A 111,813-nucleotide genomic window follows, 5' to 3' on the forward strand; every position below is an offset into this window, starting at 1 on the left:
GTGCGTACCGCGCCGGCGGCCCCGGTGCCCGCCGCGGGTGCGCGCCGGGCCCCGCCGAGCGCGCGGCGGCTCCTCGCCGAGCACGGGCTCGAGCTGGGCGCCGTGGCGGGCTCGGGCCCCGGAGGCCAGGTGCGCAAGGAGGACGTGGTGCGCGCCCTCGAGCGGCCGGCGGCCGCGCGCGGTCCCGCGCCCGCGCCCGCCCCGGCCCCCAGGGACGGCGCGACCGCCCGGGAGCGCGTCGTGGCGATGACGTCGCTCCGGCGCACGGTCGCTCGGCGGCTCGTGGAGGCCCAGCAGACCGCCGCGATCCTCACCACCTTCAACGAGATCGACATGTCGCGCGTGCTCGCGCTGCGCGAGCGGCACGGGGAGACGTTCCTCGCGAAGCACGGCGTGAAGCTCGGCTTCATGTCCTTCTTCGTGAAGGCGGCGGTCGAGGGGCTGCGCGCGTTCCCGGTGGTGAACGCGGAGGTGCGCGGCACCGACATCGTCTACAAGGACCACTACGACATCGGGGTGGCGGTCGGCGGCGGCAAGGGGCTCGTGGTCCCCATCGTGCGCGACGCGGACGCGCTCTCCTTCGCCGACGTGGAGAAGACGATCGGCGAGCTCGCCAGGAAGGCGCGGGACAACCGCATCACGATGGACGACCTCGCCGGCGGTACGTTCACGATCTCGAACGGCGGCATCTACGGCTCGCTGCTCTCGACGCCCATCCTGAACCCGCCGCAGTCCGGGATCCTCGGGCTCCACAAGATCGAGAAGCGCGCGGTGGTCGAGGGGGACGCGATCGTCGCGCGGCCGATGATGTACGTCGCCCTCTCGTACGACCACCGCATCGTCGACGGACGCGAGGCGGTGCAGTTCCTCATCGCGGTGAAGAACGCCATCGAGGATCCCGAGCGGATCCTGCTCGAGATCTGAGGCGGGACGGGTCGGCGGCCGGGCGTCCCCGGAGCCCTCGAGAGGGGCGAGGATCGCCCGCCGTGCTCAGCGCTGCCCGGCTCCCGTTCTCGCACCGCCGCGGGCGGCCGGGGGCGCGGCGCCGGGTCGTCCGCCGGGCAGGAAGAAGTAGACGCGCGCGTCGAGCACCATCCACTGCCCGGAGTCGTCCTTCTTCATGAGGACGGAGGCGTGGGGGTGGGCGGGACGGGGAGCGGCGGCCGGGAGGTTCGGCCCCGTGACGTCCTGATCGAGGTCGAGCAGCACGGCCTCTCCGAGCGTCCGGACGCGCTCGATGCGGATGCGGTGCTTCGAGCCCTTGAGCGGCCCGGCGAGATCCTCGCGGAACCGCTCGAGCACCTGTTCCCGCCCGAACGCGCGCTGACCGCGCGGGTTGACGAAGGTGCCGTCCGGCGCGAAGAACGCGGCCAGGGCGTTCGCGTCGTGGGCGTTGAACGCCGCCTCGAGCTCCCCCACGCGCTTCTCGAGATCCGGCGCCGCGGCGGCTCGCTCGCCCTCCGCCGCTGCGGGGATCGCGATCGCCAGCGAGAGTACGGCGGCTGCCATCCGCTTCCTCATGGTGAACCTCCCTGGCACACGGTGCGTGACGGCGTGCCGGATGGTCGCAGCCATATCGCGGGCGCGCTCGCGCGCCCGCTCACGCGTGGGGGAGCACGCCGCGCTGCGTTCGCACGTGCTGCGGGCGAGCGGGCGGCTCGGCGCCGGGGCGGGGGCTCGCGCCGGGCACGGGCGTCACGGCGACGCGCCGAGCGCCGGGCGCTCCTCGCCCACGAGGGCGAGGAGCGTGAGGGCGTCGTGCACGGCGTGCCCGCCGAGGTCGTTGTTGAAGTAGACGAACGCGTCGCCGCCGCTCTCCGTCCACGCGAGGAGCTCGGCCGCGAACGGCCGGAGCGCCTCCACCCCGTATCGCCCCGAGTAGCGCCCGGTCGTGCCGTGGAAGCGCACGTAGCGGAAGCGTCCCGTGAGGCGGGGGGGCGGGCGCCTGATCTGGTCGTGCTCGCAGAAGGCGGCGCCGTGACGATCGAGCACGTCACACGTCTCCTCCGAGTACCAGCCCTCGTTCCGGAACTCGACGACGTGGGGGCCGGCGGGGACCCGTCCGAGGAACCGATCGAGGCGGGGAAGGTCGGGCTTCATGTGCGGGGGAAGCTGCCAGAGCACCGGCCCGAGCTTCCGGCCGAACCGCGACACCGGCGCGTAGAAGCGCTCCAGCCCGGTCTCGGCGTCGAGCAGCCGCTTGAGGTGCGTGAGGTAGCGGCTGCCCTTCACCGCGAAGGTGAACCCGCGCGGCACCACCGAGCGCCACCGCTCGACCGCCTCCGGCGTCGGGAGCCGGTAGAACGTCGCGTTCATCTCGACCGTGTCGAAGAACCGGGCGTAGTGCGGGAGCCACTCGCGCTGGGGCAGCCCCTCCGGATAGAGGACGCCGCGCCAGTGGCGATACTGGTACCCGCTCGTGCCGACGCGGACGCGTCCCATGTCGGCAATCTAACGGCGGCGCTCGATTCGGGAACGCCCGGCGGGAGTCGCTCGCGGGCCGGTCGAGCGCCGGCGCCGGCGCGGGCCCGGGGTCGACTTTCGGGTCGAGGAGGCCGAGCGGCCAGGGGTCGAGCTCGCGGTGGGGGAATCGTTCGGGGACGAGGTCGGGGTCGCCCCCGGCCGCTCGCGCACGACGTCCTCCGGTCGCTTGTCCTCCCGGAGCCCCTGGAACGACGGGTGGCGGATCTTGCCGTCGTGCGTCCACTCGGTGAACGCGACCTCGCAGACGAGCTCGGGCCGGACCCAGTGCGCGCTGCGGCCCAGCCCGCCGGCGGGCGGCGGCGTGAACGGGGACTCCTTCCGTGAGAGCGGCGCGAGCCGCTCCCGCAGGGCGCGGGCGCCCTCGTTCGTCCACCCCGTCCCGACCTTCCCGGCGAAGCGCAGCGCGCCGCCCTCCGGGTAGCCGACGAGCAGCGCGCCGATGGCGTCGCGGGCCGCCCCCTCGGGATCGGTGAAGCCGCCGACGACGAGCTCCTGCCGGAGCACGCACTTCGCCTTGACCCAGGTGGCGTTCCTCCCGGGACGGTAGGGGCGGTCGATCCGCTTGGAGACGATGCCCTCGAGGCCGAGCCGGCACGCCTCCCGGTGGACGTCGCGGCCGCTCCCGGAGAAATGCTGTGCGTAGCGGATGATCCCGGCGCCCTCGCCGACGAGCCGCGCGAGGACGGCCTTGCGCTCGAGGAGCGGGCGCTCGGCCAGATCCTGCCCATCGAGGTGGAGGAGGTCGAAGACGAAGTAGAGGAGCTCGCGCCGCCCCGCGCCGAAGGCGTTCTGCAGCGCCTGGAAGCTCGTGCGCCCGTCGGGCAGCACGGCGGCGACCTCCCCGTCGAGGAGCGCCGAGCGGACCTTCAGCTTCCGCGCGGCGGCGGCGACCTCCGGGAACTGGGCCGTCCAGTCCTTGCCGTTGCGGCTCCAGAGCGTGACGGCGCCGTCCTCGATCGCGCAGCCGATCCGGTAGCCGTCGTACTTGATCTCGTGGACCCATGCGGCGCCCTCGGGCGCCTCGTCCACGAGCTGCGCGAGCTGTGCGCGATAGGGCTGGACCTTCGTGCGTGAGGCCACGGATCCGAAGCTCGCAACGCGAGGAGGCCCGGCCAAGCCCCGGAGGTTCCGCCCGCCGCCGGGCCGAGGCCGCGCTCGACGTCGCGCTCGAGGCGGCCCGCTACCTCCGCGCCGCCGGCGGCGAGGCGTGGCGCGGATCCTCCGGCCAGGCGTGGCGCGGGTAGCGCCGGGCGAGCTCGCGTCGGATCGACGGGTAATGCCGCTCCCAGAAGCCGGCGAGGTCGGTCGTCACCTGCACGGCGCGCTGGTTCGGGGCGAGCAGATGCAGGACGAGCGGCACCTTCCCGCCGGCGAGCGCCGGGCCCTGCGCGAGGCCGAAGAAGTCCTGCAGGCGGCTCTCGATCCAGGGCGGCTTGCCGGCCTCGTAGTTGACGCGGGTGCTGCGCCCGCCGGGCAGCGTCAGCCGCTCGGGCGCGAGCCGCTCCAGCGCGGCGCGGGCCCTCGGGTCCTGGCGGGCGAGGACCGCGCCGGGCAGGTCCGCCTCGCGCAGCTCGGCGAAGCTCCGCCGCCCGGCGCACAGGTCGCGGAGCGCCGCGGCGAGCTCCTCGTCGGAGGGCGGCGAGAGCCCCGCGTCCGGCGCGTGCCGCGCCGCGAAGGCGATGCGCGCGACGAGCCGGTCCACGGCGCCCTCCGGCGCGAACGCGCGCGGCCCGCGGGCCAGCGCCTCCTCGGCGAGGAGCGCGGCGACCTTCTCCGGATCCGCCTTCGGCGCGCGGACCTCCTCCAGCACCAGGTCCTCGTACACGAGCCGCTCGGTCGCCTCCACACGCTCGGCGGCGCCGTTCCAGCCGACGGCGTCCTCGTAGCGGAGCGCCGCAGGGAACAGATCGAGCAGCATCTCGTCGGTCACCGCGCTCGCGACGCGCACCCGCGCCTCGGCGGCGCGCGCGCCCGGCGGGCGGCGATCGCCGCGGCGCTCCTCCGCGTCGACCGCCACGAGGAGCGGCGCCTCGCGCACCACGCTCGCGGGGTCGAGCCGCGCGCTGCCACCGCCGACGAGGACCACCTCGTCCGACCCCGGCGCGCGCCGCCGCGCGACGCGATCCGGATAGGCGGCGAGGGTGGCGAGGAGCAGCGCGTGCTCCTCGGAGGTGGTGCCGGCGAGCGGGGAGGAGGGCGCCGCCGGGGGCGGGGACGACGTCGAGGGCGGCCCGATCGACCTCAGCAGCCGCTGCAGCTGCCTCCGGCTCCGCTCGACGGCCTGCACCGCGCCCGGGTCGAGCCCCATGCGCCGGAGCCGCTCCGGCGCGAAGCGCGCGCGCGCGGCCTCCTCGAAAGCCTGCGCGAGCTCGAGCAGGTCGGAAGGGCCGGTCGGCGGGAGCGCTCCGCCCGCGAGCGCGCGGCGATCGCGCACGTCGCGCTCGCCCAGGAGGGCGGCGAGGAGCGCGCCGGCGTCGGGGGCGCCGCGCGCGGCCGCCTCGATCGCGAGCCGCGCCTGGCGCGGGTGGACGGGCAGGCGGAGCATGCGCCGACCGGCCTCGGAGATGGCGCCGCGCGCGTCGATCGCGCCCAGCCGGACGAGCAGCCCGCGCGCGGCCTCCCACGCGGCCCGAGGCGGCGGCTCGAACCACTCGAGCCCCTCGGCGGCGTCGAGGGCGGCCAGGGCGAGGAGCGTCTCCGACAGGTCCTCGCGGAGGATCTCCGGCACCTCGAACCCGGGGCGGGCGTCGTGATCGTGGCGCGTGTAGAGGCGGAGCGCGCGCCCGGGCCGGGTGCGGCCGGCGCGGCCGGCGCGCTGTGCGGCGGAGGCCCGGCTGATCTTGCGGAGCTCGAGGGTCGGGAGCCCCGACCACGGGGAGTGCGACGCGACGCGCGCGAGCCCCGAGTCCACCACGGCCACCACTCCTTCCAGGGTGACGGAGGTCTCGGCGACGTTCGTCGAGAGGATCACCTTCCGGCGCGGCCCGGGCCGAACGGCCCGGTCCTGCTCCTCGGGCGGCAGATCGCCGTGCAAGGGCAGGAGGTCCACCTCCGCGGTCGCCGCCCACGCCGCGAGCGCCTCCCGCGCCCGCCGGATCTCCGCGGCCCCCGGGAGGAAGACGAGCACGTCGCCGTCGATCCCCTCGCGGTGAAGCCGGCGCACGGCGCGCGCGACCGCGTCCTCGAGCCGGACGTCCGGCCGGGCCGCCTCCTCGGGGGAGAGGTACTCGACGGCGACCTCGAAGCGCCGGCCCTCCGAGCGGAGCGAGGCGGCGCCCAGGAACCGGGCCACCGGTCCGGCGTCGAGCGTCGCCGACATCGCGACGAGCTTCAGATCGGGCCGCGAGGTCCGCTGCAGGCGGCGGAGCAGCGCGAGCGCGAGGTCGCCCTGGAGATGACGCTCGTGGAGCTCGTCGAGGACCACCACCCCGACGCCAGTCAGCGACGGCTCGGCGAGGAGCCGGCGCGTGAGGAGCCCCTCGGTCACGAAGCGGATGCGCGTGCTCGGGCCCGCCACCTCCTCGAACCGCACCTGGTAGCCGACCGTCTCGCCGGCGTGCTCGCCCCGCTCCTCCGCGACCCGCCGTGCCGCGAGCCGCGCCGCGAGCCGCCGCGGCTCGAGCACCACGACCTCGCCTTTGCCCGCGAGCCCGGCGGCGTGGATCGCGGGGGGGACCCGGGTCGTCTTGCCCGCGCCCGGCGGCGCCTCGATGACGAGGGACGGCCCGGCGCGGAGCGCCGCGACCGCGTCCGCCAGGATGTCGTCGATGGGGAGCCGCTGCACGCGCGGGGGTTGTACCCGAGGGAGGGGGCCGACGCGACTGCGCCCGGGATCGGGGGGGTGGCGGGGCGAGTCGGGGCCGAGGGTTCGTTCACCCTACGTCAACGCACATGCGAGCGATATCGGCTCTACAGGCAAATCCCGGGTCGCGGCCATGTCGCTCGCCGACGGGGGCCGATCGGAGTTTGCACACCCCCTCCGGGATGCGAAACTCGGTGCGCCCCCCACTGGAGGTCGCTCGCCGTGCGCACCGCATCGCTCAGGAACCGGTTCCTCGTCTCGCTCGCCGCGGTGCTCTCTCTCACCATCGCTCTCGCCGCCCTCGTCACGCGATCGGCGCGGGAGCGCCAGCTCCTCGACGCCGCCTCCGGAGAGATGCTGGCCGACGTGGCGGCGTTCGACGCCGCGGTCGCCGCCGACGCGGAGGGGCTCTCGCGCGCGCTCACCGTGCTCGCGCACCAGGAGCGCCTCCTCGCGCCGTTCGCCACCCACGATCGCGACGGGCTCCTCGCCGCGGCCGCCCCGCTGTTCGCGGAGCTGAAGGCGACGAACGCGATCACGCACATGTACTTCATCGATCCGGACGGGCGCGTCTTCCTGCGCGCCCACAAGCCCGAGCAGCGGGACGACGTCCTCAAGCGCGCGACCTTCCTCGCCGCCGCGAAGACCGGCCGGAACGCGCACGGCATCGAGCTCGGCAAGAACTTCTTCTCGCTGCGGAGCGTCCGGCCGGTGTCGCTCGGCGGCGCGCCGCTCGGGTACCTCGAGGTGGCCGAGGAGATCGACCACCTCTTCGCCCAGACGAAGGCGGTCACCGGCGAGGACGCCGCGCTGTTCCTGCGCACCGACTACCTGCGCGCCAAGGGGGCGGAGCCGACGAAGGAGGTCGTCGGCGAGTTCCAGCTGCTCGAGGCGACCGACCGGGCGCTCGCGCACGAGCTCGGCGGCGCGGTGGGGCTCGCCGGCGGGCTCGAGGCCCCGGTCGCGCGGCTCTTCCGGCGCGGCGACGCGTGGTACGTGGCCGGGATCGGTCCGCTGCGGGACGCGAGCGGGGAGGTCGCCGGCGTCCTCTTCTTCTTCCGCGACGCGACCGCGCTCCACGCCGCGTCGGTGCGCGACGGCTGGACGACGATGGCCCTCATCGCCGCGATGATGGTGGTCGCCGGGGCGCTGCTGTACGGCTCGCTGCGGCGCAGCCTGTTCGCGCTGCGCGAGGCGGCCGCCGCGTCCGCCCGGATGGCCGCGGGCGACCTCTCGATCCGGATCGAGGCGCGCGCCCTGGACGAGGCGGGGCAGGTGCTCTCGGCCATGCGCGACACCGTCGGCCAGCTGCGCGGCGCGGTCGGGCAGGTCCGCGACGCGGCGGACGGCGTGGCGTCGGGCAGCGAGAAGCTGCGGGGGGGCGCGGAGCTCATCGCCCGGACGACCTCCGAGCAGGCCGCCGCGGCGGAGGAGGCGGCGGCCAGCGTCGAGGAGATCTCGGCGACGATCGTCGCCACCGCGCGGGACGCCGACGCGGCGGAGCGCTCGGCGCTCGCGTCGGCTGCGTCGGCGGAGGAGGGCGGGCGCGCCGTCACCGAGGCCGTGGCCGCCATGCGGCAGATCGCGGAGAAGACCGGGATCGTGGAGGAGATCGCCTACCAGACGAACCTCCTCGCGCTGAACGCCGCCATCGAGGCCGCCCGCGCCGGCGAGCACGGCAGGGGATTCGCGGTGGTGGCCTCCGAGGTGCGCTCCCTCGCCGAGCGGAGCCGCGGCGCGGCGCAGGAGATCGGCGAGCTCTCGGACTCGACGGTGGCGGTCGCGGAGCGGGCGGGGGCGGTGCTCGGCGGGCTCGTGGCGGACATCCGCAAGAGCGCCGAGCAGGTCCGCGACATGGCCGCTGCGACGCGCGCGCTCGCGACGGGCGCCGCGCAGATCAGCGGGGCCGTGCAGGGGCTGAGCTCCGGCGTCCAGCACACCGCGGGCGCGGCCCAGGAGATCGAGGCCACCGCGCAGGACCTGGAGCGCCGCGCCGACGAGCTGCAGGCGGCGATCGCGTTCTTCCGGCTGGGCTCGGCGGGCGAGGAGCCCGCAGCGCTGCCGGCGCCTCGCCGCGCCGCCTGAGCGAAGCGCCAGGCGCCGCGGTCAGACTGGTTCTGGCTCTGGCACCCGCGGGGCCGGCACCGCCGCATTCACCACGAGGCGGAGCTTCGAGCCGTCCGGCTCCACCTCCACGCGGACGGTGCCGCCGTCGTGGAGCTCGCCGAACAGGATCTTCTCGGCGAGCGGCTTCTTGACCTCGTTCTGGATGAGCCGGGCCATCGGCCGCGCGCCCATCTTGCGGTCGAAGCCGTGCTCCGCGAGCCAGGCGCGGCCCTCGAGGCTCAGCTCGACGTGCACCTTGCGCTCGGCGAGCTGCGCCTCGAGCTCCTTCACCATCTTGTCGACGACGCGGGCGATCACCTCCGCCGGCAGGGAGTCGAACGCCACCCACGCGTCGAGGCGGTTGCGGAACTCCGGGCTGAAGGTCCGCTCGATCGCGTTCCGCGCGTTGCCGGGCTCCGACAGGTCCGAGCCGAACCCGACGCGCCGGGCCGAGAGCTCCTGCGCCCCCGCGTTCGTCGTCATCACGAGGATGACGTGCCGGAAGTCGGCCTTGCGGCCGTTGTTGTCGGTGAGCGTCGCGTGATCCATCACCTGCAGGAGCAGGTTGTAGATGTCCGGGTGAGCCTTCTCGATCTCGTCGAGGAGCAGGACCGCGTACGGCGTCTTGCGGATCGCGTCGGTGAGGAGCCCGCCCTGGTCGAACCCGACGTAGCCGGGGGGCGCGCCGATGAGCCGGGAGACGGTGTGCTTCTCCTGGTACTCCGTCATGTCGAAGCGCAGGAACTCGACGCCGAGGATCCGCGCGAGCTGCTTCGCGAGCTCGGTCTTCCCGACGCCGGTCGGGCCGGAGAAGAGGAAGTTGCCGATGGGCCGCTCGGGGGCGCCGAGCCCGGAGCGCGACAGCTTGATGGCGGAGACGATCGCCTCCACCGCCGGGTCCTGCCCGTAGATGACCTTCTTGAGCTCGGGCTCCAGGTTGCGCAGCTGCGTCTCGTCGTCCGCCGACACGGTGCGCTCGGGGATCTTGGCGATCTTCGCGACCACCCGCTCCACGTCGCGGGCGGTGACGCGGTGGCGGCGGCGCGCCTCCGCGCGCATCCGGTCGCGCGCGCCGGCCTCGTCGAGGACGTCGATGGCCTTGTCCGGGAGCTGCCGGTCGTTGATGTGCTTGGCCGAGAGCTCGGCCGCCGCGCGGAGGGAGCGGGGGGTGAACACGACGCCGTGGTGCTCCTCGTAGACCTTCTTCAGGCCCTTGAGGATACGGATCGTGTCGTCGACGCTCGGCTCGTAGATCTCGATCTTCTGGAAGCGCCGCGCGAGGGCGTGGTCGCGGTCGAACGTCTGCTTGTAGTCGTGGAAGGTGGTCGAGCCGATGCAGCGCAGCTCGCCGGAGGCGAGCGCGGGCTTCAGGAGGTTCGACGCGTCCATGGACGAGCCGGTGGTCGCGCCCGCGCCGACGATGGTGTGGATCTCGTCGATGAACAGGATCGCGTTCGGCGTCTTCTTCACGCCGGCGATGACGCCCTTCAGCCGCTGCTCGAACTCGCCGCGGAACTTGGTGCCCGCGAGGAGGGCGCCCATGTCGAGCGAGTAGATCGCCGCCTTCTCGAGGACGGACGGGACCTTCTTCTCGTGGATGCGGAGCGCGAGCCCCTCCACGATCGCCGTCTTGCCCACGCCCGGCTCGCCCACGAACACCGGGTTGTTCTTGCGCCGGCGGCAGAGGACCTGGATGGTGCGCTCGATCTCCGAGTCGCGACCGATGAGCGGGTCGATGAGCCCCTGCGCCGCGCGCTCGACGAGGTTCACCGTGAAGGTCTTGAACGGATCCTTCACCGTGCGGGGCGCGCCGGACTCCTCGCCCCCCTCGTCCTGCGGCTCGTCGTCGCCGCCGCCCTCCTTGCCGATGCCGTGCGAGATGTACTGGAGGATGTCGAGGCGCCGGACGCCCTGCTTCTCGAGGAGGTAGACCGCGTGCGAGCCGCGCTCTCGCGTGATCGCCACGAGCACGTCGCCCGCGTTGAGCTCGGTGCGCCCGGAGCCCTGCACGTGCCAGGCCGCCCGCTGCAGGACCCGCTGGAACGCCGCGGTCTGCTCGGGATCCTGCGACGTCCCGAGCGACTCCAGCGTGCGATCGAGGTACTCCTCGAGCTCGCGCTCGAGGAGCTTCAGGTCGGCGCCGCAGGCGAGCAGCACCTCGGAGGCCACCTTGTCGCGCGTCATCGCGTGCAGGAGGTGCTCGAGCGTCACGTACTCGTGGCGTCTCCGTCGCGCCTCCGCGACCGCGGCCTGAAGCGTCTGCTGCAGCTCCTTCGACACCGTCACCATGCCTGCTCCGCTACTCCGGCTCGACCGTCACGAGGAGCGGGTACTCCGCCTCGCGCGCGAGCTCCATCGTCTTCTCCGCCTTCGTCTCGGCGATCTCGAATGGATAGATACCGGCGACGCCCACCCCGTGCATGTGAACGTTCAGCATGATGCGGTGCGCGCTCTCGGGATCGTGGTGGAACACCGTCACGAGCACCCAGTCCACGAACTCCTGCGTGGTGTAGTCGTCGTTGTGCAGGAGTACCCGGTACAGGGACGGCCGCTTCGTCTCCTTCTCCGCCTTCGTCCGGGGGACGACGACGTCCGTGTCGCCCCCGGGGCGGGACCGCTCTGCCATGGCCTCACATTCTAAGCGTACGGCCTCCCCGCCGCGCGGGCCCACCGCGCGCGGCGGAGGGCCCGCGGCCGCGCGGTTCCCGTGCTCCGCGCGCTGCGGCACGGGGGTGCTCCGCCCCCGCAGGGGGCGCTCCGGGGAGGGGAGGGGCAGGGGAGCGGCGGCGCCACGTGGGCGCGACGGGCCGGACGCTTGCCGGGCCGAGGGGCTGGCGGGCATTCCGGAATCAGGGGCTCGCATAGGGGGCGGCGGGCCCGCGCTCACGAGCCGACGGTTCCAGCGGCCGCCTCGAGATCCCATCGCCCGCGCAGGGTGGGCTTCTCGAGCGCCCGCGCCAGCCGCGCGAGGAAGTCCGCGCGCGGGATCTCTCGCGCGCCGAAGCGCGAGAGGTGCTCGGTGCGCACCTGGCAGTCGACGAGCCGCACGCCCCACGACGCGAGCCACTCGATCGAGCGGACGAACGCGACCTTCGAGGCGTCCGGCCGATCGGCGAACATCGACTCGCCGAAGAAGGCCGCGCCCAGCGAGACGCCGTAGAGCCCGCCCGCGAGCCCGTCGCCCTCCCACGCCTCGAACGAATGGGCGAAGCCGAGCCGGTGGAGGCGCACGTAGGCCTCGACCATCTCCGGCACGATCCAGGTCCCGGACTGCCCGGGCCGCTCGCGCGCGGCGCAGCGCCGGATCACGTCCTCGAAGGCGCGGTCGGCCGTGACGCGGTAGCGGCCGCGGCGCAGGGTGCGCGCGAGCGAGGCGGAGACGTGCAGCCACTCCGGCTCCAGCACGAGACGCGGGTCGGGCGACCACCAGAGGATGGGCGTGTCGTCGCCGTACCACGGGAAGATGCCCGTGGCGTAGGCGGTGAGGAGCCGCTCCGCCGAGAGGTCGCCGCCGACCGCCAGCAGCCCGTCGGGCTCGGCGAGCTCCGGATCCGGGAACGCGACCTCGCGCGAGAGCCGGTAGATCGACACGGCGCGAGTGTAGTGCGAGGCGGGCCCCGCGGACAGCCGTGCCGGGGGGACGCCTACGCGCGTCCCCCCGGCACCTACTTCGCTATCGCCTAGAAGTGACCCGCCCAGCCGACGTAGGTCGGCGCCTCGAGGACCGGGTCGCGATCGGTCGAGCCGAGGCCGTCGCGCACGGCGACGCGCCGCTCGCGCCGGTCCGCCTCGCGCGCGTCGTACGTCGCGTGGACGGCGCCCACCGCCGCGCCGACGAGCAGCCCCACGCCCGCGCCGATCATCATGTCGCGCTGCCAGTTGTCCCACTCGTTCACGAGCGACACGCCCGTGCCGACGAGGAGGCCTGCGACGCCGCCGTAGGCCGCGTCGGTGGCGACCGTGGCCATCGGGTTCGGCCGCTCGCGCCGCTCCACGATGACCTCGGTCGCGGGCTGCGAGGCCGGCGGCGTCACCACCGTCGTCGAGGTCGGCGGCGGGGGCGGCGTCACCGTGGTGGTCGTCCCGCCCGACTGCCCGCTCGGCGGGTTCACCACCACCTGCTGCGAGGCGCCCCCCGGCGCCGCGGTTCCGCCGGTCGCGGGTTGCTGGGCGGGCGGCGGGGCCGGCTGCTGCGCCGGCGGCTGCTGCGGCTGCGTCTGCTGCTGCGGCGGCGTGTACGGCTGCTGGTACGTCGTCCCGGACTGAGCGAGCGCCGGGCTCGCGACGGCGAGCGCCGCCGCGAAGAGTGTCCCCTTGTCGAGCATCCCCTCACCTCCCGACCCCAAAGATGGGGTGAGGAGGGGAGGGCGGCAAACCGCAGGGTCCGCGAGCGCATCCGCCGCGCCCCGGACGCGGCGGATCACGGGCGCTGCAGCGAGAGAAACTCCTCGAGCGCCGACCGGACGGACGCCTGCACGGCCGCGGGGACCTCCGGGTGCGGCGCGGCCTTGCAGAGCGCGAGCGTCCGCTGGAGCGACTGGCAGCGCGCGTCGCAGCTCGGGCAGCGGGCGAGGTGGCGCTCCATGTCGGCGCAGAGCGTGGCGCTGATCTCGCCCTCGAGGTGCTTCGAGAAGAGCTCCACGATGTCCGGGCAGGGCTCCGCGGCGGGCTCGCCGGGGGCGGCCCTGCCTGCCGCGGCGGGCGGGGCGGCGGCGCCGGGGATCCCGAGCAGCGGCGCGACGGCCTCGCGCACCGCGACCCGCGCGCGGTGCAGGCGGCTCTTCACCGCCTCCACGCTGAGCCCCATGACCTCGGCGACCTCGGGGGCGGTGAGCCCCTCGACGTCGCGGAGCACGAGGACCTCACGGTACATGGGGTCGAGCGCGGCGATGGCCTGCTCGAGCGCGGCCTCGATCTGCCGGCCCGCGAGCGCGTCGTCGGGCGGGCGCGTCGGGTCCACCACCTGGCGCGCCGCCTCCCCGGAGACGCGCGCCTCGAGCGACTCCTCCTGCTCCGGCGCGAACTTCGAGCGCCGCCGCTTCTTGATGCAGAAGCTCCGCGCGATCGTATAGAGCCAGGTCGAGACGGAGGACGCGCCGCGGAAGTCCTTCACGTTTCGTGCGACCGCAAGGAGGGTCTCCTGCAAGACGTCCTTTGCGTCCTCCTCGTCACGGCACATCTTCAGCCCGAAGCGATACACGCTCCGTTGATGCCGTGACAGGAGCGCCTCCAGCGCCCGGCGGTCGCCCTCGCGGGCGCGCTCGAGCAGCTCGGTGTCCTTGGGGTCCATGAGGGGTGGGTCGTAACTCGGAGCGGTCGATGGAACAAGCACCGCGTCGTCGCTGCGGCCTCCGTCCGCTCCCTGCAGCCCGCCGCGGCGGCGGCAGCGGGCGTCGTCCCTCCCGCACGGAACGGCCCGCGCACCGGCGGGTGCGGCGCGTCCCGCGCGGGCTTGCGACCGGGCAAGAACCCGAGCCCCTCGCCCCTTCCGAGACCTTCCGTCGATATTTGATCCAAGACAATTTACGCCCCAGCGCGGGCCCGGTCGTACCTGCACGACGTCCAAGGGGCCCGCGCGCCATGCGATGAGCGCACTCTTTTCTCCCAGATCCAACGGCATCTTCCGCATCGTCATCGCGATCCTCTTCGCCGGTGCGGCCGGGACGGTGGGCGCGTTGATGGTGTTCGCCCGCATCCCGGCGGGCACCGGGCAGGCGGAGCAGGTGGGCCAGCCGGTGCAGTTCGACCACCGCCACCACGTGCAGGACGACCTCATCGACTGCCGCTACTGCCACACGACCGTCGACAAGGCCGCCAGCGCGGGCATCCCGCCCACCGAGCTCTGCCTCAACTGCCACTCGCAGGTCTGGAACAAGAGCCCGCTGCTCGACCTGGTGCGCTCGAGCTGGTTCGCCAACAAGCCGATCGAATGGGTGCGGGTCCACCGCCTCCCGGGCTTCGTCTACTTCAACCACGCCATCCACGTGAACAAGGGGGTCGGCTGCGTCGAGTGCCACGGACGCGTCGACCTGATGCCGGCGATCGAGCAGGTCGCTCCACTCACGATGGGCTGGTGCCTCGACTGTCACCGGAACCCCACCCCGCGTCTCCGCCCGCTCGAGGAGGTCACGAACATGACGTGGCAGCCGGAAGGCGACCCCGTCGCGCTCGGGAAAGAGCTGGCGAAGAAGTACGACGTGAAACCCCGCACGAGCTGCTACACATGCCATCGCTAGGGCTTCCCATCTACGGTCAGAAGACGGCGCTCGAGACGCGCCGCTGGAAGAGCATCGACGAGCTCGCGGGGCGAGCGGACGCCGAGCCCGGCGAGTTCCCGGAGGGCGCCGCCGAGACGCCCGCGGGGTTCTCCCGGCGCGGCTTCCTCCAGATCCTCGGCGCCTCCGCGGCGTTCGCCGGCCTCGCCTGCAAGCCGCCGCGCGAGAAGCTCGTGCCCTACGTGCGCAAGCCGGAGGCGGTGACGCCGAGCGTCCCCGTGGGCTACGCGACGGCGCGGAGCGACGAGGGCTACGCCGTCGGGCTCGTCGTGCAGGCGTTCGAGGGCCGGCCGGTCAAGGTCGAGGGGAACCGCCTGCACCCGGCGAGCCTCGGCGGCACCGACGCAATCACCCAGGCGATGGTGCTCGACCTCTACGATCCGGCGCGCCTCGCGGGGTTCACGCGCGGCGGCCGCGCGCTCGCGTGGTCGGCGGTCCTCCAGGAGATCGCGGCGCTCGCCCGCGAGCACGACAAGGACGGCGGTGCGCGGCTGCGCTTCCTCGTCGCCCCGACGAGCTCGCCGACCGTCGCCGACCTGCGCCGCCGGCTCCTCGAGCGCTTCCCGAAGGCGCGCTTCGACACGTGGGCGCCGGCGGGCGGGGACGCGGCGCAGCGCGCCGGCGCCGCCATCGCGCTCGGCCGCCCGCTCGACGCCACCTTCGAGGTCGCGAAGGCGGACGTGATCCTGTCGCTCGACTCCGACTTCCTCGCCACCGAGGGCGAGCACCTGCGCAGCGCGCGCGAGTTCGCCTCGCGCCGCGAGGGCGAGCGCATGAACCGGCTCTACGTGGCCGAGCCGCGCTTCTCGGTGACGGGGGGCATGGCCGACCACCGGTTCCGCATGCGCGGCGCCGAGGTCGCGGCGTTCGCGCGGGCGGTCGCCGCGGAGCTCGCCCAGGCGGGCGTGGCGGGACTCGCGCCGCTCGGCGCGCGCGCCGAGGGCGAGCATGCCCGGGCCGCCAGGGCCGTCGCGAAGGATCTCGCCGGCGCCCGCGGGCGCTCGCTCATCGTCGCGGGTGCGCGGCAGCCGCCGGCGGTCCACGCGCTCGCCGCCGCGATGAACGAGGCGCTCGGGAACGTCGGGCCCGTCGTGCGCTGGCGCGCGCCCGTGCTGGTCGATCCCCAGGCCGGCCCGGATGCGCTCCGCGCGCTCGCCGCCGAGGTGCAGGCCGGCAAGGTCGACACGCTCGTCGTGACCGCCTGGAACCCGCTCCACACCGCGCCCGCCGACCTCGAGCTGCGCAAGGTGTTCGGCAAGGTGAAGAACTCGATGGTCCTCGCGCTCCGCGACGACGAGACGGTGCGGGCGGCGAGCTGGCGGCTCGCGGCGAGCCACCCGCTCGAGTCCTGGGGCGATCTCCGCTCGCGGGACGGCACCGTCACGGTCGTGCAGCCGCTCATCTCGCCGCTCCACGAGAGCACGACCGAGGTGGACCTCTTCGCCGCGTTCCTCGGCGAGGGCGAGCGCGGCGCCTGGCGCCTCGTGCGCGACGGCTGGCGCAGCCGCTCCGGGGCGCCGCCGGCCCCGCTGCCGCTCTCCGGCCCCGCCGCCGCCTCGAACCCGGCCGACACCAACCGGCCCCGCCCGCCGGATCCCTTCGACAGGACCTGGGACGAGTGGCTCGCGGCCGGCCTCCTCACGGAGAGCGCCGGCCGCCCGGAGGACGCGAAGGTCGACCCCGCCCGCGTCGCGGACGCGCTCGGGAAGCTCCCCGCCCCCGCGGGCGGCATCGAGCTCGGCTTCGCGCCCGACTACAAGGTCTGGGACGGCCGCTTCCTCGAGAACGCCTGGCTGCAGGAGCTGCCGGATCCCATCACCAAGCTCACCTGGGAGAACGCCGCCCACCTCTCGCCCGCGACCGCCAGGCGGCTCGGGCTCGAGTCGGGCGAGCTCGTCGAGCTCGCCCGCGGCGGCCGCGCGGTGGTCGCGCCGGTGCTCGTCGTCCCCGGCCACGCCGACGACGCGGTCACGGTCGCGCTCGGCTACGGCCAGCGGGTCGCCGGGGCGGTCGGCCAGGGCGCGGGCTTCGACGCCTACGCGCTCCGCACGAGCGACGCCCCCTGGTACGCCGGCGGCGCCACGCTGAAGAAGACCGGCAAGACGACCGAGCTCGCCATCACGCAGGGTCACTTCTCGATGGAGGGCCGCGCCATCGCGCTCGCGCTCGATCACGAGGAGCTCCCCCGCGCGAAGGCCGAGCTCGACGAGCACCGCGGCGAGGCGCCGACCATCCTCCAGCCGGTCGACTACTCGGAGAAGGACTACCGCTGGGGGATGGCGATCGACCTGTCGAAGTGCATCGGCTGCTCGGCGTGCACGGCGGCGTGCCAGGCCGAGAACAACATCCCGGTGGTCGGCAAGGAGCAGGTGCTCCGCAGCCGCGAGATGCACTGGATCCGGGTCGATCGCTACTTCGAGGGGCCGGCGGAGGATCCACAGTCGGTCACGCAGCCGCTCGCGTGCGTGCACTGCGAGATGGCGCCCTGCGAGTACGTCTGCCCCGTGAACGCCACCGTCCACTCGGACGAGGGCCTGAACGAGATGGTCTACAACCGCTGCGTCGGCACGCGGTACTGCTCGAACAACTGTCCGTACAAGGTGCGCCGCTTCAACTTCCTCGACTACCACGGGGACATGGCGCCGACGCTCCAGATGCTGATGAACCCGGACGTCACCGTGCGGGCCCGCGGCGTCATGGAGAAGTGCACCTACTGCACCCAGCGCATCCAGCGGGCGCGCATCGACGCGCGCGTGGGCGGGCGGAAGATCGGGCCGGACGAGGTCGTGCCGGCCTGCGCCCAGGCCTGCCCCTCGGAGGCGATCGTGTTCGGCAACCTCAACGACGCGCGCTCGCGCGTGTCGCGCAAGCACGCCGACGCGCGCCGGTACGACCTGCTCCACGAGCTGGGCACCCGGCCGCGCACCGCCTACCTCGTCAAGCTCCGCAACCCCAACCCCGAGCTCGCATGAGCACCGCCGAGAAGACGATCCAAGACGCCCACGCGCTCGAGGGCGCGCCGGTCCTCGTGGGCCGCCCGGACGATCGGGCGTTGACCGAGAGCCTCCTCTCCCCCGTCCTCGGCCCGACGCGCAAGGGCTGGCTGCTGCTCCTCTTCGCGCTCCTCGGCGGGGTCGGGTTCTGGACCCTGTCGCTCGTCACGACCCTGTTCGTGGGCATCGGCGCCTGGGGCAACAACATCCCCGTCGCCTGGGCGTTCGACATCACGAACTTCGTCTGGTGGATCGGCATCGGCCACGCCGGCACGCTCATCAGCGCGATCCTCCTCCTGTTCCAGCAGAAGTGGCGCACCTCCATCAACCGCTTCGCGGAGGCGATGACGCTCTTCGCGGTGGCGATGGCGGGCGTCTACCCGGTCATCCACCTCGGGCGGCCGTGGCTCTTCTGGTGGCTCATCCCGTACCCGTCCACGAACCTGATCTGGCCGAACTTCAAGAGCGCGCTGCCCTGGGACGTGTTCGCGATCTCGACCTACGCGACGGTCTCGTTCCTCTTCTGGTACCTCGGCCTCATCCCCGATCTCGCGACCCTGCGCGACGCCGCGAAGACCCGCGGGCGCCGCATCGTCTACGGGATCATGAGCTTCGGCTGGCGCGGCTCGGCGCGCCACTGGCGGCACTACCGCATCGGCTACCTGCTCCTCGCCGGGCTCTCCACGCCGCTCGTCGTCTCCGTCCACACCATCGTGTCCTTCGACTTCGCCATCTCGCAGCTGCCGGGCTGGCACACCACCATCTTCCCGCCCTACTTCGTGGCCGGCGCCATCTTCAGCGGCTTCGCGATGGTGCTGACGCTCATGATCCCGGCGCGGCGGCTGCTCGGGTACCAGCACGTCGTCACCGAGCGTCACCTCGACAACATGGCGAAGGTGATCCTCGCGACCGGCCTCATGGTGTTCTACGGCTACATGATGGAGTGGTTCATGGCCTGGTACTCGGGCAGCGCGTCCGAGGCCTTCGCCTTCCTGAACCGGTTCCAGGGGCCGTACAGGGGCATCTTCATCGCGCAGATGTTCTGCAACGTGGTCGCCCCGCAGATCCTCTGGTTCCCGTCGATGCGGCGGAACGAGTACGTGCTCTTCCTCGTCGCCATCCTCGTCAACGTCGGCATGTGGGCGGAGCGGTTCGTCATCATCGCCGTGTCGCTCCACCGCGACTTCATCCCCTCGTCGTGGGGCATGTATTACCCGACCTGGGTGGACTGGGGCCTCTTCCTCGGCTCCATCTGCATGTTCGGCGTGCTGTTCCTGCTGTTCCTCCGGTTCCTGCCCGCCATCCCGCTCTTCGAGGTGAAGGAGCTCCGCCGCGAGCTCGAGCACTACGGCGACAACGCCCACCCCGGCTCGGAGGAGGAAGGATGAAGGCCTACGTCCTCGGTGAGTTCGAGCGCGAGCAGCCGCTCTACGACGCCGCCCGCGCGCTCCGCGCCCACGGGCACGAGAGCCTCGACATCCACTCTCCGTACCCGCTCCACGAGGCGGATCACGCCCTCGGCCTGAAGCGCTCCACCGTGCCGATCGTCGCCCTCGTGGGCGGCCTCGCCGGCGCCATCACGGGCTACCTGCTGCAGTGGTACACGGTCGGTCACGACTGGCCGCTCAACGTGGGCAACCGCCCGCCGCACAGCGCGCCCGCGTTCATCCCGGTCACCTTCGAGCTCGGCGTCCTCTTCGCCTCCCTCGCCATCTTCGTCGGCCTCCTCGCCGGCTACTTCGGCTTCCCGCGCACGCACCACCCGGTGTTCGAGGTGGAGGCGTTCCGCTCCGCGTCCATCGACGGCCTGTGGCTCTCGGCGGAGGTGGAGGGGAAGGACGCCGAGCCCGTCGCGCAGGAGCTGCGCCGGTTCGGGGCGCGCAACGTGTCGATCGTGCCGGAGGCGAAGTGAGATGAAGACCGCGCGCCTCGCCGCCCCCCTGCTCCTCCTGCTCGCCGCCTGCCCGCGGCTCGATCCGATGTGGGATCAGCCCAAGGTGAAGGCCTACAAGGCGAGCAAGTACTACCCGGACGGCCTCGCCATGCGCACCCCGCCGCCCGGCACCGTGCCGCACCGGGCGCCGATCGAGCCCGCGGTCGCGACCGGCCGGGGCCCCGACGGCCGGCCGCTCGCGGTGTCGCCCGTCGCGGCCACGGCCGAGCAGCTCGCGCGCGGCCGGGCCCGGTTCGACGTGATCTGCGCGACCTGCCACGGCGTGCTCGGCGACGGCGAGAGCCAGGTCGCGCTCAACATGTCGCTCAGGAAGCCGCCCTCGCTGCACCAGTTCCGCGACCTCGCGGACGGCTACATCTACCAGGTCATCTCGGAGGGGTTCGGCCTCATGCCCTCGTACGCCGCGGAGCTCTCGGTGCAGGACCGGTGGGCGGTCGTCGCCTACGTGCGCGCCCTCCAGCTCTCCCAGCACGCCGCCATGGAGCAGGTCCCGCCGGAGGCGCGCGAGCGCCTCGAGAAGGAGGGGCGATGACGCTCACCCCGTACCAGGGCGGCCGGCGCCTCATGGCCCCCGCCCTCGTCGCCGCCGTCGCGGGCCTGGCGCTCACCGCGGTGGGCGGCCTCGTGGACCCGCGCCGCGCGCTCTTCGCGTACCTCGTCGCGTTCGTCTACTGGCTCGGCATCGCGCTCGGCGCGCTCATCCTGCTCGGCGCGTTCCACGCGTCGAACGCGCGCTGGCCGGTGGTGCTGCGGCGCTTCGTCGAGACCGTGCCCGCCGCGCTGCCGCTCTTCGCCGTGCTGTTCGTCCCCATCGCGCTCGGGATGAAGCACCTCTTCGTGTGGATGGCGCCGCCGGAGACGCTGGCGCCGGAGATGGCGCACGCCGTCCACCACAAGCTCCCCTACCTGAACGCGGGCTTCTTCCTCGGGCGCGCCGCCGTCTACTTCGTGTTCTGGATCGTCGTCGCGCACCTGCTGCGGAGCTGGTCGATCCGCCAGGACAGCGCCGGGGGCGCGACGCTCACGCGGTGGCAGCGCCGCCTCGGCGCGGGCTCGCTCCCGTTCCTCGCGCTGACGCTCACCTTCGCGTCGTTCGACTGGATGATGTCGCTCGACCCGCGCTTCTTCTCGACGATCTTCGGCGTGTACTGGTTCGCCGGCAGCTTCATGGCGGCCTTCGCGGTCACGATCATCGCCGCCACGCTCTCGCGGCCCGATCCGACCGCGTTCGGGCACCACATGAGCCTCGAGCACTTCCACTCGCTCGGGAAGTTCCTGCTCGCCTTCACCGCCTTCTGGGCCTACGTGGCCTTCTCGCAGTTCATGCTCATCTGGATCGCGAACGTCCCGGAGGAGGTGCCCTGGTACATCCTCCGCATCGACGGCGGGTGGAAGTGGGTGGGGATCTTCCTCGCGCTGTTCCACTTCGTCGTCCCGTTCTTCCTGCTCCTCTCGCGCGACCTGAAGCGGACCCCCCGGGCGCTCTCGCTCGTGGCGGGCTGGCTGCTCCTCGTGCACTGGGTCGACCTCTACTGGCTCGTCATGCCGCACCTCGACCCCGCCGGCCCGCGGCCGTCGCTCTGGGACCTCGCGGCGTTCGTGGGGGTCGGCGGCGCGGCGGTCGCGTTCACGCTCTTCCGCCTGCGCGGCGCCTCCCCGGTGCCGGTGCGCGACCCCTACCTCGAGGACTCGCTGAGGTACCTGCCGCAATGAACGATCCGCACATCGATCCCACGCACGCCCACGCGCACGAGGGCGGTCACGGCCACGGGGTCCGGTCGGAGGAGGACCGGATCTCGAGCGGCAAGGTGGTCGCGGTCGGCGTCGGCGCGCTCGTCGTCTTCTTCTTCGCCTCGCTCGCGGCGGTGAGCTACCTGCGCCTGCGCCAGAGCGAGCAGCCGCCCCCCACGATCCCCGCCGAGCTCGGCCAGTCGAAGATCGGGATGGTCGAGCAGCAGATCTTCGACGTCGCGGTGCGCGGCACGCGCGATCGGGCCCGGCGGCTCGAGAAGCTCGGGTCGTACGGCTGGGTCGACCGCGACGGCGGAGTGGTGCACATCCCCATCGACCGCGCGATGGACCTCGTCGCGAAGGGCGTCCGGCCCGCGCAGGCGCCGAAGGGCGAGGCGCCGCCGCCGGGAGGGCAGCCATGATCCGGCGCACCGCCCGGCTCGCCGCGCTCGCCGCGCTGGCCACGCTCGCCTCGAGGCCGAGCCCCGCCGCGGCGCAGTTCTGGAATCGCCCGGACCCGAAGGGTCCGCCGACCGACCAGCCCCCCGCGATCCTGGAGGAGGTCGGCGTCGACGAGCGGCTCGGGAACCGCGTGCCGCTCGACCTCGAGCTCACCGACGGGAACGGCCGCCCCTTCCGGCTCGGCGACGCGTTCCGGGGCCACCGCCCCGTGGTGCTCACGCTCGTCTACTACGACTGCCCCATGCTCTGCGGGCTCATCCTCTCCGGGATGGCCAAGACCATGCGCGAGAACGGGCTCGTGCTCGGCAAGGACTACGAGGCGGTGACGGTGTCGTTCGACCCGAAGGAGAAGCCGGCGCAGGCGGCGGAGCGGCGCCGCGGCTACCTCCAGTCCCTGGGGCGCGCGGAGTCCGAGCCGGTGTGGCCCTTCCTCGTCGGCACCGAGGCCGCCTCCCGCCAGCTCGCCGAGGCGGTGGGCTTCCGCTACAAGTACGACCCGCAGACGAAGGAGTGGGCGCACATCGCCGCGGTCTTCGTGCTCGGGCCGGACGGCACCGTCTCGCGCTACCTGTACGGCATCGAGTATCCGGCGAAGGACTTCCGGCTCGCCGTCGTGGAGGCGGCGGACGGGAAGGTCGGCACCAGCTTCGACAAGTTCCTCCTCACCTGTTACCGCTACGACCCCGCGTCGCGGAAGTACGAGCCGTACGCGTGGGGCTTCGTGCGCGCGGGGGGCCTCGCGGTGCTCCTCGCGCTGTCGGGCCTCATCGGCGGCCTCGTCTGGCGCGAGCGCCGGGGCAAGGCGAGGCGCACGGCATGAACGAGCTCCTCCGCAGGATGCTGTTCCTCCCCGAGCAGGCGTCGGACTACGCGCGCCAGGTCGACGGGCTCCACTACTTCATCATCATCACCACGATGATCGCCGCCGCGGGCGTGTTCGCGACCGCGATCTTCTTCTTCGTCCGGTACCGCCGCCGCGCGGACACCGATCTCACCCCGCACGTCGCCCCGCGCACGATCCACGAGGTCGTCTTCGTGGGCCTGCCGCTCGGTCTGTTCCTCGTGTGGTTCGCGATCGGCTTCCCGCAGTACGCGAAGCTGTCGCTCCCGCCCAAGGACGCGATGGACGTCTACGTCCAGGGCAAGAAGTGGATGTGGAAGTTCGCCTATCCGGGCGGGCCGAACGCGATCGACACGCTGCGCGTCCCGGTGGGGCGCCCGGTGCGGCTCCTCATCACCTCGCGTGACGTGATCCACTCGTTCTACGTCCCCGCGCTGCGGGTGAAGATGGACGCGCTCCCGGGCCGCTACACGCAGTCGTGGTTCAAGGCGGAGAAGCCCGGGCGCTACGAGATCTTCTGCGCCGAGTACTGCGGCCTGGGCCACTCCGCCATGCTCGGCGAGCTCGTCGTCATGCCGCAGGAGGAGTTCGACACCTGGATCGCGGAGCAGCGCCGGGGGGCGAACGCCGTCGCCCAGGACGCGGGGCCGTCGGGGGAGCGGGCGCTGCCCGCCGCCAACGTCGCCGAGGAGGGGCGCCGGATCGCCTCGGAGCAGGGGTGCATGAAGTGCCACAGCGTGGACGGCACGCGGCACATCGGCCCGACCTGGGTGGACCTCTACCTCCGCCAGGAGAAGCTCAAGGACGGCAAGAGCGTCGTCGCGGACGAGGGCTACCTCACGAAATCGATGATGGACCCCGCGGCGGACATCGTCGCCGGCTACCAGAACGTGATGCCCACCTACCAGGGCAAGCTCTCTCCGCCCGAGGTCGCGGCGGTCGTCGAGTACATCAAGACCCTCAAGACGCAGGCGGTCCGCTCCGGTCCGTCGGAAGGCCCGGTCTATGAATCCATCCCTCGCCCGCAGTGAAGTCCCGGTGTGGAACCCCCGGAACTACCTGAACTCGCCCGAGACCGGCCTCAGGTCCTGGCTGCTCACCCAGGATCACAAGCGGATCGGGGTGATGTTCCTCGTCGCCACCACGATCGCGTTCGCGATCGGCGGGATCTTCGCGCTCCTCATCCGGATCGAGCTGCTCACGCCCGGCCCGACGATCATGAGCGCGCAGACCTACAACCGCATGTTCACGCTCCACGGCGTGGTCATGATCTTCCTCTTCATGATCCCCGCCATCCCGAGCGGCTTCGGGAACTTCCTCGTGCCGCTCATGATCGGCGCGAAGGACGTGGCGTTCCCGAGGCTAAACCTGCTCAGCTTCTACGTGTACCTCGCCGGCGCGGTGATCGCGCTCTTCGGGATGGTGCAGGGCGGGGCGGACACCGGCTGGACGTTCTACACGCCGTACTCCACCACCACGATCACCAAGGTCGTGCCGGTGCTCCTCGGCGCGTTCATCCTGGGCTTCTCGTCGATCCTCACCGGCCTCAACTTCATCGTCACCACGCACACCATGCGGGCGCCCGGCCTGACCTGGACGCGCCTGCCGCTGTTCGTGTGGTCGATCTACGCGACCTCGGTGATCCAGATCCTCGCCACGCCGGTGCTGGGCATGTCGCTCCTGCTGGTGGCCGTGGAGCACGCGTTCGGCTGGGGCATCTTCGATCCGGCGCGCGGCGGCGACCCGGTGCTCTTCCAGCACTTCTTCTGGTTCTACTCGCACCCCGCCGTCTACATCATGGTGCTGCCCGCCATGGCCGTGATCTCCGAGGTGGTCTGCGCCTTCTCGCGCAAGAACATCTTCGGCTACAAGGCCGTCGCCTACTCCTCGCTCGGCATCGCCTTCGTCGGCTTCTTCACCTGGGGCCACCACATGTTCGTGTCCGGGCAGTCCGCCTTCAACGGCGGCGTGTTCGGGGTGCTCTCGATGTTCGTGGGCATCTTCACGGCCATCAAGGTCTTCAACTGGACGGCGACCCTGTACAAGGGGTCGATCCTGTTCGCCACGCCGTTCGCCTACTTCGTCGGCTTCCTGTTCTTCCTGGTGTTCGGGGGCATGACGGGCATCGCGCTCGCCACGGTGTCGCTCGACGTCCACTGGCACGACACCTACTTCATCGTCGCGCACTTCCACTTCATCATGGTCGGCGCGACGCTCATGGCGTTCCTGGCGGCGCTCCACTACTGGTTCCCGAAGATCGCGGGGAAGCGCCTGCCCGAGGGCTGGGGCCTCGTCGCCGCGGTCATGATCATCCTCGGGTTCAACTTCACCTTCATCCCGCAGTTCCTGCTCGGCAACGAGGGGATGCCGCGGCGCTACTTCTCCTACCCGGAGAAGTTCTGGCCCCTGAACGTCGCCTCGACGGCGGGCGCGTCCGTGCTCGCGATGGGGCTCGTCATCGTGCTCGTCTACACGCTCGTCGCGCTGAAGTGGGGCCCGGTGGCCGGCGCGAACCCGTGGAACTCGCGGGGCTTCGAGTGGAACACCCCTTCGCCGCCGCCGCCGGAGAACTACGAGACGACGCCGGTCTACACGCACGGCCCGCACGAGTACGACCTGCCCGGCGTCGAGACTCCGCCGGCCGCGACGCCCGAGCCGAAGCATGCCAGCTAACACGACCTACCTCGCGCACCACTTCGAGAGCCTCGAGAAGCAGACCTACGCCGCGCGGCTCGGCATGTGGCTGTTCCTCGCCACGGAGGTGCTGCTGTTCACGGCCCTGTTCGCCGGGTACGGGGTGTACCGGTACCTGTACCCGGAGGCCTTCCGCGAGGCGAGCCGCGGCCTCGAGACCTGGATCGGCTTCGTGAACACGCTCGTGCTCGTCACGAGCTCGTTCACCGTCGCGATGGGGCTCGAGCGGGCGACGCGCGGCGACGGGCGAGGCACGCGCCTCCTGTTCGGCCTCTCGATCCTGCTCGCGCTCGCGTTCCTCGGCCTCAAGGCGGTCGAGTACACGCACCACTTCCACGCCGGCGAGCTGCCGGGACGCTACTACGCGAGCGACGCGGTGCAGGGGCCGGGCGGCCCGATCTTCTTCGCGCTCTACTTCCTCATCACCGGGCTGCACGCGATCCACGTCGTGATCGGCATGACCGTGCTCGCGGTGATCGGCTGGCGGGCCGGCCGGGGCGCCTACGCCGCCGAGTACCACGTGCCCGTGGAGCTCGGGGCGCTGTACTGGCACCTCGTCGACCTCATCTGGATCTTCGTCTTCCCGCTCATCTACCTCGTCTAGGAGCCGCTCATGGCCGCCCACGGCAACGCCTCGACCGTCGAGCACCACGGCGCCCCGCACCACTCGCACGTGAGCCGGTACGTGGCGGTGTGGATCGTGCTCCTCGTCCTCACCGTCTCCACCTGGGCCCTCGCCAAGGTGCACCTGCCCGGCCCGCTCCACGTCCTCGTCGCCCTCGCCATCGCGATCGCGAAGGGGGCGCTCGTGGCGCTGTTCTTCATGCACCTGTACGACCAGCAGGGCGCGAACCGGCTCGTGTTCGTCACCTCGCTCGTGTTCGTGGCCCTCCTCGTGGGGCTCACGCTCAGCGACTACGCGACGCGCTACCCGCTCTCGAAGCCGCCCGGCAGCGAGGGCGCCCTGCCCGCGCCCGACTACGCCCCGCCGCCGACCTCGCGGACGCATTGATCTCCGACCAGGGGGCTGTCACGAAGGGTGAATCACGGGTCAGGTCCCGGCCGCGGCCAGGACCCGCTCGTACACCTCGCGGTCGGCCGCGGAGAAGCAGCAGAACACCACCCGCTCCGGCAGCGGCGCGGCGAGCGCGGCCACGACCTCCGCCACCGCGATCCGCGTGGCGCGCTCGAGCGGGAAGCCGTACGCGCCGGTGGAGATGGCCGGGAACGCGATCGAGCGCACCCCGTGCTCGGCCGCGAGCCGCATCGACTCGCGGTAGCACCGGGCGAGGAGCGCGTCCTCGCCCGCGCCGCCGCCCGTCCACACCGGCCCGACCGCGTGGATGACGTGGCGCGCCCGAAGTCGGTGGCCGCCGGTGAGCTTCGCCTCGCCGGTGCGCGCGCCGCCGAGCGCGCGGCACTCCTCGAGGAGGCCGGGGCCCGCCGCCCGGTGGATCGCGCCGTCCACGCCGCCGCCGCCGAGGAGCGACGCGTTGGCCGCGTTCACGATCGCGTCCACCGCGAGCTGCGTGATGTCGCCTTGCACCACCGTGATCCGCCCGCTCGCCCAGGTCCGGTCCATCGGTGCTTCGTAGCGGATGCCGGACGCGGAGGCAGGTGACCTCCCGGGCCCGGGTGATCCCCCGCCCGGCGTGCGCCGCGGCGCGGCGCCCGAGCGGGCGGATCCGAGGGGCGACGCCGAGTGGATTCGTGAGCGGTGGCGCGAGGTTGAAGACGGGCGAGCCCTCGCGCGGCGCCGGGAGCGCGCCCCGCGTCCCCGCAATTCCTGCACGAAAAAACCCGCAAAACCCGGGTACGGAGCTTGCTACGGCGTTCGACCGGTTTCATGCCTCGCGATCGCATTCTCGTCATCGACGCCAACCCGCTCGAGGGGGCGTCGCTCCGTGCCGCCCTGTTCGAGCGCGGGTTCGACGCCGTCGAGGCGTCGACCGCGGAGGGCGCGCTTGCGCTCGTCCCCACCTTCGGTCCGGGTGCGGTCCTGACCGACGCGACGCTGCCCGGCTGCGACGGCGCCGCGATGGTCGGCCGCCTGCGCGCCTCCCGCTCGGACGCGTCGGTCGTCGTCTCCACGCCGCTCGACCGGCTCGACGCCGCGGTCGCGGCGATGCGCGCCGGCGCCGACAGCTACCTCGTCCGACCGCTCGATCCGACGCAGACGGTGATCGTGATCGAGAAGGCGCTCGAGCGGCGGCGCCTGCGCCGGGACCGCGCGGCGCTCCGCGAGCGCGCCCGTGCGCGCGCCTCGATCGTCGGCTCCGCCCCCGAGCTGACCGCGCTCGTCGAGGTGCTCCGCCGCGTCGCGCCGACCAAGGCCGCCGTCCTCGTGCAGGGCGAGGTGGGCTCGGGGAAGGCGCAGGTCGCGCAGGCGCTCCACGAGTGGTCTCCGCGCCGCGAGCGGCCGTTCGTGCGCGTCAACTGCGCGGCGCGCTCCGAGGCGCTGCTCGAGGCGGACCTGTTCGGCCACGAGGCCGGCGCGTTCGGCGACGCCGACGAGCGGCGCCCCGGCCGGCTCGAGGACGCCGACGGCGGGACCCTCTACCTCGATGAGGTCGGCCGGCTCCCCGCCGCGCTCCAGGTGAAGCTCCTGCGCGTGCTCCAGCAGGGCGAGCTCGAGCGCGTCGGCGGGCGCACGACGATCCACGTGGACGTCCGGCTCGTCGCCGGGACGCAGCACGACCTCGCGGAGGAGATCCGGGCGGGCAGCTTCCGCGACGACCTCTACTACCGGCTGAACGTCGTGTCCCTGGCGCTGCCGCCGCTCCGCGCGCGCAAGAGCGACATCCCCGCGCTCGTGCAGCACTTCCTCGAGACCTCCTCCTTCGCGGCGGGCAGGCGGATCACCGGGCTGACGCCCGGCGCGCTGTCCGCGCTCTTCGGCTACGACTGGCCGGGCAACGTGCGCGAGCTCGCCTCGGTGGTGGAGCGCGCGCTCTCGCGGACGCAGGGCACGGAGATCGCCGCCGAGGACCTCTCCCCGGTGCTCCAGGGGGGCCGCGTCGACGAGGCCGGCGCCATCGCGCTCATCCCCGGCGCGTCGCTGTTCGAGATCGAGCGGGAGGCGATCCTCCGCACGCTCGAGCAGGTGGGCGGCTCCACCGCGCGCGCGGCGGAGATCCTCGGCGTCTCGATCCGCAAGATCCAGTACCGGCTGAAGGAGTACCGGTCGGGCCGCGTGCCGCACGACCTCGCGCTCGGCAGCTGACCGCCGCTCCGCGCCACCCCGCCCCTGCGGCCGAACGGAGGAGCGCTCTCCTGAGCGACCTCGTCGCGCCCGGACGAGTCGCCCTCCCCGAAGCCCGGGCCCTACCTTAGGGAATGGCTTCCGACCGGATCGAATTTGGCAGCGTCCTCGAGAGCAAGGGCTCCGAGGGCAAGCTCTGGCTCTTCATCATCCCCGTGATCGTCGGCGTCTTCGCGCTCGCGGGGTACGGCATCATGCAGGTCTCGAAGGCGGGCTCGGTGGAGCGCGAGGCGAAGGCGGCGCAGCAGGAGGTCGCCGAGCTCCACAAGACCGTCGAGCAGCGGGACAAGCTCCTCACCGACGCGCGCGCCGAGGAGGGCCTCCAGCGCTCCGCGGGCGCCGCGGCGGCGCTCTTCTACGGCGTGAACCCGAAGGCGCAGGAGAGCGGGATCGCCTTCGCCCACCCGTCCGAGAAGGCGGTGCGCGTGTACTTCTACGGCCTCGCGGCGCCGCCCGAGGGCCAGGAGTACGTGGTCGCCGCGCGCACGAAGGGCGGCCAGACGAAGGCGCTCGGCTCCGTGCTCCCGGGCAACGACGGGACGGGCTTCCTCCTCGCCAAGGACGTCCCCGAGGGGACGTCCACCGTCGAGCTGCTCCTTCGCCCGCGCGATCAGGAGAACCTCGACGGCGCCGAGCCTCGCGTCGCAGCGCGCTACCCGGCGAACGGCGAGCGCGGCATCCTCGCGGAGGCGCCGCCCGCGCAGGCGCGCCGGGGCCGCGGGCCCCGCGGGTAGTCTGCCGGAAGACTCGCGGCTTCACCGGAGCGGCGTAGGGCGGACGGGCGGGCGGCAGCGCGCGGCGCTGCCCGGCGGCCGGGCAGGCTCGCCCCTGGCAGCGGGCCCGGGCCCGATGATCGAGCAGGCGCGACGGGGGTGCCCAGTCGACGGGCAGCCCCGTCGCCTGTCTGCACGTCGAACGAGCAGCAGCGCGCCCGGATCTCGGGCAGTGCGCCGATCGGGGCGGGCCGGTATTGACTGAGACGCTTCCCCTTGGCGACACTCGATTTTCTTGCTCGTGCAGCGTGCCGTAGCCGCACGGCTCGCCGGTCGCTCCCCGCGCCCCGAGTGGAGCGGAGGCGGCGCACGGTGTGCATCGCGATCCGGAGATCCGATCGAGCGGAGGCGCCGCGGTTGCCGCGGCGTGAAGGCGTTTCGCAAAGGGTGAAGTGAGAATGATCGAGACCGGGTATCCAGGGAAGCAGGGCCTCTACGACCCCCAGCACGAGCACGACGCCTGCGGCTTCGGCTTCGTGGTCGACATCAAAGGCCGCCCCTCGCACGACATCCTCTCGAAGGCCCTCGAGGTGCTCGTGAACCTCGAGCACCGCGGCGCCGTCGGCGCCGAGAAGAACACCGGCGACGGCGCGGGCATCCTCTTCCAGCTCCCCCACGCGTTCCTCGCGGCCGAGTGCGAGCCGCTCGGGGTCCGCCTGCCGCGGCCGGGCCACTACGCCGCGGGCATGGTCTTCCTGCCGCCGAACCCGGCGGGCAGCGCCGAGTGCGCGCGGATCTTCGAGGCCGTGGTGCGCGAGGAGGGCCAGCAGGTGCTGGGCTGGCGCGACGTCCCCACCGACGACTCCACCCTGGGGCCCACCGCGCGCGCGAGCCAGCCCGTCGTCCGGCAGATCTTCGTCGGCCGCGGCTCGAACTGCCCCGACGCGATGAGCTTCGAGCGGAAGCTGTACGTCATCCGCCGGCTGGTCGAGAAGAAGGTCTCGCGCTCCGCGATCCCCGGGCGCACGCACTTCTACGTGCCGTCCCTGTCCCACAAGACCGTCGTCTACAAGGGCATGCTGAACGCGCCGCAGCTCCGCGCGTTCTACCCGGACCTGTCGCGCTCCGCGCTCGTCACCGCGATCGCGATGGTCCACTCGCGCTTCTCGACGAACACCTTCCCGTCGTGGTCGCGCGCCCACCCGTACCGCTACATCTCGCACAACGGCGAGATCAACACGCTGCGCGGCAACATCAACTGGATGCACGCGCGCCAGTCGATGATGCGCTCGTCGCTCCTCGGCGAGGACCTGCAGAAGGTCCTCACCGTGGTCGACACCGAGGGCTCCGACTCGGCCATGTTCGACAACGTGCTCGAGCTGCTCACGCTCTCGGGCCGCGAGCTCCCGCACGCGATGATGATGATGATGCCGGAGCCCTGGAACCGGCACGAGTCGATGAGCGCCACGAAGCGCGCGTTCTACGAGTTCCACTCCTGCCTCATGGAGCCGTGGGACGGGCCGGCGTCGATCGCCTTCACCGACGGCGTCCGCGTCGGCGCGCTCCTCGATCGCAACGGGCTCCGCCCCTCGCGCTACTACGTGACGAAGGACGACCTCGTCGTCATGGCGTCCGAGGTCGGCGTCCTCGACATCCCCCCCGACCGCGTCCTCCGCAAGGGCCGGCTCCAGCCCGGGCGCATCTTCCTCGTCGACACCTCCGAGGGGCGCATCGTCGCGGACGACGAGCTGAAGGAGCGGATCGCCAGGCAGCATCCGTACCGCGAGTGGATCGAGCGCTTCGCGGTGCGCCTCGACGAGCTGCCGAGGCCGCAGCACGTCATCGAGCCGGATCACGAGACGGTCCTCCGCCGCCAGGAGGTCTTCGGCTACACCGCCGAGGACGTGAAGATGATCGTCACGCCGATGGCGACCGACGGCACCGAGCCCCTCGGCTCCATGGGCAACGACGCGCCGCTCGCGGTGCTCTCGGAGAAGCCGCAGCCGCTCTTCGCCTACTTCAAGCAGCTCTTCGCGCAGGTGACGAACCCGCCGGTCGACGCCATCCGCGAGGAGATCATCATGGCGGTGGAGACCGCCGTGGGGCCGGAGGGGAACCTCCTCGAGCCCGGTCCCGACGCCTGCCGGCAGCTCTCCCTGCCGACCCCCGTGCTGCGCAACGAGGAGCTCGAGAAGATCCGCGCGCTCGACGGCGGGCCGGGATCGAAGGGCCTCCGCGCCATCACGCTCCCCATCCTGTTCCGCGCCAAGGACGGCGGCGCGGGGCTGCGCAAGGCGCTCGAGGACCTGCGCTTCAAGGCCTCGGAGTGCATCGCCGAGGGCTACAACCTCATCGTCCTCTCCGATCGCGGCCACGACGCCGAGGACGCGCCGATCCCCTCGCTCCTCGCCGTCTCGGCGGTGCACCACCACCTCATCCGCGAGGGCACCCGCACGCGCATCGGCCTCGTCCTCGAGACGGGCGAGCCGCGCGAGGTGCACCACTTCGCGCTGCTCGTGGGCTTCGGCGCGTCCGCGGTGAACCCCTACCTCGCCTTCGAGACCATCCACGACCAGGTGAACCTGGGGCTCATCCCCGGCCCGGCCGCGGAGGCCGAGAAGAAGTACGTGAAGGCCGTGAGCAAGGGGATCGTGAAGGTGATCTCCAAGATGGGGATCTCCACCATCCAGAGCTACCACGGCGCCCAGGTGTTCGAGGCGGTGGGCCTGAACCAGGACTTCATCGACGAGTACTTCACCTGGACCTCCACCCGCGTCGGCGGCGTCGGCATCGACGTCGTCGCGAAGGAGGCGCGGCTCCGCAACGAGCGCGGCTTCCCCCCGAAGCGACCCATCTTCCACACGAGCCTCCCCGCGGGCGGCCAGTACAAGTGGCGCGCGAACGGGGAGCACCACCTCTTCAACCCGGAGACGGTGCACAAGCTCCAGTACGCGTGCCGCTCGAAGAGCTACGCGCTCTTCAAGGAGTACACCTCGCTCGTCGATCACCAGGCGAGGCACCTCAACACGCTCCGCGGCCTCATGGACCTCGTGCCCGGCCCGAAGCCGGTGCCCATCGACGAGGTGGAGCCCGTCGAGTCGATCATGCGCCGCTTCAAGACCGGCGCGATGAGCTACGGCTCGATCTCGAAGGAGGCGCACGAGGCGCTCGCCGTCGCGATGAACCGCATCGGCGGCAAGTCGAACACCGGCGAGGGCGGCGAGGATCCTTCCCGCTACGCGCGTGAGCCGGGCGGGGACTCCAAGAACAGCGCCATCAAGCAGGTCGCCTCGGGCCGGTTCGGCGTCACGAGCGAGTACCTCGTGAACGCGCGCGAGCTGCAGATCAAGATGGCCCAGGGCGCGAAGCCGGGCGAGGGCGGCCAGCTGCCCGGCTCGAAGGTCTACCCGTGGATCGCCAAGGTGCGCCACGCGACGCCGGGCGTCGGCCTCATCTCGCCGCCGCCGCACCACGACATCTACTCGATCGAGGACCTCGCCCAGCTCATCCACGACCTCAAGAACGCGAACCACCGCGCGCGCGTCTCGGTGAAGCTCGTGGCCGAGGTCGGCGTGGGCACCATCGCCGCGGGCGTCGCCAAGGCGCACGCCGACGTGGTGCTCGTCTCCGGCCACGACGGCGGCACGGGCGCCTCGCCGCTCACCTCGATCAAGCACGCGGGCATCCCCTGGGAGCTCGGCCTCGCCGAGACGCACCAGGTCCTCGTGATGAACGACCTCCGCTCCCGCATCGTGGTGGAGGTGGACGGGCAGCTCAAGACGGGGCGCGACGTGGTCGTCGGCGCGCTCCTAGGCGCCGAGGAGTTCGGCTTCGCGACCGCGCCGCTCGTCGTCCTCGGCTGCATCATGATGCGCGCCTGCCACCTCAACACCTGCCCGGTGGGCGTCGCGACGCAGGACCCGAAGCTGCGCGCCAAGTTCACCGGCGACCCGGACCACGTGGTCACCTTCATGCGCTTCGTGGCGCAGGAGGTGCGCGAGCTCATGGCCGAGCTCGGCTACCGCACCATCGACGAGATGGTCGGCCGGTCCGAGCGGATCGAGCTGCGCCGCGCGGTGGACCACTGGAAGGCCCGCAACCTCGACTTCAGCCGCATCCTCTTCAAGCCCACGGTGCCCCGCAGCTACGGGCGCACCTGCCAGATCCCGCAGGATCACGGCATCGAGCAGACGCTCGACGCGACGACGCTCCTCGACCTCGCGCGCCCCGCGCTCGAGGAGAGGAAGCCCGTCCGCGCGACCCTGCCCATCCGCAACACCATGCGGGTCGTCGGCACGATGACGGGCAGCGAGGTCACCCGGCGCCACGGGGCCGCGGGCCTCCCCGAGGACACGATCCAGCTCCACTTCCAGGGGTCGGCGGGCCAGTCGTTCGGCGCGTTCATCCCGCGCGGGATGACGCTCGTCCTCGAGGGCGACGCGAACGACTACGTCGGCAAGGGCATCTCGGGCGGCAAGATCGTGGTCCACCCGCCGCGCGAGGCGACGTTCGTCCCGGAGGAGAACATCATCATCGGCAACGTCGCCTTCTACGGCGCGACGGGCGGCGAGGCGTACGTGCGCGGCCTCGCCGGCGAGCGCTTCTGCGTGCGCAACTCCGGCCTGCAGGCGGTGGTCGAGGGCGTCGGCGATCACGGCTGCGAGTACATGACCGGCGGCCGCGTCGTCGTGCTCGGGCCGACCGGCCGGAACTTCGCGGCCGGGATGTCCGGCGGCGTCGCCTACGTCCTCGACGCGGACGGTCAGTTCGGGAGCCGCTGCAACAGGCAGATGGTGGGGCTCGCGCGCATCGAGGACGAGGAGGAGCTCGCCGCGGTGCGGGCGCTCGTCGAGAAGCACGCCGAGTGGACCGGCAGCGCGCACGCGCGGCGCCTGCTCGAGCGGTGGACGGACACGGCGAAGCGGCTCGTGCGCGTGCTGCCGAACGACTACCGGCGCGTCGTCGAGGCCCAGGCGAGGATGCGCGAGAAGGGGCTCTCGGCCGAGGAAGCGGAGATGGCGGCCTTCGAGGAGAACGCGCACGACGAGGCGCGCGTCGGCGGGAACTAGGGAAGACAGCGATGGGAAAGCCGACTGGATTCATGGAGTACCCGCGGGAGCCGAAGCACGAGCGGCCGCCGCGCGAGCGGATCGGGGACTGGAGCGAGGCGCACCCGCCGTACGCGGAGGAGACCCTCCGGCAACAGGGCGCGCGCTGCATGGACTGCGGGATCCCCTTCTGCCACACCGGCACGCTCATCGCCGGGATGGCGGCCGGGTGCCCGGTGAACAACCTCATCCCGGAGTGGAACGACCTCGTCTACCGCGGGCAGTGGCAGGAGGCTTACATCCGGCTCGCCAAGACGAACAACTTCCCCGAGTTCACCGGGCGCGTCTGCCCGGCGCCCTGCGAGGGGAGCTGCACGCTCGGCATCAACGAGCCGCCCGTCACGATCAAGCTCATCGAGCACGAGATCGTCGAGCGCGCCTTCGCCGAGGGCTGGGTGAAGCCGCAGCCGCCGGCCGCGCGCACCGGGAAGCGCGTCGCCGTCATCGGCTCCGGCCCGGCGGGCCTCGCGGCCGCCCAGCAGCTCAACAAGGCGGGGCACACCGTCACGGTGTTCGAGCGCGCCGACCGCGCCGGCGGGCTCCTCATGTACGGCATCCCGAACATGAAGCTCGACAAGGCGGTGGTGGAGCGGCGGGTGCAGCTCATCGCGGACGAGGGCGTCCGCTTCGTCACCGAGACCGAGATCGGCAAGCACATCCCCGCGCAGCGGCTCCTCAAGGACTTCGACGCGGTGGTCCTCGCGGGCGGCGCGACGCAGGCGCGCGATCTCCCGGTCGAGGGGCGGAACCTCGAGGGCATCCACCTCGCGATGGAGTTCCTCCACGCCAACACGAAGTCGCTGCTCGACTCGCGCCACGCGGACGGGCGGTTCATCTCGGCGAAGGGCCGGGACGTCGTCGTCATCGGCGGCGGCGACACCGGCACGGACTGCGTCGGCACGTCGATCCGCCACGGGGCGCGGAGCGTCGTGCAGCTCGAGATCCTCCCGCAGCCCCCGCTCGAGCGCGCGGCCGACAACCCGTGGCCGCAGTGGCCCAAGGTCCTCAAGCTCGACTACGGCCAGGAGGAGGCGAAGGAGCTCTGGGGTGCCGACCCGCGCCGCTTCCAGGCGCTGACGAAGCGCTTCGTCGGCGACGCGCAGGGCAGGGTGAAGGAGCTGCACGTCGTGGACGTCGAGTGGACGAAGGGACCGGACGGCCGGTTCGGCCCTCGGGAGGTCGCCGGCTCGGAGCGCGTCGTCCCGGCCGACCTCGTGCTCCTCGCCCTCGGGTTCGTGGGGCCGGAGAAGCCCATGCTGCAGCAGCTGGGCGTGAAGCTCGACGACCGCGGCAACGTCTGGACGGACGAGAGCAAGATGACGAGCGTCCCCGGCGTGTTCGCGGCGGGCGACATGTCGCGCGGCCAGTCGCTCGTGGTCTGGGCGATCCGCGAGGGGCGGGAGGCGGCGCAGGGCGTCGACCGCTACCTGTCGTACGGGGAGACGGTGCTTCCGTAGCCGTCGCGGCGCGCGTTCGCCGGGCGCGGCCGTGGCCCGACGACGCGCGGCTCGCTCGCGCGCGCAGTGAGGGCGCGCCCACGCGCCGCCGCGGCGCGGCGGCGACCGCGTGCGCCGCTCCTCCGCGGTGAGGGAGGCTTCGAGCTTCTGCTCGAGCTCGGGCCGTCCCGCGGGGATCGTACGGCGTTCACCGTAAGATGAACTCGGCGCGAGCCGGTCATCCGAGCCGAGCGGCTCCCGCGCCGAGGTCCCGCGCGCTGCCACGCCGAGCTCGCAGTGCCGCGGGCGCACGCGACGCGCTCGGCCGCAGGGCCGCGGCGTCGACGCGGCTCGAGCGCCGGGCGTGCCTGCCCCGTCGAAGGCACACGTCTCAGATTCCACGATGCGGGCCGACCCATCAGAAATGGGCGAACGCACGCCGAGACTCCTTCTCAATGCGTGCGCCTCGACGCACAGTCTCATCGACCACCAGCTATTGCCAATCGCCATTCCTGCGCCGCGCGCGTCGGAGCGACCCCGCGCCGGCAACGCAGGAAGGTTCGCGCGCGACGTTTCAGCGCGCGGGAGGAGGTCGTATGCGCGTGAAGGGAATGGTCGGGCAGTGGCTCGGGTTTGCGGTCGTCGCGCTGGCTGTCCTCGGGCCAGGGATCGCCCGGGCCGGGAGCCCGCACTTCGTGAGCGTGACCGTCGAGCGAGACGGGGACACGCTGATCGCAGACGGGAAAGAGGCCGGTCTCGGGAGCGAGACCCAGGTTCACATCGTGCTGAGCGCCGATGCCGCGTGCATCAATCCTGGCGATCACCACCCCAAGGCGGACAACAAGGAAGCCTTCTCGGCGGAGGGCGACTTCCCGGTCCAGAACGGGAAGGCGGTCTTCTTCCTCGAGCTCACCCCCACGTTCCAGCCGGACTGCTCGCCTCCGATGTCGGTGGTGTTCACCAACGTCAAGGTGTGCGACGAGGAGCACAACGTCTGCACGAGGTTCTCCGGCACGTACTAGCGGCGCGTGGGAATGCCTGGGGGCCGCGCCGCCCGTCGGGCGGGCGGCCTCTGGCGGGCGCCCTGCCCCTGGCTGGAGGGTTCATGGAGGCTGCGCTAGCGGCGACGCCGCGGCACGAGGGTGAGCGCGATCCCGGCCAGGATCGCGGCCGCGGAGAGGACGAGCCGCGGCGTGAGGCGCTCGCCGAGCAGCGCCACGCCGCCCACCGCCGCGAGCACCGGCACGCCGAGCTGGAGGGCGGCCGCACGCGTCGCGCCGAGCGCCGGCACGACCGCGTACCAGAGCGTGTAGCCGCCGCCGGACGCGAGCGCGCCGGAGGCGACGGCGAGCGCCGCGCCGGCCGCCGTGAGCCGCGAGCCCCACGCCCCGAGGGCCGCCGCCGCGAGCGGCAGCGCGAGCGCCGCCGCCCGGGCGAAGTTGTCGGCCGTCGTGGCGAGCGGATCGCGGGCCGATCGGCCGCGCAGGCTGTAGACGCCCCACGCCGCGCCCGCGACGATCATCAGGGCCGCGCCCGCCGTCTCGACGCCGTGCGCGCCCGGTCGCGTCAGCGCGGCGAGCCCGCCGAGCGCGATCGTCACCCCCGCCCACTGCCGCGGCGCGGGGCGAGCTCCCTGGGCGACGGCGAGGCCGATCATCGTCACCTGCACGGCCGCGAACAGGAGCAGCGCCCCCGCGCCGGTCGGGAGGCGGACGTACGCGAACGAGAACGGCGCCGCGTAGACGACCAGGATGGCGGCCGAGGCCCAGCTTCCGCTGCCCCGCCGCCCGCCACGCGCCGCGGCGAGGGCGACGAGGAAGGCCGCGCCGGAGACGATCCGGAGGCCCGTGAAGCTCGCCGGGTCCGCGAGCGACCCCCGCAGCGCCGCGCGGGCGAGGAGCGAGTTCGCAGCGAAGCAGCCCAGCGCGGCCGCGGTGAGCAGGGCGACCGCGGCAGGCGGCGGTCGAGCCGCGCCAGGCGCGGCGGGCGCCCTCATGCGGGCCCGATCGGCCGGATCGCTGGGTTCCTGCAACTCTGGCCTCCAGGAAGAGGGACGGCCGGGCGACCATAACGCGCCGCCCGGACGCGCGCGTGCGCCGCTGCGTTCGCCTCCGCCCCGGAAGCGGCGCCCGCCGGGCGTGCGCGCGGCGCGCCGTTCCGCTACGTCACTGTTCTCCATGCGTGCGCGAGTCGCCCTCGTGGTCGTCGCGGTCCTCGCCTCCGTCGCGTGCGTCTCCTCGCGTGAGGACAGGGTCGAGCGGCGCGCGGTGAAGGTGCTCCCGGCGGCCGCGCCGCTCGAGCCCCCGGCGATCCGCATCCTCTTCTTCGGGGACTTCGGGGCGGTCACCCCCCAGCAGGGCGCCGTCGCGCGCGCGATGCTGGCGGAGAACGCCGCCGCTCCGTTCGACCTCGCGATCCACGTCGGCGACAACCTCTACGCCTGCGGCCCCGACCCGCGCGTCCGCAACGCCGCGAGCTGCGCCTTCGAGGCGGACGGGAACACGGTGCGCCCCGGGCAGGACATCGGCGCGGACGGGCGCTTCGCGCGGTCGTTCGAGCGCCGCCTCGAGGGGCTCTCGCGCGGCGGCGAGCCCGTCCCGGTGTACCTCGCGATCGGGAACCACGACGTGAGGGTGGACGGGCCGTGCCGCCGCGAGCTCCGCGGGCCGCCCGCCACCGAGCAGCGCGTGAAGGCGTGCCTCGAGGTGCAGCACCAGGGTCCGCACTGGAGGATGCCCGGGAGGCACTACGTCGTCGAGCGCGGGCCGGCGCGGCTCATCGTGATCGACACGCTGCTCCTCGCGGGCGACTACGGCGGGTTCCGGTGGGAGGACGAGCTCGACTTCGTCCGCCGCGCGTCCGCGGGCTGCGGAGGCGAGCGTCACTGCTTCGTGGTGGGGCACTACTACGCCGACGTCGCGGGCGACCCGCGGAACCGCGCCGCCATGGTCCGCCAGCCGGAGTATGTGCGCAGGGTGCGGCAGCTCGAGGACGCGATGGGGGACCGCATCTCGGGGTGGCTCGCCGGTCACGCCCACGACCTGCAGCACCTCCGCACGGCGCGCGGTCACGACGAGTTCATCGCCGCCTCGACCTCCTCGACGCACCCCAAGCCGTTCGCCGGGCCCTTCGCGGGCGGCCGGTCGCTGTACTGGTCGCAGCGGTGGGGCTTCGGGGTGCTCGAGGTGAACGCCGCCGGCTGGGAGATGAGGCTCGTCGGGCGGGATCGCCGGAGCCTCTACTGCTGCCGGGCCGTCGGCCGCGGGCATTGCGAGCCGTACGCCTGCAACCCGGTCACGGCGACCCCCGGCCCCGTGCGAGCCCGCCGCGCTCCTCGGGCGTGAGCTCGCCAACGGAGGAGCGAGCTCCCGGGCGGCGCCGCGGGGCGGCGTCCCTCACCTCACGGTGAAGTACACGCGCGCGCCCTTCTCCTTCTCCGCGCGCTCTCCGCCCTGCGTCAGGAAGAGGCGGCCCTGGTCGATCCCGGCCGCGAGCAGCGCCTCCCGCGCGCGCTGCGCCCGCTCCGCCGAGAGCGAGCGGTACGCCTCGGCCGGCACCTCGACCGCGGCGGCGAGGCGCTCCTCCATCTCCTGCGGCGAGGGCGGCGCGGCCGCAGCCTCGCCGGACTTCCGCGGCGCGGCGGGGAAGGCGGCGTCGTACGCGGCGCGCACCAGCCGGGCCCGCTCCTCGGGCGAGAGCGTCACCTCGTCCGCGGACGGCGGAGGCGGCCGCATGGACGCAGCCTTCGCGCGCCGGAGCGACCGCTCCAGGGCGGCGCGCCGCAGCGCGGGGCCGTCCTGGTCGGGATCGGCGGAGCCCTCCAGCTCGAGCCCGAGGGCCGGCCGCTGCGCGAGCGACCTCGCGAGGAGCCCGAACCGCTCCTGGGCGCTCGGCAAGGCCTCGGCGGCGCCGGGGGCGAACTCCACCAGCGAGAGGTCCGCGTGATCGCCTCCGGCGAGGGCGGCGAGCGCGCTGAAGGGCGAGGTCGCGACCTTCACGAGCACGTTCAGGACCGTCCGCCAGATCACCTTGCCGAGGTGGAAGTTCGGGTCGTCGAGGTTCCCCTCGATCGGGACGTCGAGGAGGATGACCCCGTCGCGATCCTGGAGGAGCGCGAGCGCGAGCCGCACCGGGATCTTCGTCGCGTCGGGGCTGTTCGTGGGGTCGCCGAGCGTGAACTGGTTCACCCTGACGACGTTCGTGGAGGCGAGGTTCCGGTTCTCGATCTTGTAGCGGAGGTCGAGGTCGAGCTTGCCCTTCTGGATGCCGTAGCCGAGGAACTTGCCCGAGTAGGTCGCGAAGGGCGACAGGTCCACGCCTTGCGAGGCGACGACGAGCTCGGTGAACGCCTCCTTCTGCAGCGGGTTGAGCGTGCCCGAGATGCGCACGGGGGACGCGCCCTCCACCTGCAGCTTCACGTCCACGGTGGACCGCACCCGCGGATCCGAGGAGAGCTTCGCCACCGCCGCGTCGGCGCCGGTGACGTTCACGATCGCGGGCGGGCTCACGGAGCGATCGACGAAGGCGGCGCGCCCGCGCACCACCTGGACCGCTCCGATCGCCGTCCGCCACTCCGGGCCGGGCGGGGGAGGCGGCTTCCCCGGCGCGGGCGCTGGCGCCGCGCGGAGGGCGCGCGCGAAGCTCGTCGCGCCGTCCTCCCAGACGTACGCCTTCACCCGCGGCTCCACGAGGCGGACGAGCCGCACGGAGGCGCGCGGCGGCGTGGACGCGGCGTCGATCCCGGTGACCTCGAGGGATCGCCAGCGCAGGAGGTCCTCGTTGCCCCTCTCGGCCACCGCGAGCCCGTCGAGCCGGACGTCGCCGGCGAAGGTCCAGCGCGGCGCCTTCCCGGACGCGTCGAAGTCCACGGTCGCCCGGGCGCCGGCGCGCCCGCCGGTGAGCCGCGCAGTGACGTCGGGCTCGAGGTAGGGCTGGAGCGGCACGAGGTCGAGCTCGGCCGCGTCCACCTCGAGCTTCCCCTTGCTCCCGAACGGCTGGACCGGCCCCTTCACGGCGAGCCGGCCGCGCCCGTTCCAGACGAGCGACAGCGAGACGGGCCAGGTCGCGTCCGCTTCGGGCCGGAGCCGCTCGATCCGGAGCGCCACGTCGGTGAGGGGCAGGGCGACCGGCCGCGACGGGGTGCGGTCCTGGAGGTCCAGGGCGAGCCCGGAGACCGCCAGCGCGCCGATCGACCACTTCCACGGGGACGGCGGAGACGGGGGCGGGGCCATCCGCGAGAGCTCCAGGCTCCCGTCGGCCTCGCGCAGCACGCGCACCTTGCCGCCGCGGAGCGAGACCTCGTCGATCTTCGCTCGCTGTGCCAGCGCGTCCACCTCGATCCCGGACACCTCGATGCGCGACAGCTTCACGGCAGGTTCGGCCACCCCGCGCGGCCCCATGGCGAGCCGGTCCACCGTCAGCTTGCCGCCGGCGAGCGCGAGGACGCGCCGGGCGGTGCCCCACTCGAGCTCGTAGCGCGTCTCGAAGGCGAGGCGCCCGTCGTGCAGATCCGCCGGGAGCTCGTCCTGGATGTACGGCGCGTACTTGGGGAGGTGGATCCCCTCGAACGCCAGCGTCCCCGCCGAACGAAGCGGCTCCGTCCGCACCGTGCCCGTCCAGCTGAACGTCTCGCCGGACTCCGTCGTGCCGGTGAAGGCGTAGGGGCTGTCTCCCCCGCCCCGCGTCCGGAACGAGTCGAGCCGGATCGTGACGGGGCCGAGGATGGTGTCGAACGCGGGGCTGCGGGTCGCGTCGCGGAACACCACGCGCGCCTCCTCCACCGCGAGCCGGCCGATGGAGACGCGAGGTCCACCCCCGGACTTCGCGGGCGCGGCGGGTGCCGCCGGCGGGGCCTCCGGCTCGAGCAGGTCCTGGAACGTCAGCGCACCCTTGCGATCGAGGCCGACGTTCAGGGACGGCTTCACGAGGCGGATCTCCGCGAGGCCCACCTCACCGAGCACGAGCCGCTGCGGCGCGAGCCGCACGTAGAGCGACCCCCAGCCGGCGAACGGCGTTCCGTCCGGATGCGCGACCGCGAGCCCCTCGATCGTGATCGAGAGGGCGAGCGGGTTCACGCCCACCTTCGCGACGGTGACCTGGCGGTGCAGCGCGGCCGAGCCCTCCTTCACGAGGACGCGCCGGAGGAGGGCGGGTGCGGCGAGAAAGCCGAGGGCGGTGTAGGCGACGAAGATCGCGGCGACGACGACGGCGGCTCGGAGGAGCCGCCGCCGCCGGGCGGGGGTGGGAGAAGGGGCTACCATGGCGCCTTTTAACCATCGGAGGCCCGCGACGCGCAATGGCCCCGCTCGGCGCGGCGCGGCCGAGCCGCGGCGATCCGGCGCGCCTCACAGCGATCGCAGGAACTGCACGAGGTCGGCGCGCTCGTCGGGCGTGAGCTCGAGGCCGAGCGTGTCCGCGTAGTGCGCCACGACCGACTCGAGCGTCGGGAACCGGCCGTCGTGGTAGTAGCCGCCCTTGGCGCGGGTGAAGAGGCCGGCGAGAGGCGTCGTGCGGTAGAAGCGCTGCTCCGGCGAGCGGCTCGCCTGGAAGTCGTCGATCCCGAGCTCCGCCGCGGTGTGCATCGCGAAGCCGGGCTCGGTGTAGAGCGGCGGGACGTGGCAGGTGGCGCACTTCCCCTTGCCCTCGAAGACCGCCTTCCCCCGCGCGGCGGCGTCGGCGTCGAACGAGCCCTCCGGCGGCTTCGGGGCCGGGATCGCGAGCTGGTAGAAGTGCAGCGCCGCGAGCCTCGGCGTGATGCGATCGTCCGTCGAGCGCACGTCCGCGAAGCCCGCCTTCGCGGCGATCGGGAAGCGCGTCGCGTCGGCGAGGCGCGGGTCGAAGAACGTGCCCTTGCCGTGCATCTGCGTGTTCGCGACGAACGCGTTCCAGTACGTCACCGAGCCGAAGCCCGTGTACGTGTGCAGGTTCACCCCGGCGAGCCCGAACGCGGCGGGCAGGAGCGTCGCGCCGGTCTTGCCGTCCGGGCGGAACGCCTTGCCGTCGAGGGCGAGCTCCGCGTCGTAGCGGCCCGGCCCCCAGCTCCGCAGCACCGTGCGGACCGTGTCCTCGTCCGTGCCGAGGAGCGCCGCGAACGGCGCCAGCGTGGGCGCGCTCGCGACGATCGCGCCCACGTCGAGGTCGCGGTTGGGCCAGCCGTCGAGCCGCCGGCCGATGCCCGTCGCGAAGGAGTCGTCGACGGTCGAGTGGCACAGCGCGCAGGTGATCCCCACCGAGCGGAGCGTGCCCGCGTCGTCGAACTGGCCCTTCACGCCGAGGACCGCGTCCGCGCGGAGCAGCGCCACGGTCACGGCGGGATCGTCGAGGTTCACCTCGCCCCTGCGCACGGCCTCCGCCGTCGCCGGCGGCACGGCGCCGGCGTCCACCTTGAGCCCGAGCGAGAGCGCTGCGCGCGGGGAGAGGCCCGGCCCCACGCCCCCGTTCGCCTGCCCCGCGATGGCCTCGTGCAGCCGGAGCTGCCCACCCCAGAAGTCCTCGTCGCCGAACGTCTCGTCGCGGAAGACGCGCCGGCCCTCGTCGAGCAGCCGGTCGGCGTGATCGAGGATCGGGTCCTCCGCCGCGGGGCGCGCGGGGTGATGGCTGCTGCGGGCGGGCTGCGGTCCGGCTGCCTTCGGGAAGGAGAGGTACAGGGCGAGGGCTGCGAGCGGGACGGCTGCGGCGAGGGCACGTCTCATGGATCTCTCCTCCAGGCGCGGCTCAGCGCCCAAAGCCGCCCGAGCCGCGGGGCGCGGCAGCGGGTGGCAGTCGAGGGATTGGATGCGGGGGGCGGAAGGAGGTTTCAGCGGACGGGATCGTCGCGGTCGGGGTCGAGCGTGCCCCCAAAAACGCGGCGGGGGCCGCGCACGAAAGGCGCGGCCCCCCGCCATCGTCCCTTCACCGGCTCAGCGCTGCTGCTGCGGGACGCCCTGCTGCGAGCTGCCCTGCTGTCCGCCCGCGCCTCCCTGCACCTCGATCCGGAGCGCCTGCGGCGCGCCGCCCTGCTCGGTGAACGCGGCCCGGACCTGCGTCCCTTCCTTCAGGTCGCTCACGGTGCGCTGCTGGCCGTCGATGAGGACCGGTGTATCCGGGCCGACGCGGAGCTTGATGTCCGGCTCGGCGCCGCCCTGGCGCACGACGACCTCCTGCGCGCTCGCGCTCACGACGGTGCCGCTCGCGGTGCGCTCGGCGGCCGCCCCGCCCGCGGGGCTCGCCGGCGGAGGCTGCGGCTGGGCTCCGGTGGGCTGCTGGGCCGACTGCTGCGCGCGCTCCTGCTCGCTCTTCGCGAGCTGCTCGTGCTCCTGCGCCGCCTGCTGCTGGGCGTTCGCGGTCGCCTGCGCGGCCTGCTGGTTCGACTGCCGGGCCTGCTGCTGCGCGCCCTGCGCCTCACCGAGCTCCTTCTGCTCCTTCGCCCGCGCCTTCTGGAGCTCCTGCTCCTTCTCGCGCACGTCCTTCTGCGCGTCGGCCACCTGCTTCTGCTCGTCGGCCGCCTTCTTCTGCGTCTTTGCGGACGACTCGGTCGCCTTCTCGGCCTGCTCCTGCGAGGCGACCGCGCCGCCGGTATCTCCGCGGCCGCTCGCCTTCCTCTGGTCGTCGCCCCGCTGGCAAGCCGCGGCGAGCAGGCCCGCCGCGCCAGCCGCGAGATACGCACTTCGAGTCCAAGAAGATGCCATTCGTCTCCCTCCGTCGCGTAAAGGTGGTGACCGCGACGGTGCCGTGCGAGCCGGGCCGGACGGCGGGGGCAGCGGGCGGGCGGCGCCCGCCAGGTCGAGGCTCCTCCTCCCCCCGCGCCGGGGGCAGCGGCGGTCGAGCGAGGCGCGAGCGGCGCTCAGGCGTGGACGCGCCGGTTCGGGAACAGGTGCGCCCAGCGGCCCGCGCCCTCGCGCTCCGCGCCGGGGCGCCGGGTCACGATGGGCAGGATCGCCGCGACGAGCAGCACCACCGCGATGACGGGCAGCGCGCCGGAGAACGATCCGGTCGCGTCCTTCACGAGCGCGACGAAGATCGGGCCGACGACGCCCCCGACGCCCCACGCCAGCAGGATCCACCCGTAGTTCACGCCCATGTACTTCGTGCCGAAGTAGTCGGCCGTGAACGACGGCATCGTCCCGAACCCGCCGCCGTAGTCGAGCAGCACCACCGCGAACAGGATCGCCACCACCGGCAGGGCGTGGATGCCGCCCACCACGAAGAAGATGACGACCTGCGAGCCGTAGATGAGGAGGTAGGCGGCGTTCCGCCCGATGCGGTCGGAGACGGCGCCCCAGAAGAACCGGCCGAGCCCGTTGAAGAGCGCGATGAAGCCGTAGACCGCGAGCGCCGTCTCGGGCGAGGTCCCCGTGAGCTCGCGCATGATCGGCACCGCGTTCGAGATGAAGAGGATGCCGGCGGTGACGTTCAGGAAGAGCATCATCCAGAGCGCCCAGAACTGCGGGGTCCGGAGCGCCTCCGAGGGCGGGTAGTCGCGCGTGGCGCGGGAGGCCACGGCGGGCGAGGCCGCGGCCGCGGGGACCGCGGCGGGCGGCGGGTTCCGGATCACCAGCGCGCAGAGCCCGCCGAGGATCGCGAAGACGACGCCCGACACGATGAACGTCCGCATGAGCGTGCCGGTCGCCCCGGCGGAGAGCACCGCGTCGCTCGCCCCTGCGGCCCGGGCGGCGAGCACGCGCCCCGCCTCGCGCGACGCGCCGGCGAACGCCGGGATCGCCTTGAGGACGTTGTTGTAGAAGAACGCGCCCAGGCCGAAGCCCATCACCACCATGCCGCTGCCGAGCCCGCGGCGGTCCGGGAACCACTTCGTCACCGCGGCGACCGGCGTCACGTAGCCGAGGCCGAGGCCGAGCCCGCCGATGACGCCGTAGGTGAAGTAGATCCACGGCGCGCCGAGCGCGGTCGTGCCGAGCCCTGCGAGCACGTTGCCGAGCCCCCACAGGACGAGGCCGGTCACCGCCACCGGGCGCGGTCCCTTCGCGTCCTGCCAGCGCCCGCCGATCACCGCCCCGATCCCGAGGAACAGGATGGCGAGCGCGAACGTCCAGGTGGTGGTCGTGTTGGACCAGCGGAAGGCCGCGATGAGCGGCTGGGTGAACAGGCTCCAGGAGTAAACCGTGCCGAGGCACGCCATCGCGACCGTGCCCGCTGCGGCGATGAGCCACCGATTCGACGTCATGACGTCTCCCTCCGGCGGAGCGCCTAGCCCCCGATGCCGCGCATTGCCAGCAGCACGAGCCCGGCGCCTGCCTCCTCCATGTGATGACGCGGCGCCTTCCTCCCCAGCGCGCCCGCCACGGCGTCGGCGAGCGCCTCGTCCCCGTCGCCCGCCCGCATCCGATCCTTGAGCTGTACCCGATCCTCGCCCCCCAGGCAGGCCTGGAACCCGCCGTCGGCCGCGATCCTCGCCCGGTTGCAGTCCTCGCAGAAGTTCTCGGTCATCGCGCCGATGAAGCCGACGAGCCCCTCGCGCCCGTCGCGGTCGCGGGCGCGCATGTGGCGGGCCGGACCCCAGCCGCGGAAGAGGTCGGGGGCGAGCGAGAAGCCCGCCTCCTCGAGCCGCCGGCGAACCTCCGCGAGCGGCACGGGCGCGCCCCCGCCGAACGGCATCTGCTCGATGAACCGAGGGAGGGCGCCGCGGTCCCAGGCGTAGCGCACGAGCGACCCGAGCTCGTCCTCGTTCACGCCCGGCATCACCACGGTGTTGAGCTTCAGCGAGCGGAACCGGCCCGCCGCGGCGTCGATGCCGGCGAGGATGCGGTCCAGCCGCGCCGCCTGGCCCGAGACGCCGCGCAGCCGCTCCGGCGCGAGCGTGTCGAGGGACACGTTGAGCGCGCCGAGCCCCGCCGCGTGGAGCGGCTCGACGAGCTCTGCGAGCCGGTGGCCGTTCGTGGTGATCGCGACGTCCTCGATCCCCGGCGTCGCGGCGGCGTCCGCGACGATCTCGACGACGTCCCTGCGCAGCGTCGGCTCGCCGCCGGTGAGCCGGATGCGGCGCACGCCGAGCGCGGCGAAGAGCCGGAACAGCCGGGCCAGCTCCGCGCGGGAGAGGAGGGCGTCCGGCGGCTCGTACGCCGCCGGCGAGCAGTAGGTGCAGCGGAAGTTGCAGCGGTCGGTGAGCGCCACGCGCAGGTAGCGGATGGTCCGGCCCTGCGCGTCGACGAGCGAGCCCCGCGGACGGCAGGCGGCGGCGTTCACGCGCTCCGCAGGGGCCGGGCGCGCGGCGGTGGCCGGGACGACGGGCTCAGGGAATCGCTCCATGTTCCACCGATTCCTCACCCGTCGCGTCGATCCCGCTCGGTGCGGGCATCCGTCCGGGCGCCTCCCCCTTCCTAGTCAGCTCCGCGGCGCCGCGCCCGGCGCGCTGCAGCTCGAACGTCGCGTGGGGATCCCGGGCGGAGGCACGTCCCGCGGCCAGCACCCCGAAGCGGAGCGCGAGCGTCCCCAGCGTGCCGAGGGCGCCCGAGGCGATCCGCAGCGCGGGCGAGCGGCGGCGCACGAGGTCCACGACCGCCGAGGCGCCGAGCAGGATGCGCGCGCCGCGAAGGAGGGCGCCTGCCGCGCCGCGCCGGAGCGGCCGCTCCACCCGCTCGAAGCCGGCCTCCCGGTGCAGCGCCCGCGAGAGCGCGATCTCGGCGCCCTTCGCGACGAGCCCGAACCGCCGCGCCATCTCCGCCCCCGGCCCCGCGGGCGGCCAGAGGTCCAGCGCCGCGCCGGCGCTCACCGCGCCGGAGAAGGCGAACAGCATCGGCAGCGTGTTGCGCGTCTCCTGCCACACCGGCACCGCGGTGTTCGCGAGCAGGACGCCGGTGTAGCCGACGAGCGGCAGGCCCAGCGCCCCGGCCGCGAGCCCCGCGGCGTCGCCGGCGCGCCGGAGCGCGCGGGACGACGGGAGGAGCGCCGGCAGCGCCGCCGCGCCGCTGAGCGCGCCGAACGAGGCGAGCACCCAGGTGCCCATGTTCATCGGCGAGGTCGGACGGAACACGCGCATCATGGCGATGAACCGCGCCGGCCGGCCCAGGTCGGCGATGAGCAGCCCCGCGCTCGCGACCGCCCCGCCCACCGCGAGCGTCCGGCAGCGCCGCACGAGGGGAAAGGTGCCGCGCCCGCCGGCGAGCTGCGCCGCCGCGCCGAGCACCCCGCACGCCCCCGCGAGGCCGCCCGTGTAGAAGTACGCGGGGATCATCCACCTCCACACCGGCTCCTTCAGCACGGGCAGCCCGTGGTAGCTCGGCCCCTCCACCTCCTCCTCCGGGAGGGAGGCGGTCCGCTCCGCCGCGCGGTCCGCGCGCGCGAGCGCGGCCGCCGCGCGCTGCGGCGAGGCGCGCTGCCCGGAGGCCTCGCCGGTGAGGCGCCCCACCTGCGGATCCACGTTGCGTCCGTCCCTTGGCGTCGAGGCCTGCCTCAGCGGATCCATCGCGTCCATCACGCCCTCCGCGCCGAGAACACCGCGCCCATGGCGAGCGCCGCGAGCGAGAGCACGCCCGCGGCCATCGACCGCCACGACCGCACCACTTTCGCGGTGGGCACCACCGGGTCGGGCGGCAGGTTGTAGACCTCGGGGCGATCGCACAGCAGGAAGAACGCGTGCAGCCCCTCGGTCCCGGGCTGGCTCGCGGCGTCCTCGCCGTAGAGGTGGGCCTCGGCCACGCCGCGCGCGTGCAGCTGCTCCACGCGCCGGCGGGCCCGCGCGCGCAGGTCCTCGAGCTCGCCGAACTGGATGGAGGCGGTCGGGCAGGCCTTCGCGCACGCCGGGACCATCCCGCCCTTCAGCCGGTCGTAGCAGAGCGTGCACTTCCACGCGCGGCCGTCCTCCTCGCGCCGGTCGACGACGCCGAACGGGCAGGCGGAGACGCAGTACCCGCACCCGTTGCAGACGTCCGGCTGGACGTAGACCGAGCCGAACTCGGTGCGCACGATCGCGCCGGTGGGGCAGGCCTCGAGGCAGCCGGCGCGCTCGCAGTGCTTGCAGACGTCGGAGAGCATCAGCCAGGAGAACTTCCCGAGCGCGCGCTCGGTGGGCCCGAGCGCGACGGGCGTCTCGAGGTGCGTCGGCTGGATGTCGTGCCCGAGCAGGCTCGTCGGCCCCGGCTGGCCCGCCGGGAACAGCTCGCCGAACGCGCGCGCGCCGCCCTCGACGCCGTCGCGCGGGCTCCCCTGGCCCGGCAGCTCCGCCGCGCGCTCCACGAACGCGACGTGGCGCCAGGTGGAGGCGCCGAGCATGCCGGTGTTGTCGTAGCTCATGCCGGTGAAGTGGAAGCCGTCGTCGGGGAGCTGGTTCCACTGCTTGCACGCGACCTCGCAGGCCTTGCACCCGATGCAGAGCGTGGTGTCGGTGAAGAAGCCCATCCGCTGCATGGCTACTTCCTCGGCTCGGTCGGAGGGTGGCGGTGCGCCGTCCGGATCCCCGGCAGATCGCGGGGCGGCGGGGCGCGCGGGGGCTCCGGTTGCCGAAGCTCGAGCCCGTCGGTGGCGGAGCGGCGCCCGAGGGAGTGGCGGCCCGCGCGGATGTTCGCGGTGAGCGCCTTGGACTCCTGGATGGAGACGTTCGGGTCGGCCACGAACGGGATGAGCTCGTTCGCCGGGTCGCCGCGCACGCGCCCGACGTAGCTCCAGTGGTAGGGGAGGCCGATCGTGTGGAGCGTCCGCCCCTTCACCCGGAGCGGCTTCATGCGCTCCGTCACGAGCACGCGGCACTCGATCTCCCCCCGCGCCGTCGTGATCGTGGCCCAGCGCCCGTTCGCGAGCCCCTTCTCCGCCGCGAGCTCCCGCGAGATCTCGCAGAACATCTCGGGCTGCAGCTCGGAGAGCCACGAGAGCCAGCGGCTCATCCCGCCGGCGGTGTGGTGCTCGGTGAGGCGGTAGGTCGTGACGACGTACGGGAAGCGCGGGTCGCCGAACGCGCGGTGGTAGGGGTTGTCGGCCCGGTGCCACTCCATCCGCGCCGGGTTGCACTGCTGCGGGTAGAGCGGGTTCTCGAGGACCGACTCCTCCGGCTCGTAGTGGGTCGGGAGCGGGCCGTCGAGCAGGCCGGAGGGCGCGAAGAGCCAGCCCTTGCCGTCGGCCTGCATGATGAAGGGATCGTCGCCCGAGAGCGTGGCGAGCCCCTCGGCGCCCGGCGGCGGCCGGTACGAGGGCGGCCGGTCGGCGATGAAGTCCGGGACGTCGTAGCCGGACCACGCGCCCTTCTCGGCGTCCCACCAGACGTAGCGCTTCCGCTCGGACCAGGGGCGCCCCTCGGGATCGGCCGAGGCGCGGTTGTAGAGGATGCGGCGGTTCGCGGGCCAGGACCAGCCCCACTCCGGCGCGACCCAGTGCTGCTCGGACTGGGGCCGCCGCCGGGCGGGCTGGTTCACGCCGTCCTTGTAGCACCCGGAGTAGATCCAGCAGCCGCACGCGGTCGCGCCGTCGTCGGTGAGATCCTTGAAGCCCGCCACCGGCCTCCCGTCCCTGATCGTGAAGCCGTTCACCTCGCGCAGGACGGCCTCGGCGTCGGGATCCTCGTCCTTCCCCTTCGTCGGGTAGTCCCAGGTGAGCGCCCGGATGGCCTCGGCGTTCGGTCCCGGCGCGTCCGCGTAGAGGCGCTTCAGGCGCTTGCCGAGGTGGTACACGAACCAGAGATCGCTGCGGCAATCGCCGGGCGGCTCGATGGCCCGGTGGTGCCACTGCAGGCAGCGCTGCGTGTTGGTGAACGAGCCGTCCTTCTCGGTGTGCGCGGCGGCGGGGAAGAAGAACACCTCCGTCTGGATGTCCTCGGTCCGGACCTCCCCGCGCGCGATCTCCGGCGCCGTCCGCCAGAACTCGGCGGTCTCGGTGAGGGCGAAGTCGCGCACGACGAGCCAGTCGAGCTTGCGCAGGCCCTTGCGGTGCAGGCTCCCGTGCATGGAGCCGACCGTCGGGTTCTCGCCCACGACGAGGTACCCCTTCACCTTGCCGTCCGCCATCTCGGAGACGGTCGTCATGTGCGAGTGGTTGCCGGAGAGGCGGGGCAGGAGATCGAACCCCCAGTCGTTCTCCCGCGTGGCCGCGTCGCCGAACCACGCCTTGAGGAGCGAGACGACGTACTTCGGCATCTCGCTCCACCAGCCCGAGGGCGAGCGGTTGTTCTTCACGTACTGCTCGAGCCCGCGGTCGGGCAGGAGCGAGTGGGGCATCGGCAGGTAGCCGGGGAGCAGGTCGAACAGCGTCGGGATGTCGGTCGATCCCTGGATGGAGGCGTGCCCGCGGAGCGCCATGATGCCGCCGCCGGGGCGCCCGATGTTGCCGAGGAGGAGCTGGAGGATCGACGCGGTGCGGATGTACTGGACGCCCACGGAGTGCTGCGTCCAGCCGACCGCGTAGCAGAACGCGCCGGTGCGCTCGCGCCCCGAGTTCCGGCACAGCGTCTCCGCCACCTCGAGGAAGAGCGGCTCGGGGATGCCGCACGTCTCGGCGACGACCTCGGGCGTGTAGCGGGAGAAGTGACGCTTCAGGATCTGGAACACGCAGCGCGGGTCCTGCAGCGTCGGGTCGGTCTTCCGCTCGAGGATGTTCGCGCCGTGCAGCGACTCCTTCCCCGCGCCCTTCTCGGCGTAGACCTCCTTGTGGCCGGCGGCGGGCACCACCCCGTCGACGCCGTCGTACGACCAGGTCTCCGGGTCGTACGAGTTCGACTTCGAGTCGAACCCGCTGAAGAGCCCCTCCAGGTCCTCGGTGTCCCGGAAGCGCTCGTCCACGAGCGTCGAGGCGTTCGTGTAGTGGAGGACGTACTCCTTGAACCAGCGCTCGTTCTCGATGACGTGGCGCACCAGGCCCCCGAGGAAGGCGATGTCGGAGCCCGGGCGGATGGGGACGTGCAGGTCGGCGACCGCGCTCGTGCGCGTGAAGCGCGGGTCCACGTGGATGATCGTCGCGCCGCGGTTCTTCGCCTCCATCACCCAGCGGAAGGCGACGGGGTGGCACTCCGCCATGTTCGAGCCCTGCACGACCACCCAGTCGGCGTTCTGCAGGTCGCCGGGGAAGGTCGTCGCGCCGCCGCGTCCGAAGGAGATCCCCAGACCGGGGACCGTGGAGCTGTGTCAGATCCGGGCCTGGTTCTCCACCTGCACGACGCCGAGCGCGGTGTAGAGCTTCTTGAGGAGGTAGTTCTCCTCGTTGTCGAGGGTCGCGCCGCCGAGGTGCGCGACGCCCAGCGTGCGCCGCACCCGCGCGCCGTGGTGCTTCGCGCCGGGATCCTCGATGCGCTCCTCGAACGTCTCGTCGCGCGAGCGCTTCACGCGCTCGGCCACCATGTCCATCGCCCGCGCGAGCGGGATGCGCTCCCACTCCCTGCCGCCGGGGCGGCGGTAGAGGACGTGCTGCTCGCGGTGCGAGCCGGTGACGAGCTGGAAGGTCGCGGCGCCCTTGGGGCACAGGCAGCCCTGGGACATGGGCGAGTCGGGATCGCCCTCGATGTCGACGATCCGCTCGTCCTTCACGTAGACGAGCTGGCCGCAGCCGACGGCGCAATAAGGGCAGATGGAGCGGACCACGCGATCCGCCGAGGCGGTGCGAGGCACGAGCTCGCGCGTCCGCTGGCTCATGGCGCTCGCGCCGAGGCCAGAGGTGTCCCCGGAGACGAGCTGGCGAGCGACGGGCCACTCGGAGAGCACGGGTAGCTTGGGCATCGGGTATTCCCCCGAGTGGAGACGGTGGACACGCTCGGGGCGCGACGCCAGCGCGCGCCCGCGACCTCGTCGCACCGCGCCTTGCGCGCGCCGGCGGCAGGGTCGAGGGTAGGATGCGCCGCCGCCGAACCAGCGTGCGATCGCCCTGGCGCCGCGTTAGAAGGACCGCCCCTTGCCGATCCGGACTCCACAGGCGATCCCCCCGGCGTCCGACGCCCTCGACGCCCGCGCACAGGACATCGTGGCCGAGGAGGAATCCCTCCTCGCGGCGGTGCACGGGGCGCTCGGCGCGCGCGCGTCCGTCCGGGCGGAGAGCGACCTCGCCGGACGCCTCCGGGAGCTCCGCGACGAGGCGCTCGAGTCCACCTCCAAGGACCTGCCGACCGTGTTCCAGGAGATGGGACTCGTTCGCGCCGTGCTCGAGCGCCAGCGGCCGGACGGGTTCCCCGATCCGAGCGCGCCGTACTTCGCGCACCTGCGGGTGCGCGAGGGGGGCGAGGTCAGGGACTACTGCCTCGGCCGGCACACGTTCGTGGATCGCGGGGCGGGGGTGCGCGTGGTGGACTGGCGCTACGCGCCGGTCGCCGCGATCTTCTACCGCTACCGCGAAGGCGAGGAGTTCGAGGAGGCGTTCCCCGGCCGCGTCGCGGCGGGGGTGGTGGAGGCGCGCCGCGTGGTGGTGGTGGAGCGCGGCGTGCTCACCCGCGTCTCCGCGGGAGAGCTGACCGTCGCGCGCGGCGCCGACGGCGTGTGGCGGCGGCTCGCCGTGCAGGGCGCCGCGCTCGGGGGCGGCGCGGGCAAGGCGGCGCGCGCCGGAGCCCTCGGGACCGGCGCGGGCGCGCGCGGGAGGGTCTCCGCCCCGGACATCACCGCCCTGCTCGACCCCGATCAGTTCGAGGCGGTCTCCGCGCCCCCGGACCGGCCGCTGCTCGTCATCGGCAGCGCCGGGAGCGGCAAGACCACCGTCGCCCTGCACCGGCTCGCGCGCATCGCCTTCGAGGACCCGCGGCGCTTCCCGCCCTCGCGGATGCAGGTGGTGGTGCCGGAGCTCGGCCTCGCGCAGCTCGCGGCGCGGCTCCTCGAGCCGCTCGGCCTCGATCGGGCGGCGGTCCGGACGCTGGACTCCTGGTCGCGCGGCGCGTTCCAGAGCGTCTTCCGCGCCCCGCCGCCGCGCCTGTGCGCCGACACGCCGTCGCTCGTCTCGCGGCTCAAGCGCCACCCCGCGCTGTACGAGACGCTCCGCCGCCGCCCGCGGCTCGCCGGCGCGCGGCCCTCGCTCGCGAAGCTGCGCCAGGAGCTCGGCGATCTGTGCGTGGACCCGGCGTTCCTCGCCGGCGTGGTCCGGGCGGCGCAGGGGGACCTCCCCACCACGGCCATCGAGGAGACGGTCCGGCACACGCGGCTGCAGCTCGCGCCGCCGACCGACGAGCTCGTCGCGGGCGTCGATCCCGACCGGCGCGAGACGCTCGACGGCCTGGGCCTCTCCGAGGACACGCCCGAGGCGATCGCCGGGACGCTCGACCCCGAGGATCTCCCCATCCTCCTGTTCCTCGCCACCCTCGCCGGCGCCGGGGGCGGCAGGTCGCTCGCGCACCTCGTGGTGGACGAGGCGGAGGACGTCTCGCTGTTCGAGCTCTCCGTGCTCGGCCGGCACCTCGACGGGCGCAGCGTGACCCTCGCCGGCGACGACGCGCAGCAGACGTTCTCCTCCTACGCCGGCTGGCCGCAGGCGCTCGCGGCGATCGGCGCGGAGCGCGCCGCGACGGTCAAGCTCGAGACCACCTACCGCTGCCCGCGCCCCATCGCGGAGGCCGCCCACGCCATCCTCGGCCCGCTCGCGCCGCCCTCTCCGCCGCGCGCGGGCCGCGACGGCGCGCCCGTGTCGCGGTTCGACTTCCCGACGGAGGCCCACGCGCAGCTGTTCCTGGTGGGGGCGATCCGTGATCTCGTCGAGCGCGAGCCGGACGCGTCCGTGGCGGTCGTCGCGCACTCGGCCGAGGTCGCGCGCGCGTTCCACCGCCTCCTCTCCGACATGCCCGAGGCCCGCCTGGCGATCGACGGCCGGTTCTCGTTCCGGCCGGGCGTGGACGTCACCGACGTGGCGAGCGTGAAGGGGCTCGAGTTCGACTACGTGGTCGTGCCCGACGCCTCGGTCCGCGCCTACCCCGACGCGGACGAGGCGCGCCGCCGGCTGCACGTCGCCGTCACGCGCGCGGCGCACCAGCTCTGGATCGCCGCGCCGGGCACGCCGTCGCCGCTCCTGCGCGCCCTCCCACCGGCCTGAAGCGCCTGCGCGGCCCGGGCCTCACCGGCACGCGAGGAACCGCACCGCCGCGCGCGAGGCGGCGAGCGTCTCGGCGATCCGCGCCAGCGCCTCGTCCACGTCCGCCTCGGTCTGCCCCGCCCCGAGCGAGAAGCGCACCGAGCAGTGCGCCTCCTCGGGCGTGAGGCCCATGGCGAGGAGGGTGCGCGACGGCTCTGGATCGCCGGAGTGGCAGGCCGAGCCGGAGGAGAGGTGCACGGCGCGGCGGCCCAGCGCGAGCACGAGCGACTCGCCCCGGATCCCGGGCAGCGTGACGTCGAGGGTGGTCGCGATCCGCGCCCCGTCCCCGTTCCGCCGCGCCTCCGGCAGGAGCCTCAGGAGACCCGCCTCGAGGCGGTCGCGGAGCGCCGCGAGCCGGTCCATCTCGCCGCCGCCGAGCCGCTGCATCGCGAGCTCGCAGGCGCGCCCGAACCCGACGACGCCCGCGACGTTCTCGGTGCCCGCCCGCAGCCCGTGCTCCTGCCCGCCGCCGTGCACGAGCGGCTCGAGCGAGACGCCGGCGCGGACGTAGAGCGCGCCGACGCCCTTCGGGCCGTGGATCTTGTGCGCCGAGACCGTGAGGAGGTCCACCCCCAGCGCCTCCACGTCGAGGGCGACCTTGCCGAGCGCCTGGACCGCGTCCGCGTGGAGGAGCGCGCCGCGCGCCCGCACCGCCGGCGCGAGCGCCGCGACCGGCTGGATCGTGCCCACCTCGTTGTTCACGAGCATGAGCGAGACGAGCACGGTGTCGTCGCGGAGGGCGCCGAGGACCCGCTCCGGCGAGACGTGCCCGTCGCGCTCGACCGGCACCACGGTGAGCTCGAACCCGTGAGGCACGAGGGCGCGGCAGGCCTCCAGCACGGCGGGGTGCTCGATGGCGGAGGTGACGACGTGGCGGCCGCGCGCGCGGCACGCCCACGCGGCGCCCTTCACCGCGAGGTTGTCCGACTCGGAGCCCGATCCCGTGAACACCACGCGCCGCGCCGTGCACTCGAGCGCGCGGGCCACCTTGCGGCGCGCGTCCTCGACGGCGGCGCGCGCCTCGGCGCCGCGGGGGTGGACGCTCGAGGGGTTCCCGAACGCGCCCGCGAGGAACGGCGCCATCGCCTCGGCGACCGCCGGCGCGACGGGGGTGGTCGCCGCGTGGTCGAGGTAGATGGGGCGGAGCGGGGCCGCCTCGATCCGCGGTCCCCTCGGCGCGTCGCGCTCGGGCGCGCCCTCCGCCGGCTCCGCGGCCGCCGCCCCGTCGGCGCGGCGCACCTCGCAGAGGAGCGCCTTGTAGACGGGGAAGCCCGAGATCGGATCGCACTGGGCGAGGTCCGTGAGGGCGTTCACGTTGCAGGCGCGCCAGGACTCGCTCCCCAGTGGCCCGCCGCCTCCCATGCTCGCGTCGATGGCGCCCGGGACGAGGTCCGCGGTCACGTGCGCGCGGAAGGGGGCGCGCCCGCGCGGCGTCTCGACCCAGACCGGATCCCCGCTCGCGATCCCGCGCGCGGCGGCGTCCTCCGCGCTGAGCGTCGCGAGCGGCTCGGGCGCGCGCGCCGCGAGGCCGGGCACGCCGTGGTGCTGGCTGCGAAAGTCGTGGAAGCCGCGCGCGCCGGAGTTGAAGACGAGCGGGTGGCTGCCCGCGAGATCGGGCCGGCTCGCCGGGCTCTCCGGGGGCTCGACGTAGACCGGCAGCGGCTCGTAGCCGTGCTCGGCCAGGATCGACGAGGCGATCTCGAACTTGCCGGAGGGCGTGTCGAACCCGGGCTCGCCGTCGGGCCGGAGGAGGCCCTTCTCCCACTTGCGATACTGGAGGAACGGGGCGGGCACCCGCGCCTCTCCCCCCGCGGCCCGCACCGCCTCGAGCGTGAAGCCCGTCCCCTCGAGCGCGTGGCGCAGGAGCGCCTCCTCCGTCTGCGGGTAGAGGTGCCCGTAGCCGAGCCGGTCGGCGAGCCCGGCCATGATGAGGAAGTCGTTGCGCGCCTCGCCGACGGGCGGCACGAGCGGCTCGCGGATCTTGAAGAGCGGGCCGTACCGCATGTACGAGGTGATCTCGTACCCCGTCGCCGCCGGAAGGACGAGGTCCGCGAACGCCGCGTCCGCGGTGAGGAAGCGATCGACGCACACGAGGAAGTCGAGGCCGGCGAGGGTCCGGCGCCACAGCTCCGGGTCCGGCCACGCGGTGAGGATCGACGCACCGTGCACGACGAGCGCCCGGATCCGGTAGGGATCGCCCTCGAGCACCGAGCGGGGCAGGGCGATCGCGTGGGACTCGCCGCGGTAGCGCGTGTACAGGGGGAAGCGCTCGCGCCCGAGCGCCTTCCCCACGGCGGGGTTCGGCTGGAGGTGGCGGCGGTTCTGCGGGAACGCGCCGTCCCGCATGCGGAAGACGAGGCCGCCCGGGACGTCGAGCTGTCCCGCGAGGCCCCACAGCGTGAGGAGCGCGCGGATCGCCTGCACGCCGTTCCCGGAGTACTCGAGGCCGGTGTAGGTGACGGGGCACGCGCCGCGGGCGGCCGCGATGCGGCGCGCGAGGCTGCGGATGGTGGCGGCGGGCACACCGGTGATCCCCTCGACGCGCTCGGGCCGGTAGTGCTGGGCGAGCCGCGCGAGGTCCTCGAACCCCACGGTCCAGTCGCGCGCGAACTCCTCGTCGTGGAGCTCCTCCTCGAGGAGCACCTCGATGAGGGCGAGCGCGAGCGCGCCGTCGGTGCCGGGGCGGATCGGGATCCACTCCGCGTCGACGGCCCGCGCGGTGTCGTTCCGGCGCGGGTCGATGGCGATGACCTGGGCGCCGCGCTGGCGGGCGCGCACGACCTGGTGGTGCGCCGTCGGCGGCGAGTCGGTGGCCGGGTTCGCTCCCCACAGCACGACGAGCTCGGCCTGGTCGAGGTCGGCGTCGAGCCCGAGCAGCATCGCGCCCATGGTGACGTGCGGCGCGATCATCGCGAACGCGACGTAGCAGAGCGCCCCCACCCCGAGCGTGTTGGGCGAGCCGAACGGGAAGAGGACGCTCGAGGCGGACGAGACGGCCACGCCGGCCGGCTGGAACACGTCGCAGAGCGAGAGCTCGAACGCGCCCCGGCCGGTGTAGACCGCGGTCGCCTCGGCGCCGTGCTCCCGCTTGATGCTGGCGAGCCGGCCTGCCAGGAGCGCGTACGCGGCGTCCCAGGAGATGGGCTCGAACGCGTACCTGCCCTTGGGGCCAGTGCGGCGGAGGGGGCGGTTCACCCGGTCGGGCGAGTGGACGATCTCGGGCGAGTGGCGCCCGATCGTGCAGAGCATGCCGAGCGGGTGATCCGGGAGCGGCTCCACCCCGACGAGCCGGTCCCCCTCCACGTGGGCGCGCACCCAGCAGCCCGCGGGGCAGATGCCGCACAGCCCGTCGCGGACCCGGACGCCGCCGCGCACCCCGCGCGTGCTGGCCTCCCGTGCCTCGGGTGCTCCCATCTCCTCCTCCGGTCCGGAGATGGATGCGGCCTGAGTCGGGGAGCGGCCAGCCGCCTCGCCGGGTGCGGCCGGGTGGCGCGACGGTGAGTGTGTCCCCGCTGGGGACGAGCGGCCACAATCCCGGCGCTCCGGGTGGGCGTGGGTTAAAACCGCGCGAACTCGAACGGAGGATTCATGGCCCAGGTGACGCTCAAGGGGAACCCGATCCACACCAGCGGCGAGCTGCCGGCCGTCGGCGCCAAGGCGCCCGACTTCAAGCTCACGGGGGGCGATCTGAAGGACGTCTCGCTCGCCGACTTCAAGGGCAAGCGCAAGATCCTGAACATCGTCCCGAGCCTCGACACGGCCGTCTGCGCCACCTCGACCCGCAAGTTCAACGAGAAGGCGGGTCAGCTCCCGAACACGGTGGTGCTCGTCGTCTCCGCGGACCTTCCGTTCGCGGCGAAGCGGTTCTGCACGACCGAGGGGCTGCAGAACGTCGTCACGCTCTCGCTCATGCGCGACAAGAAGTTCGGACAGGACTACGGCATCCTCCTCACGGACGGCCCGCTCGCGGGCCTCTGCGGCCGCGCGGTCGTGGTGCTCGACGCGGACGACAAGGTGATCTACCGCCAGCTCGTGCCGGAGATCGGGCAGGAGCCCGAATACGAGCCGGCCCTGAAGGCCGCGCAGGGCTAGACGGCGTCGTCGTCGAGGCAGCGGGCACGAGGCCAGCGGGGCGACCCGCTGGCCTCGTGGCGCCCGGCGGCTCCAGTCCTCGGCGGTGATGGAGCGACTGGCGGTGAATACCGGAGGTGACTTCCCGACCCCGACCCGACCCCCGCCTTGTCCGCCGTGGCCCGTCCTAAGTGCCCTTGCTCTCGACCGCCGCGTCCAGCGGGAAGGTCAGGGAGCTGCGCGTCCCCACGAACGTCTTCCGCAAGCCGAGCTCCGGGAAGTCGACGATCTCGATCGTGCTCCGCGACCAGGCGTCTCCGCCGAGCAGGTAGACGAGCTCGCCGTCCGGCGACGCCCGAACGTTGTGTGCCGGGTCGCCGGCGGGGAAGCCGAGGAAGTCGCCGGGGCCGATGGGCTCCTCGCGGTCGCCGATCACCGCGACGCCGCTCCCGGAGAGGACGTACATCCACTCCTCGTCGTGCCGGTGCACGTGCTTCACGAAGGACTCCCTGCCGGCGGGCACGGCGGCGACGCCTGCGGAGATGCGCTTCAGCGCGGGGCGGGAGAGCCAGGTGAGCCCGACCTCCGAGCGCGGGTTCTGCGGGTGGTGGTAGACGCGCGCCTCGCCGCGCTCGCCGGCGCGGACGAGCAGGCGCGGCCGCTCTCCCGGCGGCGGGAGGCCGACCAGCTCGCGCGGCAGCTCCTTCACTCCCGGGAAGAACTCGATCTCCGCGTCCATGGGGTAGACCGCGAAACGATTGCCGAGGCGGACCATCCGGCGTCGCAGGCGCGGGAAGTCCGCCACCTCGACGTCCGGGATGATCTCCCCGCCCTCGAGCAGGAGGAGCCGCTCATCGGCGGAGGCGTTGCGGACGTGGTGCGCCACGCCCGGCGGGAGGGCCACGAAGTCGCCCGGGCCGACCTCGTGCTCGGCGTCGTCGAGCTCGATCACGCCCCGCCCCTCGAGGACGAAGACCCATTCCTCCTCGCGGTGGTGGACGTGGAAGATGGCGGACTCCTTGCCGGGAGGGAGCCACGCGAGGTTCACCGCGATCCGGCCGAGGCCGGCGGCGCGGGAGATCATCCAGCCGTGGATCTCCGAGCGCGGGTTGTACGGGTGGCCGCTCGACTCGGCCGGGCCGCGCTCGCTGGCGCGGACGAGAGTGCGGGGAAGGGATGCATCGGACATGACCGCAGCGTAGCGCGGCACGGCTGCGACGCCAGGGGACGAAGCGGGTGCACGGCGGCATGGCGGTGGGTCCCGACCTCGAGCTGCTCCGACCCACCCACCGCCGCTCGATGGACGCTCACTCGACGGAGCTCAGTCCAGGGACCGCGTCGGATCCCGCGCGCCGAGCCGCCACGTGAGCCGGTCCGGCGCTACGCCGCGAACCTCGACGAGCCCACCGTGTACTCCCCGCAGGTGGTGGGCGGCGCAGAGCGATGCGAGGTTCGCCGGGTCGTCACCGCCGCCGCGCGAGCGATAGACGACGTGGTGCGCGTGCACGGCCGCCCGGCTGCAACCCGGCACCTGGCAGAGTCCGCCGTCGCGCGCGAGGGCCCGCCGCTGCGGCGTGCTCCGCTCCGCGAGCGCGGGTTTCCAGGTCGAGATGAAGTGCTCCGCCATCCGCTCGAGGCACTCCGCGGGCGTGAGCCAGCGGTCGGCCGCTGCGCGGGCCGCCCGGAACGCTTCGTCGAGGAGGCGCCCGACCCGCCGAGGCACGCGCAGGTCGAGCTCGGCCCGCGCGCACATCTGCGCCTCCTGCTCCGCCTCGATCTCCCGGCGCAGCGCGATGCAGGTCGTACCCTCCGCCCGGCGGATCCAGTCCTCGGTGGTGAGATCGTCCGCGACCTCCGCCACGAGCCGCGCCTGCTCGTAGGACACGCGCCCGTCGCGCATCGCCTGCTCGAGCGCGGGGAGCGCGTAGAGCCTACGCTCCAGCTGGACCCGCTGCTGCACCGTGCGCGTAGCCATTCCGAGCCGCTCCTCGCAGTAGTGGCCGAACGAGGCGAAACCCATGTCGCGCCACAGTCGCAGCGTCCGGAGCAGCAGGCCGAGGTGCCCGACGAGCGCGTCCCAGCGATCGCGCATCGCCGCGAGCCGCCTCAGCTCCTCGTCGACGCGCACGTCCGCGCCGCCGTCGAGCTCGGCGCTCACCTCCGCCTCGACCGGAGCGACCGCTCCGAGGAACGCCCAGCGGCCATACTCCTCCTCGAGCCCCGCCCTCGCCGCCTCGAACCATTCTGCGGCCGGCCCGCGCAGGACGCCTTCGTCCGTGACCTCGTCCCCGCCGTCCGAGAGCGCTTCCACGGGATGGGCGCCGAGGAACTCCTCGCAGATCGCCTCGAGCCGCTGCCACCTCGGCGCGGTCGCTCCGAGAACCTTGCCCGCGAGCGCCATCGCCTCGTCGAGCTTCGCGCGACCCGCGGGCGTGAGCTGGAGGGACACGCGCTCCCGCGGCTCCTCGTCCGCCTTCGCCTCGGCGGCTGCTTCGGCCCGCACCGCCGCCGCGAGCGCGCGCACCGTCTCGGTGCGGGCGATCGAGACCCAGCGCGCCTCCGCCTCACCGCGGGCAACGGGGAGGACCGTCTCGGCCTTGCGCGCGCTCACCTCGCCGCGCCGGACCGCGTCGGCGAGGAGCGGGCGGTCGCGGAGCGCCCGCGCGAGCCTCACGAGCTTCTGCGCCGTGCTGGCCGCGATGCCCAGCCGCTCGCGCGCGTAGTCACCGACGCTCGCGTACCCGAACCGCATCGCACCGTCCCGGTCGGCGAGCGCCGCGAGCCCGCGGCCGATGGCGATCTCGAGCGCGCCGTGCCCACGCGCGACGCGGCTGAGGAGCCGGTCGATGAGGAGCGCCGCCTCGTCCCGCAGGATGCCCTTCCGCTCGTGCGGCGGCGGCGGCTCGAGCAGCCACGCCTCCGCCGCGAGCGCGTCCAGCGCGGCCGCCGAGGCGATCGCGAGAGGAGCGGGAGGGCTCAGGGGCACGACGTCCATCGAGTGAACCCATACCATCTGTGTCTGACGGTCGGGCGGACTCCAGCGCGACGGTGGGTGAATATCAGACGTGACCGCGACCCCGACCGCGACCCCGACCACGACGACCGACGCCGAGCCTTCCACCCACCCCGGCTCCAGCGCGCCGCCCCCACGTGGCGGGACCTCGCGCCCGGAGGCGGGCCACTGGACGCGGTAGGCACCTCCCCGAACCACGGACCGCATGCAACGCGGTTGGCCGCCAAGGCACCTTCGCCCATGGTCAACCCCGCCCATGCGGCCCCGCGTTGCCAGCGGCGTCTGGCGGACGGCACCGGCCCCCGTACCTTGTCTCCGTCCATCGTGGCCCGCCGAGGACGCGAGGTCCCGTCCAGGCGGCGCGCCACGGCGACCTCGGAAGCGGCGACGTCGGCCAGATCGACCTCGACGACCTCGACCTCGACCCCGACCCCGTGATCCCGTTCCCCGCCGGCTCCGCCCTGACCGCTGCGCTCCGGCTCGCGGCATGAACCTCGAGACACGCCTCGCCCCACCGCCTAGATCGGACACGCGTGACCAAAGCTCGAGGCAACTCCTGACACGGAGCTCAATCGCGTGACGCGGGACGAGATCACCCGCTACGTCCGCGAGCACATCCCGCTCGCAGTCCACCTCGGCGCCGTCATCGAGCGGTACGACGGAGCCTCGCTGCGCCTGGCCGCGCCGCTCGCCCCCAGCCTCAATCACCGGTCCACGGCCTTCGGCGGCAGCCTCTCCGCGATCGCGATCCTCTCGGGCTGGACGCTCGTGCACCTCAACCTGCGCGAGCGCGGCGTCGAGGCTGGGGTGGTCATCCAGCGGAGCGAGGTGAGCTTCGACGAGCCCGTCGCTGGCGACTTCTTCGCCACCTCCACGCTCCCTCCCGCGGCCGAGTGGGAGCGCTTCCTCGAGACGCTCCGGCGGCACCGCCGCGCGCGCGTGACCGTGCGCGGCGCAGTCGAGGCGGGCTCCCGGCGCGGCGGCACGTTCGAGAACGTCTACGTCGCCACGCGTGACGGACCGCCGGTGGATCGAGCGCGTCGGTGATGCCGCGGAACGGTGGGAGGCGGACCTCCCGGGCCGACTACTTCTGGCTGGCGATCTGGATGAGGTTCCCGCAGGTGTCGTCGAGCACCGCGATCGTCACCGGGCCCATCTCGGTGGGCGGCTGGACGAAACGAACGCCTGCCGAGCGGAGCCGCTCGTACTCGGCACGCACGTCCTCTACGGCGAACGAGGTGAACGGGATGCCGTCCTCCACCAGGGCCCGCTTGAACGGGCGCGCCGCGGGGTGCCCGTCCGGCTCCAGCACGAGCTCGGGGCCATCCGGGGCTTCGGGCGACACGACGGTGAGCCAGCGCACCTCGCCCAGCGGGATCTCGGTCTTCTTCACGAACCCGAGGACCTCCGTGTAGAACCTCAGGGCCTTCTCCTGGTCATCGACCAGGACGCTCGTCAGGTTGATTTTCATCGCCGGGTCCCTTTCAGCCCCTCGACCGGCCACCGCTCGAAGATACTCCGCAGCGGTGCGGTGTCGAGGTGATGGAGCTTGCACCTGCCTTCACGCCGCGTGGTCACGAGGCCGGCCGCCTCGAGCACCTCGAGGTGCTGCGAGATCGCCTGCCTCGACATCGCGAGCCCGTGCTTCATCGTCAGCCGCGTGCACAGCTCGAACAGCGACTGACCGTCCCGATCGGTGAGCTCGTCGAGGATCGCCCGCCTCGTCGGGGCGGCGAGCGCTTCGAACACGTCGGCCACCCGGCGGAACATAGGCAAGCTACGACTTGCCTGTCAACCTCGAGACGCCCGGCGGGCCGACCCCCTCACGGCGTCACGGCGAGCGAGCCCGCGCGCCACGTCACGCCACCGACGAGATCGCGCGCGACCACCCACACCGTGGGAGCCCCGGCTGCCGGCGTGGTGAGCTCCGCCGCCTCGTCGGGGTGGTTCGTGTGCAGCTTCTCGAGCTCGCCCGCGCTCGTGAACCAGGAGAAGGTCCAGTCCTCCTTCCGCGTCGCGATGGGCTGGCCCGCCGCGTCGCTCTCGACGTAGGTCTCGCGCAGCTCCTCGAAGCCCGCCGGCAGGAGCGGCAGGAGCGGCACCTTCGCGCTCGGCGGCACGGCCGCGGGCGTCTCACCGGGCGCCGGGAGCGCCGCGCCCTCGAGCGCCACGCCTGACAGGACGGGGTTGTGGTTGGGCGCGGAGGGCGCCGCCGGACCGCGGACCCGGATCCGCTTCAGCGCCGCGACGTGGGGGCGGCGCGACCACTCCGCCTCGAAGCGGGCGGCGACGGCGCCGAGGAGCTCGCAGTCGCTCCCCACCGCGCTCGCAGGCGCGAGCTCGTCCGGCGTCGCGTCGAGCGCGAGGGCGAGGTCGGTGACCTCCAGGCCGAGGACGCGCTCGGGAGACGACGCGGGCAGCGCCGACAGCGTGTAGTCCGCGGGGAGCTCGTAGGCAGCCCCGGGCAGCGCCACCGCGGAGCCCGGGTCGGCGGGATCCCGCCTCACCGCCAGCGGGCCGCAGCCGTCGCGTCCGCACGCCTCGAGGCCGGCGAAGGAGATCCCTCCCGCGACGCCGACGCCCGGGGCGGCGCAGGCCGCCGCGAGATCGGCGCCCGCGAGCAGCGTCGAGGGATCCGCCAGCTCGGAGAACAGGGTGCAGGGGGAGGGGCCCGGGTCTCCCGGCGCCGGGGTGCAGGCGACGTGGAGCACCACCGCGCGCCGGGCCGGGTCCGCGACGAGGGCCGGATCCACGACGAGCGTCCCGAAGTCCGCGCGGGCGGGGGCCGAGCCGTCGGAGGGCGGGGCGATCTCGGGCGGCTCGGCGCGGACCGCGAGCACGCGGAACCCCTGCACCTCGGAGGCGGGATCGAAGTCCGGCCCGCAGGCGGCCGTGAGCGCGAGGACGGGGACGAGGGCGGCGAGCGTGCGGTTCATGGGCGGTCCTAGTACTCGGCGCGCAGGCCGAAGGAGGGGAAGAGCGGGAGGCCGGAGTACCAGCCGCGCCGCGAGTAGTCGAAGCTGTACGCGGCGGCCTCGGGGTTCTCACGGTTGGTGACGTTCTGGACCTCCAGGTAGGCCGCGAACGTCCAGGTGCGGGCCGTCCACTTCTTGTCGACGCGGAGGTCGAGCTGGAAGAACGGGGGCATGCGCCCGGTGAGCGCGCCGGTCTGGATCGGCTGGTAGCGGTCGGCGTCGGCGTCGTACACGGCGGCGCGGACCGGCTCGTAGGGGTTTCCGCTCGTGTAGCGGGCGCGGAACCCGGCGGAGAGGCCCCGCCAGACCTCGGGCAGCTCGACGGTGCCCACCGCGACCACGTTGTGCGGCTGGTCGTAGGCGTCTCCCTCGCTGTCGAGCCGGCCGCCCGCGACGGACTCGCCCCGCTCCGCGCGCGAGAGCGAGTAGGAGATCCAGCCGAAGAACCGGCCGTCGGGATCCCAGCGCAGGAGCAGCTCCGCGCCGTAGGACCGCCCCGTCCCCGCGCTCCGGTAGCGCTCGGAGACGAGCTGGCCATCCCGGGTGATCACGGCGTCGGAGGGGAGGGCGAGGTCGAACAGGCGCTTGTAGTAGAGCTGCGCGTCGAGGAGCAGCCGCGGCAGGAGCCGCTGCTCCGCGCCGAGCGAGTACTGCCAGGCGCCCTCCTCGCGGAGGTCGGGGTTGCCGAACTCCTCCGTGACGTACGGGAACGGCGGCGCCTGGTGATAGAGGCCGACCGCGCCCTTGAGCGCGGTCCCGGGCCTGAGCTGCCAGCGGACCGCGAGGCGCGGGTCCACCCAGGAGAGGTTCGCGAGCGCGCGGTGCACGTCCGCGCGCACGCCCGGGACGACGAAGAGCCCGTCGACCGGCTCGAGGGTCGCCTCGACGAACGCGCCCGCCTCGAGCCCGTCGATGGTGGCGGCGTAGCGGCGGGTCTCGGCGTTCGGGTTCGGGACCTGACCGGGCGGGAGGATCGGCGGCGCGTCCACCTCGATCCTGACCCGCGGATACCACTGCCCGTCCACGCCCGTGACGAGCTTCACCCGCGGCGTGAGCTCGTGGTTCACCTCGGCGCGAAAGTGCGTGCTCCAGAGCTCCTGGCGCATCCGGAACAGCTCGTCGGCGTCGATGTCCATGTCCTGCCAGCCACCGCCGAGCGCGAGCCTGAGCCGGGTCGCCTCGCTCGCGCGGTGATCCCAGCGGAGCCCGGCCCGGTAGAAGCGGGTGCCGTACTCGAGGAAGTCGAGGTCCTCGAGCGACTGATCGTCCTCGACGCCCGTGAGGACCATCCGGTCGTCCGAGCCGAACACGTCGAGACGGACGGTGTCGTCGGCGGTCGCCTTCCACGCGGCCTTCGCCTGCAGGTCGTAGTAGCGGGGCGCGGTGCTCACGCCCGGCGCGTCGTCCATCGACTCGAGCGCGCGGGTCACCACCGCGTCCGCGTAGGAGCGCCGGGCCGCGATGGCGATCCCGAGATCCTCGCGCGGCCGGCCCTCGTAGAGCGCGGTCGCGTGGTACAGGTTCACGTCCGCGAGCGTGTGGGTCCGCTCGCCGGGATCGCGCGTGACGAGGTTCACGCGGCCGCCGATCGCCCGCCCCGAGCGGACGCCGAAGTTGCCCGCCTCGAACTCCACGTCCTTCAGGAGCTCGGACGAGTAGACGCTGGTGAGCCCGCCGAAGTGGAACACCGCGGGCACCTCCTCGCCGTCCACGTACACGCGGGTGTCGCGGGCGTTGCCGCCGCGGACGATCATCTCGCCGCTCAGGAAGGTGCGGGCCATGCCGGGGAGGTTCTGGATGACCTTCACCGCGTCGCCGGAGGCGCCCGCGACGCGCCGGATCTCCCCGGCCGCGATGGCGACGTGCGAGACCTCCTTCTCCTCCCGCTCGCCCACCACGACCGCCTCGTACTCGCCCTCCGCGGCGGTCCGCTGGAGCCAGTAGGTCACCTGGGTCGCCTTGCCGGGCTCGACGGTCTCCTCCGACTCGAGGCGGGCGTGGTCGACGTCCGTCACGACCACCTGCACCGCCCCGTCCGCCACCCCGGCGAGCGCGAACCGGCCCTCGCCGTCGGTGTGGGTGAGCTGGCCGCCCGCCTCCACCATCGCGCCCGCGACGGGCAGCCGGGTGCCGCGCTCGAGCACCCGGCCGAGGAGGTTCAGCGGCGGCGGCGCGGGGGCCGCGGGCGGCGCGGCCAGCGCGAAGGTGAAGCGATACTCGATCCGCACCGGCGCGGGCGCCCCGTCGATCTCCGCGGGGGAGAAGCGGAGCTTCCGCGCGGCGGCGACCGCGGCCTCGTCGAACCCCTGCCCGGCGGGGCCGGTCACCACCGCGTCGGTGACCTCGCCGGTCTCCGAGATCTCGAGCTCGAGGGTCACGACGCCGGTCAGCCCCGCCGCGCGGGCGGCCTCCGGGTACTCGGGCTCGGCGGGCTCGACCACCGCCGGAGCGCGCGTGAGGACGCCGGTCTCCGCCGGTGGCGTCTCGGCGCGAGCGGGGCGGGCGCTCCCGAGGAGGAGGCCGAGCAGGGCGAGCGCGGTGGCGAGCGAGCGGCGCATGAGGTTCACTCCAGGACGAAGGTGTAGGTGAAGCGGATCTCGGTCTCGACGGCCTCGCCCTCGAGCAGGGGAGGCGTGAAGCGGAAGCGGAGCGCGGCGGCCCGGGCGGCCTCGCCGAGGGCGGCGCCCGGCGCGGAGAGGAGGCGCGCCGCCGCGACCCGGCCCTCGGCGTCGATCCGCAGGAGCAGCACGACCTGCCCCTCGAGCCCCTCCCGCCGGGCCTCCGGGGGATACGGGATCTCCGGCCGCTCGAGGAGGCGGGGCTGCGCGGAGAGCCGGGCGGGCGCGGAGCGCGGGGCGGCGTACGGCTTCACCGAGGCGGGATCGGCGGCGGTCTCCGAGGCCCTGCCGTGGAGCGTGTTCCCGACGCCCACCGCGAAGCCGCCGCCGGTCGCGGTCGAGGAGAGCGACACTCCGACGCGGGGGACCGCGCGCGCCGGCGCGGCGGGCGGCGGCGCTTCGTTCGGGGGCGGCGGTGGAGGCGGCTCGGCCGGAGGTGGCGGCAGCCTCGCGATCGCGACCCGGCGCGGCGCAGGCCGCTCCGACGGTGGAGGAGGCGTCGGGGCGGGGGCGGGCGGCGGAGGGGCGGCCTCGAACTCGACCACCACGGGCGCGGCCCTTGCGGCCTGACGCGGCTCGAGGCGACCGGCCCAGGCGAACCCGCCGGCGTGGAGCGCCAGCGAGGCCAGCGCCATCGCGGCGAGCGTGCGGCCCCGCGGCGGACCGTCGGAAGGCGCCGGGGTCACGGCGCGCCTTCCCCCGACGCGTCGTGCTCGATCTGGATCGCGAAGCGGGTGAGCCCCTCGCTCTTCACGAGATCGATCACGGACACCACCTCGCCGTGAGGCACGGCCCGGTCCGCGCCGATGAGCGCCCGCGCGTCGGCGCTCCGCGCGAGCGCCGCGCGCACGGCGGCGCGGGCCTCGGCGCGGCCGACGGGCCTTCCGTCGAGGAAGAGCTTCCCGTCCCGATCGAGCGTGAACGCGAGGGTCGGGCCGACGGTCTCGCCGCCGCTGGCGGCGCGGGGCAGGTCGACCTCGATGCTCTCCTTCACGATGTAGGAGGCGGTGACCATGAAGATGATGAGGAGGACGAGGGTGATGTCGACGAGGGGCGTCACGTTGATGCCGGTGATCGCCTCGTCGCTGCCGTTCGAGTGGGCGGCCATGGTGGGCTCCGGTGCGCTCGCGGCCGCCGCTAGGCGGCGCCCTTCGACTCGTGGGGCTCGGGGCGCCGCGCGGACCTTCCGTGGTCGAGCCGGGCTCGGGCCGCGGCGCGGACGTCGTCGTGCTCGAGGTGCGACGCGAGGGCGTGGCCGATCGCCTCGGCGCGCGTGATGAGCGTGCGCAGCCAGCGCTGGAAGCCGTTGAACGCGACGACCGCCGGGATGGCCACGAAGATGCCGACCGCGGTCGCGACGAGCGCCTCCGAGATGCCGGACATCACCGCCGCCGCGCCGGCGCCCTTCGGGCCGCCGACGGCGAGGTCGGAGAAGGCCCGGATGATCCCGACCACCGTGCCGAAGAGGCCGAGGAAGGGGGCGTTGTTGCCGAGCGTGCCGAGAAAGGAGAGCCCCCGCTCGTAGCCGAGGCGGCGGTCCGCGATGGTGCAGGCCACCGCCTCCTGCACCGCGGCGGGGCCGCCGCCGGCGGCGTCGAGCGCCGCCCGCGCCACCTCCGCCTCGAGGCCGCGGCGGCCCTCGATGCGGGCCCGCGCCTCCTCGAGCCGCCCGTTCATGAGGAGGGTGAGGAGGTCCGGAGAGGTGCGGCGGCGGAGGGCGAAGTACAGGGCCCGCTCGAGGATGACCGTGACCGAGGCGGCGGAGAGGGCGACGAGGAGCAGCATCACCCACTCGGCGCCGGCGCGCGTGAAGAGCTCGAAGAGGGACTTCGTCATGGGTGACGCTCCGTTGACCGCGAGAGTGCGGCGCTCGTGTTGTGCGAGGGAACACCGCGGCGCGGAGATCGCGCTACCGCCCCCTCGCCGAGGCGGCGCGGAGCATGGCGGCGGCAGGTTGCCCCGATCTGGTCGGAGCGTGAAGAAATGTGAATCGTCCGCGCCGCGGTAGCGCGCGCGGCAGGCAGCGGTGTTCCTCCTTCCGACCCCGCCGACCGCCCCTCGGCCACGGAAGAAGGACGACGCCCATGCGGAACCCGCTTCGCACCACCCTCGCCGCGCTCGCGGCGGCCGTGCCCGCCCTGGCGCTCGCCGGCGCGGCGGTCCCGGAGCCCCCCGCGGCCGCCCCGACCGCGCTCCGCGTGGTCCCCGTGGACCTGTCTCTCGTCCCGCCGCTCAGCCTGAACGGTGAGGGGCGGGTGGAGAACCACCTCTCGATCGGCGTGGTGGCCCGCTCCACCGTCCTGCGCGGCCTGGCGCTCGCGCCGGTGCACCTCGCCGACGAGGACGTCTCGGGCGCGCAGGTGACCTGGGCCGCGGCCAGCGCGGGCGGGGTCGTGCGCGGCGTGCAGCTCGCGACCGTCACCACGGTGGCGCGAGATCTCCGCGGCCTCCAGGCGTCGCAGATCGTGAACGTGGTCCGCGGCGGCGGGGAGGGCGTCCAGCTCGGCGGCGCGGCCAACGTCGCGCGACGCCTCGACGGCCTCCAGGCGGCGGCGGTCAACGTCGCCGGCGGGGTGCGCGGGGTGCAGCTCGCCGTGGTGAACGTGGGCGGCGAGGTGAGCGGGACGCAGCTCGGGCTCGTGAACGTGGCCCGCCGCGTGCGCGGCGCGCAGGTCGGGCTCGTGAACCTCGCCGAGGAGGCGGAGGGCTCGGTGGGCGTCCTCGCGCTCGTGCGGAACGGCCGCCACGAGGTGGAGCTCTACGCGACCGAGCTCACGCCGCTCGCCGCTGGCGTGCGGCTCGGCGGGCGGCGCGCCTACGGCGTCCTCGGGGCGGGCGTCCAGCCCGACCCGCAGGAGCGCTCGGGCAAGACGCTCTCCGCCCTGGGCGGCGGCGCCGGCGTCGGGTTCGAGCCGGCGCAGCGCCTCGCGCTCGACCTGGATCTCGTCGCGCAGGCGGTCTCGCTCGACGGCACCCCCGAGGCGGTGCTCGGGGTCCTCCGCGCGGTGGCAGCCTACCGGCTCACCGAGTGGATGGGGGTCCTCGCCGGCCCGACGGCGAACGTGCTCGTCTCGGACGAGGACCAGCCCGACCTGCACCTCGGCTGGAAGCTCGGCGGCCGCCACGCGCGCGTGTGGGTGGGCTTCGTCGCGGGAGTGCGGATCTGACGGCGGTTTCCGGCGCTGCTCACGGCCGGACCGGGGTTCGAGGTAGAAGCTCGTCCGGCCCAGGGGCCGGAGAGAGGGGAGCGGGTGGCGGTCGACGTCGACGCGTACTACCGGGACCTCGCGCCGATGGTCCTGCGCCGCTGCCGCCGCCTCCTCCGTGACGAGGAGAGGGCCGTGGACGCCATGCACGACACGTTCGTGAACCTGCTCCGGGCGGAGGAGCGGCTCCGCGACGAGGCCCCCGCGTCGCTCCTCCTCCGCATCGCCACCCGCGTCTGCCTGAACCTGCTCCGCACGGAGCGGCGCCGGCCGGAGGACCGGGACGAGGCCGCGCTCCTCGCCATCGCGGCGGCGGACGAGCCCGAGGCGCGCTCGCTGTCGCGCCTCGTCGTCGGACGGCTGCTCGGGCGCGAGCAGGAGTCCACCCGGGTGATGGCGGTGCTCCACTACGTGGACGGCCTGACGCTCGAGGAGGTCGGTCGCGAGGTGGGGCTCACGGCCGCCGCGGTCCGCAAGCGGCTCGGCGGGCTCCGGCGGCGCGCCGTGGAGCAGGCCGCCGAGGCGCCCACCCAGGAGGTGCAGCGATGAGCCCGGATCGCGTTCCCGACTACCTGGTCGAGCGGCTCCACGCCGGCGACCTCCCGCCCGACGAGGCCGCCCGCGTACGGGGCCGCCTCGAGGCGGAGAAGGGCGTGCGCCGGCTCGAGGCGCTCGCGCGCGACGCCGCGGCGTTCCGCGAGGCTCACCCGCCTGGCCCCGCGCTCGGGGAGATCCGCCGCCGCGCGGCGCTCGCCGCGAGCGCGCCGCGGCCCTCCCGGCGGCGGCCGCTGCTGCTCGTCCCCATCGCGGCAGCGGTGGCGGTGGCGTCAGCGCTCGTGCTGCACGTCATCCCGTCCGGCCTTCTCACGCCGCGCTCCGCCATCGAGGACACCCGCCTCAAGGGCCTCGCGCCGCGCCTCGAGGTGCACCGCAGCCGGCCGGACGCCGGGCCCGAGGAGCTCCGCGACGGCGCGGCGGCGCGGGCGGGAGACCTCCTGCAGCTCTCGTACGTGGCGGCGGGCAGGCCGTTCGGGGCGGTGGTCTCGGTGGACGGCCGCGGGATCGTGACGCTCCACTGGCCCGAGGAGGGCGGCCCCGCCGCCCCGCTCGCGGGGACGGGCGCGGTGCCGCTCCCCCACGCCTACCTCCTCGACGACGCGCCCGGGTTCGAGCGGTTCTTCCTCGTGACGGGCGCCGCCGCCTTCGACTCCGCGACGGCGGTGGAGGCCGCGCGACGGCTGGCCGCCTCCGGCCGCGCCCGCGAGGATCCCCTCGTCCTCCCCGCGGGCCTCGAGCAGCACGCCCTCCTCCTCGTGAAGTGAGAGCCCCGACATGATTCGACCCGTCCTCGCGCTCGCCGCCGTCCTCCTCGCCGGCGCCGCCGCCGCACAGGGGCCGTCCCGCGCCGAGCCGCCCGGCGCGGTGCGCCGGCTCGCCCTCGTGGCGGGCGCCAACGACGGCGGCCCCGCGCGCCCGCGGCTCCGCTACGCGATCTCCGACGCGGAGCGGGTCGCGCGGGTGCTGCAGCAGATGGGCGGCGTCGCCGGCGAGGACACGATCGTGCTCCTCGACCCGGGCGAGGCCAGCCTGCGCGCGGCCCTCGAGGAGCTCCGCTCGCGCGTGAGGCGCGCGCGCGCCGGCGGGCGCACGGAGGTGCTCTTCTACTACTCCGGCCACTCCGACGAGGAGGGGCTGCTCCTGCGCGGCGCGCGCGTCCCGTATGGAGAGCTCAGGCGGTGGCTCACGGAGCTCGGCGCCGACATCCGCATCGCGATCCTCGACTCGTGCTCGTCGGGCTCCTTCACCCGCGGGAAGGGAGGCGCCCGCGCCGCGCCGTTCCTGGTGGACGCCTCGTCGCGGGTGAGCGGTCAGGTGATCCTGACGTCCAGCTCGGCCGACGAGGCCTCCCAGGAGTCGGACCGGGTCGGCGCGTCGTTCTTCACCCACGCCCTCGTCACCGGCCTGCGCGGCGCGGCCGACGCGAGCCAGGACGGCAAGGTCACGCTCTCGGAGGTCTACCAGTTCGCGTTCGACGAGACGCTCGCGCGGACGGAGCGGACCCGCGGCGGCCCGCAGCACGCGGTCTGGGACATCCAGCTCGTCGGCGCGGGCGAGGTGGTGCTCACGGATCTGCGCGGCTCGGGCGCGACGCTCGTCCTGCCGGCCGCGGCGGCGGGCCGGTTCTTCGTGCGCGACTCCGGCGAGCGGCTCGTCGCGGAGCTGCGCAAGCACCCCGGCCGCCCGCTGGAGCTGGCCCTCGACCCGGGCGGTTACCGCGTCTCCCGCGAGGAGGACGGGCGCCTCGTGGAGGCGCGCGTCGCGCTCACCCAGGGCGGCCGGACCGAGCTCGCCGGCGCGGGCTTCGCCGCGGTGCCGCGGGAGCTGACGGCGCTCCGCGGCGACGGGGTGGAGGAGCTCGCGCGCGTGCCGGTGGACCTCTCGATCTTCCCGCCCGTGTCGTTCAACGGCGATCGCTACGTCGTGAACCGCCTCCAGCTCGGCCTCATCGCCTCGCGCACGACCCGGCTGCGCGGGATCGGGCTCGCGCCGGTGCTCTGGGCGGACGAGGACGTGGTGGGCGGCTTCTTCTCGTACATCGGGAGCTCCGCGCGCGGCCGCGTCACCGGCGTGCAGGTGGGGATGGTCGCGAACGTGGCCGGCTCGCTCCGGGGCGTGCAGCTCACCCAGGGCCTGAACCTGGTGCGGGGCGACGTCGTCGGCTGGCAGCACTCCAGCGTGAGCTGGGCGGCGGGAGCGGTGACCGGGCTCCAGTCCGCGCTCGTGGGCTACGCCGGGTCCGTCTCGGGGGCGCAGCTCGCGCTCGCCTCGGTGTCGGGCGAGGTGCACGGCGCGCAGATCGGGCTCGTGAACGTGGGGAGCGGCGTGCGCGGCGTGCAGGTCGGGCTCGTGAACGTGGGCGGCCACGTCCGCGGGGCGCAGCTCGGGCTCGTGAACGTCGCCGACGGCCTGGACGGCGTGTCGCTCGGGCTCCTCCCCATCGTCCGCGGCGGCGAGCACAAGCTCCTCGTCCTGGGCGACGAGAACGGGATCCTCTCCGCCGGGCTCCTGCTCGGGAGCCGCGCGTTCCACACGATCCTCTCCGCCGGCGCGCAGCGCGCCGACAGCGGCGGGCGTCTCTGGTCCGGCTTCGGGCTCGGCGCGCACCAGGCCCGCGGCCGGTTCCTGCTGGACGTGGATCTCCTGAGCCAGCAGGCGGTGGACGCGGGCGCGAACGTGCTCGCCACGGCGCGGGTGCTCGCCGGGTGGCAGGTCACGCGGAGCGTGGCGGTGGTGGCGGGGCCGAGCGCGAGCCTGTTCTGGGCGGAGGAGGGCTTCCGCCCGGGCCTGGGCGGCCTGCTCGAGCACGACCTCGGCGCGGACGGCGGCCGGCGGGCCTGGCTGGGCTTCGCGGCGGGGCTGCGGCTCGGGCCGCCGTGAGCGGCGCGCGTCAGCCGCCGGGCTGGAGCGCGGCGAGCTCCTCCTGCGCCGCCTCCCACTCTCCGTAAAGCCTCGCGAGCTCCTCCTTCGCCGCGTGCTGCCGCTCGATGAGCGGCTTCGCGCGCGCGAAGTCCTGGTACAGCGCCGGGTCGGCGAGCGCCTCGGTCGCCTCGCGCTCCTCCTGCTCCAGCCCCTCGATGCGGGCCTCCAGCGCGGCGATGCGATCGCGGAGCGGCTTCTCCAGCCGGTAGCGGGCGTTGCGCGCCTCGGCCTCGAGCCGGCGGCGCTCCCTGTCGCTCGCGGGCGCCGCCGCCGCCCCGGGACCCGTCCGAGCGGGGTCGCCGCTCGCGCCCGCGGCCGCCGCGGCGGCCTCGAGCTCCTTCTGGTGGTAGAGCCAGTCGTCGAGGTTCCCGGGGAACGGCAGGATCCCGCCGTCCTTCACCTCCCAGATCACCGTCGCGAGCTGGTTCAGGAAGCTCCGGTTGTGCGAGACGAAGAGGAGCGTCCCGCCGTAGCCCTTCAGCGCCTGGATGAGCGCCTCCGACGAGTCGAGGTCGAGGTGGTTCGTCGGCTCGTCGAGCACGAGCAGGTTCGCCGGCACGAGCAGGAGCTTCGCGAGCGCGACGCGCGCCCGCTCGCCGCCGGACAGCACGCCGAGCTTCTTCTCGACGTCGTCGCCGGAGAAGAGGAACGAGCCGGCGACGCCGCGCACGTACGCCTCGCCCTGTTCCGGGACGAGATCCCAGAGCGTGTCGAGGACGGTGCGCTCGGGATCGAGCGCGCCGAAGGTGCGCATCGCGCCCTCGGCGTCGCCGTCGTGCTCCGCGCGCTCGAAATGATGCTGGGCGAAGTAGCCGGCGAGGACGCCGTGGCCGAGCTTCACCTCGCCCGCGTCGGAGGCGAGCTCGCCCGCCACGAGCTTGAGGAGCGTGGACTTGCCCGCGCCGTTCGCGCCGATGACGCCGACGCGCTCGCCGCGCTGGATGGCGGCGTCGAGCGAGCGGTAGACGACGCGCGGCCCGAACGCCTTCCGGACGCCCTCGAGCCTGAGCACCTCCCGGCCGGAGCGCGGCGCCTCGGCGAAGCGGAAGCGGACCGTGGCGCGGTGCTCGAGCACCTGCACCTCGTCCATCTTCTCGAGCAGCTTCTCCTTCGACTTCGCCTGGCGCGCCTTGGTCGCCTTGGCGCCGAACCGCTCGATGAACTCCTCGAGCTGCGCGCGCTTCGCGCCCTGCCGCTTGGCCTCCGCGAGGAGCCGCTCCTCCTCCTGCGCGCGCTGGCGCTTGTAGTCCTCGTAGTCGCCGGTGTACGCGCGCAGCCCCTCCGGCTCGAGCGCGAGCACGCGGTCGATCTGCCGGTTCAGGAACTCGCGGTCGTGCGACACGAGCAGGAGCGCCCGCCGCGAGCCGCGCAGGAACGCGTCGAACCACTCGAGGGTGGGGACGTCGAGGTGGTTCGTGGGCTCGTCGAGGAGCAGCAGGTCGGGATCCTGGAGCAGCAGCCCGGCGAGGGCGGCGCGCATCTTCCAGCCGCCCGAGAACGTCCGGGCGGGCCGCCCGAGATCGTCCGCCGTGAACGCGAGCCCGCCGAGGATGCGCTCGGCGCGGTGCCGCCCGAAGCGCTCCTCGAAGTGATCGAGCGCCTGGTGCAGCTCGGCGAGCGCGGCGGAGAGCTCGAGCTGCTCCTCCGGCGTGCCCGCCGCGGCGAGCGCGTCCTCCGCGGCGCGGAGCCGGCGCTCGAGGTCGGCGCGGCCGGGGACGGTGGCGAGGACGGCGTCGACGAGCGGCAGGTCGGGGAGCGCCGCGACGTCCTGCGGGAGGTAGCCCACGCGGGCGCCGCGGCGAAGGACGAGGTCGCCCGAGTCCGGGGAGAGCTGCCCGGCGAGGATGCGCATGAGCGACGACTTGCCGGTGCCGTTCGCGCCGACGAGGCCGATCCGGTCCTGCGGGCCGATGGCGAAGCTCTCCTCGTCGAGGAGGACCTTCGGCCCGTAGGCGAGGGAGAGCGCGTTTCCGGCGACGAGGCTCATGAGGCGCGAGGAGTTAACGTTTCTTCAAGCCGCGAACAAGCCCGCTCAACGCGGGGCGCCCATCCTCCGTACCGTCGGCACGCCTCTCAGGGCGGCCGCGACCGGCGCTCTAGCCGCGCCGGACGAGAGGAGAACAGCACATGCGCAAGACCATCTTCCTCGGCCTCGTCCTCGCCGCGGGCGTCGTCGCCCTCGCGGGGTTCGCCCGGGGCTGGCACCACCGGCACGACCCCGCCCGGATGGCCGAGTTCGTGACCGCCCGCGTCGACGAGGCGCTCGACGAGGTGAACGCGACGCCGGAGCAGCGGGACCGGATCCACGCGGTGAAGGACCGGATCCTCGCCCGCGCACAGGAGCTGCACGGGACGCGCGGCGAGGACCGCGCCGCCTTCCTCGCGGCGTGGAAGGCCGACGCGCCCGACGCGGCGGCGCTCCACGCCCTCGTCGACCAGCGCGCGGACGCGATGCGCGCCCTCGCGCACGAGGCGGTGGACGCGGGGCTCGAGGTGCACGGGATCCTGACGCCCGACCAGCGCGCGAAGCTCGCGGAGAAGCTCGAGCGGCGGATGCACCGGTAGCCGACCGCGGCGCGGCCGGGGAGGAGCCGCCCCGGCCGCAGCCGCACGGTTAAGATGCCCATCGTGACCGCCACCACTCCCGATCTCGTCCTCCTCGTCGAGGACGACCGCCGCCTCGCCGCGCTGACCCGCGAGTACCTCGAGGGCCACGGCCTCGCGGTGGTGCACGTCGCCGACGGGAAGCGCGGCCTCGAGGAGGCGCTGTCGGGCCGGTACGAGGCGGTGCTGCTCGATCTCATGCTGCCCGGCAAGGACGGCCTCGAGGTCTGCCGCGAGCTGCGCGCCCGCTCCGACGTGCCGGTCATCGTCCTCACCGCGCGCGGCGAGGAGGCGGACCGCGTCATGGGGCTCGAGCTCGGCGCGGACGACTACCTCTCGAAGCCCTTCTCCCCGCGCGAGCTGCTCGCGCGCATCCGCGCGGTCCTGCGCCGCGCCCGGGGACGCGCCGGCCCGGCGGCCTCGACCGTCCGCGTGGGGGCCCTCGTCGTCGATCCGGGCGCGCGGCGGGTGACGCTCGAGGGACGCGAGATCGCGCTCACCGGCTACGAGTTCGCGCTGCTCGACGCGCTCGCACGGCGGGCGGGGCGGATCCTCTCGCGGGAGCAGCTCATGGAGCTCGCGGGCGGCAGCGCCGAGGAGGCGTTCGACCGCTCCATCGACGTCCACGTCTCGCGGCTGCGGCAGAAGCTCGGCGACGATCCCAAGCGCCCCCGGCTCATCAAGACGGTGCGCGGCGCCGGCTACCTGCTCGCGGCGGAGGGCGAGTGACCCCCGCGCGGCCGCGCCGCCACGGGCGCCTCTTCTGGCGGATCTACCTGCACGGGCTGCTCCTGCTCTTCCTCGTCGCGCTCGCCACCGCCGCGGTCGGCTGGGCGCTGCGCCACTCGGACGTCTCGGAGCGTGGCCGCGGCGCGACGGCCTACGCGGCGTCCCGGGTGGCCGAGCTCTCGGCGGATCCGGCCCGGCTCCGCGACGAGCTCGCGCGCTGGCGCGAGGCGTTCGGGCTCGACGCGTCCGTGTACGGGCCGGACGGCGCCCTGCGCGCCACGAGCGTCGAGCCGCCGCTCGACCCCGCCCTCGCGGGCCTCCCGCCGCCGCGCGATCACCCCGTCCGGCTCCACCGGCACGGGTTCGGCCGGGCGGTGCCGCTCGCGGACGGCGGCCTGCTCCTCGTCTCCGGGGGCCCGCCCAGCCCCGATCCGCTGCGCGGCCTCGCCTTCATCGGCGCCGTCCTCGCCGCGCTCGCGCTCGGCTCGTTCCCGCTCGCCCGCTCGATCGCCGCGCCCATCGAGCGGCTCACGCTGGCCGCCCGCGCGCTCGGCTCGGGCGATCTCTCGGCGCGCGCCCGGGTGAAGGGCCGCGCCGAGGTGGGCGAGCTGGGGCGTGCGTTCGACGAGATGGCGGAGCGGCTCGAGCGGCTCGTGCGCGGCGAGCAGGAGCTGCTCGCGAACGTGTCGCACGAGCTCCGCACGCCGCTCGCGCGCATCCGCGTCGCGCTCGAGCTCGCGGCCGAGGGGGACGTCGAGCGGGCGCGGCGCTTCCTCCGCGAGATCGGGACGGATCTCGACGAGCTCGACCGGCTGGTGGAGGACGTCCTCGCCGCGGCGCGACTCGATCTCGCCGCCGGCGGCGGCCCGGCCTGGCCGCTCACCCGGGCGCGCGTGGAGCTCGACGGGGTCCTCGCCGAGGCCGCCGCGCGCTTCCGCGAGGCGAACCCCGACCGGACGCTCGAGCTCGTCCTGCCCGAGTCGCTCCCGGAGGTGGACGGCGACGCCGCGCTGCTGCGCAGGCTCGTGGCGAACCTGCTCGACAACGCCGCCAAGTACTCGGAGCCGCCGGCGCCCGTCACCCTCGCCGCCGCCGCCCTCGGCGGCGGGGTCGAGATCGAGGTCCGCGACCGCGGCATCGGCATCGACGCCGAGGACCTCCCGCGGGTGTTCACCCCGTTCTTCCGCACCGACCGGAGCCGCGCCCGCGGCACCGGCGGCGTCGGGATGGGGCTGGCGCTCGCGCGGCGCATCGCCGAGGCCCACGGGGGAACGATCGTCCCCGAGAGCTCGCCGGGCGTGGGCACGACGATGCGGGTGCGGCTGCCGGCGGCGCCCGACGCGGCCGCCGCCTGACCGAGCGTCACAGCACCTCGGCCGCGCGATCGCGCTCGAGCGCGGTGTTGGCTCGCGAGAGCGGGCCCACCACGCCCACCGCCACCCAGCTCCACAGCGACAGCCAGACCGCGAGCACCAGCGCGCCGCCGAGCAGGTCGCGCACGAGGCGCCAGCGGTCGCGCCAGGTGTCCCGCGGGGTCGCGGGCGGGGAGAGGAACAGCTTCATCGAGCGAGCAGCCATGACGTCCTCCGTCTAACCGGCATGATGCATCGTGCAGGTTAGATCTGCCGCCGCCCGCATAACCTGTCAAGTGGTGTTATGATGGTTAGGTGGCGACCCTGGATACGACCCCCTCGCGGGTATTCGACCTCTCGGGCGGCCGGCTGTGCCTCGACTTCACGAACACCGTGAGCTCGCGCGACGTGAAGCCCCGGGAGCGGCTCGCGAGCTACGCGGACCTCCTCGCGTTCGCGCGCGCGACGTCGGCGCTGGACGAGCGGCTCGCGAGCCGGCTCCTCGACGAGGCGCGGCGCCGGCCCGGTGACGCGGAGGGCGTGCTCCGCCAGGCGATCGCGCTGCGCGAGGCGCTCTTCCGGATCTTCCTCGCGCGCGTCGAGGGACGGGAGCCCGCGCCCGCCGACGTCGCGCACCTCTCCGCCGCGCTCTCGAGCGCGCTCGCGCACCGGCGGCTCACGCGGCAGGGCGAGGGCTACGCGCTCGGGTGGGACGACGCGAGCGCCGCGCTCGAGGCGCCGCTGTGGCCCATCGTCGAGTCCGCGATCGAGCTCCTCACCTCGGGCGAGCTCGAGCGCGTGCGGGTGTGCGGCCTCCACGAGAGCCAGGAGTGCAGCTGGCTCTTCCTTGACCAGACCCGCGCGCGGACGCGGCGGTGGTGCTCCATGAAGGACTGCGGCAACGTCGCGAAGGCGCGCCGCCACCAGGCGCGGGCGAAGGGCGGCGGCGGCGCCTGAGCGTTCTCCCTCGCGGCGTCGCCGCGTGCGCGCTGCGGAAGCCTCGCGCCTAGAACCTCTCCCCGCAGCGCGGGCACCGGACCTTGCGCAGCAGGAGATCGCCGCGCGAGGAGGGCGTGCCGCAGCTCGGGCACAGGAGCCCGAACCAGGCCTGGGCGCTCCGGCGCCCGAACGCGAGGCTCACCGCGAGCATCGGGCCGGCGAAGCCGAGGGCGAGCGCCGCCACCTCGGACGCCCGCATCCGCGAGGCGTTCGCGACGACGCCCACGAGCGCGACGGCGAACAGGAAGAACCCGAGGAACCGGCCCCACAGCCAGGCGATGCGCCGGCGCGTCAGGATCCCGGCGAGGAGCGCCGCGAAGAGCGCCGCGTAGAGGCCGAGCTGACCGACCTGCGCAAGGCGGGGCTCCGGGGCTCGCAGGACGAGCACGGCGCCGGTGACGAGCACGAGGACGACGAGCGCGACGGCCGCCGTGGCGACGCGCACGCTCCAGGGCGTCGGGCGCTCCATCGAGCAGGTCCGCGCCCGGCTCACTTCTCGCGCATGTACGGGTACTCGAAGCGCGTCGGCGGGTCGAAGGTCTCCTTGATGGCGCGCAGCGAGACCCAGCGCATGAGGTTCGCCATGGAGCCCGCCTTGTCGTTCGTGCCGGACGCGCGCGCGCCGCCGAACGGCTGCTGGCCGACCACCGCGCCGGTGGGCTTGTCGTTCACGTAGAAGTTGCCCGCCGCGTCGACGAGCCGCTTGCCCATGTCGAGGATCGCCTCCCGGTCGCGCGCGAAGACCGCCCCGGTGAGCGCGTACGGCGAGGTCGAGCCACACAGCTCGAGCGCCTCGTCGAGCCGGATGTCGGCGTAGACGAAGATCGTCAGCACCGGCCCGAAGATCTCCTCCTCCATGAGCTGGAAGCGGGGGTTCACCGTCTCGATGACGGTGGGCTCGATGAAGAAGCCCTTCGAGTCGTCGCAGCGGCCGCCGAAGAGGAGCTTCGCCTGCGAGGAGGCGCGGGCGATCTCGATGTACTTCTTGATCCGATCGAACGCGGGCTGGTCGATGACCGCGCCCATGAACGTGGTGAAGTCCTCGGTCTCGCCCATCTTGATGGCGGCGGTCATGCCGAGGAGCTTCTCGCGGAGCTGCGGCCAGAGGCTCTCGGGCACGTAGGCGCGGGAGGCGGCGGAGCACTTCTGACCCTGGTACTCGAACGCGCCGCGCACGAGCGCGACGGCGGCGGCGTCCACGTCCGCCGACGGGTGCACGAACACGAAGTCCTTGCCGCCCGTCTCGCCGACGATGCGGGGGTAGCCGCGGTAGCGCTCGAGGTGCTCGCCGATCGTGCGCCACATGCCGTGGAAGACGCCGGTCGAGCCGGTGAAGTGGAGGCCCGCGAAGTCCGGGCTCGCGAGGGCGGGGTCGCCGACGGCGCGCCCGCTGCCCGGGACGAAGTTGACGACCCCCGGCGGCAGGCCGGCCGCCTCGAGGAGCTTCAGGATGTGCCAGGCGGAGTAGACGGCCGAGGACGCCGGCTTCCACACCACGGTGTTGCCCATGATCGCGGGCGCCGTCGGCAGGTTCGCGGCGATCGAGGTGAAGTTGAAGGGGGTGACCGCGAAGACGAACCCCTCGAGCGGCCGGTACTCGAGCCGGTTCCACTGGCCGGGCGGCGAGTGCGGCTGATCCTCGAGGATCCGCTGCATGAAGTGCGGGTTCCAGCGCCAGAAGTCGATGATCTCGCAGGCGGAGTCGATCTCGGCCTGGAAGGGCGTCTTCGACTGGCCGAGCATGGTGGCGGCGTTCAGCACCTGCCGCCACGGGCCGGCGAGGAGGTCCGCCGCCTTGAGGAAGATCGCCGCCCGGTCGTGCGGGTCCATCGCCGCCCAGGCCTTGCGCGCCTGCATCGCCGCCTCGATCGCGGCCTGGACCTCGGCCGGACCGGCCTGGTGCCAGCGCGCGAGCCGCTGCCCGTGCCGGTGCGGCACGCGGGCCTCGGCGAACCGGCCGGTGCGGACCTCGCGTCCGCCGATGACGAGCGGGATCTCGATCTCGTGCGCCGAGAGCTCGGCGAGCTGGGACTTGAGCGCGGCGCGCTCCGGCGTGCCGGGCGCGTAGGAGAGGACGGGCTCGTTGCGGGGCTCGGGGATGCGGAACAGGCCGTTCGCCATGGGCTCCTCCGGGTGCGGGGCGGGCGGAAGATAACCCAGAAGCCCGAGCTCCGCCTCGCGGCCGCGCGGGGGGCGCCGGGCGCACCCACGGCGCCGGATCCCCCCTCACCGTCATCGCCGGCGATCAGCGATCCAGGCACATCGGGTAGAGCGGCTGCGCCTCCGCGACCACGTCCGCCGCCGGCCGCGCGGGGCCCGGAGGCGTCGCCCGGCCGCCCGGATCCTGCCGGACGACGGGCCGCGCCCGCGGGCCCCAGTGGAGCCCCACCGAGCTCCCGGCGGCGACGCCGGCGAGCTGCACCGGGATCACCACCCAGAAGCGCGGCGCGGCGAGGTACCCCGCGCCGAGCGCGGCGGCGTGGCCCAGGTTCGCGAGGAGCAAGGCCTTCCAGAAGCCGCCCGCGGCGGGGCTCACGCGCGCCAGCCGCGCGGCCACGGTCGCGCCGAGCGGCGGCAGGAGGAGCGCGGCGCCCGCCAGCGCGAAGGCGGCGGTGCGGAAGTTGCCGGCGGTGGGCGAGAAGGTGTCGTTCGCGAAGAGCTGGAGCGTGGCGTAGCCGAGCCCCACCACGAGCGCGTCGCCCGCGAGCACGCCGAGGCCGGCCGCGGCGAGCTCCCGCCCCTGGAACGCGCCGGCGTCGAGCGAGGGCTGCGGGGCAAAGGAGGGGCTCGCGGCGACGAGCTGCAGGGCGAGCGCGAACGCGACCATCGCCTGAACGATGGCTCGCCCGCGCCGGCGAGGAGCGCCTGCGCGGGGAGGCAAGACGGGGAGGCCCCGACGGCGGCGCGTGGCGATGCACCGCGGGTGTATGCGCGTCGGGGAGCGGCCGCGCGCCCGAGGGGCGCCGGGCTCAGCGCCCGCCCGGCTCCTCGCCTCCCCCGGCGAGCCCGTACTTGCGCAGCTTGTCGTGCAGCGTGACGCGCGACATGCCGAGCCGGCGCGCCGCCTCGCTGCGGTTCCCCTCCGCCGCGCGCAGGGCCTCGACGACGAGCCCGCGCTCGAACGCCTCGACGCGCTGCTTGAGCGAGGGCGCCGCGCCGACGTCGCCGGCCGGGACCGCGCCGCCGGGCAGGAGCGAGAGGTCGAGCCCCTCGGGCGGGGAGAGCGCGACGAGCCCCTCGATCGCGTTCTCGAGCTCGCGCACGTTCCCCGGCCAGGCGTGGGCGGCGAGCCGGTCCACGAGCGCGTCCGGCACCGCGAGCGAGGCGAGCCCGAAGCGCTCCGCGAAGCGCTGGAGGAAGTGGCGCGCGAGGACCGGGATGTCCTCGGGCCGGTCGCGCAGGGGCGGGACGCGGAGCTGGACCACGTCGAGCCGGTAGTAGAGGTCCTCGCGGAACCTCCCCGTCCGCACGAGCTCCGGCAGATCGCGGTGCGTCGCCGCGAGCACGCGCACGTCCACCTTCCGCGTCCGCTCCTCGCCGACCGGGCGCACCTCGCCCTCCTGCAGGACCCGGAGGAGCTTCCCCTGCGCCGAGGGCGCGAGCTCGCCCACCTCGTCGAGCAGGATGGTCCCGCCGTCCGCCTCGCCGAAGAGGCCGGGCCGCGCGCGCACCGCGCCGGTGAAGGCGCCCTTCGCGTGCCCGAACAGCTCGGCCTCCGCGAGCTCCGGCGTGAGCGCCGCGCAGTTGAAGCGGACGAAGGGCCGGTCGGCGCGGCGCGAGGCGCGCACGATCGCCTCGGCGACCCGCTCCTTGCCCGTGCCGCTCTCGCCCGTGATGAGCACGGTCACGTCGCGCGGCGCCACCCGCGCGACGAGCACGGCGAGCCGCCGCATCGCCTCCGAGGCGAACACCATGGAGCGCGAGAGCACGAGCTCGCCCTGCAGCCGCTCGTTGTCGTGCGTGAGCCGGACCGCCTCGAGCGCCCGCCGCACCACCGCGAGCAGCTCGTCCGTCTCGAACGGCTTCTTGAAGTAGTCGTAGGCCCCCGCCTTCATCGCCTCGACGGCCTGCCGCTCCGAGCCGTGCGCCGTGACGAGCACGACGCGCGGCGCGCCCGGCCGTCCGGCGACCCGGCGCAGGAGCTCCATGCCGTCCATGCCCGGCATGCGCAGGTCCGTCACGACGAGGTCGGCCGGCGTGGTCTCGAGCCGCGCGAGCGCGGCGGCGCCGTCCGCCGCCTCGTCCACCGCGAGCCCCTCGCTCTCCAGGATCTCGCGCAGCGTGTAGCGGACGCCGGGATCGTCGTCGACGACGAGGACGCGCGCGAGCGGGCTCATGCCGCGTACCCCCCGCTCCCTGCCGCGGGCGGCAGGACGAGCTCGGCGATCGTGCCGCCCCCGGGCCGCGGGGCGAGGACGAGGTCGCCCCCGTGCTGCCGGGCGAGGGCGCGCGCGATGGTGAGCCCCAGCCCGGAGCCGCGCGGCTTCGTCGTCGCGCCTGGCGAGAAGAGCGAGTCCTGGACCGCCGGATCGACGCCGCGGCCGCGGTCGAGCACCCGCACGCGCGCCGCGCCGTCCGCGCCGCGCGCGACGTCGAGCTCGACCGCCGCGCGCGCCGGGCTCGCGTCGAGCGCGTTCTGCACGAGGTTCATGAGGATCTGCTTCACCTTGCGGGGATCGCAGCGGGCGGAGACGCCCTCGGCGCGCACGGTGACCGCGACGTCCCGCTCGCGCGCCATCCCCTCGTGCAGCGCCGCGACCTCGCGGCACAGCGCGCCCAGGTCCGCGTCGCCGAGCGCGAGCGGGACGAGCGGCCGAGAGAAGTTCAGGAACTCGTCGAGGATCGCCTGCATGCGATCGACCTCGCGCCGGAGCACCTGCAGCCGCTCGGAGGCCTTCCCCTCGTGCACCCCGGGCGCCAGCAGGCCCGCGAGGCCCTTCACGCTGGCGAGCGGGTTCTTGAGCTCGTGGGCGATCTCCGCCGAGAGCGCGGTCAGCTCCTCGGCGCGCTGCGCGTGCGCCTCGAGCGAGGCCTGCTGCGCCGAGAGCGCGCGCAGGATCATCCGGTCGAAGGACCAGCGCAGCGCGCGGCCCGCGCCGCTCGAGAACAGGAACACGAGCGAGAGCATCGCGGCGTGCGTGTAGAGGTAGGCCGGCGGTCCGACCCGCGCGCCGCCGCCGAAGACGTGGAGGTTCAGCTCGGCCGGCGCGCCCGTCGCCCCGAGCGCGGCGAGGGTGAACACCGCCGCGATCTGCACGCCGGAGAGGAGGAAGCTCATGCGCCAGGGCAGGAAGACGCCGGCGATCATCCCGAGCGGCACGGCGATGTAGAGGAACGGGCTCGCGAGCCCGCCCGTGACGGCGGTGATCGCCATCTGCCAGAACGTCGCGACGACGAGGTTCCGCGGGATCGCGCCCGGCCGGAACCCCACCCGCCGGAAGCGCACCCACTCGGCGACGAAGAACACGCACATCCCGACGACCGCGACGAGGAGCGCGACGCGGCGCCAGGCGGCGGGCTCCACCCAGGCGAGCCAGAGCGCCAGCACCACGATCGGCGGGAGCGCTGCGAGCCTGCCTCCGGCCATCTTCCCGAACAGCCGGGAGACCTCCTCGTGCTGGATCTCGCGGTGGCCGGGGGGAGTGGGCATGGGCTCGTTCCGGCCCGGAAGGATACGTTCGCCCGTGTGCCGCCGCATGATTCTCCTCAGGGCGCCCGGCCCGCGGCCCGGTCGAGGGCGATGCGCGCCTGGGCGGCGCGCGCGCGCGCGTCGGCGAGCTGGATGTCCGCCGCGTACTCGCGATCGTTGGCGTCGATGACGTCGAGGCTCGAGGCCACGCCCGCCTCGTAGCTGCGCCGCGCGGACGCGGCCGCGTCCGCGGCGAGGCCGCGCTGCGTCCCCGCGAGCCGGAGCCGCTCGACGGCGACGCCGAGATCCCGGTGCGCGTCCTCCACCTGCTGCACCACCCCGAGCCGCTCCGCCTCGGCCGCCGCCTCCGCGCCGGCGCGCTGCGCCTCGGCCTCGCGGCGCTTCCCGTAGCGGAGGCCGCCGTCGTAGAGCGGCCAGGAGAGGTCCACCGTGGCGCGCCAGCCGTCCTTCTCGCCGGTGGGGTACGCGACGTCCGAGCGGAAGATCGAGGCGCCCGCGGAGAGCTGCGGCGCGAGCCGCGCCCAGGCGCCGCGCACCTGCGCGTCGGCCGCGTCCACCCGGGCGCGCCGCGAGGCGAGCTCGGGGCGGCCGGCGAGCGCCGCCGCGACGAGGGCGTCGCGCTCCTCCGCCGGCGCGTCCGCCGGCGAGGCGGGGACCTCGATCCGCACCGGCGTCTCGCGGCCGAGGAGGATCCCGAGCGCGAGGCGCGCCCGCTCGAGCTCGGCCCGCGCGCGCACGAGATCGCTCTCCCGCCGGACCTGCTCGGTGCGAGCCCGCAGCGCGTCGAGCGGCGCCGCCGTCCCCGCGGTGACCCGCCGATCGGCGCTCCGCGCGAGCTCGGCCGCGCTCGCGGCCGCGTGCTCGGAGGCGGTGACCGCATCCTCCGCCGCGATGGCCGCGTGCGCCGCCTGCGCGAAGCCGGCGCGCACGTCGCTCCGCGCCGCGTCGGCCGAGAGCGCCGCCGCCCGCGCGCCGCTGCGCGCGGCGGAGAGCTCGAACCAGGCGTTCGGCACGAGGATGGGCACGCGCGCGGCGCCGGAGACGACGAGCTGCTCGAGCGGCTGGATCGCGATCGGCGCGGGCGGCTTCTGGCCCGGCTGCAGCGGGAGCAGCGCGCCGAGAGAGACGATCGCGTCGTCGCTGTTCCGCGTGTAGGTCGCGCCCGCGGAGAGGGTGGGGAGGAGCGGGGCGGCGGCCTGCCGCGCGACGCCCGAGGCCTCGTCCGCGCGGGCGCGGGCCTGGGCGAGGGTGAGGTTCTGCGCGTCGAGCTCGGCGAGGGCGGCGGAGAGGGACAGCGTGGCAGGGGCGGGGGTGGGGGGCTGGGTCGAGCTCGACGTCGGGGCCGGGGCCGGGGTCGAGGTCGAGGTCGAGGTGGGCGCCGGCCCCGAGGTCGAGGTCGGCGTCCCGGTCGACGCCGCCGTCGCCCCTGCCGCTCCGGTCACCATCCACACCATCAGCACGGTCTCGATCATCCCGTTCCTCCCTCGGCGCGCTCGCCGGGCAGCGGCGGTAGAGCAAGCCCGGTGCCCATCGGCGCGCGCTGCGCCAGCGCGCACTTGCGTGCGTGCAGCCCCGAACGAGCTGTGAACCAATCCGAACGGGCCTGTCGGATTTCCTTACGATAGAGCGAGGTCTCCTCGCGGAAACAGGGGCTTCCGGGGCGGCGGGGGACGGGGACCCGCGCGGCACGCGCCTTGCGCTCTGGACAGCGCCCCGCCCGGCGGCGGGACAGGAGAGCCCACCGATGCGTCGAGTCGTCGTCATCCTCGTCGTGCTCACGGTCGTCCTCGCGAGCCTCATCGCGCTGCGCCTCTGGACGCAGGCGCGGGCGCTCGCCGCGCCCTCCGGCGGGTCGGGGGAGATCGAGGGGACGGACGTCGACCTCTCCTCGCGCGTCGGGGCGCGCATCCTCGAGCTCCGCATCCGGGAGGGCGATCGCGTGAAGGCCGGCGACCTGCTCGTCCGGCTCGACTGCGCCGACCCGGCCGCGCAGCTCGCCGAGGCGGAGGCACGGCTCGCGGCGGCGAAGGCGCAGGCGGTCGCGGCGGGCGCGCAGATCCAGGCATCGCAGCGCGCGCGCACGGCGGCGGGCGCCTCCGAGGAGGCGGCGCGGGCGCAGGCGTCCGCGCTCGCGGCGCAGCGCGACGCGGCGGCCCGGCAGGCGAAGCGGCTCGAGGCGCTCCCGCAGGACGTGCCCGCCTCGAGCATCGACCAGACGCAGGCCTCCGCGGCCGGGCTCGAGCACCAGACCACGGCGGCGAAGGCGCAGGCGATCGCGAGCGCCGCCCAGGTCCGCGCCGCCGAGGTCGGGATCCGCTCGGCGAGCGCGCAGGCCGAGGCCGCGGTGGCGCAGATGCGCGCGGCCGAGGCGTCGGTGGAGCGCGCGAGGCTGCTCGTCGGCGAGTGCGAGGTGCGCGCGCCGCGCGACGCGGAGGTGGCGACGCTCCCGCACGAGGCAGGGGAGCTCGTCTCGCCCGGCGCGACCCTGGTCCGGCTCGTCGATCTCACCGAGGTGAAGGCCACCTTCTACCTGCCCAACGCGGAGGTGGGGGCCGTGAAGCCCGGCGCGAAGGCCACGGTCGTCGCGGACGCGTTCCCGGACGAGCGGTTCGAGGGCACGGTCCGCACGGTGGCGCTCGAGGCCGAGTTCACGCCGCGCAACATCCAGACCCGCACCGACCGCGACCGGCTCGTCTACCCGGTCGAGGTGACGGTGAAGAACCGCGACGGCAAGCTGCGCGCGGGGATGCCCGTGCAGGTCACGATCGGCGAGGGGAGGCGCTAGGTGCAGGAGCTCCACGCCGCGCGCGGCGAGGCCGCTCCGGAGGCGGGCGCGGGACCGGCGCTCTCGGCGCGCGGCCTCTCGCGCCGCTTCGGCGAGGTGACGGCGCTCGACGGGCTCTCCTTCGAGGTCGGCCGCGGTGAGCTCTACGGCCTCGTCGGGCCCGACGGCGCCGGCAAGACCACCGCCATCCGTGCGCTCGCCGGGCTCATCCGCCTCGACGGCGGCGAGGCGCGGGTGCTCGGGCTCGCGGCGGACGACCACGCGGTGCGGGAGCGGGTCGGGCTCATGCCGCAGCAGTTCAGCCTGTACCGCGATCTCTCGGTGGGCGAGAACCTCCGCTTCTTCTCGCGCGTCTTCGTGCTGCCGCGCGAGGTGTACCGCCGCCGCGCCGAGCGGCTCCTGGAGATCACGCGCCTCGCGCCGTTCCTCGACCGCCGCGCCGACGCGCTCTCCGGCGGCATGTACAAGAAGCTCGCCCTCGCGTGCGCCCTGCTCCACGAGCCGGAGGTGCTGCTCCTCGACGAGCCGACGAACGGCGTGGACCCGGTCTCCCGCCGGGAGCTGTGGGCGCTCCTGCACGAGTTCGTGCACGGCGGCATGACGGTGCTCGTCTCGACGCCGTACATGGACGAGGCCGAGCGCTGCGGGCGCGTGGGGCTCATGAACCGCGGGCGGCTCCTGCTCGAGGGCGCGCCGCCCGCGCTCATCGCCGGCTTCCGCGACGAGGCGTACGAGGTGCGCGGCGGGGAGCGCGACCGGGTGGAGGCGGAGCTGGCCCGGACGCCGGCCGTGCGCGCGGCCTCGCCGGCCGGCGAGCGGCTCCGCATCGTGGTGGCCCGCGGCGCCTCCGCCGAGCTCGCGCGGGCGCTCGCGCCGCTCGGCGCCACGCTGGCGCCCGTGGCGCCGGACTTCGAGGACCTGTTCCTGTCGCGGATCCGGGAGGAGGAGGCATGAGCGCGCCCGGTCCCGGCGCGCCCGTCATCGAGGCGCGAGGGCTCACCCGCCGCTTCGGGGCCTTCACCGCGGTGGACGCGGTGAGCTTCGAGGTGGAGCGCGGCGAGATCTTCGGCTACCTGGGCGCGAACGGCGCCGGGAAGTCCACCACCATCCGCATGCTGAACGGCCTGCTCGCCCCGACGAGCGGCACGGCGCGGGTCGCCGGGCACGACGTGGCCGCCGATCCGGACTCCGTGAAGGCGTCCATCGGCTACATGTCGCAGAAGTTCTCCCTCTACCTGGACCTGCCGGTGATGGAGAACCTGCTCTTCTTCGGCGGCGCCTACGGACTCTCCGGCAAGGCGCTCCGCGTGCGCGCCGGAGAGCTGCTCGAGCTCACCGGGCTCGCCGGGCAGGACGCGGCGATCACCGGCTCGCTGCCCGGGGGCATGCGCCAGCGGCTGGCGCTCGCCGGCGCCATCCTCCACCGGCCCGAGGTGGTGTTCCTCGACGAGCCCACCGCCGGCGTGGACCCGGTGGCGCGCCGCGCGTTCTGGCGGCTCATCCGCCAGCTGTCCTCGGGCGGGACCACGGTGTTCGTCACCACCCACTACCTCGACGAGGCGGAGTACTGCCGGCGCATCGGGCTGATGGTGGACGGACGCCTGGTGGCGCTCGACTCGCCGGCGGGGCTGAAGCGCACCTGGGTCCCGGACCGCGTGCTGGTCGCGCGCGGACAGGGGCTCGCGGGCGCCGCGGCGGCGCTGGCGGGGCGCGACGGCGTCCGGTCCGTGCAGCCGTTCGGCGCCGGGCTGCACCTGCGGGTCGATCCGGCCCGCCTCGACGAGGCCGGGGTGGCCCGGATCCTCGCCGCCGCGGGCGCGCGCGAGGTGGCGGTGGACCGCGCCGAGCCGTCGCTCGAGGACGTGTTCCTGGCGGTCGTGGGGCGCGAGGCGCGAGGGGAGGCCGCGACGTGAAGGGTCGAATCGGTCGGTCGCTGGTGCGGATCTACGCCATGGCCGCGAAGGAAGGGCGCCACATCGTCCGCGATCCGCGGACGCTCTACATGTCGCTCGGGATGCCCGTGCTGCTGCTGTTCCTCTTCGGCTACGGCGTCGCGTTCGACATCGATCGCATCCCGCTCGCGGTCGTGGACCAGGACCGCACCGAGTCGTCGCGCGCGCTCGTCCACGCGCTCACCGCGTCGCGCGAGCTCGTCTCGGTGGGCGAGCTCCCGGATCCGGCGGCCGCGCTCGGCGCCTTCCGGAAGGAGCGGGCGGTGGCCGCCCTCGTGGTGGAGAAGGGCTACGAGCGCGCCCTGCTGGCGCGCGAGGTGGTGCCGGTGCAGCTCCTCGTCGACGGCGCGGACGCGCTCGTCGCGAACCAGCTCCTCGCCAAGGCCGACGCGCTCGTCCGCGCCGAGTCCCAGCGCCTGGCCACCCTGGAGGTGGGGGAGAGGACCCCGCCCGTGCGGGTGAAGGTCTGGACCCGGTACAACCCCGACGGCCGCTCCGCGTTCTACATGGTGCCGGGGCTCGCCGCGTACCTCCTCGCCATCACCGCCGTGCTGCTCACCGCCCTCACCATCGCGGGCGAGTGGGAGCGCGGCTCGATGGAGCAGCTCTTCGCGTCGCCCATCGGCCGCCTGGAGATCGTCCTCGGCAAGCTCTTGCCCTACCTCGGCCTCGGGCTGCTCGAGTTCCTGCTCGTGGTGGCGTTCGGGATGACGGCGTTCGACCTGCCGATGCGGGGCAGCGGCTTCGCGCTCGCGGCGCTGGGCCTCGTCTTCCTGCTGGGCATGCTGGGGCAGGGGCTGCTCGTCTCGGTGATCGCCAAGAACCAGACCGTCGCCACGCAGGCCGGCACGATGTCCTCGCTGCTCCCCTCGCTCCTCCTCTCCGGGATGATCTTCCCCATCGAGAACATGCCGGTGGTCCTCCAGCAGATCTCGCGGGTGATCCCCGCGCGCTACCTCGTCCACGGGCTCCGCGGCGTGCTGCTCAAGGGGAACGGCCTCGACGTGCTCTGGCCGGACCTGGTCGCGCTGGCCGTCTTCGCGGTGGTGGTGATCGGCCTCGCCACCGCCCGCTTCCAGCGGAGGCTCGCGTGACCGGCCCCGTCCGTCCCTCCGCCCGCGTCCAGCTCGCCGCGATCTTCCGCAAGGAGGTCCAGCAGACGGTGCGCGATCGCCGCATCATGTTCATGCTCGTGGTCGCGCCGCTCATCCAGACGGTGGTGTTCGGCTTCGCGGTGGACTTCGAGGTGGACCGGGTGCCCACGCTGGTCGTGGACGCCGATCGCAGCGCCACCTCGCGCGAGGACGCGCGGCGGCTGCTCGCCGACGGGACGCTCCTGTCGGTCGGCGAGGAGCGCTCGGCGGAGGCGGCGAGCGCGGCCCTCGACGCCGGCCGCGCGTCGGCGGCGCTCGTCTTCGAGCGGCGCGCCGAGGCGGACCGCCTGTCGGGGCGCGGCCAGGAGGTGCAGGTGCTGCTCGACGGCACCGACCCGAACCGCACCACGGTGACCTCGGGCGCGGTGTCGCGCTTCTTCTCGGAGCTCGGCGAGCGGCTCGCGCGCGAGCGGATCGAGGCGAGCGGCCAGACCCCGCCGGCCCAGCTCCGGCCCATCCCGCGCGTGGCCTTCAACCCGGGCCTCGCGACCGCGCCGTACATGGTCCCCGGGATCGCCGCCATGCTCCTCGTGATCGTGACGACCTTCACCTCGGCCATGGGGCTCGCGCGCGAGCGCGAGATGGGCACGCTCGAGCAGGTGCTCGTGACCCCGATCCGGCCGGTGCACCTGCTCGTCGGGAAGATGGCGCCCTTCGTGGTGATCGGCCTCGTCGTGGTGACGCTGCTGGTCGGCGTGGGGACGTGGCTCTTCGCCATCCCCATCCGCGGGAACCTGGGGCTCCTGCTCGTCGGCACCCTCCTGTACCTCCTCACCACCCTGGGGGCGGGGCTCCTCATCTCCACCGTCTCGGCGAACCAGCAGCAGGCCTTCCTCGGCGGCTTCCTGTTCACCATCCCTGCGGTGCTGCTCTCCGGCCTCATGACGCCCATCCTCGCCATGCCGGGCTGGCTGCGGCCGCTCACGCTGCTGAACCCCATCCGCTGGTACGCCGAGATCATGCGCGGCGTGCTGCTCCGCGGGGCGGGGTTCGCGGACCTGTGGCTCCAGTTCGTCGTGCTGCTCGTGATCGGGGTCGCCATCGTGGCGGCGGCGACGCTCCGGTTCCAGCGCAGGCTCGGGTGAGCGGCGGGCGGCGCGCGCAGGCGCCGCGCCATAAACCCGCCTCCGCGGCGCGCCCGCGTTAGAGTGCCGCCCGTGGACACCGTCGTCGCGATCCGCGGAGTCACGAAGAGGTACGGCCCGCTCGTCGCGGTGGACGGGATCGATCTCGGCATCCGCCGCGGCGAGATCTTCGGGCTGCTCGGCCCGAACGGCGCCGGCAAGACCACCCTCATCTCGATGATCGCCGGGCTCCTCCGCCCGACCTCCGGCGAGATCTCGGTGCTGGGGCACGACGTCGTCCGCGACTACCGCGAGACGCGCCGTGCGATCGGGCTCGTGCCGCAGGAGATCAACTTCGACCCGTTCTTCAACGTCGAGGAGACGCTCCGCATGCAGGCCGGCTACTTCGGCGTGCGGCTCTCCGAGGAGCGGCTCGTCGAGATCCTGGGCGCCCTCGACCTCCTCGCGAAGCGCACCACCAACAGCCGGGCGCTCTCGGGCGGCATGAAGCGGCGGCTGCTCATCGGCAAGGCGCTCGTCCACGATCCGGCCGTGCTGTTCCTCGACGAGCCGACCGCGGGCGTGGACGTCGAGCTCCGGCGCGCGCTGTGGAGCTACGTGCGGCGGCTGCGCGAGCGCGGGACCACCATCGTGCTGACGACGCACTACCTCGAGGAGGCGGAGGAGCTCGCCGACCGCATCGGCGTCATCGACCGCGGACGGCTCCTCGTCGTCGAGGACAAGGACGTGCTCCTCTCGCGCCACGGCGCGAAGGTGCTGCGGCTCTCCCTGGCGCGGCCGCTCGCGGCCCTGCCCGCGCCGCTCGCGGCGGCGGGCGCCCGCCTCGAGGCCGGCGGCTCGGTCGTGTCGTTCGAGGCCTCGGGGGGCGACGCGCTCGGGCCGCTGCTCGCGGCGGTGGCGGAGGAGGGGCTCGCCGTGCGGGACGTCGAGACGCGCAGGACGACGCTCGAGGACGTGTTCGTGCGGCTCGTGTCGCGCGACCGCGAGGGGGCGCCGGCGTGATCTCGCTCGGGCTGTGGACGCTGCTGCAGAAGGAGGTGCGCCGGTTCCTGCGCGTGCCCGGGCAGACGCTCCTCTCGCCGGTCATCACCACGGCGCTGTACTTCATCGTCTTCGGATACTCGCTCGGCGGCCGGCTGCGCGAGGTCGAGGGCGTGCCCTACGCGCGCTTCATCGTGCCCGGGCTCGTCACCCTGGGCGTCGTGACGAACGCGTACCTCAACACCGCGTCGTCCATGTTCGTCATGAAGCTGCAGGGGACGATCACGGACCTCCTGGTGTCGCCGCTCTCCTACGGCGAGATCCTCGCCGGGTTCGTCGTCGCCGCGGTGCTGCGGGGGCTGCTCGTCGGCGCCGTCACGTGGGCGGTCGCCGGGGCGTTCAGCGGCTTCGAGGTCGCCCACCCGCTGCTCGCGCTCGCGCTCGTCGTGCTGGCGGCGGTCGCGTTCTCCGCGTTCGGGCTCATGACGGCCATCTGGGCGAGCTCGTTCGAGCAGGTGAACTTCTTCCCCACGTTCTTCATCACCCCGCTCACCTTCCTCGGCGGCGTCTTCTACTCGATCGAGATGCTGCCGGCGCCGTTCCGCGCCTTCACGCACGTGAACCCGATCTTCTACCTGGTGGACGGCGTGCGGTTCGGGATGCTCGGCATCTCCGACGCCCCGCCCGCGGTCGGGGCCGCGCTGCTCGTCGTCGTCGCGACGGGCGCGGTCGGCGCCGCCTACGCCATGCTCCGGTCCGGCTACAAGCTGCGCGGCTGACCCGGGGCGACCTGCCTCTTAGGGGGTAGAGCACGCCTTCCCGCGCCGACAGCTTTGCAGCCGCGGGCCGCGGTGATCAGGCCGGGCGCAAGGCCTGCGCGACCCTTCACATGGCGTGCCGTGAGCGGCTTTTCCGGGATCGAAATCGTCCCGACATGGGTTTATGCTACGGCCCCCTCGAAGCAGGGGTCTCGCGCAACTCGCGATACGGAGGTTTCTCCACATGCGTCGTTTGTCCGTCGTGATGCTCGTCTCGCTGGCCGTGGCGGGATGCAAGAAGCAAGAGCCCGCCCTGCCGCAGAGCAACGCGGCGCAGCCGAGCGCTCCGGCGCCCCAGGATGGGGTCGCGGCCCCGTCCGCCGGGCTCCAGGGCAAGGTCCTCGAGCGACTCGATGCTCCGCCGTACAGCTACCTCAAGCTCAAGACCGCGCAGGGCGAGACCTGGGCGGCCGTGCCGAAGACCGACGTCGAGAAGGGGAAGGACGTCACGGTCGCGGGCGCGATGCCGATGAAGGACTTCGAGTCGAAGACCCTCAATCGCAAGTTCGACGTCGTCTACTTCGGCACGCTCGGCGGCGGCGAGGCCCCCGCGGGCGCTCCGGTGGGCGGCGGCATGGGCGGCGGCGGGATGATGGGCGCCGCGCCCGGCGGCCAGGGGCCCGAGTCGATGGCGGCGGCGCACGCGGCCGCGGCGGCCGGCCCGAAGGAGGTCGGCGACGTGAAGGTCCCGAAGGCGGGGGGCCCCGACGCGCGGACCGTCGCCGAGGTGTGGACGCAGCGCGCGGCGCTCAAGGAGAAGAGCGTCTCCGTTCGCGGCAAGGTCGTGAAGTGGAACGCCGGCATCATGGGCAAGAACTGGCTCCACCTGCGCGACGGCTCCGGCACGGCCGGCAAGGACAACGACATCACGATCACGACGAACGACGACGCCGCGGTCGGCGACGTCGTCCTCGTGAAGGGCACGGTCCGCGTCGACAAGGACTTCGGCGCCGGCTACGCCTACCCGGTGATCATCGAGGACGCGAAGCTCTCGAAGTAGCCGCTCCTCGAGCGTGAGCCCAGGCGGGCGCGGTCCTCGCGGGCCGCGCCCGTTTTCCTTCCGGGCGGCCGACGTGTAGATTCGGCCGCCCGTGGCGACCGCTCCCGAGACCCTCTTCTCCGCCGCGGACCGGCGAGCGCTCGAGTCGGAGGTCGCGGACCTCGCCGACGTCTCGAGCGGTCTCGGGCGCGCCGAGGGCGAGCCTGCCGGCGCCGAGACGCCGGAGGACGCCGCGCTCCGCCGGAGCTGCGCCGCGCGGCTGGAGGCGCTCCGCGCGCGCTGGCGCGAGGCGCCCGAGCTGTTCGGCCCCGCCACCGTCGGCCGGCTCCGGACGCTCGCGGAGGCGATCGGCCGTCCGTCCGCCGCGCCGCCGCCCCCGGCGACGCCGTCGGGCGCGCGCCAGCTCCTGCGCGAGGTGTTCGGGCACGAGGCCTTCCGGCCAGGCCAGGAGGAGATCGTCACGGCCGTGCTCGCCGGACGCGACTGCGTGGGCGTCATGCCCACGGGCGCCGGCAAGTCGCTCACCTACCAGATCCCGGCGCGCATCCTCGGCGGCACGACCCTCGTCATCTCGCCCCTCGTCGCGCTGATGAAGGACCAGGTCGACGCCATGGGGCGCGTCGGGCTGCGGGCCGCGTTCCTCAACTCGACGCTCTCCCCCGAGGAGCGGCGCGACCGCGTCCGCGCGCTGCGCCGCGGCGAGCTCGAGCTCCTGTACGCCGCGCCGGAGGGGCTCGAGGCCTCGGTCGGCAGCGCGCTCGAGGGCGTGCGGCTCGCGCTCATCGCGGTCGACGAGGCGCACTGCATCAGCCACTGGGGCCACGACTTCCGCCCCGCCTACCGGAACCTGGCGGGCCTCAAGGAGCGGTTCGGCGCGCGCGTGCTGGCGCTCACGGCCACCGCGACGCCCGAGGTGACGCACGACATCGCCGCGCAGCTCGGCATGGAGCGGCCGCTCCTCGTGCGCGGCTCCTTCCTGCGCAGGAACCTGTCGCTCCACGCGGTGAAGAAGGGCGAGGGGCTCAAGGCCCGCGACGCGATCCTCCGGCTCGTCCGCGCGCGCAGGGGTGAGAGCGGCATCGTCTACGCGCTCTCGCGCAAGTCGGTGGAGGAGACCGCCGAGCTCCTGAAGGACCACGGCGTCCGCGCCGAGGCGTACCACGCCGGCCTCGAGCCGGAGGTCCGCGCCCGCGTGCAGGACGCCTTCCGATCGGGCGAGATCGACGTCGTCACCGCGACCGTGGCGTTCGGGATGGGGATCGACAAGCCGGACATCCGCTTCGTCATCCACCGCGACCTGCCGCGCTCGATCGAGTCGTACTACCAGGAGATCGGCCGCGCCGGCCGCGACGGCAAGCCGAGCACCTGCGTCCTCCTCTACTCCTGGGCGGACGTGATGAGCTGGGAGCGGCTCCTGGGCGACGTCGAGCCCGAGCTCGCCGAGGCGCAGAAGCGGCAGGCGCGGGCGATGTACCGGCTCGCGGACGGCGACGGCTGCCGGCACGAGCGGGTGGTCGGGCACTTCGGCGAGGTGATCGCGCCGTGCGGCGACGCGTGCGATCGCTGCACCGGCGAGGACGTCGTCGAGAGCGCGCCGGCGGTGCGGGCGTCGCGCGCCGGGCGCGGCGCCGCCGGTCGCAAGCGCGACGCCTCCCGGGGGCGCGACGCGGCGTTCGACGCCGAGGTGGATCTCGAGCTCTTCGAGGCGCTCCGCGCCTGGCGCGGGGAGGCGGCCCGCGCCCGCGGCGTGCCGGCCTACGTGGTCTTCGCCGACGCCACCCTCGCCGAGCTGGCGCTGCGGCGGCCCGTCACCCGGGACGAGCTCCTCGAGGTGAAGGGCATCGGGCCGCGCAAGCTCGAGGAGTACGGGGAGGCGCTCGTGAAGATCCTGAAGCGGTAGACGACCTCGACCCCGACCTCAGCCCACCTGCAGACTCCGATGGCGCTCCCCTCGACCCTCCACCACTTCGACCTCCGCGTCACGCACGCCGACACCGGCGTCGAGGCGACCGTCGCGCTCAAGGTCGCGCGTCACCCCTCCGAGACCGCGGAGCGGCTCTGGCTGCGCGTCCTCGCCTACGCCTGGCAGTGGCGCGAGGGGATCGCGTTCGGGCCGGGGCTCTGCGAGCCGGACGCTCCGGACGTGCTCGCGGCGCTGCCCGACGGCCGCACGGCGCTCGTCGTGCGGGTCGGCAAGCCCGAGCCGCAGCGGATCGAGCGCGACGTGAACGGGAACGCGGGCGCGCGGGTGGCGGTGCTGTTCGAGTCGCCGCGCCGCCTCGAGGCGTTCCTGGCAGAGGCGCGCGAGCGCCGGCTCGCCCGGGTCGCCCGCGCCGATCTCGCCGCGGTGGATCCCGGGCTCCTCGCCTGGCTCTCACGCCATGAGGACCGCCGCGCCCGGGTCGGGCTCACGTTCGTCGCCGACCACGTCTACGCGGAGCTGGACGGTGAGTCGGCGGACGGGCCACTCGGCCGGGCGAGCCTCTGAGTCCCTGATCCCACAGGGGTTTTGGCGCCGCCCGTCGATGGGCATGAAATCCGCTGCCGCAGCGTTTAATCATCCGTAAGTGGACTGTTTCGGTCCATGATGGATCGGCCCGCGGAGGCGGACGGATGATCAGAATGTCCAAGCTCACCGACTACGCGATCGTGCTGCTCGCGCACCTCGCGCGCAGCGGCCGCACGCTCGCCGCGCAGGAGCTCTCGGGGCGCTCGGGTGTGCCGCTCCCCACCGTCTCCAAGCTGTGCAAGGAGCTCTCGAAGGCCGGGCTCGTCGTCTCGCACCGCGGCCGTCACGGCGGGTATGGGCTCGCCCGGCCTGCGGAGCGCATCTCCGTGGCCGAGATCGTCGAGGCGCTGGAGGGGCCGATCGCGCTCACCGACTGCACCTCGCCGGCGAAGGTGGCCTGCGGCATCGAGGCGACCTGCCCCGCGAAGGCGAGCTTCGACCCCGTCACCCGCGCGATCCAGGGGGCGCTCGCGGGCCTGCCCCTCTCCGCCATCGCCCCCTTCCGCGCGCCGGCCGACGAGTCGCCCGCGCCCGTCACGCTGGGAGTCCACGCGTCATGACCACCGCGCAGCAGCTCAAGGAGCTGACGCAGCAGAAGTACCGCTACGGCTTCGTCACCGACATCGAGGAGGACAGGGTCCCGCGCGGCCTGTCCGAGGACATCGTCCGCCTCATCTCGGCGAAGAAGAACGAGCCGCACTTCATGCTGGAGTGGCGCCTCAAGGCGTACCGGAACTGGCTCACGCTCGAGGAGCCGACCTGGGCGAACGTGAAGTACCCGCCCATCGACTACCAGGACATCGTCTACTACTCGGCGCCCAAGCAGAAGAAGCCGCTGGCCTCGATGGACGAGGTGGACCCCGAGCTGAAGCGCGCCTTCGAGAAGCTCGGCATCCCGCTCGCGGAGCAGCAGCGGCTCGCCGGGGTGGCGGTGGACGCCGTGTTCGACTCGGTGTCCGTCGCGACCACCTACAAGAAGAAGCTCGGCGACCTGGGCATCGTCTTCTGCTCGTTCTCGGAGGCCGTGCGCGAGCACCCCGCGCTCGTCGAGCGGTGGCTCGGCTCGGTCGTGCCGTACAGCGACAACTACTTCGCGGCGTTGAACAGCGCGGTCTTCTCCGACGGCTCGTTCGTCTACGTGCCGAAGGGCGTGCGCTGCCCGATGGAGCTCTCGACCTACTTCCGGATCAACGCGAAGGACACGGGGCAGTTCGAGCGGACCCTCATCGTCGCCGACGAGGGCGCGTACGTCTCCTACCTCGAGGGCTGCACGGCCCCGCAGCGGGACGAGAACCAGCTCCACGCCGCCGTGGTCGAGCTCGTGGCGCACGAGGGCGCCCACATCAAGTACTCCACCGTCCAGAACTGGTACCCCGGCGACGCCGAGGGCCGGGGCGGCATCTACAACTTCGTGACCAAGCGCGGGAAGGCGCTCGCGCGGGCAAAGATCAGCTGGACGCAGGTCGAGACCGGCTCGGCAATCACCTGGAAGTACCCGTCCTGCATCCTCCAGGGCGACGACTCGGTGGGCGAGTTCTACTCGGTCGCGCTCACCAACCACCGGCAGCAGGCGGACACCGGCACGAAGATGATCCACGTCGGCAGGAACACCCGCTCGACGATCATCTCGAAGGGCATCAGCGCCGGCCGGGGCCAGAACACCTACCGCGGGCTCGTGAAGATGATGAAGGGGGCGGTGGGCGCCCGCAATTACTCGCAGTGCGACTCGCTCCTCATCGGCGACCGCTGCGGCGCCCACACGTTCCCGTACATCGAGGTGCGCAACCCCTCGGCGAAGGTCGAGCACGAGGCCACCACCTCGAAGATCAGCGAGGACCAGCTCTTCTACTGCAAGCAGCGCGGCATCTCGGACGAGGACGCGGTCTCCATGATCGTCAACGGGTTCGCGAAGCAGGTCCTGAAGGAGCTGCCGATGGAGTTCGCGGTGGAAGCGCAGAAGCTCCTCGGGATGAGCCTGGAAGGGAGCGTCGGCTAGCGATGGGAGGGAACGTCCAGGTGAACGGCGCGAGGGACGCCGCGGCGCTGCTGCGGGTGAGCGGGCTGCGCGCGAGGGTCGCGGGCGGGGAGGGCGAGATCCTGAAGGGCGTGGACCTCGAGATCCGGCCGGGCGAGGTGCACGCGATCATGGGGCCGAACGGCTCCGGCAAGTCCACGCTCGCGGGCGTGCTCGCCGGCCGCGAGGCGTTCGAGGTGACGGGCGGGTCGGCGACCTACGCGGGCCAGGACCTCCTCGCGCTCGCGCCCGAGGCGCGCGCGGCGGCGGGGCTTTTCCTGGGCTTCCAGTACCCGGTGGAGATCCCCGGGGTCGGGAACCTCTACTTCCTCCGCACCGCGCTCAACGCCATCCGGCGCTCGCGCGGCGAGGAGGAGCTCGACGCGATGGACTTCCTCGCGCTCGCCAAGGAGAAGATGAAGCTCGTCGAGCTCGACCCCGCCTTCGGGAGCCGCTCGGTGAACGAGGGCTTCTCCGGCGGCGAGAAGAAGCGGAACGAGGTCTTCCAGATGGCGGTGCTCGAGCCCAGGCTCGCCATCCTCGACGAGATCGACTCGGGGCTCGACATCGACGCGCTCCGCGTGGTCGCGCGCGGGGTGAACGCGGCGCGCGGCCCGGAGCGCGGCATCCTGCTCGTCACCCACTACAAGCGGCTCCTCGAGTACATCCCCCCCGACGTCGTGCACGTCATGGCGAACGGGCGGATCGTGCGCTCCGGCGGGCCGGAGCTCGCGGACGAGCTCGAGCAGACCGGCTACGCGTGGACGGACGGCATGCGGCCGGAGCTCGCCCAGCCCGCGGGCGCGTGAGGAGCGCGATGACGCCCGTCGAGTCGAGCCTCGTGGAGCTGTTCGCGAAGGACCCGCGCGAGCCCGGGTGGCTCGCCGAGGCCCGCCTGGAGGCGCTGGCGCGCTTCCGCGCCCGCGGCCTGCCCACCTCGCGCGACGAGGACTGGCGGTTCACGAGCCTCGCCTCGCTCGCGCCCGTGGTGCTCGAGCGGACGCGCCCCGCGGACGCCGAGGCCGGCGCCGCGCGCCTGGGGGCGCTCCTCGCGCGGGCGCCGGGCGGCGGCCCGCGGCTCGTGTTCGTGGACGGCCGGCTCCGCCGCGAGCTCTCCGTGATCGAGGGGCTGCCCGCGGGCGCGATCGTGTCCTCGCTCGCGCAGGCGCTCCTCGAGGCGCCGGCGCTCGTGAAGCCGCACCTCGGCCGGCTCGCCCGCCCCGAGGAGCACGCGTTCGTCGCGGCGAACGCCGCGCTCATGGCCGACGGCGGCTTCGTGCACCTCCCCGCCGGCGCCACCCTCGACGCGCCCGTCGTCCTCGTGTTCCTCGCCTCCGGGGCGCGCCCCGCGCTCGCGAGCCCCCGCACGCTCGTCGTCGCCGGCGAGGGCGCCCGCGCGACCGTCGCCGAGGTCTTCCTGGGGGAGGACGGCGTCTACCTCACGAACGCGGTCACGGAGCTCGTCCTCGGCGAGGGCGCCGACGTCGAGCACGTGCGGCTGCAGGACGAGTCGCCGCGCGCCTTCCACGTGGGCGTCGTCGCCGCTGAGCAGCAGGCGAAGGCGACCCTCGCCGCGCACGCGCTGTCGCTCGGCGGGCGCCTGTCCCGGAGCGAGCTGCGCACCCGGCTCGTCGGCGAGCAGGCGAGCGTCGCCGCGAACGGCCTCTACATGGCGGACGGCGAGCGGCTCGTGGACAACTTCTCCTGGGTGGAGCACGCGGTGCCCCGCTGCTCGACCACCGAGACGTACAAGGGCGTCCTCGACGGCCACGCGCGCGGCGTCTTCTCCGGCCGCATCCGCGTGATGCCGGGCGCGCAGAAGACGGTCGCCCGTCAGATGAACTCGAACCTGCTCCTCTCCGACGACGCGATCGTCGACACGAAGCCGCAGCTCGAGATCTTCGCGGACGACGTGAAGTGCGGCCACGGCGGCACGGTCGGCCAGCTCGACGAGGCCGCGCTCTTCTACCTGCGCTCGCGCGGGCTGCCCGCGGCCGAGGCCCGCGGGCTCCTCATCTATGCGTTCGTGGCGGAGATGGTGGACCTCGTCCGCGCCGCCCCGCTCCGCGCGGCGGCGAAGGGCCTCGTCCAGGCCCGACTCCCCGCGGGCGCGCGGCTCCTGGAGGCGGCATGAGCGTGAGCGGAACGAGCGCGGCGGGCGAGAAGCGGCTGAGCGGGGCGGCCCCGGCGCGGCGGCCTGCGCCGGCCTTCGACGCGGCGCGCGCGCGCGAGGACTTCCCGATCCTGCGCCAGCGCGTCCACGGCCGTCCGCTCGTGTACCTCGACAACGCCGCGACGACCCAGAAGCCGCGCGCCGTCATCGACGCGATCTCCCGGTACTACGAGGAGGACAACGCGAACGTGCACCGCGGCGTGCACCTCCTGTCCGAGCGCGCCACGCGCCGCCACGACGAGGCGCGCAAGCGCGTGGCGCGCTTCATCGGCGCCCCGGATCCGCGCGAGGTGATCTTCGTCCGCGGCACCACCGAGGCGGTGAACCTCGTCGCGCAGACGTTCGGGCGGACGCGGGTCGGGGCCGGCGACGAGGTGCTCGTCACCGAGCTCGAGCACCACTCCAACATCGTCCCCTGGCAGATGCTCTGCCACGAGAAGGGCGCGCGGCTGCGCGTCGTGCCCGTGACCGACGCGGGCGACCTCGACCTCGACGCGCTCGAGGCGCTCCTCGGCCCCCGCACCCGGCTCCTCGCGGTGACGCAGGTCTCGAACGCGCTCGGGACGGTGAACCCGCTGCCCGAGATCATCGCGCGGGCGAAGGCGAGGGGCGTGCCGGTGCTCGTGGACGGCGCCCAGGGCGCGCCGCACCTCGGCTTCGACGCCGCCGCCTCCGGCGCGGACTTCTACGCGTTCAGCGGCCACAAGCTGTACGGGCCCACCGGCGTGGGCGTGCTGTGGGGGCGCCGCGAGCACCTCGAGGCGATGCCGCCCTGGCAGGGCGGGGGGGACATGATCCTCTCCGTCACCTTCGAGAAGACGATCTACAACGCGCTGCCCCACAAGTTCGAGGCCGGCACGCCCGACATCGCCGGCGCGATCGGGCTCGCCGCCGCCATCGACTACGTGGACGGCCTCGGCCTCGAGGCGATCGCCGCGCACGAGCGCGAGCTGCTCGCGCTCGCGGTGGACGCGCTCGAGGCGGAGGAGGGCGTGCGCCTCGTCGGCACGCCGCGCGAGCGCGCGGGGGTGGTCTCCTTCCTCGTCGGGGACGTCCACCCGCACGACGTCGGCACCGTGCTCGACCGGCACGGGGTGGCCGTCCGCGCCGGGCACCACTGCGCCCAGCCGCTCATGCAGCGCCTCGGCCTCGCGGCGACGGCCCGCGCGTCGTTCGGGCTCTACAACACCCCCGAGGACGTCGACGCGCTCGTGCGCGGGATCCGCGCGGTCCGGGAGATGTTCGCCTGAGCCGCGCCTCGCGGCGGCCGGAGTGAGGACATGTCGGAGCTGACGGATCTGTACCAGGAAGTGGTGCTCGACCACGGCAAGCGACCCCGCAACTACGGGCCGCTCGAGGGGGCGACGCACCGCGCGGAGGGCCTGAACCCGCTGTGCGGGGACCGGATCGCCGTCCAGGCGCGGCTCGAGGACGGCGTCGTCCGCGACGTCCGCTTCGAGGGGAGCGGCTGCGCGATCTCGAAGGCCTCGGCCTCGGTCATGACCGGGTTCGCGAAGGGCAGGACGCCGGCCGAGATCGACGCGGTGTTCGAGCAGTTCCACCGCCTGGTCACGGAGGGGCCCGGCGCGGTGGACGCGGAGTCGCTCGGCAAGCTCGCCGTGTTCGGGGGCGTGCACGAGTACCCGACCCGCGTGAAGTGCGCGAGCCTCCCGTGGCACGCGCTGCGCCAGGCGCTGCGCGGCGGCGGCGAGGCGATCTCGACGGAGTGACCATGGCCTTCTCCCGCACGCCCACCTCCACGCGGCGCGACGTCCCGGCCGTCCGGGTCCCGGACGGCGACCGTGTCCTGCTCCCCTCCGGCACGTGGCTCGTCGTGCAGCAGGCGCTGGGCGGTCAGTTCACCGCCATGACCGAGCTCGGCGGACTCGTCCGCATCGACGGCACCGACGCGGACGCGCTCGGCCCGGAGTTCGAGGCGGAGGCCCGGAGGTTCGCGGCAGAGCGCGCCGCGGCGGTGGAGGGCCCGTTCGACGAGGAGAAGGTCTGGGAGGCGCTCCGGACGGTCTACGACCCGGAGATCCCCGCGAGCATCGTCGAGCTCGGCCTCGTCTACGCGCTCGCCGCCGAGCCAGTGGAGGGCGGCCACAAGGTGCACGTGAAGATGACGCTCACGGCGCCGGGCTGCGGCATCGGTCCGGTGCTCGTGGACGACGTGCGGCGCAGCGTGCTCGGCGTGCCGGGCGTGAAGGACGTCGACGTCGAGCTCGTCTTCGATCCGCCATGGGACCCGTCGCGGATGAGCGAGGCGGCGCGGCTGCACCTCGGCATGATGTAGGGACCCTCAGCTCTCCACGACGTACTTCAGCACGGTCGAGGCGATCCGGACGACGTCCCCGTGGCGGAGCGTCTGCTCCTGGACGAGCTTCGAGTTGAGGAACGTCCCGTTCGTCGAGTCGAGGTCCACGAGCACGTGGACGCCCCCCGAGACGAAGATCCGCGCGTGCCGGCGCGACGCCTGGTCCGAGCCCACCACGACCGTGTTCCCGGCCTCCCGGCCGATCGTCACGTCCTCGTCGCCCAGGGCGTAGGTGCGTCCCTTCTCCGCCCCGTCGGCGGCGTGGACGACGACGAGGGAGGCTTTCGCGGTTCGGGCGCGGCCGGTCGCCTGGGGCGCCGCGCCGACGCGGGTCTCGTCGAGGCTCATGCCATCGCGTTAGCACGGCCGGGAGGGAGCGAGAAAGGGGGCGGGGTACGCACAAGGTGGGCCGGTTTCCGTGCGCGCGGGCGTGCGCTCCCGCCGCGAGCGCACGATCCCGCGCCGCGTGCGAATCGCGTGCCTCCTCTACAGCTTTTGCCCTGAGCAATTCACGGATCCAAGGGGGAGGGCACCATGAACAATCGGTGGAGGAGAGCCGCGATCCTCGCGGCGCTGCTCGTCGGGGCGCCTGCCTACGGGCAAGGCGCCGGGTCGCAGATGGGGACGGGCGGCCAGCGGTCACCGGGTGACGACGCGCCGCGGAGCACGACGAGCAACCGGGGCACGGGATCGAGCGCGACCGAGCAAGGCTCGACCGGCAGCCGCGGGTCGACCAGCAGCACGATGGGGACCGGGAGCGCCGGGACCGAGTCCGGCAAGGCGCTGAAGAAGGATCTGGTGAAGGCCGTCCAGGAGCTGCACGCGGCCAACCAGACCGAGGTGCAGCTCGGTCAGCTCGGCGCCCAGAGCGCCCAGTCGCCCGAGGTGAAGCAGTACGCCGAGAAGCTGGCCCAGGATCACCAGAAGAACGACGACCAGCTCCAGCAGCTCGCGCAGACGATGGGCGTGAACCTGCAGGGCGAGGAGACCCGGGAGAAGACGAAGGAAGGCCAGGAGCGCGTGACGGACCTGCAGAAGAAGCAGGGCGCCGAGTTCGACAAGGCCTTCATGAAGGACATGGTGAAGGACCACAAGAAGGACACGAAGGAGGTCGAGAAGGCGGCGAAGGAGGCGCGCAAGGAGAACCAGACGCAGCTCGCCTCGTTCTTCGAGACCACGCACACGACGCTCCAGGGCCACCTGCAGGAGGCGCAGCGGATCGAGAAGCAGCTCGAGCGGGGCGGCTCGCAGGCGCGCCACGGCTCGCGAGCCGGCGAGATGGGCACCGGCAGCGGCGCGGCAGGCAAGGGTGGCGGGACCGGCGGCGCCGGGGGCCCTTCCGGCTCCGGGACGGGCAGCGGCAGCGCGCCCACCGGCGCGGGCGGGACCGGCGGCGGGTCGGGCGGCGGCAAGTAGCGACGCTCGAAGAAAGTCGCGAGAGCGAGACGGCCGGGCACGGCGACGCGCCCGGCCGTTTCGCGTCCGCGGCGCGCCATCAGCCGCGCACGATCCGCCGCGGCACGCGCACGTCGAACGTCGCGTCGCCGCGGCGCACCGTCAGGACCACCGCGGTCCCCTCGGGCCCGCGGATCGCGTCCACCGCCCCCGCGAAGCCGAGCTCGGTCACGGCCCGCCCCTCCACGCGGATCACGAGATCCCCGGCGGCGATGCCCACCTCCGCCGCCCCGCCGCCGGGCACCACCTGCGCGACCTGCAGCCCGTCGTCGCGCGTCGCGAGGACGATTCCGATCCCGGCGAGATCCACGCGCGGCTCCTCCCCCGCCTCGACCGGCCGGAGCCGGACCTCGAGCGCGCCGGCGCCGCCGCCCGGGGGGGCGTCCACGCCGACGATGCGCGCGTGGTGCCCGGCCGCGGCGACGAACAGCGAGGCGCGGCGCGGCAGGCTCGAGAGCGCGAAGCGGCCGTCGTCCCCCGTGGTCGCCTCGGAGAGCGCCGGGAAGGTCGAGGCGGCGCTCTCGGCGAACGTCCCCTCGACCGAGATGCGCGCGCCGGCGAGCGGGGCGCCCGTCGCGTCGTCGCGCACGATCCCCTCGACGCGCCCGCCCGGCTCGAGGGCAGCGTCCGCCACCGCCTCCGCGTCCGGCGCGGGGACCTCGACGGCGAGCTCCCGCGAGGGCGCGTACCCCGGCGCCGACACGGTCACGACGGCGGGACCGGGCGCGAGGTCGTCGAGCGCGTAGCATCCGGACGGATCGATGACCGAGCGGCTCGCCTGCGGCACGAGGCGGAGCGGCCCGCGGCGCTCGAGCACGGTCACCGTGAAGGGCGCGACCGGCCGTCCGGAGGCGGCGTCGCGGACGCAGCCGCGCAGCCGGCCGCCCGCGCCGAGCTCGAGCAGGAGCTCCCGCGCGCCCGGGCTGACGCGCCGCGCGGTCGCGGGAGCGCGCCCCTCCGCCCGCGCCGTGACGCGGTAGCGCCCGGCGGCGAGGTCCGCGAGCGCGAAGCGGCCCTCGTCGTCCGTCAGCGATTGCGCGGCGGGGGGGCCGGCGCCCCCGAACGGCCCCTCGGGCGCGGCGGTGACGAGCGCCCCCGCGATCGGGCCGCCGCCCCTCTCGACGACGCGCCCCGCCACCGGGCCGGGCGACCCGAGCGAACGGTGGGCGGGCCCCAGCGTCACGGTCACGCGGCCGTTCAGCAGGGCGAGCCCGTCCACGGGGGCGCGCCCGGGGAGGAACCCGTCCTTGCGCGCCTCGAGGACGGCGCCCTCCGGCGCCGAGAAGTGGAACTCGCCCGCGGCGTCCGTCGTGAAACGGTCCGCGATGGGCACGAGCGCCGCCTCGGCCGCGGCTCCCGAGAGCCGCACCTCGGCGCCCGCGATCGCGTGCCCCTCGCGGTCGACCACGCGGCCGGCGATCGGCGTCGCGGGTACGAGGTGGATCTCGAGCCCGCGCACCGGACGCCCCGCGCGCGCGTCGAGCTGGACGGGGCTGTGGCCCCACTCCGGCGCGAACGGCAGGAAGCCCGGAGCCACCACCGCCGCGAGGAGCCAGCGACCCTCCGCCGGTGGCTCGAAGCGAAACGCGCCGTCCGGGCCGGCGCGCACCGAGGCGGCCGCCCCGGCGCGCGAGAAGGTCAGGTCGGCGCCGCCGACGCCGGCGCCGCTCGTGCTCGAGACGACGCGTCCCTCGAACGTGGCCGGACCCGGCGCGGCGGAGTCCGCGCCCGTGGCGGGGACGGCGGGGACGCGGATGGGGAGGCGCGAGGGTGGATGATCCGGCGCCGCGCGGGCGGTGTCGCTCGCGGGCGCGGGCGGGCGGGCGGGCGGGAGCGGAGCGGCGCGCTGCGGCTCGCGCATCGCCCACCAGGCGAGGAGCGCGGCGAGCGCCGCGGCGAGGAGCACGAGCCCGGCTGCGACGGGCGCGCGGCGGCGATCCGGCATGGCGCAGGTATAACGCGCGGCCGGGCGGGACGAGGGCCGGAGAGCGCCGAGGTCCGGCCGGGGTCGCCCCTACGCCGCCAGCGCCGCCGGCCTCGGGCGGATCTCCACCTGCCGCAGCCCCCCTCCGCGCAGCACGTCCACGCGCAGCGCACCCTCGCCGCCGAGCACCATCGCCCGCACCAGATCGTCGAGCGTCTCGACCGGTCCTCCCGCCGCGCCGACCACCAGGTCCCCGCCGCGGAGCCCCGCCGCCTCGGCGGGCGAGCCGGCGACGACCTCCATCACGCGCACGGCCCTCCCGTGCCCGGCGGCCTGCGCGTCGGCCGGATCGAGGTCCTCGCCGCGCGCGGAAACGCCGAGGAAGGGCCTTCGCACCGAGCCGTCGCGGATGAGCACCGAGGCGATCCAGCTCGCGGTGTGCGCCGGGATGGCGAAGCCGATGCCGTGCGCCCAGGGGAGCATCGCCGTCGTGATGCCGACCACCGCGCCGTGGGCGTCCACGAGCGGCCCGCCGGAGTTGCCGGGGTTCACCGCCGCGTCGGTCTGCACGAGCCCCTCGAGCACCTCGCCCCGCGCGGCGGGGAGGTTGCGGTGCAGCGCGGAGACGACGCCCGTCGTGACCGAGCGCTCGAAGCCGAGCGGGTTGCCGATGGCGAGCACGATCTCCCCGACGCGCAGGCGGCGCTCCGCGAGCGGGAGCGGAGGGAGGTCGCGCGCCTCGGCCCGCACGACGGCGAGGTCAGTGAGCGCGTCCGCGCCGGCGAGCTCGCCCTTCACGGTGCGCGCGCCGGAGAGGCGCACGCGCAGCGGGCCGGGCCCCGCCGCCACGTGCGCGTTCGTGAGGATCCAGCCGTCCGGCGCGAGCACCACGCCCGAGCCGAGGCCGCGCCGGTGCTCGACCCCGACCACGCTCGGCGACGCGAGCGCGACGAGGTCGGCGAGGCCGCTCGAGAGGTCCGCGATGGGGATCACGACCGCCTCCCGTGCCCGCGCGCGCCGACCGTGACCGTCACGTCGCGCACCTCTCCGGCGCGCAGCAGCTTCATCGGCACCGCGTCTCCGATCCGGTCCTCGGCGAGGAGCCCGAGGAGCTCGGACGGATCCTGGAGCGTGTCTCCCCCGAACGAGAGGAGCGCGTCGCCGAGGAGGATCCCGGCGCGCTCGGCGGGGCTCTCCGGCTCGACGCGCGTGACGAGGAGCGCCACGTGCTCGCCGGTCGCCGCGCGGAGCGGGGCGGGGAGCGACACGGGCATCGTCGCGAGGCCGAGGTAGCCGCGGCGCACCTCGCCGTGGGCGAGGAGCGACTTCACGACCCGGCGGAGCGTGGCCGGCGGGACGATCATCGCGCTGCCGCGCACGAGCCCCGCGGAGAGGAGCCCGAGCGGCGCGCCCCCCGCGGACACCGCGAGGCCGCCCGAGACGCCGGGGTGCAGCGCGAGCGTGGTCTCGAGGAACCGGTCGATCCGGCCGCCCCGGCCGCCGCGGTACTCGCCCGCTGCGCGCGCGACGAGACCGAGCCCGACGCGCGGGCTCTTGCCGGGGCGCGTCACCCCGAGGACGAGCGCCCCGGCCGCGAGCGGCGGGTCGGTCCAGGGGGCCGGGGCGATCCCGCCGCCGCGCAGGCGGAGGGCGGCGAGGTCGGTGGTGGGATCGCGCCCGACGACCTCGGCGACGGCCGTCTCGCCGGACGGCAGCCCGACGTCGATCTCCTCGTCGCGATCGAGGACGTGATGGGCGGTGACGACGATGCCGTCGGCTGACCAGGCGACGCCGCTCGCCGCGCGGCCGCGGCGGCCCTCGACGCGGACGACGTGCTCCTGGGCGAGGCGGACGAGCTCGGTGAGCTCGTCGGACAGGGCGGACAGGGTGTGGGCTTCCATGGCTTCTCGCTCTCCGTGGGCGCCGGGGACGGTTGGCGCCCGGGGGAAAGCGTAGGAAGGCGAGCGGGGCGGCACATCGGCGGGAGGGACGGGAGCGCGACCTGGTCGGATGGGTAGGATCCGGGGGCGCGGCGGCGAGATCGGGGCGGGGACGTGGCCGGGGTCCGGTCGAGTTCGGGTCGTGGTCGGGTCGGGGTCAGGGTCAGGGTCAGGGTCGAGGTCGAGGTCTGCGCACTCGTCGGATGTTCGAGGTCCCTCCCTCGTCGCGCGCCGTGCGCCGAGCGCCGTTACATCCGCCTCATGTCCGTCCGCGTCCTCCTCGTCGGCGACGACCCGCTCGCTCGCGCGGGGCTCGCGGCGCTGCTTGCCGGCCGCGCGGATCTCGTGCTCGCGGGCGAGTCCGACTCCGATGCCGCGGCGGAGTCGATCGTCGCGACCGGGCCGGACGTGGTGCTCTGGGATCTCGGCGTCGCGGGCGAGGCGGCCGAGGCGCTGAACGGGGCCGGGACCGCGGCGATCCTGGCCCTCGCGGCGGACGAGTCGCACGCCTCCGAGGCGCTCCGCGCGGGCGCGCGCGGCGTGCTCCTCCGCGGCATCACCCCCGACGCGCTCTCGGCCGCGCTGGTCGCGGTCGCGCGGGGGCTCGCCGTGCTGGAGGCGCCGCTCGCGGGCGAGTGGCTGCGGCTCCCCGACGCGCCGCTCGCCGCCGAGGGGCTCACCCCGCGCGAGCGCGAGGTGCTCTCGCTCCTCGCCGAGGGGCTCGCGAACAAGGCCATCGCCGCGCGGCTCGGGATCTCCGATCACACCGCCAAGTTCCACGTGAACGCGATCCTGGGGAAGCTCGGGGTCGAGAGCCGGGCGGAGGCGATCGTCAGGGCCGCGCGGCTGGGGCTCGTGGCGCTGTAGAGCGGTCGCGAGTCCCCCCCGAGACGCCGCGCCGTAACCCGCCGGGGAGCGGCGTCGCGCGTCGGCGGGCGACACGAACAGCGCCAGGGGGACGCCATGGCCGAGGATCCAAGGGAAGCCGCCGAGAAGAAGGCGCAGGCGCGGGTGGAGGAGATGGGCGGGGCGGAGGCGGCGCGCGCGCTCCTGCGAGCGGAGAAGGTCGCGGTCCTCACGACCCTCTCGCAGCGCAGGCCGGGCTGGCCGGCGGCGTCGCTCGCGCCCTTCGCGCTCGACGCGCGCGGGGCGCCGATCCTGCCCCTCTCGGCGCTCGCGCAGCACACCCGCAACCTCGAGGCGGATCCGCGCGCCTGCCTGTTCGTGTACGACGCGGCCGCCGCGGTGAAGGACGCGCGCACGGCGCCGCGGCTCACCCTCTACGGGAAGGTCTCGGTGCTGGAGGGCGCGGACGAGACCGAGGCGAAGACCGCATACCTCGCCCGCCACCCCGACGCGCGCGGCCTCCTCGGCCTCGACTTCAAGCTCTACCGCCTCGCGGTCGAGGAGGCGCAGTGGGTCGGCGGCTTCGCCGCGGCGGGCTGGCTCACGCCTGCTGAGCTGTTCTGACGGGCAGCACGAGTGCGGGTACTGGCCGGACGAGCGTGGGTGTTTCGACCGCCGTCTTACGTGCGCTTGCCGGATTCCGGCATCGACGGGGTCGGCACACGCGCTTCGAGCGCGACACCATGAACGCGAGGGTGGCGGCGGAGCAGGCGAACGTCTCGCCGTGTGTCGGGACGGCTGGGCGCGGCGCAGAGGGTGAATGCGGACTTCTCGTAGGCGCTTCCGCAGCTCGCGCCGGCGCACGGCCGGAGCGTCGCGGGAGGTCCTCTGTTCACCTACCGTAACGACTATCGCCAGCGATAGTCCGCCGGAACTTCGCAGCGTCGCTCGCGCTCAAGGCGTCCCAGTTGCGGTGGGTGAAACAATTCCCATTGACGCCTTCTCGCTTCGATCGCGCTCGGCATATGGGTAGGCGCGGGAGGGCCGCTCTCGCGCACGCGCCTCGCGCGTGAAGCGCGCGCCGATCGGTTTGAGGCTCCGACGAGGGCGCAGCGGAGAACGCCGCGCAGACGCGAACCTGGAGCGTCTCTGGAGCTCCGGAAATCGCGTGCTACGAAGGGTGTACTGGAGGTGCACCCCATGTCTGCGCTCGCCCCCGCTTCACTCGAGTCGAACGTTCTCGCCCTGCGCCTGCGCGAGCTCGCCGGAGAGGAACGAAACGTCCAGGTCGACTTCCTCCTGCACCTCGACGAGTTCGATCGGCGCCGCGCCTTCGTTGAAGCCGGCCATG

General features: G+C 74.1%; 92 protein-coding genes and 1 pseudogene. 52 read left to right on the forward strand and 41 right to left on the reverse strand.

What is annotated here, in order from left to right; translation table 11 throughout:
• On the forward strand, window positions 1-924 hold a 924-nt coding region (odhB, locus tag MNZ39_RS02975), incomplete at its 5' end, for a 2-oxoglutarate dehydrogenase complex dihydrolipoyllysine-residue succinyltransferase (protein WP_242334244.1).
• Window positions 925-990: 66 nt separating this feature from the next.
• On the opposite strand, the gene MNZ39_RS02980 is transcribed toward odhB, so the two are convergent.
• From MNZ39_RS02980 to hrpB, 4 genes are all read right to left on the reverse strand, one after another.
• A complete protein-coding gene (locus MNZ39_RS02980) occupies window positions 991-1,521 on the reverse strand; it encodes an SgcJ/EcaC family oxidoreductase (RefSeq protein ID WP_242334247.1) in 531 nt (176 codons plus the stop codon).
• A 174-nt stretch (window positions 1,522-1,695) separates the two neighbouring features.
• Window positions 1,696-2,442, reverse strand: a complete 747-nt coding sequence (locus tag MNZ39_RS02985; protein ID WP_242334250.1) for a DUF72 domain-containing protein — start codon at window positions 2,440-2,442, stop codon at window positions 1,696-1,698.
• 9 nt (window positions 2,443-2,451) lie between these two features.
• Window positions 2,452-3,564, reverse strand: a complete 1,113-nt coding sequence (ligD, locus tag MNZ39_RS02990) for a non-homologous end-joining DNA ligase (RefSeq protein WP_242334253.1) — start codon at window positions 3,562-3,564, stop codon at window positions 2,452-2,454.
• 100 nt (window positions 3,565-3,664) lie between these two features.
• Complete coding sequence (gene hrpB / locus MNZ39_RS02995) at window positions 3,665-6,268, reverse strand: ATP-dependent helicase HrpB (RefSeq protein ID WP_242334256.1); 2,604 nt, start codon at window positions 6,266-6,268, stop codon at window positions 3,665-3,667.
• A gap of 240 nt (window positions 6,269-6,508) precedes the next feature.
• On the opposite strand from hrpB, the gene MNZ39_RS03000 reads away from it, so the two are divergent.
• Complete coding sequence (locus MNZ39_RS03000) at window positions 6,509-8,371, forward strand: methyl-accepting chemotaxis protein (protein ID WP_242334259.1); 1,863 nt, start codon at window positions 6,509-6,511, stop codon at window positions 8,369-8,371.
• Between the two features lie 21 nt (window positions 8,372-8,392).
• On the opposite strand, the gene clpA is transcribed toward MNZ39_RS03000, so the two are convergent.
• From clpA to MNZ39_RS03025, 5 genes are all read right to left on the reverse strand, one after another.
• Window positions 8,393-10,681, reverse strand: a complete 2,289-nt coding sequence (clpA, locus tag MNZ39_RS03005) for an ATP-dependent Clp protease ATP-binding subunit ClpA (protein ID WP_242334261.1) — start codon at window positions 10,679-10,681, stop codon at window positions 8,393-8,395.
• A gap of 10 nt (window positions 10,682-10,691) precedes the next feature.
• Window positions 10,692-11,018: an ATP-dependent Clp protease adaptor ClpS gene (locus MNZ39_RS03010; protein WP_242334264.1), complete on the reverse strand. Its 327-nt coding sequence runs from the start codon at window positions 11,016-11,018 to the stop codon at window positions 10,692-10,694.
• A 257-nt stretch (window positions 11,019-11,275) separates the two neighbouring features.
• Window positions 11,276-11,983, reverse strand: a complete 708-nt coding sequence (gene aat, locus MNZ39_RS03015; RefSeq protein WP_242334267.1) for a leucyl/phenylalanyl-tRNA--protein transferase — start codon at window positions 11,981-11,983, stop codon at window positions 11,276-11,278.
• A gap of 89 nt (window positions 11,984-12,072) precedes the next feature.
• Window positions 12,073-12,717, reverse strand: coding sequence for a hypothetical protein (locus tag MNZ39_RS03020; protein ID WP_242334270.1), 645 nt, complete (start codon window positions 12,715-12,717; stop codon window positions 12,073-12,075).
• 95 nt (window positions 12,718-12,812) lie between these two features.
• A complete protein-coding gene (locus tag MNZ39_RS03025; RefSeq protein ID WP_242334273.1) occupies window positions 12,813-13,682 on the reverse strand; it encodes a sigma-70 family RNA polymerase sigma factor in 870 nt (289 codons plus the stop codon).
• Between the two features lie 295 nt (window positions 13,683-13,977).
• Here MNZ39_RS03025 and MNZ39_RS03030 point away from each other — a divergent pair, with 295 nt between their 5' ends.
• The 12 genes from MNZ39_RS03030 to MNZ39_RS03085 are packed head-to-tail and all read left to right on the forward strand — an operon-like array spanning window position 13,978 to window position 26,354.
• The gene (locus MNZ39_RS03030; protein WP_242334276.1) at window positions 13,978-14,628 is read left to right on the forward strand and encodes a cytochrome c3 family protein; all 651 of its coding nucleotides are present in this window, start codon (window positions 13,978-13,980) and stop codon (window positions 14,626-14,628) included.
• The gene (locus tag MNZ39_RS03035) at window positions 14,616-17,639 is read left to right on the forward strand and encodes a TAT-variant-translocated molybdopterin oxidoreductase (protein WP_242334279.1); all 3,024 of its coding nucleotides are present in this window, start codon (window positions 14,616-14,618) and stop codon (window positions 17,637-17,639) included. Before MNZ39_RS03030 ends, MNZ39_RS03035 begins: the two co-directional genes overlap by 13 nt.
• The gene (gene nrfD / locus MNZ39_RS03040; RefSeq protein WP_242334282.1) at window positions 17,636-19,048 is read left to right on the forward strand and encodes an NrfD/PsrC family molybdoenzyme membrane anchor subunit; all 1,413 of its coding nucleotides are present in this window, start codon (window positions 17,636-17,638) and stop codon (window positions 19,046-19,048) included. Before MNZ39_RS03035 ends, nrfD (MNZ39_RS03040) begins: the two co-directional genes overlap by 4 nt.
• Entirely contained in the window at window positions 19,045-19,572 is a 528-nt protein-coding gene (locus MNZ39_RS03045; protein ID WP_242334284.1) for a DUF3341 domain-containing protein, read from the forward strand. Before nrfD (MNZ39_RS03040) ends, MNZ39_RS03045 begins: the two co-directional genes overlap by 4 nt.
• Before the next feature lies 1 nt (window position 19,573).
• Window positions 19,574-20,146 (forward strand): cytochrome c, encoded by a 573-nt coding sequence (locus MNZ39_RS03050; protein WP_242334287.1) that lies wholly within the window; start codon window positions 19,574-19,576, stop codon window positions 20,144-20,146.
• Entirely contained in the window at window positions 20,143-21,327 is a 1,185-nt protein-coding gene (locus MNZ39_RS03055; RefSeq protein ID WP_242334290.1) for a hypothetical protein, read from the forward strand. Before MNZ39_RS03050 ends, MNZ39_RS03055 begins: the two co-directional genes overlap by 4 nt.
• Window positions 21,324-21,767 carry a hypothetical protein gene (locus MNZ39_RS03060; protein WP_242334293.1) on the forward strand — a complete coding sequence of 148 codons (444 nt, stop codon included), beginning with the start codon at window positions 21,324-21,326 and terminating at the stop codon, window positions 21,765-21,767. Before MNZ39_RS03055 ends, MNZ39_RS03060 begins: the two co-directional genes overlap by 4 nt.
• A complete protein-coding gene (locus MNZ39_RS03065) occupies window positions 21,764-22,627 on the forward strand; it encodes an SCO family protein (protein ID WP_242334295.1) in 864 nt (287 codons plus the stop codon). The genes MNZ39_RS03060 and MNZ39_RS03065 overlap by 4 nt, the downstream gene beginning before the upstream one ends.
• Entirely contained in the window at window positions 22,624-23,679 is a 1,056-nt protein-coding gene (coxB, locus tag MNZ39_RS03070; RefSeq protein ID WP_242334298.1) for a cytochrome c oxidase subunit II, read from the forward strand. The genes MNZ39_RS03065 and coxB overlap by 4 nt, the downstream gene beginning before the upstream one ends.
• Entirely contained in the window at window positions 23,654-25,321 is a 1,668-nt protein-coding gene (locus MNZ39_RS03075; protein ID WP_242334301.1) for a cbb3-type cytochrome c oxidase subunit I, read from the forward strand. Before coxB ends, MNZ39_RS03075 begins: the two co-directional genes overlap by 26 nt.
• A complete protein-coding gene (locus MNZ39_RS03080; RefSeq protein ID WP_242334304.1) occupies window positions 25,311-25,946 on the forward strand; it encodes a cytochrome c oxidase subunit 3 family protein in 636 nt (211 codons plus the stop codon). Before MNZ39_RS03075 ends, MNZ39_RS03080 begins: the two co-directional genes overlap by 11 nt.
• Window positions 25,947-25,955: 9 nt before the next feature.
• Entirely contained in the window at window positions 25,956-26,354 is a 399-nt protein-coding gene (locus tag MNZ39_RS03085) for a cytochrome C oxidase subunit IV family protein (RefSeq protein ID WP_242334307.1), read from the forward strand.
• A gap of 39 nt (window positions 26,355-26,393) precedes the next feature.
• On the opposite strand, the gene MNZ39_RS03090 is transcribed toward MNZ39_RS03085, so the two are convergent.
• Window positions 26,394-26,924: an O-acetyl-ADP-ribose deacetylase gene (locus MNZ39_RS03090; RefSeq protein ID WP_242334309.1), complete on the reverse strand. Its 531-nt coding sequence runs from the start codon at window positions 26,922-26,924 to the stop codon at window positions 26,394-26,396.
• A 264-nt stretch (window positions 26,925-27,188) separates the two neighbouring features.
• Between MNZ39_RS03090 and MNZ39_RS03095 the strand changes: the two genes are divergently transcribed.
• From MNZ39_RS03095 to MNZ39_RS03115, 5 genes are all read left to right on the forward strand, one after another.
• A complete protein-coding gene (locus tag MNZ39_RS03095; RefSeq protein ID WP_242334312.1) occupies window positions 27,189-28,565 on the forward strand; it encodes a sigma-54 dependent transcriptional regulator in 1,377 nt (458 codons plus the stop codon).
• A gap of 113 nt (window positions 28,566-28,678) precedes the next feature.
• On the forward strand, window positions 28,679-29,338 hold the full coding sequence (locus MNZ39_RS03100) for a hypothetical protein (RefSeq protein WP_242334315.1): 660 nt from the start codon (window positions 28,679-28,681) through the stop codon (window positions 29,336-29,338).
• Window positions 29,339-29,775: 437 nt separating this feature from the next.
• Window positions 29,776-34,386: a glutamate synthase large subunit gene (gene gltB, locus MNZ39_RS03105; RefSeq protein ID WP_242334318.1), complete on the forward strand. Its 4,611-nt coding sequence runs from the start codon at window positions 29,776-29,778 to the stop codon at window positions 34,384-34,386.
• A gap of 11 nt (window positions 34,387-34,397) precedes the next feature.
• A complete protein-coding gene (locus tag MNZ39_RS03110; RefSeq protein ID WP_242334320.1) occupies window positions 34,398-35,882 on the forward strand; it encodes a glutamate synthase subunit beta in 1,485 nt (494 codons plus the stop codon).
• 575 nt (window positions 35,883-36,457) lie between these two features.
• A complete protein-coding gene (locus MNZ39_RS03115; protein ID WP_242334323.1) occupies window positions 36,458-36,883 on the forward strand; it encodes a hypothetical protein in 426 nt (141 codons plus the stop codon).
• A gap of 95 nt (window positions 36,884-36,978) precedes the next feature.
• Here the strand turns inward: MNZ39_RS03115 and MNZ39_RS03120 are convergent, their stop codons facing one another.
• Complete coding sequence (locus MNZ39_RS03120) at window positions 36,979-37,857, reverse strand: DMT family transporter (protein ID WP_242334326.1); 879 nt, start codon at window positions 37,855-37,857, stop codon at window positions 36,979-36,981.
• A gap of 181 nt (window positions 37,858-38,038) precedes the next feature.
• Here MNZ39_RS03120 and MNZ39_RS03125 point away from each other — a divergent pair, with 181 nt between their 5' ends.
• The gene (locus MNZ39_RS03125) at window positions 38,039-39,205 is read left to right on the forward strand and encodes a metallophosphoesterase (RefSeq protein WP_242334329.1); all 1,167 of its coding nucleotides are present in this window, start codon (window positions 38,039-38,041) and stop codon (window positions 39,203-39,205) included.
• A 51-nt stretch (window positions 39,206-39,256) separates the two neighbouring features.
• On the opposite strand, the gene MNZ39_RS03130 is transcribed toward MNZ39_RS03125, so the two are convergent.
• From MNZ39_RS03130 to fdh, 8 genes are all read right to left on the reverse strand, one after another.
• Complete coding sequence (locus MNZ39_RS03130) at window positions 39,257-42,121, reverse strand: DUF748 domain-containing protein (protein ID WP_242334332.1); 2,865 nt, start codon at window positions 42,119-42,121, stop codon at window positions 39,257-39,259.
• An 84-nt stretch (window positions 42,122-42,205) separates the two neighbouring features.
• On the reverse strand, window positions 42,206-43,552 hold the full coding sequence (locus MNZ39_RS03135; protein WP_242334335.1) for a hypothetical protein: 1,347 nt from the start codon (window positions 43,550-43,552) through the stop codon (window positions 42,206-42,208).
• Between the two features lie 207 nt (window positions 43,553-43,759).
• Window positions 43,760-44,527: a hypothetical protein gene (locus MNZ39_RS03140; RefSeq protein WP_242334338.1), complete on the reverse strand. Its 768-nt coding sequence runs from the start codon at window positions 44,525-44,527 to the stop codon at window positions 43,760-43,762.
• 155 nt (window positions 44,528-44,682) lie between these two features.
• A complete protein-coding gene (locus MNZ39_RS03145; RefSeq protein ID WP_242334341.1) occupies window positions 44,683-46,023 on the reverse strand; it encodes an OFA family MFS transporter in 1,341 nt (446 codons plus the stop codon).
• A 23-nt stretch (window positions 46,024-46,046) separates the two neighbouring features.
• Window positions 46,047-47,105 (reverse strand): GTP 3',8-cyclase MoaA, encoded by a 1,059-nt coding sequence (gene moaA, locus MNZ39_RS03150; RefSeq protein ID WP_242334344.1) that lies wholly within the window; start codon window positions 47,103-47,105, stop codon window positions 46,047-46,049.
• A complete protein-coding gene (gene nrfD / locus MNZ39_RS03155) occupies window positions 47,089-48,270 on the reverse strand; it encodes an NrfD/PsrC family molybdoenzyme membrane anchor subunit (RefSeq protein ID WP_242334347.1) in 1,182 nt (393 codons plus the stop codon). The genes moaA and nrfD (MNZ39_RS03155) overlap by 17 nt, the downstream gene beginning before the upstream one ends.
• The gene (locus MNZ39_RS03160; protein WP_242334350.1) at window positions 48,270-49,202 is read right to left on the reverse strand and encodes a 4Fe-4S dicluster domain-containing protein; all 933 of its coding nucleotides are present in this window, start codon (window positions 49,200-49,202) and stop codon (window positions 48,270-48,272) included. Before MNZ39_RS03160 ends, nrfD (MNZ39_RS03155) begins: the two co-directional genes overlap by 1 nt.
• Before the next feature lie 2 nt (window positions 49,203-49,204).
• The gene (fdh, locus tag MNZ39_RS03165; RefSeq protein WP_242334353.1) at window positions 49,205-52,489 is read right to left on the reverse strand and encodes a formate dehydrogenase; all 3,285 of its coding nucleotides are present in this window, start codon (window positions 52,487-52,489) and stop codon (window positions 49,205-49,207) included.
• A 172-nt stretch (window positions 52,490-52,661) separates the two neighbouring features.
• On the opposite strand from fdh, the gene MNZ39_RS03170 reads away from it, so the two are divergent.
• Complete coding sequence (locus MNZ39_RS03170; RefSeq protein ID WP_242334356.1) at window positions 52,662-54,773, forward strand: ATP-binding domain-containing protein; 2,112 nt, start codon at window positions 52,662-52,664, stop codon at window positions 54,771-54,773.
• Between the two features lie 21 nt (window positions 54,774-54,794).
• On the opposite strand, the gene MNZ39_RS03175 is transcribed toward MNZ39_RS03170, so the two are convergent.
• Window positions 54,795-58,226: an aminotransferase class V-fold PLP-dependent enzyme gene (locus tag MNZ39_RS03175; protein WP_242334359.1), complete on the reverse strand. Its 3,432-nt coding sequence runs from the start codon at window positions 58,224-58,226 to the stop codon at window positions 54,795-54,797.
• A gap of 174 nt (window positions 58,227-58,400) precedes the next feature.
• Here MNZ39_RS03175 and tpx point away from each other — a divergent pair, with 174 nt between their 5' ends.
• A complete protein-coding gene (tpx, locus tag MNZ39_RS03180) occupies window positions 58,401-58,904 on the forward strand; it encodes a thiol peroxidase (protein ID WP_242334362.1) in 504 nt (167 codons plus the stop codon).
• A gap of 166 nt (window positions 58,905-59,070) precedes the next feature.
• Here tpx and MNZ39_RS03185 read toward each other — a convergent pair whose 3' ends face one another.
• Together MNZ39_RS03185 and MNZ39_RS03190 are read right to left on the reverse strand one after the other, a co-directional pair.
• Complete coding sequence (locus tag MNZ39_RS03185) at window positions 59,071-60,072, reverse strand: cupin domain-containing protein (RefSeq protein WP_242334365.1); 1,002 nt, start codon at window positions 60,070-60,072, stop codon at window positions 59,071-59,073.
• 132 nt (window positions 60,073-60,204) lie between these two features.
• Window positions 60,205-61,878 carry an HNH endonuclease gene (locus MNZ39_RS03190; RefSeq protein WP_242334368.1) on the reverse strand — a complete coding sequence of 558 codons (1,674 nt, stop codon included), beginning with the start codon at window positions 61,876-61,878 and terminating at the stop codon, window positions 60,205-60,207.
• Between the two features lie 594 nt (window positions 61,879-62,472).
• Here MNZ39_RS03190 and MNZ39_RS03195 point away from each other — a divergent pair.
• A complete protein-coding gene (locus MNZ39_RS03195; protein WP_242334371.1) occupies window positions 62,473-62,943 on the forward strand; it encodes a YiiD C-terminal domain-containing protein in 471 nt (156 codons plus the stop codon).
• Window positions 62,944-62,980: 37 nt separating this feature from the next.
• Here the strand turns inward: MNZ39_RS03195 and MNZ39_RS03200 are convergent, their stop codons facing one another.
• The 7 genes from MNZ39_RS03200 to MNZ39_RS03230 form a co-directional block, all read right to left on the reverse strand.
• Window positions 62,981-63,367: a VOC family protein gene (locus tag MNZ39_RS03200; protein ID WP_242334374.1), complete on the reverse strand. Its 387-nt coding sequence runs from the start codon at window positions 63,365-63,367 to the stop codon at window positions 62,981-62,983.
• The gene (locus MNZ39_RS03205) at window positions 63,364-63,654 is read right to left on the reverse strand and encodes a helix-turn-helix transcriptional regulator (RefSeq protein ID WP_242334377.1); all 291 of its coding nucleotides are present in this window, start codon (window positions 63,652-63,654) and stop codon (window positions 63,364-63,366) included. Before MNZ39_RS03205 ends, MNZ39_RS03200 begins: the two co-directional genes overlap by 4 nt.
• A gap of 65 nt (window positions 63,655-63,719) precedes the next feature.
• A complete protein-coding gene (locus MNZ39_RS03210; protein ID WP_242334380.1) occupies window positions 63,720-64,832 on the reverse strand; it encodes a hypothetical protein in 1,113 nt (370 codons plus the stop codon).
• An 8-nt stretch (window positions 64,833-64,840) separates the two neighbouring features.
• Complete coding sequence (locus MNZ39_RS03215; RefSeq protein WP_242334384.1) at window positions 64,841-67,429, reverse strand: TonB-dependent receptor domain-containing protein; 2,589 nt, start codon at window positions 67,427-67,429, stop codon at window positions 64,841-64,843.
• Window positions 67,430-67,434: 5 nt separating this feature from the next.
• On the reverse strand, window positions 67,435-68,175 hold the full coding sequence (locus tag MNZ39_RS03220; RefSeq protein WP_242334387.1) for an energy transducer TonB: 741 nt from the start codon (window positions 68,173-68,175) through the stop codon (window positions 67,435-67,437).
• A complete protein-coding gene (locus MNZ39_RS03225; RefSeq protein WP_242334390.1) occupies window positions 68,172-68,597 on the reverse strand; it encodes a biopolymer transporter ExbD in 426 nt (141 codons plus the stop codon). The genes MNZ39_RS03220 and MNZ39_RS03225 overlap by 4 nt, the downstream gene beginning before the upstream one ends.
• Window positions 68,598-68,626: 29 nt before the next feature.
• Window positions 68,627-69,325: a MotA/TolQ/ExbB proton channel family protein gene (locus MNZ39_RS03230; protein WP_242334393.1), complete on the reverse strand. Its 699-nt coding sequence runs from the start codon at window positions 69,323-69,325 to the stop codon at window positions 68,627-68,629.
• Between the two features lie 248 nt (window positions 69,326-69,573).
• On the opposite strand from MNZ39_RS03230, the gene MNZ39_RS03235 reads away from it, so the two are divergent.
• The 4 genes from MNZ39_RS03235 (at window position 69,574) to MNZ39_RS03250 (ending at window position 74,133) form a co-directional block, all read left to right on the forward strand.
• Window positions 69,574-70,656, forward strand: coding sequence for an LA_2272 family surface repeat-containing protein (locus MNZ39_RS03235; RefSeq protein ID WP_242334396.1), 1,083 nt, complete (start codon window positions 69,574-69,576; stop codon window positions 70,654-70,656).
• An 84-nt stretch (window positions 70,657-70,740) separates the two neighbouring features.
• Complete coding sequence (locus MNZ39_RS03240) at window positions 70,741-71,244, forward strand: RNA polymerase sigma factor (RefSeq protein WP_242334398.1); 504 nt, start codon at window positions 70,741-70,743, stop codon at window positions 71,242-71,244.
• Window positions 71,241-72,017, forward strand: a complete 777-nt coding sequence (locus MNZ39_RS03245) for a hypothetical protein (protein WP_242334401.1) — start codon at window positions 71,241-71,243, stop codon at window positions 72,015-72,017. The genes MNZ39_RS03240 and MNZ39_RS03245 overlap by 4 nt, the downstream gene beginning before the upstream one ends.
• Before the next feature lie 10 nt (window positions 72,018-72,027).
• Window positions 72,028-74,133: a caspase family protein gene (locus MNZ39_RS03250; RefSeq protein WP_242334404.1), complete on the forward strand. Its 2,106-nt coding sequence runs from the start codon at window positions 72,028-72,030 to the stop codon at window positions 74,131-74,133.
• A gap of 10 nt (window positions 74,134-74,143) precedes the next feature.
• Here MNZ39_RS03250 and MNZ39_RS03255 read toward each other — a convergent pair whose 3' ends face one another.
• Window positions 74,144-76,162 (reverse strand): ABC-F family ATP-binding cassette domain-containing protein, encoded by a 2,019-nt coding sequence (locus MNZ39_RS03255; RefSeq protein WP_242334407.1) that lies wholly within the window; start codon window positions 76,160-76,162, stop codon window positions 74,144-74,146.
• A gap of 140 nt (window positions 76,163-76,302) precedes the next feature.
• Here MNZ39_RS03255 and MNZ39_RS03260 point away from each other — a divergent pair, with 140 nt between their 5' ends.
• The 3 genes from MNZ39_RS03260 (at window position 76,303) to MNZ39_RS03270 (ending at window position 78,863) form a co-directional block, all read left to right on the forward strand.
• Window positions 76,303-76,740 carry a Spy/CpxP family protein refolding chaperone gene (locus tag MNZ39_RS03260; protein ID WP_242334410.1) on the forward strand — a complete coding sequence of 146 codons (438 nt, stop codon included), beginning with the start codon at window positions 76,303-76,305 and terminating at the stop codon, window positions 76,738-76,740.
• A gap of 63 nt (window positions 76,741-76,803) precedes the next feature.
• Window positions 76,804-77,508: a response regulator transcription factor gene (locus MNZ39_RS03265; RefSeq protein ID WP_242352548.1), complete on the forward strand. Its 705-nt coding sequence runs from the start codon at window positions 76,804-76,806 to the stop codon at window positions 77,506-77,508.
• Window positions 77,505-78,863: a cell wall metabolism sensor histidine kinase WalK gene (locus MNZ39_RS03270; protein ID WP_242334416.1), complete on the forward strand. Its 1,359-nt coding sequence runs from the start codon at window positions 77,505-77,507 to the stop codon at window positions 78,861-78,863. Before MNZ39_RS03265 ends, MNZ39_RS03270 begins: the two co-directional genes overlap by 4 nt.
• A 7-nt stretch (window positions 78,864-78,870) precedes the next feature.
• Here MNZ39_RS03270 and MNZ39_RS03275 read toward each other — a convergent pair whose 3' ends face one another.
• A complete protein-coding gene (locus tag MNZ39_RS03275; protein WP_242334419.1) occupies window positions 78,871-79,086 on the reverse strand; it encodes a hypothetical protein in 216 nt (71 codons plus the stop codon).
• 89 nt (window positions 79,087-79,175) lie between these two features.
• Between MNZ39_RS03275 and MNZ39_RS03280 the strand changes: the two genes are divergently transcribed.
• Entirely contained in the window at window positions 79,176-79,817 is a 642-nt protein-coding gene (locus MNZ39_RS03280) for an ABATE domain-containing protein (protein ID WP_242334422.1), read from the forward strand.
• Between the two features lie 49 nt (window positions 79,818-79,866).
• Here MNZ39_RS03280 and MNZ39_RS03285 read toward each other — a convergent pair whose 3' ends face one another.
• From MNZ39_RS03285 to MNZ39_RS03310, 6 genes are all read right to left on the reverse strand, one after another.
• Window positions 79,867-80,352 carry a zinc-ribbon domain-containing protein gene (locus tag MNZ39_RS03285; RefSeq protein WP_242334425.1) on the reverse strand — a complete coding sequence of 162 codons (486 nt, stop codon included), beginning with the start codon at window positions 80,350-80,352 and terminating at the stop codon, window positions 79,867-79,869.
• A complete protein-coding gene (gene pruA / locus MNZ39_RS03290) occupies window positions 80,349-81,980 on the reverse strand; it encodes an L-glutamate gamma-semialdehyde dehydrogenase (RefSeq protein WP_242334428.1) in 1,632 nt (543 codons plus the stop codon). The genes MNZ39_RS03285 and pruA overlap by 4 nt, the downstream gene beginning before the upstream one ends.
• Before the next feature lie 124 nt (window positions 81,981-82,104).
• A complete protein-coding gene (locus MNZ39_RS03295) occupies window positions 82,105-82,686 on the reverse strand; it encodes a hypothetical protein (RefSeq protein ID WP_242334431.1) in 582 nt (193 codons plus the stop codon).
• Window positions 82,687-82,828: 142 nt separating this feature from the next.
• Entirely contained in the window at window positions 82,829-84,196 is a 1,368-nt protein-coding gene (locus MNZ39_RS03300; RefSeq protein WP_242334434.1) for a sigma-54 dependent transcriptional regulator, read from the reverse strand.
• Window positions 84,193-85,509 (reverse strand): HAMP domain-containing sensor histidine kinase, encoded by a 1,317-nt coding sequence (locus MNZ39_RS03305; protein ID WP_242334437.1) that lies wholly within the window; start codon window positions 85,507-85,509, stop codon window positions 84,193-84,195. Before MNZ39_RS03305 ends, MNZ39_RS03300 begins: the two co-directional genes overlap by 4 nt.
• 56 nt (window positions 85,510-85,565) lie before the next feature.
• Entirely contained in the window at window positions 85,566-86,981 is a 1,416-nt protein-coding gene (locus MNZ39_RS03310) for a TolC family protein (RefSeq protein ID WP_242334440.1), read from the reverse strand.
• Between the two features lie 272 nt (window positions 86,982-87,253).
• Between MNZ39_RS03310 and MNZ39_RS03315 the strand changes: the two genes are divergently transcribed.
• The 17 genes from MNZ39_RS03315 to sufT all read left to right on the forward strand — a co-directional run bounded on the left by MNZ39_RS03315 (window position 87,254) and on the right by sufT (window position 104,276).
• Window positions 87,254-88,294 (forward strand): HlyD family secretion protein, encoded by a 1,041-nt coding sequence (locus MNZ39_RS03315; protein ID WP_242334443.1) that lies wholly within the window; start codon window positions 87,254-87,256, stop codon window positions 88,292-88,294.
• Window positions 88,295-89,248 (forward strand): ABC transporter ATP-binding protein, encoded by a 954-nt coding sequence (locus MNZ39_RS03320; protein ID WP_242334446.1) that lies wholly within the window; start codon window positions 88,295-88,297, stop codon window positions 89,246-89,248. It begins immediately after the preceding gene.
• Window positions 89,245-90,207 carry an ABC transporter ATP-binding protein gene (locus MNZ39_RS03325; RefSeq protein WP_242334448.1) on the forward strand — a complete coding sequence of 321 codons (963 nt, stop codon included), beginning with the start codon at window positions 89,245-89,247 and terminating at the stop codon, window positions 90,205-90,207. Before MNZ39_RS03320 ends, MNZ39_RS03325 begins: the two co-directional genes overlap by 4 nt.
• On the forward strand, window positions 90,204-91,340 hold the full coding sequence (locus tag MNZ39_RS03330) for an ABC transporter permease (RefSeq protein WP_242334451.1): 1,137 nt from the start codon (window positions 90,204-90,206) through the stop codon (window positions 91,338-91,340). The genes MNZ39_RS03325 and MNZ39_RS03330 overlap by 4 nt, the downstream gene beginning before the upstream one ends.
• Window positions 91,337-92,485: an ABC transporter permease gene (locus MNZ39_RS03335; RefSeq protein WP_242334454.1), complete on the forward strand. Its 1,149-nt coding sequence runs from the start codon at window positions 91,337-91,339 to the stop codon at window positions 92,483-92,485. The genes MNZ39_RS03330 and MNZ39_RS03335 overlap by 4 nt, the downstream gene beginning before the upstream one ends.
• Before the next feature lie 72 nt (window positions 92,486-92,557).
• Window positions 92,558-93,487, forward strand: a complete 930-nt coding sequence (locus MNZ39_RS03340) for an ABC transporter ATP-binding protein (RefSeq protein WP_242334457.1) — start codon at window positions 92,558-92,560, stop codon at window positions 93,485-93,487.
• Window positions 93,484-94,245: an ABC transporter permease gene (locus MNZ39_RS03345; RefSeq protein ID WP_242334460.1), complete on the forward strand. Its 762-nt coding sequence runs from the start codon at window positions 93,484-93,486 to the stop codon at window positions 94,243-94,245. Before MNZ39_RS03340 ends, MNZ39_RS03345 begins: the two co-directional genes overlap by 4 nt.
• A gap of 223 nt (window positions 94,246-94,468) precedes the next feature.
• Complete coding sequence (locus MNZ39_RS03350; RefSeq protein WP_242334464.1) at window positions 94,469-95,284, forward strand: OB-fold nucleic acid binding domain-containing protein; 816 nt, start codon at window positions 94,469-94,471, stop codon at window positions 95,282-95,284.
• 91 nt (window positions 95,285-95,375) lie between these two features.
• Entirely contained in the window at window positions 95,376-97,184 is a 1,809-nt protein-coding gene (locus MNZ39_RS03355; protein WP_242334467.1) for an ATP-dependent DNA helicase RecQ, read from the forward strand.
• 39 nt (window positions 97,185-97,223) lie between these two features.
• Window positions 97,224-97,772 carry a YaeQ family protein gene (locus MNZ39_RS03360; RefSeq protein ID WP_242334470.1) on the forward strand — a complete coding sequence of 183 codons (549 nt, stop codon included), beginning with the start codon at window positions 97,224-97,226 and terminating at the stop codon, window positions 97,770-97,772.
• Window positions 97,773-97,906: 134 nt separating this feature from the next.
• On the forward strand, window positions 97,907-98,353 hold the full coding sequence (locus MNZ39_RS03365; RefSeq protein ID WP_242334473.1) for an Rrf2 family transcriptional regulator: 447 nt from the start codon (window positions 97,907-97,909) through the stop codon (window positions 98,351-98,353).
• Window positions 98,350-99,789, forward strand: coding sequence for a Fe-S cluster assembly protein SufB (gene sufB / locus MNZ39_RS03370; protein WP_242334476.1), 1,440 nt, complete (start codon window positions 98,350-98,352; stop codon window positions 99,787-99,789). The genes MNZ39_RS03365 and sufB overlap by 4 nt, the downstream gene beginning before the upstream one ends.
• A gap of 2 nt (window positions 99,790-99,791) precedes the next feature.
• Entirely contained in the window at window positions 99,792-100,616 is an 825-nt protein-coding gene (gene sufC, locus MNZ39_RS03375; protein WP_242334479.1) for a Fe-S cluster assembly ATPase SufC, read from the forward strand.
• Between the two features lie 8 nt (window positions 100,617-100,624).
• Window positions 100,625-101,941 (forward strand): Fe-S cluster assembly protein SufD, encoded by a 1,317-nt coding sequence (gene sufD / locus MNZ39_RS03380; RefSeq protein WP_242334482.1) that lies wholly within the window; start codon window positions 100,625-100,627, stop codon window positions 101,939-101,941.
• A complete protein-coding gene (locus tag MNZ39_RS03385) occupies window positions 101,938-103,230 on the forward strand; it encodes a SufS family cysteine desulfurase (protein WP_242334485.1) in 1,293 nt (430 codons plus the stop codon). Before sufD ends, MNZ39_RS03385 begins: the two co-directional genes overlap by 4 nt.
• Window positions 103,231-103,260: 30 nt before the next feature.
• Complete coding sequence (gene sufU / locus MNZ39_RS03390; RefSeq protein ID WP_242334488.1) at window positions 103,261-103,710, forward strand: Fe-S cluster assembly sulfur transfer protein SufU; 450 nt, start codon at window positions 103,261-103,263, stop codon at window positions 103,708-103,710.
• A gap of 2 nt (window positions 103,711-103,712) precedes the next feature.
• The gene (gene sufT, locus MNZ39_RS03395) at window positions 103,713-104,276 is read left to right on the forward strand and encodes a putative Fe-S cluster assembly protein SufT (RefSeq protein WP_242334491.1); all 564 of its coding nucleotides are present in this window, start codon (window positions 103,713-103,715) and stop codon (window positions 104,274-104,276) included.
• Between the two features lie 6 nt (window positions 104,277-104,282).
• On the opposite strand, the gene MNZ39_RS03400 is transcribed toward sufT, so the two are convergent.
• On the reverse strand, window positions 104,283-104,645 hold the full coding sequence (locus tag MNZ39_RS03400) for an FHA domain-containing protein (protein WP_242334494.1): 363 nt from the start codon (window positions 104,643-104,645) through the stop codon (window positions 104,283-104,285).
• Between the two features lie 186 nt (window positions 104,646-104,831).
• Here MNZ39_RS03400 and MNZ39_RS03405 point away from each other — a divergent pair, with 186 nt between their 5' ends.
• Complete coding sequence (locus MNZ39_RS03405; RefSeq protein ID WP_242334497.1) at window positions 104,832-105,713, forward strand: DUF4142 domain-containing protein; 882 nt, start codon at window positions 104,832-104,834, stop codon at window positions 105,711-105,713.
• A 79-nt stretch (window positions 105,714-105,792) separates the two neighbouring features.
• Here the strand turns inward: MNZ39_RS03405 and MNZ39_RS03410 are convergent, their stop codons facing one another.
• From MNZ39_RS03410 to MNZ39_RS03420, 3 genes are all read right to left on the reverse strand, one after another.
• On the reverse strand, window positions 105,793-107,697 hold the full coding sequence (locus MNZ39_RS03410) for a carboxypeptidase regulatory-like domain-containing protein (protein ID WP_242334500.1): 1,905 nt from the start codon (window positions 107,695-107,697) through the stop codon (window positions 105,793-105,795).
• Window positions 107,698-107,766: 69 nt separating this feature from the next.
• Window positions 107,767-108,669 (reverse strand): S1C family serine protease, encoded by a 903-nt coding sequence (locus tag MNZ39_RS03415; RefSeq protein ID WP_242334503.1) that lies wholly within the window; start codon window positions 108,667-108,669, stop codon window positions 107,767-107,769.
• Complete coding sequence (locus MNZ39_RS03420; protein WP_242334506.1) at window positions 108,666-109,577, reverse strand: S1C family serine protease; 912 nt, start codon at window positions 109,575-109,577, stop codon at window positions 108,666-108,668. Before MNZ39_RS03420 ends, MNZ39_RS03415 begins: the two co-directional genes overlap by 4 nt.
• Window positions 109,578-109,877: 300 nt before the next feature.
• Between MNZ39_RS03420 and MNZ39_RS03425 the strand changes: the two genes are divergently transcribed.
• From MNZ39_RS03425 to MNZ39_RS03435, 3 genes and pseudogenes are all read left to right on the forward strand, one after another.
• Window positions 109,878-110,483 carry a response regulator transcription factor gene (locus MNZ39_RS03425; protein ID WP_242334509.1) on the forward strand — a complete coding sequence of 202 codons (606 nt, stop codon included), beginning with the start codon at window positions 109,878-109,880 and terminating at the stop codon, window positions 110,481-110,483.
• Window positions 110,484-110,579: 96 nt separating this feature from the next.
• Complete coding sequence (locus tag MNZ39_RS03430) at window positions 110,580-111,086, forward strand: HugZ family protein (protein ID WP_242334512.1); 507 nt, start codon at window positions 110,580-110,582, stop codon at window positions 111,084-111,086.
• Between the two features lie 576 nt (window positions 111,087-111,662).
• A pseudogene (locus MNZ39_RS03435) lies at window positions 111,663-111,813 on the forward strand (HNH endonuclease); the annotation flags it as partial.

The sequence above is a fragment of the Anaeromyxobacter sp. SG66 genome (assembly GCF_022690805.1).
Lineage (GTDB): Bacteria > Myxococcota > Myxococcia > Myxococcales > Anaeromyxobacteraceae > Anaeromyxobacter > Anaeromyxobacter soli.

Coding starts and splice junctions, on each gene's coding strand:
- MNZ39_RS03160 (WP_242334350.1), bottom strand. CDS start 49,202: ATGCAGCGGATGGGCTTCTTCACCGACACCACGCTCTGCATCGGGTGC.
- MNZ39_RS03255 (WP_242334407.1), bottom strand. CDS start 76,162: ATGAGCCTCGTCGCCGGAAACGCGCTCTCCCTCGCCTACGGGCCGAAG.
- MNZ39_RS03350 (WP_242334464.1), top strand. CDS start 94,469: ATGCGTCGTTTGTCCGTCGTGATGCTCGTCTCGCTGGCCGTGGCGGGA.
- MNZ39_RS03130 (WP_242334332.1), bottom strand. CDS start 42,121: ATGGTAGCCCCTTCTCCCACCCCCGCCCGGCGGCGGCGGCTCCTCCGA.
- MNZ39_RS03225 (WP_242334390.1), bottom strand. CDS start 68,597: ATGGCCGCCCACTCGAACGGCAGCGACGAGGCGATCACCGGCATCAAC.
- sufU (WP_242334488.1), top strand. CDS start 103,261: ATGTCGGAGCTGACGGATCTGTACCAGGAAGTGGTGCTCGACCACGGC.
- MNZ39_RS03045 (WP_242334284.1), top strand. CDS start 19,045: ATGAAGGCCTACGTCCTCGGTGAGTTCGAGCGCGAGCAGCCGCTCTAC.
- MNZ39_RS03145 (WP_242334341.1), bottom strand. CDS start 46,023: ATGACGTCGAATCGGTGGCTCATCGCCGCAGCGGGCACGGTCGCGATG.
- MNZ39_RS03190 (WP_242334368.1), bottom strand. CDS start 61,878: ATGGACGTCGTGCCCCTGAGCCCTCCCGCTCCTCTCGCGATCGCCTCG.
- MNZ39_RS03075 (WP_242334301.1), top strand. CDS start 23,654: ATGAATCCATCCCTCGCCCGCAGTGAAGTCCCGGTGTGGAACCCCCGG.
- MNZ39_RS03120 (WP_242334326.1), bottom strand. CDS start 37,857: ATGAGGGCGCCCGCCGCGCCTGGCGCGGCTCGACCGCCGCCTGCCGCG.
- MNZ39_RS03110 (WP_242334320.1), top strand. CDS start 34,398: ATGGGAAAGCCGACTGGATTCATGGAGTACCCGCGGGAGCCGAAGCAC.
- MNZ39_RS03200 (WP_242334374.1), bottom strand. CDS start 63,367: ATGAAAATCAACCTGACGAGCGTCCTGGTCGATGACCAGGAGAAGGCC.
- MNZ39_RS03310 (WP_242334440.1), bottom strand. CDS start 86,981: ATGATCGAGACCGTGCTGATGGTGTGGATGGTGACCGGAGCGGCAGGG.
- MNZ39_RS03135 (WP_242334335.1), bottom strand. CDS start 43,552: ATGAGACGTGCCCTCGCCGCAGCCGTCCCGCTCGCAGCCCTCGCCCTG.
- coxB (WP_242334298.1), top strand. CDS start 22,624: ATGAACGAGCTCCTCCGCAGGATGCTGTTCCTCCCCGAGCAGGCGTCG.
- MNZ39_RS03315 (WP_242334443.1), top strand. CDS start 87,254: ATGCGTCGAGTCGTCGTCATCCTCGTCGTGCTCACGGTCGTCCTCGCG.
- nrfD (WP_242334282.1), top strand. CDS start 17,636: ATGAGCACCGCCGAGAAGACGATCCAAGACGCCCACGCGCTCGAGGGC.
- MNZ39_RS03425 (WP_242334509.1), top strand. CDS start 109,878: ATGTCCGTCCGCGTCCTCCTCGTCGGCGACGACCCGCTCGCTCGCGCG.
- MNZ39_RS03405 (WP_242334497.1), top strand. CDS start 104,832: ATGAACAATCGGTGGAGGAGAGCCGCGATCCTCGCGGCGCTGCTCGTC.
- MNZ39_RS03300 (WP_242334434.1), bottom strand. CDS start 84,196: ATGAGCCCGCTCGCGCGCGTCCTCGTCGTCGACGACGATCCCGGCGTC.
- MNZ39_RS03010 (WP_242334264.1), bottom strand. CDS start 11,018: ATGGCAGAGCGGTCCCGCCCCGGGGGCGACACGGACGTCGTCGTCCCC.
- MNZ39_RS03185 (WP_242334365.1), bottom strand. CDS start 60,072: ATGTCCGATGCATCCCTTCCCCGCACTCTCGTCCGCGCCAGCGAGCGC.
- MNZ39_RS03250 (WP_242334404.1), top strand. CDS start 72,028: ATGATTCGACCCGTCCTCGCGCTCGCCGCCGTCCTCCTCGCCGGCGCC.
- sufT (WP_242334491.1), top strand. CDS start 103,713: ATGGCCTTCTCCCGCACGCCCACCTCCACGCGGCGCGACGTCCCGGCC.
- sufD (WP_242334482.1), top strand. CDS start 100,625: ATGACGCCCGTCGAGTCGAGCCTCGTGGAGCTGTTCGCGAAGGACCCG.
- MNZ39_RS03385 (WP_242334485.1), top strand. CDS start 101,938: ATGAGCGTGAGCGGAACGAGCGCGGCGGGCGAGAAGCGGCTGAGCGGG.
- MNZ39_RS03430 (WP_242334512.1), top strand. CDS start 110,580: ATGGCCGAGGATCCAAGGGAAGCCGCCGAGAAGAAGGCGCAGGCGCGG.
- MNZ39_RS03125 (WP_242334329.1), top strand. CDS start 38,039: ATGCGTGCGCGAGTCGCCCTCGTGGTCGTCGCGGTCCTCGCCTCCGTC.
- MNZ39_RS03080 (WP_242334304.1), top strand. CDS start 25,311: ATGCCAGCTAACACGACCTACCTCGCGCACCACTTCGAGAGCCTCGAG.
- MNZ39_RS03055 (WP_242334290.1), top strand. CDS start 20,143: ATGACGCTCACCCCGTACCAGGGCGGCCGGCGCCTCATGGCCCCCGCC.
- MNZ39_RS03245 (WP_242334401.1), top strand. CDS start 71,241: ATGAGCCCGGATCGCGTTCCCGACTACCTGGTCGAGCGGCTCCACGCC.
- MNZ39_RS03420 (WP_242334506.1), bottom strand. CDS start 109,577: ATGGAAGCCCACACCCTGTCCGCCCTGTCCGACGAGCTCACCGAGCTC.
- nrfD (WP_242334347.1), bottom strand. CDS start 48,270: ATGGACGCGATGGATCCGCTGAGGCAGGCCTCGACGCCAAGGGACGGA.
- MNZ39_RS03175 (WP_242334359.1), bottom strand. CDS start 58,226: ATGGGAGCACCCGAGGCACGGGAGGCCAGCACGCGCGGGGTGCGCGGC.
- MNZ39_RS03090 (WP_242334309.1), bottom strand. CDS start 26,924: ATGGACCGGACCTGGGCGAGCGGGCGGATCACGGTGGTGCAAGGCGAC.
- MNZ39_RS03050 (WP_242334287.1), top strand. CDS start 19,574: ATGAAGACCGCGCGCCTCGCCGCCCCCCTGCTCCTCCTGCTCGCCGCC.
- MNZ39_RS03140 (WP_242334338.1), bottom strand. CDS start 44,527: ATGGCATCTTCTTGGACTCGAAGTGCGTATCTCGCGGCTGGCGCGGCG.
- MNZ39_RS03235 (WP_242334396.1), top strand. CDS start 69,574: ATGCGGAACCCGCTTCGCACCACCCTCGCCGCGCTCGCGGCGGCCGTG.
- pruA (WP_242334428.1), bottom strand. CDS start 81,980: ATGGCGAACGGCCTGTTCCGCATCCCCGAGCCCCGCAACGAGCCCGTC.
- moaA (WP_242334344.1), bottom strand. CDS start 47,105: ATGGAGCGATTCCCTGAGCCCGTCGTCCCGGCCACCGCCGCGCGCCCG.
- MNZ39_RS03275 (WP_242334419.1), bottom strand. CDS start 79,086: ATGGCTGCTCGCTCGATGAAGCTGTTCCTCTCCCCGCCCGCGACCCCG.
- MNZ39_RS03085 (WP_242334307.1), top strand. CDS start 25,956: ATGGCCGCCCACGGCAACGCCTCGACCGTCGAGCACCACGGCGCCCCG.
- MNZ39_RS03360 (WP_242334470.1), top strand. CDS start 97,224: ATGGCGCTCCCCTCGACCCTCCACCACTTCGACCTCCGCGTCACGCAC.
- MNZ39_RS02985 (WP_242334250.1), bottom strand. CDS start 2,442: ATGGGACGCGTCCGCGTCGGCACGAGCGGGTACCAGTATCGCCACTGG.
- sufC (WP_242334479.1), top strand. CDS start 99,792: ATGGGAGGGAACGTCCAGGTGAACGGCGCGAGGGACGCCGCGGCGCTG.
- MNZ39_RS02980 (WP_242334247.1), bottom strand. CDS start 1,521: ATGAGGAAGCGGATGGCAGCCGCCGTACTCTCGCTGGCGATCGCGATC.
- MNZ39_RS03030 (WP_242334276.1), top strand. CDS start 13,978: ATGAGCGCACTCTTTTCTCCCAGATCCAACGGCATCTTCCGCATCGTC.
- MNZ39_RS03115 (WP_242334323.1), top strand. CDS start 36,458: ATGCGCGTGAAGGGAATGGTCGGGCAGTGGCTCGGGTTTGCGGTCGTC.
- tpx (WP_242334362.1), top strand. CDS start 58,401: ATGGCCCAGGTGACGCTCAAGGGGAACCCGATCCACACCAGCGGCGAG.
- MNZ39_RS03260 (WP_242334410.1), top strand. CDS start 76,303: ATGCGCAAGACCATCTTCCTCGGCCTCGTCCTCGCCGCGGGCGTCGTC.
- MNZ39_RS03065 (WP_242334295.1), top strand. CDS start 21,764: ATGATCCGGCGCACCGCCCGGCTCGCCGCGCTCGCCGCGCTGGCCACG.
- MNZ39_RS03100 (WP_242334315.1), top strand. CDS start 28,679: ATGGCTTCCGACCGGATCGAATTTGGCAGCGTCCTCGAGAGCAAGGGC.
- MNZ39_RS03060 (WP_242334293.1), top strand. CDS start 21,324: ATGAACGATCCGCACATCGATCCCACGCACGCCCACGCGCACGAGGGC.
- gltB (WP_242334318.1), top strand. CDS start 29,776: ATGATCGAGACCGGGTATCCAGGGAAGCAGGGCCTCTACGACCCCCAG.
- MNZ39_RS03025 (WP_242334273.1), bottom strand. CDS start 13,682: ATGGACCCCAAGGACACCGAGCTGCTCGAGCGCGCCCGCGAGGGCGAC.
- MNZ39_RS03365 (WP_242334473.1), top strand. CDS start 97,907: ATGTCCAAGCTCACCGACTACGCGATCGTGCTGCTCGCGCACCTCGCG.
- MNZ39_RS03210 (WP_242334380.1), bottom strand. CDS start 64,832: ATGAACCGCACGCTCGCCGCCCTCGTCCCCGTCCTCGCGCTCACGGCC.
- MNZ39_RS03305 (WP_242334437.1), bottom strand. CDS start 85,509: ATGCCCACTCCCCCCGGCCACCGCGAGATCCAGCACGAGGAGGTCTCC.
- MNZ39_RS03035 (WP_242334279.1), top strand. CDS start 14,616: ATGCCATCGCTAGGGCTTCCCATCTACGGTCAGAAGACGGCGCTCGAG.
- MNZ39_RS03095 (WP_242334312.1), top strand. CDS start 27,189: ATGCCTCGCGATCGCATTCTCGTCATCGACGCCAACCCGCTCGAGGGG.
- MNZ39_RS03410 (WP_242334500.1), bottom strand. CDS start 107,697: ATGCCGGATCGCCGCCGCGCGCCCGTCGCAGCCGGGCTCGTGCTCCTC.
- MNZ39_RS03230 (WP_242334393.1), bottom strand. CDS start 69,325: ATGACGAAGTCCCTCTTCGAGCTCTTCACGCGCGCCGGCGCCGAGTGG.
- MNZ39_RS03400 (WP_242334494.1), bottom strand. CDS start 104,645: ATGAGCCTCGACGAGACCCGCGTCGGCGCGGCGCCCCAGGCGACCGGC.
- clpA (WP_242334261.1), bottom strand. CDS start 10,681: ATGGTGACGGTGTCGAAGGAGCTGCAGCAGACGCTTCAGGCCGCGGTC.
- sufB (WP_242334476.1), top strand. CDS start 98,350: ATGACCACCGCGCAGCAGCTCAAGGAGCTGACGCAGCAGAAGTACCGC.
- MNZ39_RS03325 (WP_242334448.1), top strand. CDS start 89,245: ATGAGCGCGCCCGGTCCCGGCGCGCCCGTCATCGAGGCGCGAGGGCTC.
- MNZ39_RS03020 (WP_242334270.1), bottom strand. CDS start 12,717: ATGCTCGACAAGGGGACACTCTTCGCGGCGGCGCTCGCCGTCGCGAGC.
- MNZ39_RS03215 (WP_242334384.1), bottom strand. CDS start 67,429: ATGCGCCGCTCGCTCGCCACCGCGCTCGCCCTGCTCGGCCTCCTCCTC.
- MNZ39_RS03295 (WP_242334431.1), bottom strand. CDS start 82,686: ATGGTCGCGTTCGCGCTCGCCCTGCAGCTCGTCGCCGCGAGCCCCTCC.